The 113758-nt window shown below is 59.2% G+C and carries 101 protein-coding genes and 12 pseudogenes (2 of these 113 running past the window's edge); 59 read left to right on the forward strand and 54 right to left on the reverse strand.

The annotated features are described in order from the left end of the window. Nucleotides 1-1058 carry the 5' portion of a sulfite dehydrogenase gene (gene soxC / locus H4V98_RS19730; RefSeq protein WP_280757901.1) on the reverse strand. 343 nt of this gene lie to the left of the window's left edge, so 1058 of the gene's 1401 nt are visible here — the first part of the coding sequence; the start codon lies at nucleotides 1056-1058; its stop codon lies off the left edge, out of view. 241 nt (nucleotides 1059-1299) lie between these two features. On the opposite strand from soxC, the pseudogene H4V98_RS19735 reads away from it, so the two are divergent. Further along, a pseudogene (locus tag H4V98_RS19735) lies at nucleotides 1300-1389 on the forward strand (IS5/IS1182 family transposase); the annotation flags it as partial. A 137-nt stretch (nucleotides 1390-1526) separates the two neighbouring features. On the opposite strand, the pseudogene H4V98_RS19740 reads toward H4V98_RS19735, so the two are convergent. Beyond that, nucleotides 1527-2000 (reverse strand): annotated as a pseudogene (locus H4V98_RS19740) (integrase core domain-containing protein); the annotation flags it as partial. 428 nt (nucleotides 2001-2428) lie between these two features. Between H4V98_RS19740 and H4V98_RS19750 the strand changes: the two are divergent. Both H4V98_RS19750 and H4V98_RS19755 read left to right on the forward strand, forming a co-directional pair. Further along, nucleotides 2429-2692, forward strand: coding sequence for a type II toxin-antitoxin system RelB/DinJ family antitoxin (locus H4V98_RS19750; RefSeq protein ID WP_280757903.1), 264 nt, complete (start codon nucleotides 2429-2431; stop codon nucleotides 2690-2692). Then, nucleotides 2679-2960 carry a type II toxin-antitoxin system YafQ family toxin gene (locus tag H4V98_RS19755; RefSeq protein WP_280757904.1) on the forward strand — a complete coding sequence of 94 codons (282 nt, stop codon included), beginning with the start codon at nucleotides 2679-2681 and terminating at the stop codon, nucleotides 2958-2960. Before H4V98_RS19750 ends, H4V98_RS19755 begins: the two co-directional genes overlap by 14 nt. Before the next feature lie 115 nt (nucleotides 2961-3075). Here the strand turns inward: H4V98_RS19755 and H4V98_RS19760 are convergent, their stop codons facing one another. Both H4V98_RS19760 and H4V98_RS19765 read right to left on the reverse strand, forming a co-directional pair. After that, complete coding sequence (locus tag H4V98_RS19760) at nucleotides 3076-3237, reverse strand: hypothetical protein (protein ID WP_280757905.1); 162 nt, start codon at nucleotides 3235-3237, stop codon at nucleotides 3076-3078. A gap of 386 nt (nucleotides 3238-3623) precedes the next feature. Then, entirely contained in the window at nucleotides 3624-4388 is a 765-nt protein-coding gene (locus tag H4V98_RS19765; protein WP_280757906.1) for a hypothetical protein, read from the reverse strand. A 140-nt stretch (nucleotides 4389-4528) separates the two neighbouring features. Between H4V98_RS19765 and istA the strand changes: the two are divergent. Both istA and H4V98_RS19775 read left to right on the forward strand, forming a co-directional pair. Then, nucleotides 4529-6048, forward strand: a pseudogene (gene istA / locus H4V98_RS19770) (IS21 family transposase). Next, nucleotides 6041-6529: pseudogene (locus H4V98_RS19775) on the forward strand (ATP-binding protein); the annotation flags it as partial. The pseudogenes istA and H4V98_RS19775, both read left to right, overlap by 8 nt. 16 nt (nucleotides 6530-6545) lie before the next feature. On the opposite strand, the gene H4V98_RS19780 reads toward H4V98_RS19775, so the two are convergent. Both H4V98_RS19780 and H4V98_RS19785 read right to left on the reverse strand, forming a co-directional pair. Next, the gene (locus H4V98_RS19780) at nucleotides 6546-7616 is read right to left on the reverse strand and encodes an IS3 family transposase (protein ID WP_196864798.1); all 1071 of its coding nucleotides are present in this window, start codon (nucleotides 7614-7616) and stop codon (nucleotides 6546-6548) included. Then, on the reverse strand, nucleotides 7613-8119 hold the full coding sequence (locus tag H4V98_RS19785) for a transposase (protein WP_196864799.1): 507 nt from the start codon (nucleotides 8117-8119) through the stop codon (nucleotides 7613-7615). The genes H4V98_RS19780 and H4V98_RS19785 overlap by 4 nt, the downstream gene beginning before the upstream one ends. A 65-nt stretch (nucleotides 8120-8184) precedes the next feature. On the opposite strand from H4V98_RS19785, the pseudogene H4V98_RS19790 reads away from it, so the two are divergent. Then, nucleotides 8185-8526: pseudogene (locus tag H4V98_RS19790) on the forward strand (ATP-binding protein); the annotation flags it as partial. 118 nt (nucleotides 8527-8644) lie between these two features. On the opposite strand, the gene H4V98_RS19795 reads toward H4V98_RS19790, so the two are convergent. Then, complete coding sequence (locus tag H4V98_RS19795) at nucleotides 8645-9943, reverse strand: DDE-type integrase/transposase/recombinase (RefSeq protein ID WP_280757907.1); 1299 nt, start codon at nucleotides 9941-9943, stop codon at nucleotides 8645-8647. Between the two features lie 204 nt (nucleotides 9944-10147). On the opposite strand from H4V98_RS19795, the gene H4V98_RS19800 reads away from it, so the two are divergent. From H4V98_RS19800 to H4V98_RS19810, 3 genes and pseudogenes are all read left to right on the forward strand, one after another. Continuing rightward, the gene (locus H4V98_RS19800; RefSeq protein WP_196868299.1) at nucleotides 10148-10354 is read left to right on the forward strand and encodes a hypothetical protein; all 207 of its coding nucleotides are present in this window, start codon (nucleotides 10148-10150) and stop codon (nucleotides 10352-10354) included. 10 nt (nucleotides 10355-10364) lie between these two features. Next, nucleotides 10365-11672: an IS4 family transposase gene (locus tag H4V98_RS19805; protein ID WP_280757923.1), complete on the forward strand. Its 1308-nt coding sequence runs from the start codon at nucleotides 10365-10367 to the stop codon at nucleotides 11670-11672. 5 nt (nucleotides 11673-11677) lie between these two features. Then, nucleotides 11678-12094 (forward strand): annotated as a pseudogene (locus tag H4V98_RS19810) (DDE-type integrase/transposase/recombinase); the annotation flags it as partial. Between the two features lie 40 nt (nucleotides 12095-12134). Here H4V98_RS19810 and H4V98_RS19815 read toward each other — a convergent pair. From H4V98_RS19815 to H4V98_RS19890, 16 genes are all read right to left on the reverse strand, one after another. Continuing rightward, on the reverse strand, nucleotides 12135-12365 hold the full coding sequence (locus H4V98_RS19815; protein WP_231374870.1) for an IS110 family transposase: 231 nt from the start codon (nucleotides 12363-12365) through the stop codon (nucleotides 12135-12137). A gap of 211 nt (nucleotides 12366-12576) precedes the next feature. After that, nucleotides 12577-13905 carry an NAD(P)/FAD-dependent oxidoreductase gene (locus H4V98_RS19820; protein WP_196864669.1) on the reverse strand — a complete coding sequence of 443 codons (1329 nt, stop codon included), beginning with the start codon at nucleotides 13903-13905 and terminating at the stop codon, nucleotides 12577-12579. Between the two features lie 591 nt (nucleotides 13906-14496). After that, complete coding sequence (acnA, locus tag H4V98_RS19825; protein ID WP_196864670.1) at nucleotides 14497-17238, reverse strand: aconitate hydratase AcnA; 2742 nt, start codon at nucleotides 17236-17238, stop codon at nucleotides 14497-14499. An 81-nt stretch (nucleotides 17239-17319) separates the two neighbouring features. Beyond that, a complete protein-coding gene (gene lipA / locus H4V98_RS19830) occupies nucleotides 17320-18315 on the reverse strand; it encodes a lipoyl synthase (protein ID WP_196864671.1) in 996 nt (331 codons plus the stop codon). Nucleotides 18316-18396: 81 nt separating this feature from the next. Then, entirely contained in the window at nucleotides 18397-19059 is a 663-nt protein-coding gene (locus tag H4V98_RS19835; protein ID WP_196864672.1) for a NifU family protein, read from the reverse strand. Beyond that, a complete protein-coding gene (locus H4V98_RS19840; protein ID WP_196864673.1) occupies nucleotides 19052-20299 on the reverse strand; it encodes a P-loop NTPase in 1248 nt (415 codons plus the stop codon). Before H4V98_RS19840 ends, H4V98_RS19835 begins: the two co-directional genes overlap by 8 nt. 81 nt (nucleotides 20300-20380) lie before the next feature. Continuing rightward, nucleotides 20381-20941: a NifU family protein gene (locus H4V98_RS19845; RefSeq protein ID WP_181374768.1), complete on the reverse strand. Its 561-nt coding sequence runs from the start codon at nucleotides 20939-20941 to the stop codon at nucleotides 20381-20383. 56 nt (nucleotides 20942-20997) lie between these two features. Further along, nucleotides 20998-21318 carry a Grx4 family monothiol glutaredoxin gene (gene grxD / locus H4V98_RS19850; RefSeq protein WP_181374767.1) on the reverse strand — a complete coding sequence of 107 codons (321 nt, stop codon included), beginning with the start codon at nucleotides 21316-21318 and terminating at the stop codon, nucleotides 20998-21000. A 13-nt stretch (nucleotides 21319-21331) separates the two neighbouring features. Next, entirely contained in the window at nucleotides 21332-21580 is a 249-nt protein-coding gene (locus tag H4V98_RS19855; protein WP_181374766.1) for a BolA/IbaG family iron-sulfur metabolism protein, read from the reverse strand. A 36-nt stretch (nucleotides 21581-21616) separates the two neighbouring features. Continuing rightward, nucleotides 21617-22066, reverse strand: coding sequence for a Fe-S cluster assembly sulfur transfer protein SufU (gene sufU, locus H4V98_RS19860; protein ID WP_181374765.1), 450 nt, complete (start codon nucleotides 22064-22066; stop codon nucleotides 21617-21619). After that, nucleotides 22066-23319 carry a cysteine desulfurase gene (locus tag H4V98_RS19865; RefSeq protein ID WP_196864674.1) on the reverse strand — a complete coding sequence of 418 codons (1254 nt, stop codon included), beginning with the start codon at nucleotides 23317-23319 and terminating at the stop codon, nucleotides 22066-22068. Before H4V98_RS19865 ends, sufU begins: the two co-directional genes overlap by 1 nt. Beyond that, nucleotides 23316-24632: a Fe-S cluster assembly protein SufD gene (sufD, locus tag H4V98_RS19870; protein ID WP_196864675.1), complete on the reverse strand. Its 1317-nt coding sequence runs from the start codon at nucleotides 24630-24632 to the stop codon at nucleotides 23316-23318. Before sufD ends, H4V98_RS19865 begins: the two co-directional genes overlap by 4 nt. Beyond that, the gene (gene sufC / locus H4V98_RS19875; RefSeq protein WP_196864676.1) at nucleotides 24629-25429 is read right to left on the reverse strand and encodes a Fe-S cluster assembly ATPase SufC; all 801 of its coding nucleotides are present in this window, start codon (nucleotides 25427-25429) and stop codon (nucleotides 24629-24631) included. The genes sufD and sufC overlap by 4 nt, the downstream gene beginning before the upstream one ends. Continuing rightward, a complete protein-coding gene (gene sufB / locus H4V98_RS19880; protein ID WP_196864677.1) occupies nucleotides 25426-26862 on the reverse strand; it encodes a Fe-S cluster assembly protein SufB in 1437 nt (478 codons plus the stop codon). The genes sufC and sufB overlap by 4 nt, the downstream gene beginning before the upstream one ends. A 63-nt stretch (nucleotides 26863-26925) precedes the next feature. Continuing rightward, a complete protein-coding gene (locus tag H4V98_RS19885) occupies nucleotides 26926-27276 on the reverse strand; it encodes an iron-sulfur cluster assembly accessory protein (protein WP_181374760.1) in 351 nt (116 codons plus the stop codon). A gap of 259 nt (nucleotides 27277-27535) precedes the next feature. Next, nucleotides 27536-28228 carry an IS6 family transposase gene (locus H4V98_RS19890; RefSeq protein WP_196864678.1) on the reverse strand — a complete coding sequence of 231 codons (693 nt, stop codon included), beginning with the start codon at nucleotides 28226-28228 and terminating at the stop codon, nucleotides 27536-27538. A 261-nt stretch (nucleotides 28229-28489) separates the two neighbouring features. Between H4V98_RS19890 and H4V98_RS19895 the strand changes: the two genes are divergently transcribed. Then, nucleotides 28490-28936 carry a PACE efflux transporter gene (locus tag H4V98_RS19895; RefSeq protein WP_196864679.1) on the forward strand — a complete coding sequence of 149 codons (447 nt, stop codon included), beginning with the start codon at nucleotides 28490-28492 and terminating at the stop codon, nucleotides 28934-28936. Nucleotides 28937-29193: 257 nt separating this feature from the next. Here H4V98_RS19895 and H4V98_RS19900 read toward each other — a convergent pair whose 3' ends face one another. Beyond that, the gene (locus tag H4V98_RS19900; RefSeq protein WP_196864680.1) at nucleotides 29194-29397 is read right to left on the reverse strand and encodes a hypothetical protein; all 204 of its coding nucleotides are present in this window, start codon (nucleotides 29395-29397) and stop codon (nucleotides 29194-29196) included. 625 nt (nucleotides 29398-30022) lie between these two features. Between H4V98_RS19900 and H4V98_RS19905 the strand changes: the two genes are divergently transcribed. Continuing rightward, a complete protein-coding gene (locus H4V98_RS19905) occupies nucleotides 30023-30619 on the forward strand; it encodes a recombinase family protein (protein WP_196864681.1) in 597 nt (198 codons plus the stop codon). Between the two features lie 194 nt (nucleotides 30620-30813). On the opposite strand, the gene ggt is transcribed toward H4V98_RS19905, so the two are convergent. Beyond that, nucleotides 30814-32445: a gamma-glutamyltransferase gene (gene ggt, locus H4V98_RS19910; RefSeq protein ID WP_196864682.1), complete on the reverse strand. Its 1632-nt coding sequence runs from the start codon at nucleotides 32443-32445 to the stop codon at nucleotides 30814-30816. Nucleotides 32446-32527: 82 nt separating this feature from the next. Then, on the reverse strand, nucleotides 32528-33514 hold the full coding sequence (locus tag H4V98_RS19915; RefSeq protein ID WP_280757909.1) for a tripartite tricarboxylate transporter substrate binding protein: 987 nt from the start codon (nucleotides 33512-33514) through the stop codon (nucleotides 32528-32530). Nucleotides 33515-33641: 127 nt separating this feature from the next. Here H4V98_RS19915 and H4V98_RS19920 point away from each other — a divergent pair, with 127 nt between their 5' ends. Continuing rightward, nucleotides 33642-34610 (forward strand): LysR family transcriptional regulator, encoded by a 969-nt coding sequence (locus H4V98_RS19920; protein WP_196864683.1) that lies wholly within the window; start codon nucleotides 33642-33644, stop codon nucleotides 34608-34610. 7 nt (nucleotides 34611-34617) lie between these two features. Here the strand turns inward: H4V98_RS19920 and H4V98_RS19925 are convergent. After that, nucleotides 34618-34764: pseudogene (locus H4V98_RS19925) on the reverse strand (transposase); the annotation flags it as partial. 1358 nt (nucleotides 34765-36122) lie between these two features. Between H4V98_RS19925 and H4V98_RS19930 the strand changes: the two are divergent. Together H4V98_RS19930 and H4V98_RS19935 are read left to right on the forward strand one after the other, a co-directional pair. Then, the gene (locus H4V98_RS19930; RefSeq protein ID WP_196864684.1) at nucleotides 36123-36281 is read left to right on the forward strand and encodes a hypothetical protein; all 159 of its coding nucleotides are present in this window, start codon (nucleotides 36123-36125) and stop codon (nucleotides 36279-36281) included. Nucleotides 36282-36308: 27 nt separating this feature from the next. Continuing rightward, a complete protein-coding gene (locus H4V98_RS19935) occupies nucleotides 36309-38150 on the forward strand; it encodes a tyrosine-type recombinase/integrase (protein WP_196864685.1) in 1842 nt (613 codons plus the stop codon). A gap of 47 nt (nucleotides 38151-38197) precedes the next feature. Here H4V98_RS19935 and H4V98_RS19940 read toward each other — a convergent pair whose 3' ends face one another. Beyond that, entirely contained in the window at nucleotides 38198-39319 is a 1122-nt protein-coding gene (locus H4V98_RS19940; protein ID WP_196864686.1) for a ParB/RepB/Spo0J family partition protein, read from the reverse strand. Between the two features lie 2 nt (nucleotides 39320-39321). Then, on the reverse strand, nucleotides 39322-40491 hold the full coding sequence (locus tag H4V98_RS19945; RefSeq protein ID WP_231374871.1) for an AAA family ATPase: 1170 nt from the start codon (nucleotides 40489-40491) through the stop codon (nucleotides 39322-39324). Between the two features lie 107 nt (nucleotides 40492-40598). Here H4V98_RS19945 and H4V98_RS19950 point away from each other — a divergent pair, with 107 nt between their 5' ends. The 4 genes from H4V98_RS19950 (at nucleotide 40599) to H4V98_RS19965 (ending at nucleotide 45683) form a co-directional block, all read left to right on the forward strand. Then, on the forward strand, nucleotides 40599-40952 hold the full coding sequence (locus tag H4V98_RS19950) for a hypothetical protein (RefSeq protein ID WP_280757910.1): 354 nt from the start codon (nucleotides 40599-40601) through the stop codon (nucleotides 40950-40952). Between the two features lie 94 nt (nucleotides 40953-41046). Further along, nucleotides 41047-42459 (forward strand): RepB family plasmid replication initiator protein, encoded by a 1413-nt coding sequence (locus tag H4V98_RS19955; RefSeq protein ID WP_196864689.1) that lies wholly within the window; start codon nucleotides 41047-41049, stop codon nucleotides 42457-42459. A 701-nt stretch (nucleotides 42460-43160) separates the two neighbouring features. Then, nucleotides 43161-44417 (forward strand): IS4 family transposase, encoded by a 1257-nt coding sequence (locus tag H4V98_RS19960; RefSeq protein WP_196864690.1) that lies wholly within the window; start codon nucleotides 43161-43163, stop codon nucleotides 44415-44417. 30 nt (nucleotides 44418-44447) lie between these two features. Further along, entirely contained in the window at nucleotides 44448-45683 is a 1236-nt protein-coding gene (locus tag H4V98_RS19965) for an IS701 family transposase (protein ID WP_280757911.1), read from the forward strand. A 358-nt stretch (nucleotides 45684-46041) separates the two neighbouring features. On the opposite strand, the gene H4V98_RS19970 is transcribed toward H4V98_RS19965, so the two are convergent. The 5 genes from H4V98_RS19970 to H4V98_RS19990 all read right to left on the reverse strand — a co-directional run bounded on the left by H4V98_RS19970 (nucleotide 46042) and on the right by H4V98_RS19990 (nucleotide 51236). After that, complete coding sequence (locus tag H4V98_RS19970) at nucleotides 46042-46872, reverse strand: amidohydrolase family protein (protein ID WP_231374872.1); 831 nt, start codon at nucleotides 46870-46872, stop codon at nucleotides 46042-46044. A gap of 13 nt (nucleotides 46873-46885) precedes the next feature. Then, nucleotides 46886-47902, reverse strand: coding sequence for an NAD(P)-dependent oxidoreductase (locus tag H4V98_RS19975; protein WP_196864692.1), 1017 nt, complete (start codon nucleotides 47900-47902; stop codon nucleotides 46886-46888). Next, nucleotides 47899-48987: a LacI family DNA-binding transcriptional regulator gene (locus H4V98_RS19980; protein WP_196864693.1), complete on the reverse strand. Its 1089-nt coding sequence runs from the start codon at nucleotides 48985-48987 to the stop codon at nucleotides 47899-47901. The genes H4V98_RS19975 and H4V98_RS19980 overlap by 4 nt, the downstream gene beginning before the upstream one ends. A gap of 102 nt (nucleotides 48988-49089) precedes the next feature. Then, a complete protein-coding gene (locus H4V98_RS19985; RefSeq protein ID WP_196864694.1) occupies nucleotides 49090-50070 on the reverse strand; it encodes a TRAP transporter substrate-binding protein in 981 nt (326 codons plus the stop codon). Between the two features lie 479 nt (nucleotides 50071-50549). Next, nucleotides 50550-51236 (reverse strand): GntR family transcriptional regulator, encoded by a 687-nt coding sequence (locus H4V98_RS19990; protein WP_196864695.1) that lies wholly within the window; start codon nucleotides 51234-51236, stop codon nucleotides 50550-50552. Nucleotides 51237-51311: 75 nt separating this feature from the next. Here H4V98_RS19990 and H4V98_RS19995 point away from each other — a divergent pair, with 75 nt between their 5' ends. The 21 genes and pseudogenes from H4V98_RS19995 to H4V98_RS20095 all read left to right on the forward strand — a co-directional run bounded on the left by H4V98_RS19995 (nucleotide 51312) and on the right by H4V98_RS20095 (nucleotide 72178). Further along, the gene (locus tag H4V98_RS19995) at nucleotides 51312-51569 is read left to right on the forward strand and encodes a hypothetical protein (protein WP_196864696.1); all 258 of its coding nucleotides are present in this window, start codon (nucleotides 51312-51314) and stop codon (nucleotides 51567-51569) included. Next, nucleotides 51562-52899, forward strand: a complete 1338-nt coding sequence (locus tag H4V98_RS20000; protein WP_196864697.1) for an amidase — start codon at nucleotides 51562-51564, stop codon at nucleotides 52897-52899. The genes H4V98_RS19995 and H4V98_RS20000 overlap by 8 nt, the downstream gene beginning before the upstream one ends. Before the next feature lie 8 nt (nucleotides 52900-52907). Then, nucleotides 52908-54104 carry a CoA transferase gene (locus H4V98_RS20005; protein WP_196864698.1) on the forward strand — a complete coding sequence of 399 codons (1197 nt, stop codon included), beginning with the start codon at nucleotides 52908-52910 and terminating at the stop codon, nucleotides 54102-54104. A 2-nt stretch (nucleotides 54105-54106) separates the two neighbouring features. Then, complete coding sequence (locus tag H4V98_RS20010) at nucleotides 54107-54883, forward strand: enoyl-CoA hydratase (protein WP_196864699.1); 777 nt, start codon at nucleotides 54107-54109, stop codon at nucleotides 54881-54883. 79 nt (nucleotides 54884-54962) lie between these two features. Beyond that, nucleotides 54963-55961, forward strand: a complete 999-nt coding sequence (locus H4V98_RS20015) for an ABC transporter substrate-binding protein (protein ID WP_196864700.1) — start codon at nucleotides 54963-54965, stop codon at nucleotides 55959-55961. Continuing rightward, nucleotides 55958-56749 carry an ABC transporter permease gene (locus H4V98_RS20020; protein WP_196864701.1) on the forward strand — a complete coding sequence of 264 codons (792 nt, stop codon included), beginning with the start codon at nucleotides 55958-55960 and terminating at the stop codon, nucleotides 56747-56749. Before H4V98_RS20015 ends, H4V98_RS20020 begins: the two co-directional genes overlap by 4 nt. Before the next feature lie 6 nt (nucleotides 56750-56755). Continuing rightward, nucleotides 56756-57505, forward strand: coding sequence for an ABC transporter ATP-binding protein (locus H4V98_RS20025; RefSeq protein ID WP_196864702.1), 750 nt, complete (start codon nucleotides 56756-56758; stop codon nucleotides 57503-57505). Nucleotides 57506-57532: 27 nt separating this feature from the next. Then, nucleotides 57533-58420, forward strand: coding sequence for a polysaccharide deacetylase family protein (locus H4V98_RS20030; protein ID WP_196864703.1), 888 nt, complete (start codon nucleotides 57533-57535; stop codon nucleotides 58418-58420). A gap of 16 nt (nucleotides 58421-58436) precedes the next feature. After that, complete coding sequence (locus H4V98_RS20035) at nucleotides 58437-59216, forward strand: SDR family oxidoreductase (RefSeq protein ID WP_196864704.1); 780 nt, start codon at nucleotides 58437-58439, stop codon at nucleotides 59214-59216. Between the two features lie 33 nt (nucleotides 59217-59249). Next, the gene (locus tag H4V98_RS20040) at nucleotides 59250-60419 is read left to right on the forward strand and encodes an acyl-CoA dehydrogenase family protein (protein ID WP_196864716.1); all 1170 of its coding nucleotides are present in this window, start codon (nucleotides 59250-59252) and stop codon (nucleotides 60417-60419) included. A 1-nt stretch (nucleotide 60420) separates the two neighbouring features. Further along, the gene (locus H4V98_RS20045; protein ID WP_231374873.1) at nucleotides 60421-61302 is read left to right on the forward strand and encodes a MaoC family dehydratase N-terminal domain-containing protein; all 882 of its coding nucleotides are present in this window, start codon (nucleotides 60421-60423) and stop codon (nucleotides 61300-61302) included. Between the two features lie 217 nt (nucleotides 61303-61519). Beyond that, nucleotides 61520-62826 (forward strand): annotated as a pseudogene (locus H4V98_RS20050) (IS4 family transposase). A gap of 220 nt (nucleotides 62827-63046) precedes the next feature. Continuing rightward, nucleotides 63047-63982: a helix-turn-helix domain-containing protein gene (locus tag H4V98_RS20055; RefSeq protein ID WP_196864705.1), complete on the forward strand. Its 936-nt coding sequence runs from the start codon at nucleotides 63047-63049 to the stop codon at nucleotides 63980-63982. Nucleotides 63983-64268: 286 nt separating this feature from the next. After that, nucleotides 64269-65669 (forward strand): amidase, encoded by a 1401-nt coding sequence (locus H4V98_RS20060; RefSeq protein WP_196864706.1) that lies wholly within the window; start codon nucleotides 64269-64271, stop codon nucleotides 65667-65669. Between the two features lie 69 nt (nucleotides 65670-65738). Next, entirely contained in the window at nucleotides 65739-66971 is a 1233-nt protein-coding gene (locus H4V98_RS20065; RefSeq protein ID WP_196864707.1) for an urea ABC transporter substrate-binding protein, read from the forward strand. Between the two features lie 16 nt (nucleotides 66972-66987). Beyond that, on the forward strand, nucleotides 66988-67854 hold the full coding sequence (locus H4V98_RS20070; RefSeq protein ID WP_196864708.1) for a branched-chain amino acid ABC transporter permease: 867 nt from the start codon (nucleotides 66988-66990) through the stop codon (nucleotides 67852-67854). A gap of 25 nt (nucleotides 67855-67879) precedes the next feature. After that, a complete protein-coding gene (locus tag H4V98_RS20075) occupies nucleotides 67880-68950 on the forward strand; it encodes a branched-chain amino acid ABC transporter permease (protein WP_196864709.1) in 1071 nt (356 codons plus the stop codon). Then, the gene (locus H4V98_RS20080; protein WP_196864710.1) at nucleotides 68947-69669 is read left to right on the forward strand and encodes an ABC transporter ATP-binding protein; all 723 of its coding nucleotides are present in this window, start codon (nucleotides 68947-68949) and stop codon (nucleotides 69667-69669) included. The genes H4V98_RS20075 and H4V98_RS20080 overlap by 4 nt, the downstream gene beginning before the upstream one ends. After that, entirely contained in the window at nucleotides 69659-70369 is a 711-nt protein-coding gene (locus H4V98_RS20085; RefSeq protein WP_196864711.1) for an ABC transporter ATP-binding protein, read from the forward strand. Before H4V98_RS20080 ends, H4V98_RS20085 begins: the two co-directional genes overlap by 11 nt. A 17-nt stretch (nucleotides 70370-70386) precedes the next feature. Further along, nucleotides 70387-71379, forward strand: coding sequence for an acetamidase/formamidase family protein (locus H4V98_RS20090; protein WP_196864712.1), 993 nt, complete (start codon nucleotides 70387-70389; stop codon nucleotides 71377-71379). A 37-nt stretch (nucleotides 71380-71416) separates the two neighbouring features. Next, the gene (locus H4V98_RS20095) at nucleotides 71417-72178 is read left to right on the forward strand and encodes an SDR family oxidoreductase (RefSeq protein ID WP_280757912.1); all 762 of its coding nucleotides are present in this window, start codon (nucleotides 71417-71419) and stop codon (nucleotides 72176-72178) included. A gap of 306 nt (nucleotides 72179-72484) precedes the next feature. Here the strand turns inward: H4V98_RS20095 and H4V98_RS20100 are convergent, their stop codons facing one another. Then, the gene (locus tag H4V98_RS20100) at nucleotides 72485-73201 is read right to left on the reverse strand and encodes an IS6 family transposase (RefSeq protein WP_280757913.1); all 717 of its coding nucleotides are present in this window, start codon (nucleotides 73199-73201) and stop codon (nucleotides 72485-72487) included. A 169-nt stretch (nucleotides 73202-73370) separates the two neighbouring features. On the opposite strand from H4V98_RS20100, the gene H4V98_RS20105 reads away from it, so the two are divergent. Continuing rightward, nucleotides 73371-74696 carry a TAXI family TRAP transporter solute-binding subunit gene (locus H4V98_RS20105; protein ID WP_196865121.1) on the forward strand — a complete coding sequence of 442 codons (1326 nt, stop codon included), beginning with the start codon at nucleotides 73371-73373 and terminating at the stop codon, nucleotides 74694-74696. Nucleotides 74697-74885: 189 nt separating this feature from the next. On the opposite strand, the gene H4V98_RS20110 is transcribed toward H4V98_RS20105, so the two are convergent. Continuing rightward, nucleotides 74886-75266, reverse strand: coding sequence for a YciI family protein (locus H4V98_RS20110; RefSeq protein WP_196865122.1), 381 nt, complete (start codon nucleotides 75264-75266; stop codon nucleotides 74886-74888). A 281-nt stretch (nucleotides 75267-75547) separates the two neighbouring features. Here H4V98_RS20110 and H4V98_RS20115 point away from each other — a divergent pair, with 281 nt between their 5' ends. The 3 genes from H4V98_RS20115 (at nucleotide 75548) to H4V98_RS20125 (ending at nucleotide 77720) form a co-directional block, all read left to right on the forward strand. Continuing rightward, nucleotides 75548-75934, forward strand: coding sequence for an H-NS histone family protein (locus H4V98_RS20115; RefSeq protein ID WP_196865123.1), 387 nt, complete (start codon nucleotides 75548-75550; stop codon nucleotides 75932-75934). A 432-nt stretch (nucleotides 75935-76366) separates the two neighbouring features. After that, nucleotides 76367-77374, forward strand: coding sequence for an AAA family ATPase (locus H4V98_RS20120; RefSeq protein WP_196865124.1), 1008 nt, complete (start codon nucleotides 76367-76369; stop codon nucleotides 77372-77374). A 10-nt stretch (nucleotides 77375-77384) separates the two neighbouring features. Next, entirely contained in the window at nucleotides 77385-77720 is a 336-nt protein-coding gene (locus H4V98_RS20125) for a hypothetical protein (RefSeq protein ID WP_280757914.1), read from the forward strand. A 37-nt stretch (nucleotides 77721-77757) separates the two neighbouring features. Here the strand turns inward: H4V98_RS20125 and H4V98_RS20130 are convergent, their stop codons facing one another. The 3 genes from H4V98_RS20130 to H4V98_RS20140 all read right to left on the reverse strand — a co-directional run bounded on the left by H4V98_RS20130 (nucleotide 77758) and on the right by H4V98_RS20140 (nucleotide 80068). Further along, a complete protein-coding gene (locus tag H4V98_RS20130; protein WP_196865130.1) occupies nucleotides 77758-79299 on the reverse strand; it encodes an IS66 family transposase in 1542 nt (513 codons plus the stop codon). 149 nt (nucleotides 79300-79448) lie between these two features. After that, nucleotides 79449-79799, reverse strand: coding sequence for an IS66 family insertion sequence element accessory protein TnpB (tnpB, locus tag H4V98_RS20135; protein WP_196865129.1), 351 nt, complete (start codon nucleotides 79797-79799; stop codon nucleotides 79449-79451). Continuing rightward, complete coding sequence (locus H4V98_RS20140; protein ID WP_280757915.1) at nucleotides 79787-80068, reverse strand: IS66 family insertion sequence element accessory protein TnpB; 282 nt, start codon at nucleotides 80066-80068, stop codon at nucleotides 79787-79789. Before H4V98_RS20140 ends, tnpB (H4V98_RS20135) begins: the two co-directional genes overlap by 13 nt. 89 nt (nucleotides 80069-80157) lie before the next feature. On the opposite strand from H4V98_RS20140, the gene H4V98_RS20145 reads away from it, so the two are divergent. From H4V98_RS20145 to H4V98_RS20175, 7 genes are all read left to right on the forward strand, one after another. Next, a complete protein-coding gene (locus tag H4V98_RS20145; protein ID WP_280757283.1) occupies nucleotides 80158-81495 on the forward strand; it encodes an IS4 family transposase in 1338 nt (445 codons plus the stop codon). 153 nt (nucleotides 81496-81648) lie between these two features. Then, nucleotides 81649-83850: a S8 family peptidase gene (locus H4V98_RS20150; RefSeq protein WP_196864801.1), complete on the forward strand. Its 2202-nt coding sequence runs from the start codon at nucleotides 81649-81651 to the stop codon at nucleotides 83848-83850. A 423-nt stretch (nucleotides 83851-84273) separates the two neighbouring features. After that, nucleotides 84274-84666, forward strand: coding sequence for a transposase (locus H4V98_RS20155; RefSeq protein WP_051983916.1), 393 nt, complete (start codon nucleotides 84274-84276; stop codon nucleotides 84664-84666). Then, nucleotides 84663-85010 (forward strand): IS66 family insertion sequence element accessory protein TnpB, encoded by a 348-nt coding sequence (tnpB, locus tag H4V98_RS20160; RefSeq protein WP_196864800.1) that lies wholly within the window; start codon nucleotides 84663-84665, stop codon nucleotides 85008-85010. The genes H4V98_RS20155 and tnpB (H4V98_RS20160) overlap by 4 nt, the downstream gene beginning before the upstream one ends. Before the next feature lie 86 nt (nucleotides 85011-85096). Beyond that, nucleotides 85097-86707 (forward strand): IS66 family transposase, encoded by a 1611-nt coding sequence (locus H4V98_RS20165; RefSeq protein WP_036803739.1) that lies wholly within the window; start codon nucleotides 85097-85099, stop codon nucleotides 86705-86707. Between the two features lie 52 nt (nucleotides 86708-86759). Further along, the gene (locus H4V98_RS20170; RefSeq protein WP_280757916.1) at nucleotides 86760-87350 is read left to right on the forward strand and encodes a plasmid pRiA4b ORF-3 family protein; all 591 of its coding nucleotides are present in this window, start codon (nucleotides 86760-86762) and stop codon (nucleotides 87348-87350) included. A 114-nt stretch (nucleotides 87351-87464) separates the two neighbouring features. Continuing rightward, nucleotides 87465-88133, forward strand: coding sequence for a hypothetical protein (locus H4V98_RS20175; RefSeq protein ID WP_196864796.1), 669 nt, complete (start codon nucleotides 87465-87467; stop codon nucleotides 88131-88133). A 240-nt stretch (nucleotides 88134-88373) separates the two neighbouring features. Here H4V98_RS20175 and H4V98_RS20180 read toward each other — a convergent pair. After that, a pseudogene (locus tag H4V98_RS20180) lies at nucleotides 88374-88562 on the reverse strand (peptidase); the annotation flags it as partial. A 117-nt stretch (nucleotides 88563-88679) separates the two neighbouring features. Between H4V98_RS20180 and H4V98_RS20185 the strand changes: the two are divergent. Continuing rightward, the gene (locus tag H4V98_RS20185; RefSeq protein ID WP_231374887.1) at nucleotides 88680-90086 is read left to right on the forward strand and encodes a DUF4158 domain-containing protein; all 1407 of its coding nucleotides are present in this window, start codon (nucleotides 88680-88682) and stop codon (nucleotides 90084-90086) included. Here the strand turns inward: H4V98_RS20185 and H4V98_RS20190 are convergent. The 3 genes and pseudogenes from H4V98_RS20190 to H4V98_RS20200 form a co-directional block, all read right to left on the reverse strand. Continuing rightward, nucleotides 90002-90577: pseudogene (locus H4V98_RS20190) on the reverse strand (TniB family NTP-binding protein); the annotation flags it as partial. The gene H4V98_RS20185 and the pseudogene H4V98_RS20190 overlap by 85 nt on opposite strands. Nucleotides 90578-90756: 179 nt before the next feature. Continuing rightward, nucleotides 90757-91062 carry a Mu transposase C-terminal domain-containing protein gene (locus H4V98_RS20195; RefSeq protein WP_196864795.1) on the reverse strand — a complete coding sequence of 102 codons (306 nt, stop codon included), beginning with the start codon at nucleotides 91060-91062 and terminating at the stop codon, nucleotides 90757-90759. A 16-nt stretch (nucleotides 91063-91078) separates the two neighbouring features. After that, nucleotides 91079-91216 (reverse strand): hypothetical protein, encoded by a 138-nt coding sequence (locus tag H4V98_RS20200; protein ID WP_196864806.1) that lies wholly within the window; start codon nucleotides 91214-91216, stop codon nucleotides 91079-91081. Here H4V98_RS20200 and H4V98_RS20205 point away from each other — a divergent pair. After that, nucleotides 91170-91448, forward strand: a pseudogene (locus H4V98_RS20205) (DDE-type integrase/transposase/recombinase); the annotation flags it as partial. The gene H4V98_RS20200 and the pseudogene H4V98_RS20205 overlap by 47 nt on opposite strands. 495 nt (nucleotides 91449-91943) lie before the next feature. On the opposite strand, the gene H4V98_RS20210 reads toward H4V98_RS20205, so the two are convergent. From H4V98_RS20210 to H4V98_RS20260, 11 genes are all read right to left on the reverse strand, one after another. Beyond that, nucleotides 91944-92957: an IS110 family transposase gene (locus H4V98_RS20210; RefSeq protein ID WP_196864794.1), complete on the reverse strand. Its 1014-nt coding sequence runs from the start codon at nucleotides 92955-92957 to the stop codon at nucleotides 91944-91946. Nucleotides 92958-93114: 157 nt separating this feature from the next. Next, a complete protein-coding gene (locus H4V98_RS20215) occupies nucleotides 93115-94242 on the reverse strand; it encodes a M20 family metallopeptidase (RefSeq protein ID WP_196864793.1) in 1128 nt (375 codons plus the stop codon). A gap of 49 nt (nucleotides 94243-94291) precedes the next feature. Further along, nucleotides 94292-95215 (reverse strand): alpha/beta hydrolase, encoded by a 924-nt coding sequence (locus H4V98_RS20220; protein ID WP_196864792.1) that lies wholly within the window; start codon nucleotides 95213-95215, stop codon nucleotides 94292-94294. Between the two features lie 34 nt (nucleotides 95216-95249). After that, nucleotides 95250-96260, reverse strand: a complete 1011-nt coding sequence (locus H4V98_RS20225) for an ABC transporter ATP-binding protein (protein ID WP_196864791.1) — start codon at nucleotides 96258-96260, stop codon at nucleotides 95250-95252. Next, nucleotides 96257-97243, reverse strand: coding sequence for an ABC transporter ATP-binding protein (locus H4V98_RS20230; RefSeq protein ID WP_196864790.1), 987 nt, complete (start codon nucleotides 97241-97243; stop codon nucleotides 96257-96259). The genes H4V98_RS20225 and H4V98_RS20230 overlap by 4 nt, the downstream gene beginning before the upstream one ends. Then, on the reverse strand, nucleotides 97240-98178 hold the full coding sequence (locus tag H4V98_RS20235; protein WP_196864789.1) for an ABC transporter permease: 939 nt from the start codon (nucleotides 98176-98178) through the stop codon (nucleotides 97240-97242). Before H4V98_RS20235 ends, H4V98_RS20230 begins: the two co-directional genes overlap by 4 nt. 20 nt (nucleotides 98179-98198) lie before the next feature. Beyond that, nucleotides 98199-99173 (reverse strand): ABC transporter permease, encoded by a 975-nt coding sequence (locus tag H4V98_RS20240; protein ID WP_196864788.1) that lies wholly within the window; start codon nucleotides 99171-99173, stop codon nucleotides 98199-98201. Nucleotides 99174-99375: 202 nt separating this feature from the next. Next, nucleotides 99376-101001, reverse strand: coding sequence for an ABC transporter substrate-binding protein (locus H4V98_RS20245; protein WP_196864804.1), 1626 nt, complete (start codon nucleotides 100999-101001; stop codon nucleotides 99376-99378). 527 nt (nucleotides 101002-101528) lie between these two features. Beyond that, entirely contained in the window at nucleotides 101529-102065 is a 537-nt protein-coding gene (locus H4V98_RS20250) for a GAF domain-containing protein (RefSeq protein ID WP_280757917.1), read from the reverse strand. Between the two features lie 4 nt (nucleotides 102066-102069). After that, on the reverse strand, nucleotides 102070-103035 hold the full coding sequence (locus H4V98_RS20255; RefSeq protein ID WP_196864786.1) for a tripartite tricarboxylate transporter substrate binding protein: 966 nt from the start codon (nucleotides 103033-103035) through the stop codon (nucleotides 102070-102072). Between the two features lie 51 nt (nucleotides 103036-103086). Beyond that, on the reverse strand, nucleotides 103087-104925 hold the full coding sequence (locus H4V98_RS20260) for a gamma-glutamyltransferase (RefSeq protein WP_196864785.1): 1839 nt from the start codon (nucleotides 104923-104925) through the stop codon (nucleotides 103087-103089). 104 nt (nucleotides 104926-105029) lie between these two features. Between H4V98_RS20260 and H4V98_RS20265 the strand changes: the two genes are divergently transcribed. The 7 genes and pseudogenes from H4V98_RS20265 to gsiC form a co-directional block, all read left to right on the forward strand. After that, entirely contained in the window at nucleotides 105030-106013 is a 984-nt protein-coding gene (locus tag H4V98_RS20265) for a LysR family transcriptional regulator (RefSeq protein WP_196864784.1), read from the forward strand. A 599-nt stretch (nucleotides 106014-106612) separates the two neighbouring features. Next, nucleotides 106613-107207 (forward strand): annotated as a pseudogene (locus H4V98_RS20270) (IS3 family transposase); the annotation flags it as partial. A 191-nt stretch (nucleotides 107208-107398) separates the two neighbouring features. Next, nucleotides 107399-108340 (forward strand): MurR/RpiR family transcriptional regulator, encoded by a 942-nt coding sequence (locus H4V98_RS20275; protein ID WP_231374888.1) that lies wholly within the window; start codon nucleotides 107399-107401, stop codon nucleotides 108338-108340. Between the two features lie 50 nt (nucleotides 108341-108390). Further along, nucleotides 108391-109323, forward strand: a complete 933-nt coding sequence (locus H4V98_RS20280) for an isoaspartyl peptidase/L-asparaginase (protein ID WP_231374892.1) — start codon at nucleotides 108391-108393, stop codon at nucleotides 109321-109323. A gap of 66 nt (nucleotides 109324-109389) precedes the next feature. Then, a complete protein-coding gene (locus tag H4V98_RS20285; protein ID WP_196864781.1) occupies nucleotides 109390-111285 on the forward strand; it encodes a dipeptide ABC transporter ATP-binding protein in 1896 nt (631 codons plus the stop codon). Between the two features lie 77 nt (nucleotides 111286-111362). Next, nucleotides 111363-112922, forward strand: coding sequence for a glutathione ABC transporter substrate-binding protein GsiB (gene gsiB / locus H4V98_RS20290; RefSeq protein ID WP_196864780.1), 1560 nt, complete (start codon nucleotides 111363-111365; stop codon nucleotides 112920-112922). 93 nt (nucleotides 112923-113015) lie between these two features. Further along, on the forward strand, nucleotides 113016-113758 hold the 5' portion of the coding sequence (gsiC, locus tag H4V98_RS20295) for a glutathione ABC transporter permease GsiC (RefSeq protein ID WP_196864779.1). Its footprint extends 178 nt past the window's final position; only the first 743 of its 921 coding nucleotides appear in the window; the start codon lies at nucleotides 113016-113018; its stop codon lies beyond the right edge, outside the window.

A 113758-nucleotide genomic window follows, 5' to 3' on the forward strand; every position in this document is an offset into this window, starting at 1 on the left:
GGGCCGTCGAGCAGCATCTCGCCTGAGGGCGTTGTGATGACTGACTTGGCATCCATTTCCATCGAGAACTGCACGGCCTTGCCATTGGGCATGAGGTCGGTGTATTTGGACGTTTCTTCCCGCGTCATGAAAGGGGTGTCCGAGACCTCGATACGCCTGACCCACTTGATGTGTGTGTTGCCTTCAAAGCCCGGGACGATGAGCCGCAAGGGGTAGCCTTGCTCAGGACGCAGAGCTTCGCCGTTTTGCCCATAAGCGAGAAAACAGTCCTTCAAGGCTTTTTCCATCGGAATACTGCGCGTCATGGCTGAGGCATCTCCGCCTTCAACGAGCAGCCACTTTGCGCCGCTACGCAGTCCCGCTTCGTTGAGGATGGCCGAGAGCGGAACTCCTGTCCACTCCGAGCAGGACGTCAAGCCATGGGTGCCTTGCACGGTCTTCATCGTTGGCTTGGACCACTCGGTCAGGCCATTGCCCGAGCATTCGATGAACAACACCCTGGAGATTGAAGGAAACCGCCGCACGTCGTGCATCGAGTATTTACGGGCCTGCTTGACCATGCCGTGCACGAAAAGCGTGTGTTTTGAGGGATCGATGACGGCCGTGCCGCCATGACTTCTTTCAAAGTGAAGGCCAGACGGGGTGATGATGCCGCAGCTTTTTTCCAGCGGAGTCAAGGTCCAGGATGACTGCGATGTCGCCGTCTTGAACCGTGTGCGCACCTCGGTCTCGAACTGCGAGCGTGAGCCATAGCTCTCGTCCGCCAAGGGGTAGCCTTGCACTTTGGTCGCGTCGGCTGGCACGTCATGCACATCAGAACCGGGCGGCGCAGCAGCGCGGGCGCCATGCATCGCAACGCTCGCCATGCCAGCCGCAGCAACCGAGCCGCTGATCAGGAAGCGCCTTCTGGCGGGGCGGCTTTCGCTTCCTGCGTAATATGCAGACGCGGGGTCGCTTCGGGCTGTGCTCAAGCGGCGGGCTTCGCCGTCAACCATCACATCGGTGCTGGATGGCTGGCTTTTTGCCGATTGATCGACGACTGTGCTGCGACTGTTCATTAGTCTGCCTCCTGTGTGTTTTGTATTCACGTTTGCCAAGTTACCGAGATGGGCGCTTCATCATCACCCATACCTCACTGCAACAAAATTGCATTTTGACAGTCTGACCTCAAAACTGATGCACTGCAAGCACCACAAGAATCGACACCACACCATCAGGACAGTACCGGGCAACGTCCGGACATGCGCTACCGTCTAAGAACGTGTTCAAAGTCTTTCATGAGTATGAGAAGCTCATGGGATGAGAAAGAGTTACCCAAGCGACATCAGTCGAGAACAATTCGAAGCCATCAAGCCGCTGTTGGAAAGCGCGCGCAGAAAAACAAGTCCGGTGGCTGTCAAGGAAGTTGTTGTTGTCGCATAAAGTGAAGTGAGTCAGGCCGCTTTTTGCGCGTGTTGAGGCTCCTTGATTTGTGTGGTTTCTGGGTTGAGGTGAACGACATCGACATGCGCCCACTGGCGGGCCTGCCCTGACCAGCGTTGAGGATTTTCCTGGCGGGCCCGTTTATAGACGAGCGCGCGCTGCTCAAGCAGAGCCCGGTCCAGGCCGGCATGGCGTTGGGCCGGCGTCACAAAGCTGATGGCGCCGTGGCGATGCTCGTGGTTGTACCAGTGCGCCAACTCCGTGACCCAGCGCCGCGCGGCCAGCAGGTTTTCAAACGGCTTGACGGGCAACTGGGGGCGGTACTTCAGCGTTCTGAAGGCCGATTCGACATAGGGATTGTCATTGCTCACGGACGGCCGGCTGCGCGTGTGGGCCACGCCCAGGCGCTGCATCGTGGCGAGCATGGTTTCGCCTTTCATGGGCGCGCCATTGTCCGAATGCACCGTCAGCTGGCCTGGAGCGATGTCCTGGCGCGTGCAGATGTCGCGCAACAACTGGCCGGCCAGCTCGGCACTCTCGCAGTCAAACACCTGCCAGCCAACGATCTTGCGGCTGAATAAGGGCTCTGTCGCATTAAGCGGTTTTTGTCATCAAATGACGTTGATTTCATTGAAGATTTTTTAGTGATAATTGCTTAATGCGACAGAGCCCAACGTCGCCAGCTCGCAGGTGATCCAGCATCCGGCCCAGCTCCGGGCGGTCGCGCTGCGCTCCGTGAGCTTTTCAGAAAACAGCTTTGTGCAGCCTGCAGCTGCAAGCTCGGTGCGTTGGTTGGTTAGGTCCTGCGCGTCTGTGCTGACGCGGGCGTATCCGAGGTGCATGTGTGTCCCAAGTGTGGCACAGGTGTTGCAATAACTTGCGACTTAAATACGCGACACGATAGCACCAGTGACAGCGGAACACGAGTTGGGTGTCGCACTTGTTAGGACTTCTGCTACAACCACCATTGAATTACAATGTAATTCAAACTCCAAGGAGAAATTCCATGGCTGCAAACCAGCTTGTACAGACCCGCATTGACGGGGCGATAAAAGAAGAAGCGGCCGCCGTTTTGGCCGCGATGGGCCTGACCGTGTCTGACGCGGTGCGCTTGCTGCTGACGAAGGTCGCGCAGGAAAAGGCGCTGCCCTTTGAGCTCTTGATTCCGAATGCCACCACTATTGCCGCGATGAAGGAAGCCCGCGCCGGCCGCCTAGTCAAGTTCGATAGCGTCGATGCGCTGATGGCCGATCTGCATGCGGACGATTGAGAAAACGGGACAATTCAAGCGAGACTACAAGCGCGAAGCCAAGGGTCAGCACCGGGCAACGCTCGATACTGAGTTCGTTCCAGTTCTCGTTGCCTTAGCGAACGATGTGCCGCTGGAACAGCGTCACCATGACCACGGGCTAACCGGCAATTGGAGCGATCATCGGGATTGCCACCTCAAACCTGACTTGGTGCTGATCTACCGAAAACCCGACGACGACACGCTCCAGCTCGTCCGACTGGGCTCTCATTCTGAGCTTGGCCTATAGAGCCCTTCGCGCCTTGCCTGGAAGTGCTGGGGGTTGGCCAATTGCTTGACATAAGGCCCGTCGTTGCTTCAGGAAATCGCCAGGAAGAGGTGCTTGAAAATGGTGCCCGGGATGGCTAACGCGATGCAAGCGCTTTGATGACCTTGGCATGTGTTGTCATCACGCGCTTGGCAGCGGCCATCACCACCCGGGAGCCCGCTTGGCCAGACAGGTCCATTTTCACCGGGCGCACCGGTTCTCGTTTGCCCTTGAGAGTTAAGCCATAGGTGTTTTTCATTGTGTGCATCCCCTTGACTGCGCCAGCTAAAGCCCTTGCTTAATTCGCGCCCCATCACCATCTACACAGCGGAACTGTCAGATTCTGCCAGGCGTTCGATCAGCAATGCCAGCACCGCGGGGTCTGACAGGCCCTTGTCGCCATGGGTATGCACCAGCTTGTCCAAGTCACCAGCGCCCCAGCCTTCGGGCTGGTCATCGATCGCGACCCAGTGCGCAAGTCGGGCGCCGGTAGCATACCGTTTGATTTGCTGGTAGCGCGTTGCCTCGTCCCACCAGGTTGCCAGGCTGCGAAAGCCGTCGCGCTTGAACGTGTCTTGCGCGAAAGCAATTCGGGGAATGCAGATCGCTGAGCAGGCTTTTTCGCCCTCCTGCCTTGCGCTGGCATCAGCCGCCCAGCCCGCCCCTGCCTTGCACTACGGTGTTTTTAGCTGCCACCTGGCCGCCTTTGTACTGAACCTCGATCACATCGCCGCACTCATGGGACGGAGCGTGCATGGTGGTATGCAGGATATAGGCGCCAAGCCGGGTGCTGAGTTGCGCAAAGCCGGGCTCTGCCTCGCCCAGGGTGGCCGAAATTTTGCCGAAGTAGATGTTCTCACTGCCCTCGGCAGAGGGCGTGACGAATTGGGCGTTTGCATCGATGGCCAGCACCATTTTGCGTAGTCGCTCATGGCGGGTGTTTAGCTGCTCTGGCGTGGCCGGGGTGGGCAACAACGCCGTCTCCTGCGCCGCCATCTGCGCCATCGTTTCGATGGAGGAGGATAAAGCTGGGGTGAGAAGGTCCGTCTCCTCGGCTTCGACGCCCACAACCACGGCAGGCGACTGCACCGGGGGCTTGGAGAGCGGCACCTCCTCGCTCATCGGAGGGCCGGGTTGGCGGACTGCCCCCGATTCATCGCCGCGTTGACGTCGGCGTAAAGGGCGCGTGAGCGGTGGGCGCGCCGCCTGCGCGTCAAGCCCGGCAGCGGGCCGGGCAAGCGCCGGTACCTGAAGCACCGCGGGCAAAGGCGCCAGCAGCGCCGGTGGCGCTTCCTGGACCACAAACGGCTCTGGCGCGGCAGGGACAAGCACCACCTGCAATGCCTGGCGGGCAAGCCGGTGGCGCTCGACCACCTGCTGGAGTTCCGGGTTGAGGATCGAGATCCCCATGTCGTCGGCCAGGCGCGCCATTCTGTGTTGACGCCAACCGAAAACTGACCCACTTATAGAGGTTGTGCCGATCCAAAACTGACCCAGGTGTTTTACTTGCCCTGCCTTATTTTTAGGCAGGAGCGAAAAAGGTGATCACCATGGAAATGTTAGGCAAGATTCGACGGATGCATTTGCGCGACCAGCTGTCGCTGCATGAAATAGCCAAGCGCACGGGGTTGTCGCGCAACACGCTGCGCCGCTGGCTCAGGGCGCCACAAGAGGTGCAGGCGCCTGTCTACAGCAGGCCCCAGGCGTTGGGCAAACTAAGCGCTTTACCGGGGAGTTGGAGCAGGCCCTCCAGGCCGATGGCCACCGCAGCAAACGAGACCGGCGCACGGCCAAGGCGCTGTTTGCGCAAATCCAGGCGGTCGGCTATGCGGGCGGCTACAGCGCGGTGACGGACTTCACGCGCGCCTGGCGCGGCAGTGCCGGCAAGGCGCCCCATGCATTCGTGCCGCTGAGGTTCGAGTTGGGCGAAGCCTTCCAGTTCGACTGGAGTGAAGAGGGCCTGGTGGTGGGCGGCATTTATTACAAGATGCAGGTCTCGCACCTCAAGCTGTGCGCCAGCCGCGCTTTCTGGCTGGTGGCCTACCCCAGCCAGGGCCATGAAATGCTGTTCGATGCCCACACACGCTCCTTCGCGGCGCTGGGCGGCATTGCCCGGCGCGGCATTTATGACAACATGAAAACGGCGGTGGACAAGGTCCAAAAAGGCAAGGGCCGGGTGGTCAATGCGCGCTTTGCCGTGATGTGCGCGCACTACTTGTTCGATGCCGATTTCTGCAACGTCGCCTCGGGCTGGGAAAAAGGCGTGGTGGAAAAAAACGTGCAAGACAGCCGCAGGCGCATCTGGCTCGATGCGCAGAAGTGCCAGTTTGGCTCGTTCGAGGCGCTCAACGCCTGGCTGGGCGAGCGCTGCCGGGCCCTGTGGAGCGAGATCCGCCACCCCGAGTACAAGCAGTTCAGCGTGCAGGAGATGCTGGCGCAAGAACTTCCCGAGATGATGCCTATGCCGGCGGCCTTTGACGGCTACGTGGAAAGGCAGGCGAGCGTATCGAGCACCTGTCTGGTCAGCGTGCAGCGCAACCGGTATTCGGTGCCGTGCGAGTTCGCCGGCCAGCGCGTGAGCACCCGGCTGTACCCGACGCGCATCTGCGTGGTGGCCGGTGATGCCGTGGTCGCCAGCCATGAGCGGGTCGTCAACCGGGGGCAGACGGTGTATGACTGGCAGCACTACATCGCGCTGGTGCAGCGCAAGCCCGGCGCCCTGCGCAACGGCGCGCCCTTTGCCGACATGCCCGCGCCCTTGAAGCAGCTCAAGCTCGGCCTGCTGCGCCACCCCGGCGGGGACCGGATCATGGCGCAGGTGCTTGCTGCCGTGCCGACGGCCGGGCTGGAAGCGGTGCTGGTGGCGGTCGAGTTGGTCGTCGAGTCCGGCGCCCTGAGCGCCGAGCATGTGCTGAACGTGCTGGCCCGGCTCAATGCCTGCGCGCTGCCCGAGACGGTGCAAACGACGCTGCAACTCGTCGATGCGCCGCTGGCCAACACCGGCCGCTACGACACCCTGCGCTGTGTCATTGGGGCGCCAGGCGGCGCGACGGCGGTCCACCATGCGTGATGTCACCGCTGAGCTCAAAGAGCTGCGCCTGCACGGCATGGCCAGCGCCTGGACGGACCTGATGGGTCAGGGCCAATCGTCAACGGCCACCTCCCGCTGGCTGGTCGAGCACCTGCTGCAGGCCGAGCACACCGACCGGGCGATGCGCTCGGTCAGTCACCAGATGAACGCGGCCAAGCTGCCCATGCACCGCGATCTGGCCGGGTTTGACTTTGGCGCGTCCAGGGTCGATCAGCCGCTGGTCAGGCAACTCGCCACGCTGGCATTTACCGACACGGCGCAAAACGCGGTGCTCATCGGTGGGCCCGGCACGGGCAAGACACACCTGGCCACGGCCATCGCCGTGGCGGGCATTGTGGCGCAGGGCAAGCGCGTGCGCTTTTACTCCACGGTCGATCTGGTCAATGTGCTGGAGAAGGAAAAGCGTGACGGCAAGGCCGGACGCATGGCCCTGAGCTCGGTGGATGTCAAGCTAGTTGTCGCAAAAAGTTTGATGCTCAGGCGATCTTTTGGGTGAGTTGGTTCTGGTTTTGTTGTGTTTCCGGATTGAGGTGGACTTCTGCGATTCGGTCCCAATTGCGGGTCGGACCGGACCAGCGGTTTGGGTTGGCATCGCGCGCTGCAGCATACACTTTGGCGCGGTCATCCAGAAGTGCTTGATCGATTTGCATGTGACGTTGAGCGGGCGTCACAAAGCCAATCGCGCTGTGCCGATGCTCGTGGTTGTACCAATGCACCAACTCTGTCACCCAGCGTCGCGCCTGTAGCAAGCCATTGAACGGTTTGACGGGAAGTTGAGGCCGGTACTTCAGTGTCCGGAACAGGGCCTCCGAGTAAGGATTGTCGTTACTTACCGCCGGTCGGCTGCGAGACGCAGCCACGCCCAGGCGCTGCATGGTGGCGAGCATTGTTTCCCCCTTCATCGGGGAGCCGTTGTCCGAGTGAACAGTGAGCTGATTGGGCGTGATGCCCTGACGCTCGCAGATGGCCTGGAGCAGCCCGCTGGCCAGCTCAGCACTCTCGCAGTCGTACACCTGCCAGCCAACGATCCGGCGGCTGAACAGGTCCACGAACAGGTAAAGGTAGAAGTAGATGCCGCGGACCTCGGTGGGCAAGTAGCTGATGTCCCAGCAGTAAATCTGATCGGGCCCAGTGGCCACCAGCGCGCGTGGCTTGCTGCGTTTTTGCGCCACCCGCTCCAGGCGGCGGTGCGTCAACTGGCCGGCTTCACGCAGCAGCCGGTACAGGGTCGACTCACTCGCCACATACAGGCCCTGGTCAGCCAGGCGCGGCACGATCTGGCTGGGCGGCAGATCCTTGAACTCATCGCTGTTGACCACCTCCAGCGCAGCTTGTCGCTCCGCCTCACTGAACTTGTTGGGCGGCACGGTAATGCGGCGTTTGTCGCCCACCCGGAGGTCTCCCTGCTGGTTTTCCGGGCGTCTCCAGCGCTGAACAGTACGCGCATCCAACCCAATCAGGGCGCAGGCCTTTTGCAAACGTGCGCCGCTGTCGCAGGACTGTCGGATCAGCGTCAGCAGGGTCTGACGCTGTTGGCAACTGGTCATTTCTCCTCGTCCTCCCACAGGGCCTGGAACTTTTTTTGTAGCACCAGCAAGGCTGCGGCTTCGGCCAGCGCCTTCTCTTTTCGACGCAGTTCACGCTGCAGCCCCTCGTGTTTGACCTGCAGCTCACGCAACGCTGTCTTGGCTTGGCGCGATTCAGGCGCTGTGGCGCTGCAAAAAGCTTCACCCCAGGCCTTGAGCTGGTGCTCAAACAACCCCTTCTCCCGGCACCAGGCATGCAGCTGTGTGGGCGTCATGGCATGCGTCTGGTTCAGCGCAAGCAAGCGCTGGGCAGGGCCCCACGATTGGGCCGGTAAGTCGTCAGGCAGTTGCGCTGCGGGGCCACCGACTTCATGCTTTCGGTTGGACTTGCTGATCCATTTTCTCAAGGTGCCGACCGCCATATTCAGTTCATTGGCGACGTCCTGGACGCTGCGTGTGCCTCGTTGCCTAGCTTTGCTCAGGGCCTGTTCTTGGAATTCAGTTGAATGTCGATTTGTTGTCATGAATAGCGCTCCAATGCGGATCATCCGCAATCACGGGGGAGCGGCAACTAGTCTGACACAGGGGGAGCTTGATGCGCATGGACCTGGTCGTTCTCGATGAGCTGGGCTACCTGCCGTTCAGCCAGGCGGGCGGCGCCTTGCTGTTTCACCTGCTCTCCAAGCTGTACGAGCACACCAGCGTGATCATCACCACCAACCTGAGCTTCTCAGAATGGTCGAGTGTCTTTGGGGACGCCAAAATGACCACCGCGCTGCTCGACAGGCTCACGCACCACTGCCACATTGTGGAGACGGGCAACGAGTCGTACCGCTTCCAGCACAGCACCCTGGCCGCCAAGTCGCGTATCAAGGCGCGCGAGCAAACGCGCAAGGAGGCAAAAGCAGCGCTGCCAGGCGAGCCGCTGTGAGCCGGGCGCGCACGGGGAAATCCGCTACGGGCTACGCCCTTCGCTCCTTTCCCCGTGCCGTCTGTAAATTCAAAAAACCCAGGACAAGGAAAAATCAAAAACCAGCCGCTGAGTACACTTATCCACAGTTGCTGGTTCCAACACCAGCAACCCGCCCTGGGTCAATATTGGATCGGCAGGGTGGGTCAATATTCAATCGGCGCCGACACTCGCAGATCTCAAGGGTCAGCCACTGCTCCAGCTCTGCCATCGTCAGCCGTGCATTGGACTCGGACGGATAGTCCCCCCTGTCCTGCGTGTTTGAACCCGTGGTTCCCGGCAGCAAATGCACGCGGCCCATCAGCGTGCCAATCAGGCGCTCAATGTGGCCGCCGTAGTGCGGTGTGGCGATGGGACGAAGAATCAGTCGAATGTCATGCTCGTCACAGCCTCTGCGCAGCGCGGCTGCGGTAAAGTCAGCACCGTTGTCTGTATGCACGGCTGCAGGCAGACCCCAAACGGGCCAGATGCATGCCAGTCCCCTGGACTTGAGCCAGCTCTCTTTGGGAAGGATGGCCTGCGACAGGCACAGGGCCACAGAGGTTGAAGATGGCGCTTCCATCGAGAGATAAAACCCGACCACCACGCGCGTGGCCACATCGACTGCCAGCGTGAGCCACGGCCGGCCTATGGGCAAGCGACTGGCCTCATCCACGACGATGGCGTCCACCGGGGTGTGGTCGATCTGCACGACTTCCAAGGCATGCTGGACTTGGTAGTTTCCGGGGACAAAGTCCGTTTGGGTTGCTGCCTCTCCTGGCTGCAGCCTGGCTTTCGCGGCTTGACCAGGGTCGAGCTCTTTGAGCCGGGCAAGTATGGGCTTGCGCGAGGGAGACCTCAAGCCCAAGGCCGCGCAGCGCAAACCCACCATCCGCACGACCTCCTCTTTTTTGGCGCGCACTTTGGTCAAATACACCTCCTGGATGACCTCGGCAATCAATTTATCGAGCCGATCATCGATGCGGTGGGCACCAACGGGCGTTCCGCGGGCACGAGGCAGGAGCGTGGAAGTTTGAGGCGCCTGTCGGTACAGCGCAAGCCAGCGAAAGACGGTGCGCCGGGATACTTCGAACTCAGCCGAAATTTGCGCGACTTGCCGGGTAGCATTTTGTGCCTCATCGATTCCACAGAGGGCTTCCTTGCGGCGTTGGGCCAACGCCCATTGGGAATCCGTGGCAGCGGAAATGATGGACTCGCTGGAGGCCTTCAGGCGAACTGCCGGAGGTGGCGCACTCAGATCCGCGGCACAAGCGGCATGAATTCGTCCATTGGCAAGATCACGAACCATGACCGATCCGGCAGGCTCGACGCTGATGATGGCAACAAGGCGGTCGCCGGCAACTGCCAGCGCATTAGATACCACCTGAAAACGTCCCATCGTCATGTCCTTGCAGGTCAATGCGCACATAGTGACACATTGAAGGTAGCAAATGCAAGGTTGTGCCAATTGAAAGGGCTACATTTTGAAAATGCTTGTCTGGGCAGATTTGCCTGGATGACGCCTTTTTACCAGGCGCCTCCAGTGAAAATGACCTATGTGCGTGGTCTATTTGGTGACAATTGAAAGTTCAAAAGTGACAGATTGAAGGTAAACCGACAAAAAGGCTGGGACATGCAGCACCGCATCGCGCAGCTGCAAAGTAACCTCGGCGACGTGGACACGCTGAGCGCCTGGCTGAGCGCCACGTTGCCCCTGGGACCAGGTCAAGCGCATTTCGTTATACACAACTCCGGCAAAATTCCCCTCAAGAAAGATTTGAAGGAAAACGATGGGCTGGGCAGGCACTGAATTTGAGACGATAGACTTGGGCGATGAGCGGCGCAACAAGCGGGCCATCCGGCTGGTGGAGCGCTTGAGCGCCCAGCCCATGGCGAGCGTGCCGCAAGCCTGCGGGGACTGGGCCGACACCATGGCGGCGTACCGGTTCTTCGGCAACGAGGAAGTCGATTGGCGTGCGATTTTGGGCGCGCACACGGACTGCGCCAAGACGCGCATGGCCGGGCACGAGGTGGTGCTGTGCATTCAGGACACGACCGAGCTGGACTTCAACGGGCAGGAGGCCAGCGGCCTGGGGCCGCTGAGCTACGAAGCGCAGCGCGGCATGTACGCGCATCCGACCTACGCCGTGTCGACTTCGCGCGAACCGCTGGGCGTGCTCGACGCGTGGATGTGGGCACGCGAACCCAAAAACAAGGACGGCAGCCGCCCCGGCATCAAGGAGAGTGTGCGCTGGGTGGAAGGTTACGAGCGGCTGGCCGAAATGGCCGCCGAGTTGTCCGGCACCCGGTTGGTGTACCTGGCTGACCGCGAGGCCGACATCATGGAGTTGATGCGGCGTGCGCGCGCGCTGGGCACGCCTGTGGACTGGCTGCTGCGCTCCCAACACAACCGCACCCTGTCCAGCGGCGACAAACTCTGGATCTCTGTGTTGCAAAGCGAGCCTCTGGGCGAAATACGCTTTGTAATGGCCTCGCGCAAGGGCCAGCGCGCCCGTGAAGTGGTCCAGCAGGTGTGGGCGCAAATGCTCGAACTGCCCGATGGCAAAGGCCACTTTGTGCAGGCCAGTTGCATCGTGGCCAAGGAAATGCAGCCTGCCGCAGGCGACAAGCCTGTCGAGTGGCGGCTGCTGACCAATCTACCGGTGCAGAGCCTGGAGCAGGCCGCGCGCATGATTGACTGGTACCGGGCCCGCTGGGAAATCGAGATGTTCTTTCATGTCCTGAAGAACGGCTGCCGCATCGAGGCGCTGCAACTGGGAAGCATCGAGAAGATTGAGCGCGCGCTGGTGCTGTACATGGTGGTGGCCTGGCGTATCGCCCGGCTGATGCGGCTGGGGCGAAGTTGCCCGGACCTGGATGCCCAGTTGATGTTCGAGCCCGATGAGTGGAAAGCCGCCTACATCCTGAACAAGCAGAAGCTGCCAAGCAAGCCGCCCACGCTCAACGAGGTGGTGCGCTTGGTTGCCAGACTCGGTGGCTTTCTAGCGCGCACGGGTGATGGTGAGCCGGGCGTGAAAACCATCTGGCTTGGTATGCAGCGCATTCTGGACTTTGCCGCCGGCATCAGGTTCTCACGCGAGCTTCAGGCTCAGGGGACTTGTGTATAACGAAATGCCTTTACCGGGCTGTTGACAGGGCTGGCGATACGGTGGACTTCCTGCTGACTGCCAAGCGAGATATGGCTGCTGCCCGCCGATTTCTGGAACGTGCCATCAACCTGCACGACGTGCCAGAGAAGATCACCATCGACAAGAGCGGCGCCAATACAGCCGCCATTGAAAGCGTCAAGGCTGACGCTTGCGTCGATATCCTGATGCGTCAAAACAAGTACCTCAACAACATCGTTGAACAAGACCACCGGGCCATCAAACGGCTTACTCGTCCAATGCTGGGTTTCAAGTCATTTTGGAGTGCCCGCATTATCATTGCAGGCATCGAAACCATGCACATGATCGGCAAGGGGCAGATGAACTGCCCCGCCGGCAAACCCATGTCCGCAGCGCAGCAGTTCTACAGCCTCGCTGTTTGATCTCCAGCTCAGCGACGCAACTTTTTTCGGCTAAGCTCCACTATTGCGACAGAACCGTGAATCCCGCATCCTTGAGTCCGTCGACCAACCAGTACCAATTGAAAGTGGATTCAACCACGACACCTGCCAATTCTGATTGCCAGGGTTTGACAAGCCCAATGATCTTTTCAAGATCATTGGGTAAGCGCTTCTCGGCCACAACGTGATCTTGCTCGTCGAGCACCGACACCACGCTATTGTTTGAATGAAGGTCAATTCCGCAGTATTTCATCTCAGGCTCCAGGTCAGTTAAAGAAAGTTTGCAAACTCACTTTAAGTCCACCACCTGCCTCGGGGGCAGGATGCCGGCTAGATGATTTTCAGAACCCTTTTTCGCGTCCCCGCCAATAGTTGAATATTTCAACCTGCTCAACAAATCTAAGTGACAGCACCCCGTCCATCGAGCACCGGCATCAAGTCATAAGTCAAATGAATGAGGCCGGTCAATGCAGCTTGATGCGCGGATTGCGTGCCCAGTTGATCGTTTCGGCCCAGGTCGACAGCCATGTATGGAACAGGCCGTTGATTGCGATTTGATGATGCTTGTGCAGCCACCAGTACATCCATTTGGCGATAGTGCCTTCAATGAACACAGAGCCGCGCGCAATCGTGCCCATCAGGCTGCCGACCGTATTGTATTCACCTAACGAAACCAGCGAGCCATAATCCTTGTAATGGAATGCCAGCAAGGGCTTATTTTCCAGTGATCGAATCAATGATTTTGCCAACGTGCTGGCTTGTTGGTGCGCCGACTGCGCCCTCGGTGGCACATTCGGCAAGCCTTCGCCTTGCGGGCAGGCGGCACAATCGCCGAATGCAAAAATGGAGGGATCGCGGCTCGACTGCATGGTGTTTCGTACCACCAATTGATTCAGGCGGTTGGTTTCCAGCCCATCGATGTCTTTCAGGAAATCGGCCGCCTTGATACCCGCCGCCCACACAACGATGCCGCTGGGGATGAATTTGCCGCTGGCCATTTGCACCCCGTCTTGTGACACGTTGACGACTTTTTCGTCGGTGTGGACGTCGATGTCGAGCTTGCATAACTCGTATGCGACCGAGGTGGAGAGCCGTTCCGGCAACATCTGCAGCAAACGCGGTGCGGAATCGATGATAACGATTTTCAAGTCTTTTTCAGGATCGAAATGCGTCACACCGTAACTGGAAAGAATTCTGGTCGTCATGCGCAGTTCGGCCGATAGCTCCACGCCGGTCGCGCCGCCACCAATAATGGTGACGGTAAAACTGCCTTCGCCAGACGACTTGGCGGCAGTCTGGGCGCGGATGCAGCTGTTGATCAGGCGTTGATGAAAAAGCTCGGCTGCGACGGGCGTGTCGAGCAGGATGCAATGCTCGCGCACGCCGGGCGTGCCAAAATCATTGCCTTGGCTACCCAGCGCGAAAACCAGGCTGTCGTAAGGCACCAGTTGGCGCGGCAATAATTCTGCACCGTCCTCATCTCGCATCGGTGCCAGAACGACCTCTTTGCTGGCGCGCTGCAGGCCTTCCATGCGGCCAAGACGAAAAGAGAAGTGGTGCTTGCGCGCCAGTGCGAAATACTCCATCTCGTCCGCGCGACTATCGAGCGTGCCCGCAGCGACTTGGTGCAGCAGCGGTTTCCACAAATGGATTCGCGCGGCGTCAACCAGCGTGATTTTCGCTTTACCAGTCTGGCCAAGTTTTTTCCCCAGTGTGACCGCCAATTCCAAGCCGCCGGCACCACCGCCTACGATAACAATTCGGTGCAAACTGCGTGCGAGTAACTGGTTCATGTTCATATTCCTGACGCTGTTTTACTCTGATTGTCCTGATTCCGCATGCGAATTGTGGATGCATGCATACGGTACGAATTTGAATTTGAATAATCAACTACTTAGTCAGCCCTACTGAGTTCAACCAAAACTCCTGAGTTGACCCAGTTCAGGTGAAAGTCCCCGTTTTTGACTAACTTTCCCGTAAGCGGGAGAACAAAACGTGGTGAAGCACGCCGACAGTTTCTTAAATCGCGGGCAAGTCTGGCGTTGACTAACTCTTCGTCGAGCGCGACGAAGGTGGTATTGCGGCGCTCGGCCAGATGCCCCAGCCGGGAATCACGGCACCACTCCGGTCGCAACCGATCGCCTTGATCTTCCATACCCCGTTGATAAACTTCAGGTTACCTGCATGCTCGCCCTGGCCTGAGATGACGCGATAAACTTGGCCATCCAACCTGCCGAGCGTCGGCTTATTCAATGCAGTTCAGCCTCTTCGTTTTGCCTTGAGTTTTTCGAGGTTGAAGAAAATCAACCTCAGGTTTTTCCTCGGCAAGTTGACACAACCTAAACGAGCGCACGGCTTGACGGTTAATGCTACAAAACCATCGATCACGCCGCCTTTCTGGACGCCAGTTGACGCAGCACGTACTGCAGAATGCCGCCGTGGCGGAAGTACTCGACTTCCTTGGGCGTGATCAACAACACCTGCGCCTTGAAGGAAACCAGGCGCCCATCACCGCCGGTGGCAACCACATCGACGATTGGGCTGGCACCATCGCGCAGGCCGGTGATGTCGAACGACTCATCGCCCTTCAAGCCCAGCGACACGGTATTCTGGCTGGTCATGAATTGCAGCGGTAATACGCCCATGCCGACCAGGTTGGAGCGATGGATGCGCTCGAAGCTCTCGGCGATCACGGCCTTGACGCCCAGTAGCAACGTGCCCTTGGCCGCCCAGTCGCGCGATGAGCCCATGCCGTATTCCTTGCCGGCGACAACCACCAGCGGCACCCCGTCGGCCTTGTACTTCATCGCCGCGTCGTAAATCGCCAGCCTCTCGTTCGACGGGTAGTGGATGGTGTCACCCCCTTCTTCCCCGCCCAGCATCAGGTTCTTGATGCGGATGTTGGCGAAGGTGCCGCGCACCATCACGTCGTCATTGCCGCGACGCGAACCGTATGAGTTGAAGTGTTGTGGCTGCACGCCGCGCGATTGCAGGAAGCGACCCGCCGGTGAATTGGTCTTGATGTTGCCGGCTGGCGAAATATGGTCGGTGGTGATCGAGTCGCCAAACAGGCCAAGCAGCCGCGCGCCATGGATGTCCTCGATGCGGCCGACGCGCATTTGCATGCCGTCGAAGTAGGGCGGGTTCTTGATATAGGTTGAAGCCTCGTCCCATGCGAACGCTTCGCCATCTGGCGAGGTGATCTGGGTCCAGCGGCTGTCGCCGGCAAAAACATCGGCATAGTTGCGCTTGAACATTTCCGGGCCAACACTTGACGCTATCAAGTCGCCGATTTCCTTGTTCGACGGCCAGATGTCGCGCAGGTAAACCGGCTTGCCGTCGCTGCCGGTGCCCAGCGGGTCGATGGTCAAGTCGATATTCACCGTGCCTGCCAGCGCATAGGCCACCACCAGCGGCGGCGATGCCAGATAATTCATTTTCACTTCCGGATGTATCCTGCCTTCGAAGTTGCGGTTGCCGGACAGCACCGCGGCTACGACCAGGTCCTTGTCGGAGATGCGCCGAGACACGTCGTCGGGCAGTGGGCCAGAATTGCCGATGCACGTCGTACAACCGTAGCCGACGATGAAAAAGCCGAGCTTTTCCATGTCATCCATCAAACCCGCCTTGTTCAGGTAATCGGTGACCACCAGCGAACCCGGTGCCATCGACGTCTTGACCCAGGGCGCGGCCTTTAGACCCCTGGCCACGGCATTGCGGGCGAGCAGTCCGGCCGCCAGCATCACTGCGGGATTGGAGGTGTTGGTGCAGGACGTGATCGCGGCGATAACCACGGCGCCGTCCTTCAGGACGAAGCCATTGTCTTTGATCGACACCTGGCTCGAGGCGTTCACTGAAGCGTCATGCTCGACGGTGACGTCACCGCCCTCATTTTCGAAGCGTTGCACGGAACTCTTGAGCGGCTTGCGGTTGGCGACCATGCCAACCAGATTGGTCGTGAAATTGTTTTTCATGTCGGACAACAGCACGCGGTCTTGCGGTCGCTTCGGTCCGGCGAGCGACGGTAGCACCGTCCCCATGTCGAGGTGCAGGGTCGCGCTGTACTCGGCTTCCTGGTCACTGCGCCACAGGCCTTGCGCCTTGGCGTAGGCTTCGACCAGGCCAATCTGTTCCTCGCTGCGCCCGGTCAGGCGCAGGTAGCTTAACGATTCGCCATCGATCGGGAAGATGCCACAGGTGGCGCCGTATTCCGGGGCCATGTTTGCGATCGTCGCTCTGTTAGCCAGCGGCAGGTCATTCAATCCATCGCCATAAAATTCGACAAATTTGCCGACCACGCCGAGCGAACGCAGCATCTGCGTGACGGTTAGCACCAGATCGGTCGCGGTCGCGCCTTCAGGCAGCTTGCCGGTGAGTTTGAATCCGACCACCTGCGGGATCAGCATCGAGCTCGGCTGACCCAGCATCGCGGCCTCCGCTTCGATGCCGCCTACGCCCCAGCCGAGAACGCCCAGGCCATTGATCATCGTGGTGTGTGAATCGGTACCGAACACCGTGTCCGGGAAGGCGTACTTAACGCCGCCCATGTCGCGTGCCATCACCACGCGCGCCAGGTTTTCCAGGTTCACCTGATGCACGATACCGGTGCTGGGCGGCACCACCTTGAAATCGTTGAAGGCTTTCTGGCCCCAGCGCAGGAAGCTGTAACGCTCGCCGTTGCGGGAAAATTCGATCTGGGCGTTGATGTCGCGCGAGTTGGGCTTGCCGAAAGAATCGACCTGTACCGAATGATCGATCACCAGTTCGGAAGGGATCAATGGGTTGATGTTAGCCGCCGACCCGCCAAGCTTGACGACAGCATCGCGCATCGCCGCAAAATCGACGATGCAGGGCACGCCGGTGAAGTCTTGCAGTACCACGCGTGCCGGCATGAAGGCAATTTCGGTCTTCGGTTCGTCCTTTCCGTTCCACTGCGCGACGGCCTCGATCGAGGCCTTGGTGACCGACACGCCGTCTTCGCAGCGCAGCAGGTTTTCCAGCAGGATTTTCATCGAAAACGGCATTTTTGACAGATCGAAGCACTGTCCCAGTTTCGCCAGGCTGAAGATGGTGTAGTCGATGCCGTTGACGGTGAGATTGTCGCGGGTTGAAAATGAGTCGTTCATTGGATGGTCCTGACTAGGAGAAGAAAAGGATTGGAATGAATAGTGGAAATTTTTAGGCGAGTCCGTCGGTTTTTATTTAGCTCAGACTATTCCTGCCTTATACGCCTGCTGATCGGCATGGTAAGAACTGCGCACCATCGGGCCCGACGCTGCATTTAGAAACCCCATCTTGTAAGCTTCTTCCTCATACATCTTAAAAGTGTCCGGGTGCACATAGCGGCGCACCGGCAGGTGACCGCCGGACGGCTGCAGGTATTGGCCAATGGTCAACATCGTGACGCTGTGCGCGCGCAGGTCGCGCATCACTTGCAAGATTTCGGCATCGGTCTCGCCCAGCCCAACCATGATCCCGGACTTGGTCGGTATGCCTGCATGCCTATCCTTGAAATGCTGCAACAGGTTGAGCGAATTTTGAAAATCGGCGCCGGGACGGGCTTCCTTGTATAGGCGCGGCACTGTTTCGATGTTGTGGTTCAAGACGTCGGGCGGCGCGCCGCTGAGGATTTCCAGCGCGAGGTCAAGTCGACCACCGAAGTCGGGGGTCAGGATTTCGATGCGGGTGTTGGGTGACTGTGCGCGGATCTGGCGGATGCATTCGACGAAGTGGCTAGCGCCGCCGTCGCGCAAATCATCGCGGTCAACCGAGGTAATGACGACGTAATTGAGTTTCATCAACGCAATGGTTTTGGCGAGCCGTTCCGGTTCGTTGGCATCGAGTGCGTCGGGGCGACCCGTACTGACGTTGCAAAAGCGGCAGCGGCGCGTACATTTGTCGCCCATGATCATGAAGGTCGCCGTGCCCTTGCTCCAGCACTCGCCGATGTTGGGGCAAGAGGCTTCTTCGCACACGGTGACCAGTTGGTGGGCGCGCACGATGTCCTTGATCTCGCGAAAGCGGCCAGCGGGAATCGCCGCCTTGACGCGAATCCAGTCGGGCTTGCGCAGGCGGTCTTCGGGGTCGACCGGTTCGCGCTTGGTCTTGAGGCTGCCTCTTTGCTGGTCTGGCCGGGGAGACGTGGCGGAGGCCTGCGGCAGCACCGACACGATGCCTCTGAAGCGGATGGTCTCAAGGGTCATGTTGCGTATGTCCTGGTTAGCTTTGCCACGCTCAGGGCGTTGCAACAGCGATTGAAATGAGGTTCGGTCTTCTGGCGACTATCAGGTGATCAGTTGCTCGCCGGCCGCGGCACGCGGGTAGAACGGCTTGCGGCCGGCCGCGTGGTCGGTCGCATCGACGATTTCCGTGATTTCCGGGGCCACCCGCTTCACCATGACTTCAAAGCCCTGGCGCAACGTGACCTGCGACGATGCGCAGCCCTGGCAGCCGCCGCTCATGGTGATGAAAAGCCTGCCGTCGCGAACGTCCAACAGCGAAATCTTGCCGCCGTGGCTGGCGATGGAACGATTGACTTCCCGGTCCAGCAGCGCCTGAACCGCCGCGCCAAGCTCGGCGTCTGACGGGGCCTGCAGGCTGGTGCGGCCCGCCGCCTCCAATACCGCTGGCATGCCGCTCAGCAGTTGGGTGCGGATGGCCGCGCCGATGGCGGCTTTGAGTCCCGTCCAGGCGGTGCCTGGCACCTTGCCGATGGTCACCACGTTCCCGGCAATCAGCACGCTGGCGACACCGTCAAGCGCAAACAGCCGCTCGCCCAGCGGCGACCCGGCTGCGCGTTCTCTGCCGGCAAAAAAGGAGGAGCCGCCCGGATGTACGCTGGAGCTGACTGTGAATTTGCAGCTGTCGGGATCGACCAGCGATGCCTCGGCGCGGATGCTGACCGGCTGATCCGCCCGAATCTGGTCTGGCGCCAGGGTTTCAGACATCTTCGACGCTTTGCAGACCAGCCCGTTCGCCCAAGGCGCGCAGGTCGTTGAAGGCATAAATCCCGCTGTTGTGGCCGTCGTTCCAGTCGAACTGGATCGCGTAATTGCCGATGCTGGTGATCTGGCGCGGGCTCACATCGGCCCGCACCGTCCGGGGGTCGAGCAGCTTGCGCCCGCTCATCTCCTCCACACAAAGGGCGCAGCGACAGGCCAGGCGCAGGTCGCGCACATCGAGATCGTCGCGATGGCCGTCTTCCCACAGCAGCGACAAGGTGCGCGGATCGCGGCGCAGCAGACCCACCGGGATGGTGCGCGCGCCGGCAGGCTGCACAGCGCCTTCCATCCAGGCTGGCGCACCCTCGTCGCTGTCCCACTTCCAGACAAAGGGCTTGAGCACCGTGACCGCTGCGTGCACCTGCTCGACCAGCGCGTCGGCGATGGCGGCATACACCCGTGCGCTGAGCGACGCCGGTTGCGCGACCACGATGGGACGCCCTTCATCGCCGCAAGTGACGACCTCGGCGGCCAGGGGCAAGGCGCCCAGGAACGGCACACCGAGTTCCTCGCTCATCAGCTCGCCGCCGCCGTGCCGGAAAATATCCGTGGTCTCGCCGCAGTGCGGACAGGTGAAGGTGCGCATGTTCTCGACGATGCCGAGAATCGGGACCTGCACCTTCTCGAACATGCGCAAGCCCCGGCGGGCGATCTTCAGGCTGACGGCCTGGGGCGTCGTCACGATCACCACGCCCGACAGCGGCATGCTTTGCGCCAGCGTCAGCTGGGTGTCACCGGTGCCGGGTGGCAGGTCCAGGATCAGATAGTCCAGATCGCCCCATTGCACGCCACCAACGAACATCTTGAGGTATTTGCCCACCATCGGCCCGCGCAGTACGGCCGGCTGGTCGTCACCGGTCAGCATGCCCATGGACACCACCTTCAGGCCGTGCCGCTGCGCCGGGATCATCCGGTTGTCTGCCGTCATCGCTGGCGGCTCACCGGTCGGGATGCCCAGCATGCCTGGGATGCTGGGGCCCAGGATGTCGGCATCGACCAGCCCGACGCGCGCCCCGCGCTGCTGCAACGCCAGCGCCAGATTGACGCTCACCGTGGATTTGCCGACGCCGCCCTTGCCGCTGCCGACGGCGATGATGTGACGGATGCCCGGCAGTTTCCCGGGGCCGGCGGCTGGCTGGGGTAAAGCGGCTGGTGCGGATTGTTGCGCGGGGTTGGTGGTTTGCATGGCGGTGTTTCTGCCTTATGGGTTCAGGGATGAAGGGCGGTCATGGCGTGTCGTGGGCTGCCGGCCTGTCGCGGCAGCAGGCTAGACCGAAACCACGGCCAACTCCGGCTCGATCGTGCGCACCAGGTTCTCGATGGCGGCGAGCGTGCCGGAGATCGAGCTCGGGCAGCTGCCGCAGGCGCCCTGGTAATGGATGCTGAGGTAGTTGCCGGACAGGCCGACCACATGCAGGTCGCCGCCGTCGGCCTGCAGCGACGGCCGGATGCGCTGGTCCAGCAGCTCGCTGATCAATTCCAGCCGCTCCTGCTCCTCCTCACTCATGTCGTCTATTGCCACGCGCGCGGCAAATACGGCGGCGGCCGACTGTGCAGCGGCCGCCGGCGCCGCGCGCAGCGGCACGGCGATCAGGCGCACCAGCTCCGGCCAGTCGGCGCCGCCGTCCTGCGTCACGGTCAGCCAGCGGTCCACGTAGAACACGTTGCTGACATGGGCAATAGCGAACAGCGCCGAGGCCAGCGCATCGCCTTTGGCTTGGTCTGCATTCTCGTAGGAATGCGAGACACCCCAGGTCAGCGGCTCGTGGAGCGTGAACTTGACCGCATTCGGGTTAGGGGTGTCGTCTATTTCGGCAATTTTCGGCATTCAAGTCTCCTGAAAAATGGGCGCCGGGCGGGCGCTGGACCAGGGTAATTTCAAGGTCATGACGCCCCTGCCGGGTTGACCAGCGTCTGCAGCTCGCCCGACTCGTAGAGCTCGCGAACGATGTCGGCGCCGCCCACCAGCTCGCCGTTGACATAGAGCTGCGGAATGGTCGGCCAGTTGGCATAGGCCTTGATGCCAGCCCGGATGTCCGGGTCGGCCAGCACGTCGACGGCGGCAAAGTCCTGCAGGCCGCAAGCCTGCAGCATCTGCACCGTGGCGCCTGAAAAGCCGCACTGCGGGAACTGCGGCGTTCCCTTCATGTAGAGCACCACGGCGTTGGTGTGGACTTGCGCGTGAATTTTGTCGTGAACGTTCATGTGGGTTCCAAAGTTATTGAGTGATCGATTTCGCCCAGGCCTCGGGCGTGAAGGTTTGCAGCGACAGCGCGTGGATCTCCGAGCGCATGCGATCGCCCAGCGCCTGGTAGACCTGCTGGTGCTGCTGGACCAGGGTTTTTCCCGCAAACAGCGGGCTCACGACCACTGCCTCGAAGTGCTGGCCGTCATCGCCCAGCACCTCCGCGTGGTCGCAGGCCAGGCCGTTCGCGATGTAGTTTTTAAGTTCAAGGGCAGTCAGCATGGGGGCCTTTCAGGGGGTCAGCAGTCATTAACAACATCACGCTTCGGTGCTGGCCGTGCCCTGCGAATTGAAGGCGGCCTGCAGCGTGTGCCACGGCAAGATCGCGCACTTGACGCGCGTGGGCAGGTCGCGCACGCCGGCAAACACCGCCAGCCGCCCGATCTGGTTAGGCTGATTCAGGTCGAGCTTGCCGGTGGCCATGGCCAGGAATTCCTGGGTCAAGGCCTGCGCCTGCGCACGCGTCTTGCCCTTGATGGCGACCGTCATCATCGATGCCGACGCCTTGCAGATGGCGCACGACTCGCCGTGGAACGCGATCTGGTCGACGGTATCGCCATCCAGATTCAACCCCACGCTCAGGTGGTCGCCGCACAGCGGGTTGTGGCCCTCGGCCTGGTGGCTGGGGCGGTCCAGCGTGCCGTAGTTGCGCGGCTTTTTGTTGTGGTCCAGGATGACTTCCTGGTAGAGCGCCTTGTAGTCAGCCATCAGGCAAACACTTTCTGCACGCTGCGGATGCCGGCGACCAGCGCATCGACTTCGGCCATGGTGTTGTAGAACGCAAACGAGGCGCGCGTGGTGGCAGGCACCTTGAAGCGCGCCATCACCGGCTGCGCGCAATGGTGGCCGGTGCGCACCGCAATGCCGTCCTGGTTCAGCAGCGTGCCGACATCGTGCGGGTGGATGCCGTCGAGCGTGAAAGACAGCACTGCCGCCTTGTCCTGGGCCGTGCCAATGAGGCGCAGGCCGGGCAGGTCGCTGAACTGGCTCGTGGCGTACTGCAGCAGCGCATGCTCATGGGCGGCGATAACGTCCATGCCGATGGCCGACAGGTAATCGACGGCCGCGCCCAGCCCGATGGCGGCGGCAATTGGTGGCGTGCCGGCCTCGAACTTGTACGGGATCGCGTTGTAGACCGTCTTCTCGAACGACACCGACAAAATCATGTCTCCGCCGCCCTTGAAGGGCTGCATTTTTTCCAGCAGCGCGGCCTTGCCGTAGAGCACGCCAATGCCGGTCGGCCCGCACAGCTTGTGGCCCGAAAAAGCATAAAAATCGCAGTCCAGGTCCTGCACATCGACCGGCAGGTGCGGCGCGGCCTGCGCGCCATCGACCAGCACCGGCACGCCGCGCTTGTGCGCCAGCGCGATCATCTGTTTGACCGGGTTGATGCTGCCCAGCGCGTTCGAGACATGGCTCACGCCGACCAGTTTGGTGCGGTCATTGAACAGTGGCTCGAACTGGTCCAGGCACAGCTCGCCGGCGTCGTTGATGGGCAACACGCGGATGATGGCGCCGGTTTCTTCGGCCAGCATCTGCCACGGCACGATGTTGGAATGGTGCTCCAGCGTGGTCAAAATGATCTCGTCACCGGCCTGGATGAACTTGCGGCCATAGCCGTGCATGACCAGGTTGATGGCCTCGGTGGTGCCGCTGGTGAAGATGACTTCACGCACGTCGGGTGCGTTGATGAAGCGCTGCAGCTTGGCGCGCGCTTCCTCGTACGCGGCCGTCGCCCGTTCAGACAGCGTGTGCACCGCCCGGTGGATGTTGGCGTGCTCGGTGCTCTGGTAGCGCACCAGCCGGTCGATGACTGGCTGCGGCATCTGGCTCGACGCGGCGTTGTCCAGGTAGACCAGCGGCTTGCCTTCAACCTCAATTTGCAGGATGGGAAAGTCGGCGCGCACGCGTTCGACATCGAAGGCGGGCGTGACGTGTATTGGCTCGGCGCGCGCGTTCATGGCTGGCTGCCGGTTTGCGCCAGCATGCGCTGCTGCAGCTGGTGTTTTAAAGAGGCGACGGGAATACGCTCAAGGATCTCGGCGCCGAACGCGTAGGTCAGCAACTGGCGCGCGGCGCTGCCGGACAGGCCACGGCTTTGCAGGTAGAACACTTCCTCGGCATCGAGCTGGCCAATCGTGGCGCCGTGCGTGCATTTTACGTCGTCGGCAAAAATCTCCAGCTGTGGCTGGGTGTCCACTTGCGCCCGGCTGCTGAGCAGCAGGTTGCGGCTGGACTGCGCGGAGTCGGTGCGCTGGGCGCCCGGACGCACGATCACCTTGCCGTTGAACACCGCATGCGCGCTGCCTTCGGCAATGCACTTGTGCAGCTGGCGGCTGGTGCCGTGCGGCTGGGCGTGGTCAATGCAGCTGTGGGTGTCAGCCAGCTGGCTGCCAGCGAGCAGCGCGAGGCCGTCCACAGCGCATTCGGCGCCCTCGCCCAGCACCACGCTCAGGTGGTAGCGCGACAGCTGCGCGCCCATCGCCACGCTCACCGACTGGTAGTTGGCCGAGCGCCCCACCGACACCGCGCCGTTGGCGATGTGAAACGCCTGCGGGCCGTCGCGCTGCACGCGCACATGCGTGAGCTGCGCCTGGTCGGCCAGCACGATTTCCGTCACCGGATTGACGAGGTAGGCCGCATCCTGCAGCGCCACATAGTCTTCAACCAGCGTCGCGCGGCTGCCCGCTTCGGCCAGCACCAGGCAGCGCGGGTGGCTGAGCGCGCCCGCCTGCGTCGCCACGAACAGCAGATGCACCGGCGCGGCCAGCGCCACATGGCGCGGTACCAGCACGACCGCCGCGTCCTGCATGAAGGCGGTGTTGAGCGCGGCAAACACGTTGTCGCCCAGCATCTGCCGGCGGCCGAATTGCGCCTCCAGCGCGGCGGCATGGGTGGCCATGGCGGTCAGCAAGTTGGTCACGACCACGCCGCCCTCGGGGGCTGGGCTGGACAGCTGCGGCGCGTAAATGCCATCGACAAACACCAGCCGGCACGCAACGTCGTCCAGGCAAAACGGCGCGATGTCCTCTAGCTGCAGGCGGCTGGCCGCCTGCACCGGCTGGAACGTCAGCCGGTGCAGCGGCGCCAGGCTGGTGAAGCGCCAGGCCTCGTCGCGCAGCGTCGGCATGGCCAGCGCGCCCAGCGCGGCATGCGCCTGTTCGCGCAGCGCGTTCACATGCACCCAAGGGCTGGGCGCCAGCAGCGGCTGGTTGGCCAGCAGCGCGCCCAGGTGGTCCACCGTGGGGGGGCGAAGTGCGATGGCGCTGTTCATGCGCTGACCTCCACGCCGCTCGCCGCTTCGTGCTCGGCGCTGACCCAGTCGTAGCCGCGTTGTTCCAGTTCCAGCGCAAGCTCCTTGCCGCCGGTCTTGATGATGCGGCCGGCTTCCATCACATGTACAAAGTCGGGCACGATGTAGTTCAGCAGCCGCTGGTAATGCGTGACCAGAATAACGGCGTTCTCAGGCGTGATCAACTGGTTCATGCCTTGCGACACGATGCGCAGCGCGTCGATGTCGAGGCCGGAATCAGTCTCGTCCAGAATCGCCAGGCGCGGCTCCAGCAGCGCCATCTGCAAAATTTCATTGCGCTTTTTCTCGCCGCCCGAAAAGCCTTCGTTCACGCTGCGGTCCAGAAAATCGGGGTTCATCTCCAGCAGCTTCATTTTCTCGCGCACAAAGTCGTCAAACTCCAGCGGATCCAGCTCTTCCTGGCCGCGCTGCGCCTGCAGCGTGTTGTAGCTCAGGCGCAAGAACTGGCTGTTGGCCACGCCGGGGATTTCGATCGGGTACTGAAAGCCGAGGAACATGCCGGCCAGGGCGCGTGCCTCGGGCGCCAGCGTCAGCAGGTCCTGGCCTTCAAACTGCACTGTTCCCGCCGTGACTTCATAGGCCGTGTGGCCGGCCAGCACCTTGGCAAAGGTGCTCTTGCCCGAGCCGTTCGGACCCATGATGGCATGCACTTCACCGCGCCGGACGGTAAAGTCCAGGCCCTTGAGAATGTCGATGCCGTTGACGCTGGCGCACAGGCCGCGCACGTCGAGTAAAACCGGGCTGTTGGGGTGGATCATCCGACCGCTCCTTCGAGTTTGAAGCCGAGCAGCTGGGTCGCTTCGACCGCGAACTCCATCGGCAATTGTTGAAAAACGTCCTTGCAGAATCCATTGATGATCATGGACACGGCGGCTTCGGCGCTGATGCCGCGCTGGGCGAAATAGAACAGCTGGTCCTCGCCGATCTTGGAGGTCGACGCCTCGTGCTCGACCTGGGCGGTCGGGTTGCGCACCTGGATGTAGGGAAAGGTGTGCGCACCAGACTTGTCGCCAATCAGCATCGAATCGCACTGCGAATAATTGCGCGCCCCGGTGGCCGTGGGCATCACCTTGACCAGGCCCCGGTAGCTGTTGCTCGACTGCCCGGCCGAGATGCCCTTGCTGACGATGGTGCTGCGCGTGTTCTTGCCCAGGTGGATCATCTTGGTGCCGGTGTCGGCCTGCTGGTGGTGGTTGGTCACCGCCACCGAATAGAACTCGCCGACCGAGTGGTCGCCGCGCAAAATCACCGACGGGTACTTCCAGGTGATGGCCGATCCGGTCTCGACCTGCGTCCAGGAAATGCGCGAGTTCGCGCCCTTGGCCAGGCCGCGCTTGGTGACAAAGTTGTAGATGCCGCCGACACCGTTTTCATCGCCCGCGTACCAGTTCTGCACCGTCGAATACTTGATGTCAGCGTTGTCGAGCGCCACCAGTTCCACCACCGCCGCATGCAACTGGTTGCTGCTGAAAGCCGGTGCCGTGCAGCCCTCCAGATAGGACACCGAAGCGCCCTCTTCCGCCACGATCAGCGTTCGCTCGAACTGGCCCGATTCCTCGGTGTTGATGCGAAAGTAGGTGGACAAGTCCATCGGGCACTTCACGCCTTTGGGGATGAAGCAGAACGAGCCGTCGGTGAACACCGCCGAGTTGAGCGCGGCGTAGTAGTTGTCGCTCGTCGGAACTACCGTGCCCAGGTACTGCTTCACCAGTTCCGGGTGCTCCAGCACGGCTTCGGACATCGAGCAGAAAATGATGCCGGCCTCGGCCAACTTGGCCTTGTAGGTGGTGGCCACTGACACGCTGTCAAAAATCACATCGACCGCCACGCCGGCCAGCGCCATGCGTTCGTGCAACGGAACGCCGAGCTTTTCAAAGGTGCGCAGCAACTCGGGGTCCACCTCGTCCATGCTGCTGAGCTTGGGTTTTTGCTTGGGCGCGGCGTAGTAGCTGATGGCCTGGAAGTCGATCTTCCGGTAATGGACGTTGGGCCATAACGGCTCGGTCATCAGCAGCCAGGCCTGGTAGGCCTTGAGCCGGAAGTCGAGAAGCCACGCGGGCTCGCTTTTCTTGGCCGAAATCATGCGGATGGTTTGCTCGCTCAACCCCTTGGGCGCGACATCGGATTCGATGTCGGTGACAAATCCGTGCTTGTAGGGCTGGTTGACGAGTTGCTGCAGCAGTGCACTCATTGGGGTCCTTCTGGCTGGTGATGTGGCTTGAAGAAAACGCGGGCGGTCAGGCCTTGACGTTGATTACGGTGTGGCAGTCCCGGCTTTTTTCTTGACGTTGAAACTTTCGCCGCAGCCGCATTCGTTTTCAACATTGGGGTTGTCGAACTTGAAGCTTTGCTTCAGGCCGTCGGTGACGAAGTCGATGCGCGAGCCGTCAAGGAATTCAAGGCTTTCAGAATCGACCACGATGCGCGCGCCATGCGACTCGAAGCTGTGGTCGCCCGGGCCGACCTCGTCGATCAGGTCAAAAGTGTGCGCCAAGCCGGTGCAGCCAACCTTCTTGACGCCAATGCGCAAGGCAATGCCCTGGCCGCGTTTTTCAAGCTGGCGCTGGATCTGCAACGCTGCGTTTTCAGTCAATGTCATGGTCATGGGTCAAACTCCTTGGTTGCTACCGGGCTGCTGTCAGCGACCGCCTGGCGGGTCTTTTCGGGAGGGATATCTCTGATGGAAAAATAGATACCCGACTTATTTAGTCAACTATAAATATCTTGACCAGATTAGTCAACCATCGGCCTTTTGACATTGGCGTGGGAAGGGGCTTGGCGAGACCGTGCGCGGCATGACGTGCCGGGGTTCTGTCGCGTTGCCGGCTGATGAACGTGTTTCGGGCAGGACGAATGCCAATTCCTCAAACAGGGCGGATTTTTCCTGCCAATGCATAAAACTGGTCGGCAAACGACAGCTCGATCAAGCCTTGCAGCAGTAACTGACCTTTGCGGATCATGTGCATGAGTTCGATGCCGGTCAGGACATTTCTGGCGGCCCGAAATGACTTGAAGTTGAGCATTGGTTTGGTGACCCGCTTGATGGCCCGATGGTCCTGCTCCACGATGTTGTTGAGGTACTTCACTTGCCGCACGATGATCGGTATTTCGCCTCGGACATTGATCTCATCCATGGCCGCCTTGTTGGCGCCGCTCTTGTCCATCGTTACCTTTTCCGGAACACCGTTGGGCTTCATGGCTTTGTCAAAGAACCGCAGGACTGCGGCCTTGTCGCGCCTGGCCGTCAGCAGAAAATCGACCGTCTTGCCTTCCTTGTCCACCGCCCGGTAGAGGTATTTCCAGGTGCCCTTGACCTTGATATAGGTTTCGTCCATGCGCCAGCTGCTGCCCACCGGGCGCTTGTTCTTGCGAAAGGCTTTTTCCAGCAAGGGTAGAAACCGGATCGCCCAGCGGTTGATAGAGGAATGGTCTGCACACACGCCGCGTTCCTTCATCATTTCCTCCAGATGCCGGTAGCTCAACGGATAAGCCGCATACCAGCGAATGCACACCAGAATGACGTCGATTGGGAAGCGCATTCCTTTGGCAGCCAGCATTGCGTTTCAAGCCTTTTCGTTCAAAGCACCCAGCATAGTCGAGCAGGCTGCTTGATCGTCAACGCGACACAACCAGCGGTCTCCGCAGATGGCAGATGGCAGATGGCAGATGGCAACGAGTGTTGCGGCACAACCACCCATGTGCGCCGGGGCTTCTCACCTTTTAGGCGGCATATGCACAGCGACTGACGTAATCTCGATGCAAACGGACCCCCTTGCCAATGCAACGCGTAACCGCTTTGTAGACCTTTCTTGCTCACTATGTCACCGTTAACCCGCCGCATTCTTCAAGCCGTCTTGTACGAGATAATTGCCATCGCAGTCGTGGGACCCGTGCTGAGCTTTGCCTTCGACGAGCCGCCAACGTCCACATTTGGGTTGGCCGTCGTGCTATCCACCATTGCTCTGATATGGAACTACGCGTTCAATTTAATCTTCGAGCGATGGGAGTCGCGACAAACCGTGCGCGGGCGCTCATTCGCCAGACGGCTTACGCATGGGACCGGCTTCGAGGGTGGCTTAGTGATCATTCTTGTTCCAGTCATGTCGCTCTGGCTGGGCATCCCCCCAGCAGCAGCATTCGTGGCCAATCTGGGCCTCCTCCTTTTTTTCTTCGTCTACGCTATCGCGTTCACATGGGCGTTCGATCGAGTCTTTGGACTGCCTGCATCGGCATTGAAGAAGGACTCAAATGCTGCTGACGTCTAGGAAAAAGGGGCAAGGATCCTGGCATGGGCATGTCTGCTTTAGGCTCTTTCCTGACCGCCATGAATGACTGCTGAGGTGTGGGGAAGGCGTAGGAGTTGAACTACCAGAAAGCTGTCGTTGGCCACAGGCAGCAAACGCTGCAATGCCGACCTTGGTTTCGTATCCAATAAAGGATCGTTTTATTGACGGCTGACCACCCCACCGGGTTGACAACATAACGCTATTTCGTCGATTCAGGAAGTCTCGCCCAAGACGTGTCAGGGCTGCTGCGCGATTTCTTCAAAGTCAATGACCGCCACCGGGAACGTTTGTCCGGTCTCCAGTTCAGGTTCGTAGCCGTACATCTTCTCCATCTGCCAGTAATTGCCAATCGGTGTTCCGGACCAATCGTGCTTGGTCTTAGCCACCTGAACGATGCCGACTCCCATGGCGTAGTCCAGGCCTCCTTCACACGGCAACATCACTTCGAGTTCTTGCGGCATCCGCTGCAGCTACGCGATCAAGTCACTGACTTTCATTGAATTTTCCAGATGGGCTGCATGAATTGGTGCCAAATTCCGATTCCAGCTTGATCCCGGCCAGTCCTGCCAGGTCTATCCAATCTTGATCAGTTGGGTAATAGGGGCCACCAGCCGCATCCTCTAGCAACGCACTACGGTCGGTCACAGCCCGTTGAGCAAAGTGAACATCATGTTCGGCCTAAGTTACTCAGTAACTAAAATTGAATCCTGTCGTGCATGGGCTTTGCATTAAATTACTTCTGTAAAGATCACCAAAATATAAAGCTCAGATGACCGCTTCGGGCACGCTGCAGGTCACTATGGATGATCACTGATCGGTCGGGAAAACTTGGAAAGTGAACTTCCAGAAAATTACCGGTGGTGACCGGTAGGTAATGCCGAATGGCTGTTATTCACAGCGAAATCTCGATTGAATTTATGGACCGCCACAACGGGTAGCGCTCAAAGTGTTCAGAATCGACCGTATATGGTCAGCCGTAAAACGTATGTCCGTAAATTAGCTTTACTTGGTTTTGAACACTCCGCATGATTCGGACATCATTTACGAACATGCAGGACTTTTCCCATGACCCGAGTTTTCGTTTACTGCCGAGTTTCCACAGCAGACCAGACCACCAGCAACCAAGATCAGGAAATCGCCGGCGCAGGCTTTGAGGTCACCGCCCCGCGCACCATCACGGAAACTGTATCGGGCTCGGTCGCTGCATCTGAGCGCAAGGGCTTCCGAAAACTGCTGGACAAGCTCGAGTCGGGCGATGTCCTGGTGGTGACCAAGCTCGACCGGCTGGGGCGTAACGCCATGGACGTGCGCGTGACCGTGGAAGCTTTAACGGAATTGGGGGTGCGTGTGCATTGCCTAGCCTTGGGCGGTGTTGACCTCACCAGTGCGGCCGGAAAGATGACCATGGGGGTGATCGCCGCTGTGGCTGAATTTGAACGCGACCTGTTGATCGAGCGGACCCAAGCGGGGCTTGCGCGCGCGAAATCTGAAGGCAAGACACTGGGCAGGCCCCAGAGCCTGAGCCCCTTGCAAGTGCAAGCGTTGAAAACGCGGCTCGCGTCCGGAGAATCCATTGCGTCCCTTGCCCGAGCGTTTGGCACCAGTCGGCAGACAGTCATGCGGGTCCGGGATGGGGCGATCAGTGCTTGTGCGATGGTTTAGCCCGTGAAAAGGGTCACCCGCCCGCACTGACCTCGTTGAGCGCCTGAATATCTGCTGCCGCCAGCTGCAGCCGTGCCGGCCAAAACGGGTGATCCCATCACTGCTTTAGCGCTCAAGAAACGTGCAGCGCTCAACTGAAGCTTTTTCTCCAGGTTGCGCAATTTCAGCGCATCAAATATTCCGTAATTGGCCTATCAGTGCAGAGTATTCATGCTCAGCTTGTACGCCACGCCATCGCGGCCTGGGTCCGCACCGCCATGCAGGCCGTCGGGCTGCACCTGCACGCCGTGCACCCAGCCGATGGTGTAGTTATAGGGGTTGCGACCGATGGTGTAGCCCTCGGCCTCCAGGGCGCGCGTGGTGTAGCGCGGAATCCGATTGCATACGTCGATGGAATTGCTGGTGGACGAAAAGCGTGGTGCCGACACGGCGGCCTGCATCTCCATGCCGCGGTCGATGACGTTGAGCAGCACATGCAGCACGCCCATGGCGATTTGCGTCCCACCAGGCGAGCCGAGCACGATGTCGAGGGCGCCGTCCTTGAAGGTCATGGTAGGGCACGACGAGGTGAAGCGGCTCTTGCCCGGCTTGATGCTGCCCGCGCGACCAGGCCGTGGGTCGAACACGCCCATGCAGCCGTTGTAGAGAAAGCCCATGCCTGGTGTGATGATGCCCGAAGGCATGGCCAGCGAGTGGGTCATGGACACCGCGTTGCCGTCGGCATCCACCACGCTCAGATGGGTGGTGTCGCGCGGCACGGGCGCGCCGTGGTTTACGCGCTCCACGTTGTAGCGGTGGCCTGCGCGAATCTGCTCGGCCACGCCGCGCGCTATGTCCTTGGACAGCAACTGGTCCAAGGGCACGTCCAGAAATCGGGGGTCGCCAATGTGACGATCTTTGTCGATTGTGGCCTTTTTCATGGCCTCGCACACGAGCCGGATGTACTCGGGGCTGTTGTGCTCGATGGTCGCCAGGTCGAAGTGCTCAAGGATGTTGAGCATCTCCAGCAGCATGGCGCCTCCGCCCGGAGGCTGGTTGGTAGTGATGGTGCGGTCGCGATAGGTGCCCACCAGAGGCGGGTTGCGCTGCACCTCGTACTTGGCCAGATCGTCAAGCGAGATCAACGCACCGAGCGATTGCAGATGCGCCACCATCTGGCGTGCTAGGTCGCCCTGGTAAAACGGGTGCGAGCCTTCTTCGGCAATCTGGCTCAGCACCCGGACCATTCCTTCATTGCGCAGGGGAGCTCCGATGGCCTTGGGGCGTCCGTCGGCGCGGCAGTACAGGGCGCGGCTGTCCTCGCAATACTGCAGACGCTCGAGGTTGCCAACGCGGCCCATGCTGGGCTCATCGATCCAGAAGGCGTGCATGCCCGGCCGCACGAAGAAACCTTCTGATGCCCAGCGGATCGCGGGCTCGACCACCTGATTCCATGGCAATCGGCCGTGCGCCTGGTGCATGGCTTCCAGTCCCTTAAGCGTGGCGGGCGTGCCGATGGACTGGGGGCCGATGTCGTTGACGCGACCCTTCAGGATGAAACCAAAGCCGTCTTTGGTCTCGGCTTCGAGAAGGTGCTCCCACATGTCTTCCCTGGCCGCCAGCGGCGCAGGGGAGTGGAAGTCGAAATACTCGTGCACCCTGGCGCCCGGCAGGTAAACGGCGGCGGTACCAAAGCCAGCAATACCGCACATCAGCGGGTCGACCACCGTCTGCGCCAGGGCAGTAGCCACTGCGGCGTCCACCGCGTTGCCGCCAGCGCGCAGGATGTCAATACCGGATTCGGCCGCCTCGGGCTGGGGGCAGACCACCATTGCTTGTGTTTTCATGGCTTCAAAGAAAAAGCCCCGTGCGGCATCAGCGATACGGCAGGGGGTAGATGTAAAGAACTAAAAGGAGAAACGGTTTACGTTACTGGCCGCTCAGGTTCAGTGTTTCCAGCGTGGGACCCCAGGCCTTCATGTCGCGCTCCGTGGTCTCCATCAACAGCGAGGCAGGGCCGGGGAGCGGTATCACGCCCATGCCCTTGAGCTTGGCCTGCACCTGCGGGTTTTTGTGGAACTCTTCAGTGGCCTTGTGCAGTTTGTCGACCAGGCCCGCAGGCGTACCGCTGCGCGCCACAATGCCGCTCCAGCCCATGTTGTCAAAGCCCTTGACGCCCAACTCTGCGGCGGTGGGTACGTCGGGCAGTTCGTTTAGGCGCTGTGGTGCGATCACGGCCAGTGGCACGAGCTTGTTGTTCTTGATGTGAGGCAGCGCTGTGCCGAATACGGGGGCCATCACCTCCGTCTGACCGCCGATGGTGGCCATCACGCCGTCGGGCTCGCCCTTGAAGGGGATGTGCGTCATGGAGATGTCCAGGGCCTTAGCCAGAAGCTCGACCGCCAGGTGCGTGGAGTTGCCCAGTCCGGCCGATGCGAAGTTCAGCTTGCCCGGGGATTGCTTGGCTTTTTGCGTAAGTTCGTTGAGTGACTTCATACCCGTCGCAGGGTTTGTCACCAGGATGAACGGCACGGTTGTCAGCATGCCCACGCCCGTGAAGTCTTTCTCGGGCGAGTAGGGCAGGCTTTTGTACGTGAAGCGGTTGAACACCATCTGGGACACGCCCCCGAAGAACAACGTGTAGCCGTCGGCCGGCTGGCCCAGCACGTACTGGGCCGCAATGATGCCACCTGCGCCCGGCTTGTTTTCCACCACCACGGTGCCGCCAATGGATTTGCCCACGCTTTCGGCCCACATGCGGGCGATGGTGTCAGAACTGCCGCCCGCCTGCTGCGAGACCACCAACCGCACGGGGCGGTTTGGGTAGGCAGCCTGGGCATACACGGTGGTGGTCGTGATGGCCGCTACCGCGAAACCCATCAGGAACTTTGAGACGTTGTTGCTTGCTTGGGACACTGGGAACTCCTAGGGGATCTGCAAAAGAAGATGAGGATGTTGTCAGGAAGAAGGATGAGAACATTTTCATGATGAAACCGGCTTACTGTCTAGCGAAAAGGCAAAATAGCTGTATGAAGGTTTACTCATGATTGATCGTTTCGAGGGCACATCCTGGGCGCGGCGCGTCAAGGTGCGGCACCTGGAGTCGTTTCTGGTGCTGGACGAGGCGGGCACGCTGACCGCGGCGGCGGCGCGGCTTCACATGACGCAATCGGCCATGTCGCACTGGCTGGCCGAACTCGAAAGCGTAGTGGACACGGTGCTGGTCGTGCGCGGGCGCAAGGTGCAGCTCACTCCTGCGGGACAGCTACTCAAGCGGCTGGCCATCAGCGTGCTGGGCGATATCGCCCGCACCGGCCGCGAGTTGAATGCAGTGGCCGAAGGTCGCGTGCCGCGCTTGAACGTGGGCAGCGTCTGGGCGGGCATTGCTGGCGGCCTACCGGAGGCAGTTATTGCCTTTCAGCAGGAGCACCCCGACGTGGTGGTGTCCATCCACGATGGGCCTTTTGACACTTTGCTCCAGGGTCTGGAAAACCGCGCCATGGATGCGGTCATTGGCGTTCTGGACGCGCGGGCGCACCAGCCGGGGCTCGCTCACCAGGTGCTATTTGACGATCAGGTGGCCATTGTCATTGGCCACGGCAGCAGGCATTGGACGTGCAGCGAGACACTGGGCTTCGCCGACGTGCTCCACGAAAAGTGGGTGATGCCGCCCGGTGGCACGCTCACGCGCATTCAGATGGATGCCTACCTCGTCGAGCGGGAGGCATCGTGGCTGGTGCCAAAAGCCGAAACCGCGTCGCTGGCCATGATGCAGGCACTGCTGCAAAAGGGCGACTATGTTGGCGTGTGTTCAGAATCCATGGCGGACTATATGGCCTCGCTCGGGCTGTTCCGAAAGATCGCCATCGAATCCAGCATCCGCTTCGGACCCATCACCGTGGTGTGGAACCGTGAGCACATCTCGGCCACACTCATGGAGTTTGTCACCTGTCTGAAGACCCATGCGCAGGACTCACCGGCCCCGCGCCCTTTCACACCGCCAAGTGCTTAGAACGTGTTCACGATCTTCTAAGTAACAGAGCCAGGAACGCCAAGTGAATGAACTGCAGGCTGGTGTCGAGCTTTCTCTCGCAGTTCTTCCATAGCCGCCTGTTCTTGTCCAACCAGGAAAAAATGCGCTCCACAACCCAGCGCTTGGGGATCACGGTGTCATCAGCGGAAGTAAAGTGATACAGGCAGCGGTTTAAAACGGACACACCTATTTTGAGAAGATGGCTGCCTTTAGGGTAGCTGTGATAACCAAAGAGGTGTTTGTGGAAATCGAGTTACTTAAAAAGCATGGATTTAGCCTGAGGCAAATTGTCGGCTCTGCAGCATTGAGCAACCATCACAAAAAAATTTTCAATGAAATCAATGTCATTTTATGAAAAAAACCGCTTAATGCGACAGAGCCGCGAGACGTGCTGGACGTTCATTTACCTAAAAGTGTTATCAGGCGTCTGGCGTAAGGCATCGATTTGCTTGATTTTCAAAAAATCCAGTATCAAAATTAGGCCAAATACCTTGACCTAAAAACGTTCTTGAAGTGTCGCTTGGCCTAAAAGTGTTCTCGAGATGAACGAATTTGCATCCGGGTGGCCATTTTTTGGGCTGGAGCAGCGCATTTGACCGCAAGTTTGCGTCAGCGGTTGGTCTGGAACTTTTTTAGGCCAAAGATAGCAACACTTTTAGGCAAATGAACGGCAAATGAACGTCAACCGTTCATTCACATAAAACTGTTCCCAGCACGGCTGGCATTGGGCGTTGATTTGCTTGCATTTCCAAAAATCCAGTACCAAAATTATGTAAAGTTCTTTCACACAATAACGTACCCCGCATGGAATTTCACATAAAAACGTACCCGGACTGAACGCAATCCTCAGGGATGAGAAGCGCCGCGTGGGGTAGCAGACCCTTCGTCCACGCAGGTGCATTTTTATGTGAAATCCGGGTACGGTTTTATGTGAATGAACGGGTGTCGTTCATTTTCATAAATCCATACCCAACCTGTGCACGCAAGGAGTTGATTTCCTTGAACTCCGGAAAATATGGGCTCAAAATCATGAAAAAATATTTTTCACAATAATGTTCCCCGCATGGAATTTTTCATAAAAATGTTCCTGAGTTGAACGAAATCACATGGCGATGAGAACTCAGGCGGGCCTGTTGCCGCAGCCTACGAAGATCGAAGCGGGCTGTCGGCTTCCTTCGTCGGTGCCAGGCACAGATTGATGAAAAATCTGGGTACGGATTTATGAAAATGAACGCATGCCAGGGGGTTTTCAAGACACCCCCCTAAGATAACGCTCATTATCTCAGGGTAAAATCCAGTGGTCAAAACCTCCGCCTGCCTGCAGCCTATGAAAAACTCCAAGCCTGACAAGGCCTTGCGCGGCCCCGCGCCAGCGTTCCCACCCCCGGCGCGTGCGCTGGTACAGGGCTGGGGTGCGGGCCACCGTCACCCTGCTCCGCGCCGCGCCAGTCGCCCGGCACGCGACAGCAGCCCCGCCAGCGGTTTTTACGCATGCGCCCTGACACCACCCCTGGCCAGGGTGCAATCGGCGCGCCTGGCGCGTCCTGGCAGGCCGCGTTTTGCCTGTTCGCTGCCGACCCGAGCACGGTGTACGCGCCTTTTCTGCGACGCCGGGAGGCCGGAAGGCGCGCACCCCGCACGCCCGGCTAATCCTTTCACCCCCCGATGGACCCGTCCATGACGCCCCTGCCCGCCAAGCCAACGCAGCCCGCGCTGGCGCATCCCCGCTTCGTGCGCCGCCTGGGCCCGCACCACTTTGCCCAGTTGCGCGCCGCCGCCGAAGGCTTGAACCTAGCCGAATGCGCCCGGCGGTACCTGGGCATCGAGCACGGCCATGAAGCGAAGACGGCGCACCAGGAAGCGGTCGACGCGGTGCGCGCGGTGGCCAGGCGGCGGGGCGAGTCCGCCTGGCGCTTAGTTGGCCTCACGATCCGGGTCCCCGGCGGCGAAGTGCGCCCCTCGCTCGACGCCTTTGCGCAGCAGCACGGCCTGGACGGCTTTTCCGAAAGCGAGGTGCTCACGCTCTATGCCGAAGCCTTTCCCCTGGAGCGAAAAGCCGCGCGCAGCCAGCGCCTGCGGGAGCGCCAGTTGGAACTCCTGCGCCGCCTGGAGGGCGTGGCCGCCGAGACGCCGCAGCCCTCCGACATGGTGGCCGGCTGGTTCGAGGAGGCGCTGGCGACAAAATTAGTCACGGCGGGCCTCTTGACACTGGGGGCCCTGAACGCCCGCATCTCGGCGGGCGGGCGCTGGTTTGCTGCGCTGCCCGCGGTCGGGGTTGCCAAGGCTAGGCGCATCGAGCGCCACCTGGCCACGCTCTTGCCGAGGGACGTGCAGCCGCCCAGGCCGCTCTTTGCACTGAGCGCGACACCGGCGCTGTTTGGCGCGCCTTCGCCTGCGCGCACTTCCCGCGCTCCTGACGCGCCAACGGACGAGGCGTCAGGCCTTCGCGCTTTGGAGGAGGTCACGCAGACCGCTGTGGCGCGCCCGCTGCTGGACGTGAATTCAGACGGGCAGGCGGTGCAAAGCTGGATCCAGGCGCGGGCGGGCTCGCTGGCCACCGTGCGCGTCTACCAGCGCGAAGCCCACCGCCTCTTGCTGTGGCTGCAGTATGAACGGGGTGGCGCCAGGCTCGCGCAGATGACGGTGGCCGACTGCGGGGCGTTCATGGCCTTCCTTCAGAATATTCCGCCGCGCTGGATCTCCCGGGCTCGGGCCGCGCCCGGCCAGCCCGGCTGGGCGCCCTTTCGCGGTCCCCTGTCGCACGCGAGTTGCCGCCAGGCAGTAGTGATCATCGCTTCGCTGTTTGCCTGGCTGCAGTCGGCGCAGTACTTGAGTGCCAACCCCTGGGTGCTGGTGAACCAGGCCACGGGGGACGATCCGGGCCACAAGATGCTGGACACCAAGGCTTTCAGCGAAGCGGCGATGCTCGAAGTGCTGCGCTTCGTGGACGGCCAGGCGCCCTCGCCTTCCAGCGCGCGCATCCGCTTCATCCTGCTGTTCGTCGAGGCCGTGGGCCTGCGCTCGGCCGAGCTCCTGTCGGCCACGCTGGGCGACCTGCGCCTGGAGCCCGAGGGCTGGGTGATGCAGGTGCGTGGCAAGGGGGCGAAGAACCGGATCGCCGCCGTGCCCGGGCAGGCGCTGGCCGCGCTGCAGGACTACCTCCAGGTGCGCGGCCTGGGTTCAATCCAGGAGGCCCCGCCGGATGCGCCCCTGCTGGCAAGTAGCCTGGATCCCATGGCACCCATCGGCTACCAGGCGCTCTACGAGCATGTCAAGGGCTGGCTGGCCAAGGCGGTGCGGGCTTCCAGCCTGCCGGCCAACGAAAGAGAAAGACTGGCGGGGGCCACCACCCACTGGCTGCGCCACACCTTTGGCACCAGAGCCATTGCCCGGCAAGTGCCTCTGGACGTGATCCAGGCGCAGATGGGGCATGCCTCCATCCAGACCACCACGGCGATCTATGGCCGGGCACCCATCAAGCGGCGGGTGGATGAGCTGGGGAAGGCATTTTCCGGATAGGTTTGCGGGGGCCTACAACATCCTACAGACAAGGCCGCAATCTGTGTTCACGCCCGCTTGTCCAAAAATTCTTGTATCAGCTTGACCAGCGCTTCGCTGTCACCGGCAGTCATAACTGATTTGAAGCGAACCATAGCGCGACCCTTGCTGTCCATTGAAAACGTCGCCATATTTTTCCCTCGACTTCCGATTACGATTTTCTTAGTCTTCCTTTCTGCGTCGGTCACTTGGCGCCCAGACGCTGAATCAAGGTGCTGCCTTTGAGGTAATTCTTGTTCAGAAACCAGCAGTTCAAAAATTTCCTTTGAGGAAAGCTTTTCCTTGAACTCTTTCAATTCCCTTGCGCGATGAGTAACAGCCTCTGGGTCAACAAGCAACCGGTCTGTGAGAGGTTTGGCCCAGCGATATTGAATCTCAAGCGGTGTGGGAAAGGCATCAACAACGGTAGAAGGCAGCCTGGCAAGGGAAAGCGCTTTGCCAATTACTCCCGTATCACGGCCAACTGCTGACGCCAGGCGGGCATTGGAAGAAAATAGACCCCCGTCCAGCGCTTTCGCGTACATCACTCCCTGTTCCCAAGGTGAGAGATCAGCGCGCAGCCTGTTTTCCCGGTCCATGTCGACAAAGAGTTCTTGCTCGGTGGTTTCCTCAATCAGGGCAAGCACTGGAATCCCCAGGTCTAAACATGCTCGATGGCGCCGGTGCCCAAAAACAATTTCGTATTCGTAGGGGGGGTTGAACGGTTCAACCCCCTCTTTTTCCGGAGATTTCGAAGGCTGCGATGCAATCTTGTTGTGGTCTTGCTCAATCGAGTCATTGGGCAGGGGACGAACTTTGATGGCCTGGACATTGCCGCCCGCGTTGTCAATCTCTGCTCGTAAGCTAATAAACTCCTCAGTTCGAAAGGAGTCTTCATGACGATTAGCCCATTGCGATGGTTTGATTACCTGCGGATCGAGCAACCGCGCTGGTTTGGCTCCTTCATGTTTTGCATACTCAGCACGCAATGATTCGAGTTCAAGCCGGACCTTGGATTCATCAACAACGAATTGCGCCATTCCACCGATTGCTGTTCGAGGACGGCCCACACTGGACGCTTGAATTGCTGATGCGCCAACACTTGCGGGCAAAGTTACTGAGTCACCCTTCTCAAATAATTTACGTGCCATGTTCAGTTAAATTTTGATTTACGATTGGACGAATCACGTAGCCATACGGCATGAACAAGGCGCTCCACATAAGCGACCAAACTGTCATAGGCTTCACGCGCGCGCTTGTAGGTTCGGGCAGAGCCGTCGTATCGAGATATATCGTAGACAGTAGCAAACTCTGCGCTTGATGTTGACGTAACGATTGTTTTTGGAATCTCGACAGGCAGTACCTTGTCACCATAAGTGGAGATAATCCACTTGCGGACCATCGCGCTTGCAGCGTCAGTTTCGACCCTTGACAGCAGAACGTTGATGAAATCGTATGTTTTGTTCAAATGTCCGCTGCCTGAAAGACTCTCAGACAGATCTGCAAACAAACTCCAAAACTGAGCACCCGATGCAAAGTCGAGTGCATTTGGTGGCAGCGGCATGATGATCCCATTGCTGGCCATCAATGCATTCACAGTGCCATACGATAAAGCTGGAGCAGTATCAATGATGATGACATCGTAGTCTTCACGGACATCATCTATTCCAAGATTCAAAACGTTCCAAAACTCAAAGCCCGCTTCGCGTACTTGTCTGGACGGAAGGGTAAATTCAATGCTGAATAACAATGGGGCGGCCGCTACAAGGTCAATTCCATCCCAATATGTAGGCCTAATAGCGTAACGAATCGATTCTTCTTCCCCGGAGACCAGAAGCAAAAATGTGTCCTTGTCTTCGACATCCAAATCCGGGAGCAAGCCGGTCAACGTGGTGAGCGAGCCTTGAGGGTCTGCATCAATCAGGAGAATGCGGTGCCCCAGCAATGACAGGCCCTGTGCTAAAGCCATGGCTGTGGTAGATTTTCCGACACCCCCCTTGAAATTGGCAATGCTGATGACTACCGCTTCAGCGCCTTCAGGACGAAGTTTGTCTTTTCGCACATCTCTTACCCAGGTCCGCGCTTCTGCTAACGTAAATTCCTTTCCTCGGCGCTCGGGCCTGGTTACGCCTTGAGGAAGGGTGCCTTGTTCATCATTCTTCATTCTGTAAGCAAACGGACCACGGTCTATTCCGCAAAGCGTGGCTACTTCCGTCTGGTTGTAGGTGGGACTTACTTTTTTCGCTGTTGGTGCGAGCATGGTCGTTCTTACTGCACTGACCATGTCACTGGCCCTTGCTGCTTGCTGAACGATATCGCTCATGGTCATGGGCTGCAGTAAGTTCTCGCTAACAGATTTCATTTGCTTTTCTTTTATGTAATTGCACGCACGATGCGTGTTTGCACAATTTTCGCTTGTGAAGCTAATTTGTGCAAACTTTTTCTGGAAAAATCCTGCATTCACTCATGCGAAGGCTTTTGTTTTCAAAAATCACTCCTGATGGACTGTCTACAGGGATTTATAAGTTTGTAACTCTTCAAAACCCTCTAATACCTTTAGGTATTGTTTTTCTTTTTAAAATCAACAACTTAGATTGTTTTTTTGAGCCATTACAGGATACTTCCGAGGCACTTCGGGAGCCTTTTGCAGGGGATACAGGACATTTCTGCGGAACTTCAGGATGCTGGCAGGGTGGATACAGGAAAGAAACTGCACACTTAAAAGGCCGCTTTTTGCTACCTGAGCAACGGCATTTTTTACTTTTAGCGGAGCTTCAGCGCTAAGCCGGCTTCCCTCACATGAGACGTTTCAGGAAAAATCCTCGCGATTTTTCTCCTCTTAGCACTTTTCCAGCGCCGCAGTGAAGAAGAAATTTACATGAAATCTTTTATTCATCTAAAGGAATCCTGCGATACAGTCAAAGGCATGAAGTCCCTAGATGCCGTCAAAAAGCCTCACGTTCGCGATGTTGACCTGAAAAAGCCCGTCACGGCGCTAGCCATTACGGCCAGGAGCGAGCGCATCTCTGCATTGGCCAGGAAAACCTATAACGTATTACTTCACCTGTCCCAAAATGACAAGGAAGCAGGACATGATCGCGAAGTTCATACGGCCCCGCTTTCAGACATTGTTCATTTGCTTGAATACGATTCAAATGACTTGAATCTGATCAAAAAGCATCTGAAGTCGATGATCTCGACGGTGGTTGAATGGCAGTCGCCGACGACAGGCGAGGGTACCGACTGGGATGCCTGCGGTTTGCTAGCGCATTGCAAGATCAGAAAGCAGCGCGCCGAGGTGTGGGTTGACTGGTCATTTGCTGTTAACTTGCGCAGCGAACTGCTCAATCCGACAATCTTTGCCCGCATCAAAATGGAAGTGGTTTCCCAGCTGCGTACCCATCCTGCAGTCTTTCTATACGAATTGGCCTGTCGCTACCAAAACATAGGCCGCAGCCCACGCCAGCCTTGGCGCTGGTGGCATGACCCCATGACAGGCCGGATTCCCGATGAGGCCAGGCTGGAAAAACTTGAGTACTCTTTTTTTAAACGGGACACTTTAAAGCCAGCCGTTGCTGAAGTAAATGCTGCCTCGCCTTTTGATATAGAGTTGGTTGAGCATCGTCGTGGTCGCTACATATCGGAAGTGCAGTTTTTTATCAAGAAAAAGGCAGTTGATGCCTGTGCAGACCGAAAGGCCCCTGAAAAAGTCGATCTGCAATCCATTCACTTGGCGCGCCAATTGGGTATACCTGATGAACGCATTGAGCATATTGTCGAGACCTACGGTAACGAAGCGCTGATCACGGCCTTGCCAGAACTGTCCCGGCGCGTTCAGTCTGCCTATCCAGAGCCCGTGCGAGATCCCACGCGATACTTGGTGTCGATCATGCCGGGACATGCTACTCAGGCGACGCGGGCCGCAGCTGAAAAAGCTGCCAAGGCCATTCCTACGAGTAGCCAGGCGCTGGCTTCCAAAACTCAACGCCAACTCGCTTGGCGCAACGCTTGGACCAGCCAGCGTCTGGCCGTCATTGAATCAGACTTCAAGGCCATGTCTGCTGCCGAGCAAGAAGCATTAACCCAACAGGTGATCAACGCCATGGAAACAGCGGGCCTTCATTCTCAGATCATCAAAAGGCTTCGAAAGGATGGGTGGCAGCATCCCCTAGTCAAGTCCAAGTTTCTCGGTACCTATGCCGAGGCGGCTTTTGGTGAGAACTGGAATCAGCCGAGCGACAAGGAGCTACTAACAGTCGCTGCGACGATGGGCGATATTGGCGTAGCCTGAACATTTCAATGTTGAAGATGATGATGCGCTTTCCGTGCGCCAGGCATTGACAATCCGCTTGCACATATCTTCGGTCGACTGACGATAGGCTGGTCAAGATGGCTCGGCAAATACTGCCTTGCTGACTGCAGCTACGTGCTTGCTGGCCGGCGGGTGCTTGCGACAAATGAGAAAACTCTTTGGGTTGTTGATGAGCCAGAGGTACGTGCCGGTGCTTAGCACCGTCAGGCTCTCGGGCTACGCCCCGTGCCCGGAGTCCCGGTCACGGCCCTGGCGGGCTTCGATCCTTCACGCCTTCGGCCCTGCCGGGCCTGCGCGCTGCGCTTGCCCACTCGATGCGGGAGCGGGGAGGGCGGGTTTGCTGATTTCCTTCACCGTACCACGGCGTTCTCGCCGTCAAGGTCTGCGTGCGCTGTGCGCGCTGGCGTCCTGGCGGCCGTCTTCGAACCTTGACCGCTGCGCTGTGAACCGAGCCGGAACCGGGCAATCCCGCCGGAGACTGACATGTCACACGAATTTCCTTCATCTTCTCTTGATGCCTGCGCTCTTTTGGTTCGCGAGCAGACCGGGTCGTACCCAATCTACCCAAGTTAAGGATTTGACTCTGGAAGTCAGAAAAATAGTTGGGAATCGATCAAATAAAGCTTGACAAAGTGCAGTAATTTTTTTGCCAGTGAGAATTTTTTATCTCATTGGCGAACATGTCTCTTTCTGCTCTTTTTTCCGATATTTCTGCGCACCTGACGTCCCCCGAGTTTCTCAAGTCCGCTCGTCATCCCGCGCATCCCACTGCATTTACGCGAATACGCAAGTTGCCATTGCCGTCTCTGGTGGCGCTGCTGTTGTGCGGCATGCGCATGAGCATCCAGGCCGAACTCGACCAGTTTTTCGCCCATTTACGCCAACAAGCCCAGCTCGTGCGCAACGTTTCTGAACAAGCCTTCTCTCAGGCGCGCGCGAAACTGTCCTTGGACGCCATCCCGCAGCTCAACGACTGGCTGATTGAGCGCGCCCGACACTATGGCTTTTTGCCCCTGTGGCGTGGTTTACGCTTGGTCGCCGCCGATGCCTCCACTGTGCGCTTTGGCGTGCGCACCAGCAATGTCAATTGTCCTGCGCTGGCCGATCAAATTGCCTTTGGTCTGTTTCTGCCCACGGCGGAGTTGATGCTTGCCACCTCGCTGTACAGCGTGCGTGACAACAACGAGCGTCAGATGCTGTTCGAGCACCTTGATCGCCTGTCCAGCAGTGATTTGCTGCTGATGGATCGGGGCTATCCCTGCTGCTGGCTGGTGTCGGTGTTGAACCAGCGCAGACTACCGTTTTGCATGCGCGTGGAGAAATCCGGAAGCGGCAATTTCGCCTGCGTGCGCGACTTCCTGCGCAGCGGATTGACAGAAAAAAACGTGATGCTGCGCGCCCCCAATAAACGCGATTGCGAAGACTACGAATGCCCGCGCGAACCGCAAACCGTGCGTCTGGTACGCCACATCGCCCCCAATGGAGCTGTACGTGTCTTGATGACAAACCTGCTGGATAGACAGCGCTTCCCGGCGGCTTGCTTTAGCGACCTGTACCACCAGCGTTGGGGTATCGAAGAGGCGTTCAAACGTCTCAAGCACAGGCTTAATCTGGAGCATGTATCGGGCTTGTCACAGCAAGCCGTTGTTCAAGATGTCGCGGCAAAAATCTTGTGCGACAACTTGCAGGCATTGACCTCCAGGGCCGCCCATGAGGGCGCCCACCTGCCTGAGTCAGGGCGCATCAATCATGCCTATGCACACACCGTCCTCAAGCCCCTGCTGCCAGGTTTGCTGCTTGCCAAGAAAGTCGGAAAAATGCTTCGTGAGGTGCTGCGACTGATCGCCAAAATGACATACCGCCACCGCGATGGCGTGTCAAAGCCGCGCAAGCCCAGGCCAAAACCACACAAATACATGACTCAGAAAAATTGCTGATGTGACTCGATTTGTCTTAACTTGGGGAGATTGGGGTCGTACCGGCCGGCACAGACCGCGCTGGTCGGTGCAGAGCCGATGGTTCAGGCGCAGGCCGCCGAGGTGCAGCGGCTGCAGTTTTTCCTTTCCGAGGCCGCCTGGGACGCCGAAGCGATCAATGCCCAGCGCCTGGCACTGCTGGTAGATGAGCCGGCCACGGCCCCGGCGGCGCACGGAGTCCTGATCATCGATGACACGGGCGATCGCAAGGACGGCAGCGCCACCGACCATGTGGCGCGCCAGTACCTCGGCTCGGTGGGAAAAATCGACAACGGCATCGTGGCGGTGACCACGCTGTGGGCTGATGAGGCGCGCTACTATCCGCTGCATGTAGCGCCGTACACGCCGGCCGTGCGACTGGCGCACGGCAAGCACGATGCGGCGTTTCATACCAAGCCGCAAATTGCACTGGAGCTGGTCGAGCGCGCGCAAGCAGCGGGCATCGCGTTCAGCTCTATCGTGGCAGACTGCTTTTATGGCGACGACAGGGCTTTGGAGAAGGCACTGCTCGATCGCCGTTTGCCGCATGTTCTGGCGCGCCGCGGCGCCTTTGGGCGCGGCTGGGCACCGGCCGAGGCGGACCATTCGTTTGCCGATGCGGCCGAGGCGCTGCCGCTGAGTGCCTGGCGTGAAGTGACTCGCCGCTTCCGGGACGGTCACACCGAGCACTGGTGGGCCGCCGAGCTGACCCTGTTCGGCTATGGGCCGGACCAGCCGGTGCGCGCTGTGTGCGCCACGACCAATCGGCGTGCGTTGCCGGCCCTGTCGACCTGGTACCTCACTACCAACTTATCACGCGAGCAGGCCCCGCTGGGCGAAGTCGTGCGGCTGTACGGTCTGCGCAATTGGGCCCGGCAAAGCTACAAGCAGATGAAAGATGAGCTCGGCTGGGCCGACTTCATGGTTCGAAGCGACCGGGCCATTCGTCGCCACTGGACGCTGGTGTGCTGCGCATTTGCCTTTTGCTGGTGGCACGCTGCCTGTCAAGCCTGCGCGGACGACTCGTCCACGCAACTCACTGGTATCGCCGAAGCGCCGTCCGAGGCGGGGGAAAAAAACCGGCCCCGTCAAGGCGCTGCCGTGCTGGCCGCGCCTGCTGCGCGCGGTGCGCGCCTGGCTGACCCCGGCGTACTGGCTGGCACGCTGCTGGGCCGCCTTTGCCAGCGCGCCCCCGCCGGCCGAGCTCGCCGAACTGCTCGGCGCCCTGAACGCCGGCCACGGGATTAACCTCTATCTCCAGCTTTAACAAACTACCGCTAAAGTAGCTGATTAACCCGAGCCTTCACGGCCGACTAAAACTGGCTGCCTGTCCTAGCCCGCCTCGCCGACGGGTGTTATGTTTAGATTTTGAGCGTTATCTTAGGGGGGTGCTGGAGTTGGGTCTCGTTGGCTGGCCTAAAGAAGCACCTCCACGCCGTAGGAATTTAGCATCCCCTGCGCGTGCGGGTGCGTGAACTTCAAGGCGTTGTTCAACAAATTCATCAGGGCCGCCAGCATCAGGTTGTGGTTGCCTCCAGCTCGGCCCCGTCTTTGGCGTCGGCGATGAATTCCACCAACTAGAGCAACTGCAGACGCAATTGTGGGCTCACAAAGCCTCGAATCCATAAAGTTCGGCCGGGTTGTCTACCAGCAGGCGTTGACGCATGGGTGCATCGCCTGCCAGCCGCAGCGTCCAGTCCAGCAGGGCCGAATTGCTTGGCACGGGCATTACATTGAGGTGCGGCCAGTTGCTGGCCCACAAGCAGCGCTCGGGATGGGAAGCCGCTAGCGCCTGAACCAGCGGTGCGATATCGGTATAACCAGGCGGTCCGCTGCCCGAGCTTTCATACGGTGCCGACAGCTTGATCCAGGCCTTGCCGTGGTCTAGTATGCGACGCAGTGACGCGAAAGCAGAATTTTGTGTGTCCACAGGACCGAGAAATTTTCCGATGTGGTCGATGGCAAGCCGGCACGGCAGGCGCAATAGCATGGGCTCGTGTTGCGGCAACTCGTGCCCATTGAGCTGCAGGTTGATGTGCCAGCCCCGAGCAGCCAGGCGTACGGCCATCGGCTCAAGATGGCTCCACGGTAGCAAGCCGCCGGGCAACATCATGAAGCGTACGCCACGGATGCCGCTTTGGTGCAACTGGTCCAGTTCTTCATCGCTGACCGACAGCGGCACGGTGGCCACGCCGCGCGCGTCCATACCCCCTTGAGCGAGTTCGGCAACGGCGGCCTGTGTGCAGGCGTTGTCAAAACCATAGCCTGTGGGCTGCACGACCACGGCGCGCTGCAAGCCCAGTGCGCGCTGGACCTCGCGGTAGCGGGTGGCTGGGGCAAGGGGCGGCGTGAAGGTCGCCATCGGTGCCAGTGCATAACCCCTTTCAAAGACATGAAGGTGGCAGTCGCAGGCGCCTTGTGGCAGCATGGCGGTCATGGGCGTGTTATTTTTAGACGGGTTTGGGTGCGGCCAAGGCGTGGCTCCAGCATTTCAGCCGGAGGGCGTGTTCTGGGTTCACCGCGCCGGCCGGCAGTTGTCCCTGCAACAGCATGCGTAATTGAGTAACGGTTTCCATCGCTTGGTGCTCGATGGCTGGCAGCGTCAGGCCACCAATGTGTGGCGTCGCGATTACGCTGGGGTGGCGGGCCAGCTGTGGTGTCGGCATCTGATCGGGTGCCAGACCTACGTCGAGCGCGCAGCCGGCCAGCTTGCCGCTGTCCAGAGCTGCCAGCAACGACGCCTCGTTGACCAATTCGCCGCGCGATGCGTTGATGAAAAAAGCCCCTGGTTTCATGGCCGCAAAAGCGGCTGCGCCGAAAAGGTCCACAGTTTCAGCATTAGCCGGCGCCAGGCAGGTCACAAAGTCGGCGCCCGCCAGCAATGCGGGCATCGCGACTTGCTGCACGGCATCGCACTGCTCGATAAGCTGCGGCGTGGTGACGAGCACCTTCATGCCGAAAGCCAGCGCCAAATCACACAAATAACGTCCGATGCCGCCAAAGCCAACGATGCCCAGGGTGGCCCCCCGCAGTTCGCGACCCATGAAGGGCGTCAGCGGTCCGCCGCGCTGCCAAGCTAGGGCATGGCGGGTCGTACCTCGGCCCAGATCGATCATCATGCCAATGATCAATTCGGCCACGGCTGCGTTGAAACCTGGGCTGGCCCGCGTCACCAGCACGCCGTGGGCGCTGGCCGCAGCGACGTCGACGTTGCGGATGTCCATGGCGCAGCGCAGGAAAACCGCCAGTTGTGGCAGGCCCTGAAACAGCGCCTCGGGGCCGGGCGTCTGGCGGTACGCGATCAGCGCCTCGCAGTCTTGCGCGGCCTCGATCAGTTCGCCTGTGGAAAGCTCGCGCGCCTGCGGGTTGAATCGAATATCGGCCGTGGCACGCAAGGCTGCCGTCGCGCGGTCGCCGAAATACATCGCGAGCTGATCAATCGGGTGGCTGACAAATATGGTGGTCATACGGAGGGTTTCGCAGTATGGAGTTTGTGGGCCTGGTGCTTACGGTCAGCTGTGGGCGGCGACGCAACGGATCCGCGTTCAATCAGCCCGGCAGGCGCAAAGACCAGCTCGCAAGTGCCGCTCCCTGTCCAAGGTGTCATGACTTGCTCCACCATGGCGTGCGCCATTTCGCGAATCGGCAATTGCACTGTGGTGAGCGTCGGGTTGGACACTGCCGACAAAAACAGGCCGTCAATCCCGATCACAGAGACATCGTGCGGCACGCGCAGCCCGGTTTCGCGCAGTCCCGCCATCAGCCCGATCGCCAGCAGGTCGTTGAGCGCCACAATGCCAGTCGGCCGCTCGGTGTCGCTGCCCAGGCGCAGCCCGGTGGTTCGGCCGACCTCCGCGATGACCGAGTCGCCGTACTCGTTCAAGGCCCCGCCGTCGAGTACACGGGCGTCCTTGTGCAAACCGGCCGCCTCGGCCGCAGCGTGAAAGCCGGCGATCTTGTCGCTGCGGCTCAGCGTCAGGCCGCTGACGGTGGCAAAAGCGAGTCGGCGGTGGCCCTGGTCAATCAGGTGCTGCGTTGCCAGGCGCGCGGCTTCAAAATTGTCAGGCGTCACATGGCCCACGCTGGCCGGCCGCCCGGCAACGGCACGGCGGTCGTAGCTGACGATGGACATGCCGCGCGCTGCAGCCGATTCGAAATGCTGCTCATCGGCCAGCGACGAGATCACAATGACGCGGCGCACGCCATGGTCCAACAGGTCTTCAAAAAACGCCGCTTCCTTGGCTTGGTCGCGGTAGGTGCTGCCAATCAGGAGCCGGTAGCCGAAGCGTTCCTGCGCCGCCGCCTCGACCTCGCGCGCGATCGAGCCATACATCGGGTTGGCCAATGACGGCACCAGCAGGCCCAGCAAGGGCGTCTGCCCTGTCTTGAGCTGGCGGGCCAGCTTGTTGGGGCGAAATCCCAGCAGGCCGATGGCTGCCTCGACACGCGCCAGGGTGTCCGGCCGCATGCGGTTGCCGCGCCCGTTCAGCACGTTGGATACGGTGCTGACCGACACGTCGGCCTGCCGTGCAACGTCTTGAATGGTAGTCATGTTGATCTTTTTCTTGGCGCCCGCACTGTCGCTGCCGCGAACGAAATGATAGCCGTGGCTAGGGCGTTCATCGGGCCGCAGCCAGGCGGGTCTGCCAGGGCTTCACTTGACTTCAGCGATGCGTTTCATCAAGTCGGCAAACTGCACGCCGTATTTGGCGCGCACCGGCGCCGTCGCTTCGTAAAACGGCTTGTTGTCGATGTCGATGAACTCGACCCCTGCAGCCTTGAGCTTGGCGACGTACTCGGTCACGCTTTTATTCCACAGTTCGCGCTGCTCGAGCTGCGCTTCGCGGCCAAACTTCTTCACCAGCGCTTGGTCGGGTGCGCTGAGCTTGTCCCATGTGACCTTGGACATGACGAAAATTTCCGGGATGATTAGGTGACGCGTCTGCGTGTAGTACTTCATGCCGGCGGTGTACTGATTGGAGGTGAAAAACGTGGGCGGATTGTTCTCAGCACCGTCGATCACGCCCGTCTGCAGCGCGCTGAATACCTCGCCGTGGCCCATGCTGATGCCATTGCCGCCCATCGCGTTCATTGTGTCCACAAACAGTGGGTTGCCCATCACGCGGATCTTCTGGCCCTTCAGGTCTTCGGGCTTGCGCACCGCCTTGCGTGAATACAGGTTGCGCGTGCCGCTGTCCATGAATCCCAGGGCGATTAGCCGCGCCGAACTGCTGCTGATCTTGTCCAGCAATTCCTGCCCGATCGGGCCGTCAATGATCTGGCGCAAGTGCGCTTCGTCGCGAAACATGAAAGGCATGTTGAAGATGTTGACCTCGGGCACAACCGGACCGAGCACGCCCAGCGAAATGCGCGCGATCTGTATGGCGCCGATCTGGGTTTGCTCGACCACTTCCTTTTCGCTGCCCAACACGCCGCCGGGAAACATCTGCATTTTGATACGGCCACTGGTGGCAGCTTCAAGCTTCTTACCAAGGTTTTCAACGGCCACCACATTGGGATAGCCGGTAGGGTGCACATCGGCCGCCTTCAGGACAATGTTTTGGGCCGACACGCACAGCGGTGCAATCAGTGTCAGCGCAGCGAGCGAATGGCGAAGGATCTTGAACGGGGGCATGGACTTCTCCGTAATGAAAATAGCGGCTTTCATGACAGGGTCACTTCAGCCAAGGGGGAAATAGAGACCGAAACACTGGACTTGAGAAGTCTGTGTATCGATTTACTAAGTTATTTAGTGTATCGATACACTCAATCTAATCCATAAGTAAAATCCCTGTGTCCGGGGTTTTTTACCGACTTACAGAGAGCCAGCAACTGGGGAGTTTGCGCAAATAAGGAGTCGTCGTAACAACAGTTTGGAGTAAAAACTGCCCGATTGCGTCCGTATCCCGGCCGACCCTCCTGATGAGTACATGACGGGCAAAACGACTGCCATCGCCTCCACCCCCTCCACGGTCAATCTCTTGTCCAGTTTGACGTTTGCTTTTCAGCATGGGGTCTCTTCAGGAAAATAAAGCACTACAAGGGCGTTTCCCGAAGTCAAACAACACTTTCCCCTCGCAACTTGTTGCACCCCGCCGCCAACTGATTTTCTCCTCAGTCTGCGAGCACTTCCCGAGGAAGATTGACGATAAAGTCCGTCAGGCCCATGGCATCGCTGGCCGGACGCATGTGGGAAACCATGGCGCTGGAAGCAGCCTCGGCATCGCGCCGTACGAAGGCATCGACGATCTTGCAGTGCTGCTCGAACGATGCCTTAATGCGTCCCAGCGCGCCAAAGGCATGGCGGCGGTAGTAGCCGGTGCGGGTGCGCATTCGCAGTACCTCCTGACGCAGATACGGGTTGCGCGCTGCGCGGTAGATCAGTTCATGAAACCGCAGGTTGGCCTCCTGCCAACCTGCAATGTCCTCGGCTTCCATCACTGCACGACTTTTTTCATGTGCCTGCACGATGGCGGTCAGCTCTTTGGGGGTCATGCGCTGGCAGGCCAGCCGTACCGTTACACCTTCAAGCTCGGCCAGCAGTTCCCAGAGCGACAGCAACTGTTGCAGGTCCATCTTGGCCACGATCATGCCGCCACGCGGCAGGCTGGTAATCATGCCTTGAGCCTGCAACTGGATTAGCGCCTCGCGGATCGGCGTGCGCGACACCTGATATTGGGCAGCCAGCTCGGCGTCGTCGATTGGGTCGCCCGGCAGCAAGGAACCCTGCTTGATGGCGTCCTCGATTTTCATGCGAATCTTGTCGCTGGCCTTGACGAAAGCGTGCTTAGGATTCCTCATGCCTACAAGTTTCCCACATTGCAGTGCATCTTTAATTAAAGTATATTTATATCTATGTACTTTATTTTTATATAAATGGCTGTCGAACTCGGCATCAGGTTGGCGAACGGCACGTCCGCTGCAAGGAGCGCTTCGGCTTCGTTGTATGCACACGTTGCCGAGGCCCTGCTGGCAAGCAAGAACGAGGCCGCCGAGCCGGAAATCCTCCGACTATCGAAAGTTCTAGCCCGCCTGCAGGCCACTGCCGAATTAGCCCTAGCGCAATCGCTTGACGCGACTGGCAAGACGTCTGCCTCCTTCACTAATTTGCTGGACGCCCTGTCGCATGACTGAGTGCCCTAGCACCATCGCCGGTCTGCAGCAGGCCATTGCCCAGGGCCATGTAACGGCTAGCCAGGCCATCGAGCGCCAGCGCCTCGGCCTGCTACGCGCTGATCGCGATTTGCATGCGGTCATCGATGTGCTGCCTGCTGATTTGATGCCGCCAGCGGCCACTGGCTCGCTGGCCGGTGTCGGCCTGGCGCACAAGGACATCTTCGACCTGCCCGGCCGAGCGCCCGGTTTGGGTAGGGGCTATTTCAAAAACATGGATGCCGAAGCGACTGGCCGCCCCTCCGCTATCGTGCTTGAACGCCTGTCGCGCCACGGCGCTGCCCACCTGGCCACGCTGACCATGGCTGAATACGCCTGCGGGGCGACCGGCGACAACCCTCACCTGGCGCGCTGCATCAATCCGCTACATGCCGATGCAGTAGTTGGCGGCTCGTCGAGCGGCAGCGCGGTGGCCGTCGCCTGTGGCATGACCTACGGCTCACTCGGCACCGACACCGCCGGTTCAGTGCGCATGCCGGCAGCAACGTGCGGCGTGCTCGGCCTGAAAACCACCCACGGCCTGTTGCCGCTGGACGGCGTGTTTCCCCTCGCGCCCAGTCTCGACAGCGTTGGCGTGCTGGCCCGCACGGCCGATGATGTGCAGTTGATCCTGCAAGCCGCCTGCGACGGCATGGGGCTTCGCGCTGCAACCGGCGCAACACGCAGTCATGCCGCGATGGCGTGGATTCCGTACGCGCAAGTGGATCGCGCCATCTCCACCGCCATGCACGCGCTGGCTGCCGCGTTCGAGATGCCTGTGCAGAACACTCTGGACAGTCACCCCGTGCTGACGCAACTCGCCGAGATCGTGTTGCACGCCGAGGCCGCACAGACACACCAGGCCGCCCTGTTGGCACGCACGCTCTCGCCGTCGGTCGCGGCCGTCGCGCTGCCGGGCGCGGTGATGCCTGCCGACTGGCTCGCTGCCGCGCTGGCCGACCGGGCACGGCGGCTGCATGACTTCGTTCAAGCCCATTTCCAGGACCATGACATCCTCGTGGTGCCCGCGCTACCCGCTCCCATTCCGGACTGGCAGGCGGTCACCCCGGGGCAGGCAACGTTCGACGTGCGCCGACTGCTGGCGCTGCACCGGTTCATGGGCTTCATCAATTACCTCGGCTTGCCCGCGCTGGCTGTGCCCATTGCGCTCGATGCGCGCAGCCTGCCCATCAGCGTGCAACTGGTCGGCCGGCCCTTTCACGAACTCACGCTGCTGCGCTTCGCCGCGCGGATTGAAACACAGCATTTCCGCATGCAAGGCGCCTTGCCTGCTTTTTCTCCAGAGGATTGATCCAAAACATGGCAAAAATTCAGGCTTCCACCGCCCTGGCCAGGTTCCGCGTGCTCGACCTGTCGCGCGTGCGCGCCGGCCCCAATTGCGTGCGCATGCTGACGGACTTCGGCGCCGACGTGATCCGCATCGAGCCGCCGCGCGGCATTGACCCCAACGAGGCAATGTTCGCCGCCAACCGGGAAGGCGGCGACTTCCAGAACATCAACCGCAACAAGCGCTCGATGACATTGAACCTGAAGCGCCCCGGCGCCTTGTCCATCTTGATGCGCCTGGTCAAGGAGGCTGACGTGGTGGTCGAGAACTGGCGGCCCGACGTCAAGAAGAAGTTGGGCGTTGACTACGAATCGCTGGCCGCCGTCAACCCGCGCATCATTCTGGCCAGCATCTCCGGCTTCGGCCAGGACGGTCCGCATGCTTCGCGTCCAGGCTTTGACCAAATTGTGCAGGGCATGGGCGGACTGATGTCAGTGACCGGCATTCCTGGCTCTGGACCGGTGCGCGCTGGCCTGGCCGTGGCCGATATGAGCGCCGGACTCTACGCTGCGTTAGGCATTTTGACCGCGCTGCTGGAGCGCGAAGTCTCGGGCAAGGGTCAATGGGTGCATACCTCACTGTTGCATGCGCAGATCGCGATGATGGACTTCCAGATGGCGCGCTACCTCAACGAACAGGATATTCCCATTCAGCAGGGCAACGACCACCCGACGAGCAGTCCAATGGGCCTGTTCGAAGCAAGCGACGGCGTTTTCAATCTGGGCGCCTCAGGCGAAGGCAACTGGGTGCGCCTGTGCAGCGTGCTCAGTAAACCTGAGTGGCTGCAGGACCCCGAGTTCACCACCGAAACGCTGCGCGTGAAAAACCGCGGACGTCTTAATGTGGAACTGGCCGAACTGTTCACCCATCGCAGCGTGGCGGAGTGGGTCACTGGTCTCACCGATGCGGGCGTGCCTGCAGGCCCGGTGTACACCGTGCCGCAGGTCTTCGAGGACGAGCAGGTGCAGCACTTGGGCGTGACGGCCTCGCTGATGACCGGCTTCGGCAAGGAGATGCAGTACATCACCCAACCGGTCACGCTGGCACGCACACCGTCCCGCGTCGTGGCACCCGCGCCGGGATGGGGCGAGCATACTGACGAGGTGCTCGCCGAGGCCGGCTATTCGGACGAGGAAATCCGGCAGTTCCATGCCGACACGGTGGTCTGACCATGACAAACGTCCTTTGTTCAATCGACGGCCACGTGGCCACCATTACCCTTCGCAATGAAGGCCGCTACAACGCAATGTCCATGGCAATGTGGCAGCAGTTGGGAACGACGCTGACCGCGCTCGAAGGCGATACGAATGTGCGCGCCGTGGTTCTGCGGGGCGACGGTGATAAGGCCTTCGTTTCGGGCGCCGATATCTCCGAGTTTGGCGAAAAGCGCAATGACCCGGCAAGTGTGGCTGCCTACGACGCAGCGGTGGCCAACGCACAGTCTTCGCTGGCAGGCTTTCGTTGCCCCATCATCGCAGCCATCAGCGGCATCTGCTATGGCGGTGGCCTGGGCCTGGTGCTGGCATGCGATATCCGATACGCCTCATCAACCGCAAAATTCCGCATGCCCGCCGCACGGCTGGGCCTGGGATATGCCTATAGCGGCATGAGGCGCATGGTTGCCGTTTTGGGTGTGGCCAGAGCCAGCGAGGTCTTTTACACCGCCAACGTCTACAGCGCAGACGACGCACTGCGCATCGGCTTGGTGGCAGGTGTGCATGACGATGTGTTCGAAGCGGCCTCAAAAACGGCTGCGATGATTGCTTCAAATGCCCCCCTGACCATCCGCTCAGCCAAGCAGGCTTTCAACGCCTTGCTGGCCGGCGGTGAACCCGCTGATGTGGCAGCCGTCGATGCCGCGGTCAAGGCCTGCTTCAAGAGCGAAGACTATGCCGAAGGCCGCGCTGCATTTGCCGAAAAACGCACGCCGCAATTCGTAGGCCGTTAGACCTCGCTACTTTTTAATGTGTCGCTTTTTTTCAATGTCACCGTCCTGCTAACTTTTTTACCAACCTGGAGTGTGGAAGATGAAACTCAGTACCGCCATCACCGCAGTGCTCACCGCCGTTTCGGCGCTTGCGGCCACCGCCGCCCATGCCGTTGGGCCGGCACCCGCTCCCCTGGCTCAGCGTGAAACGCTGACCATTGGTTTCGTGAAGGTTGGCCACCTAGCGCCGCTGCTCAACATTGAGGAGGAACTTAAGAAGTTCAACATCGACGTTAAGCGCGCTGAGTTCGTGCGCTACGCCGACGCGCGCACTGCATTGATGTCCAACTCCGTCGATGTCTCGGCCGTTGGCCCTGGCGATCTGGCCATCGCGGCGTCGCAGGGCAGCAAGAACCTCATCGGCTTGACCGGCGTGGCCGGCTCGGGCAAAAACCTAGTGGTGCGCAAGGGCGTGGTCATCAATGATTGGAAAGACCTGGCCGGCAAAAAGATCGGCATCGCGCCTGGCTCTGCCGTGTGGTTTCAGTGGGCCATGACAATGATCGAAAAGGGTGTGCCTTACAACACGTTCACGCCGGTCAATATTCAAGGCGGCGGCACCGCCTTTATCCAGGCGCTCAAGAAGGGCGACATCGACGCCATGGTTTTGTGGGAACCGTTCGAGTCACAGGCTGTAGCCGAAGGCGATGGCTATTTCGCCAAGGGTCTAGAGTACAGCAAGTCCAAAGCAGTTGGCGCCGAGCTCGGCATGCTGGCGGCCTCAGGCGAGGCCATGACGAACAAACAAGAAGCCATTCGTCGCTTCCTGTGGGTCTATCTCAACACAGAAGAGCAAATGGCCAAGAACAACAACATGTTCGCCGATGCCTATGCTAAATACTCCGGCCTGCCGCTGGCAGTGACGAAGGAGTCGTCGAAAATCATCAAACTCGGCGGCGTGCTCACGAAGGAACAGGTCAAGCTGCAGGCCGAAGCCGCCTTCAAGCAGGGCATTGTCCTAAAGGACGTCGGTGACGAAGCCGCCGCGCTGTATGACGATTCCATGGCTCAAAGCATCAAACGCGGAACTGTCCCATGAAACGCTTACAACAGATTCTCATCGGCCTGGCTGTACCTTTGCTTGTGCTATTGGTCTGGCAGATCGCCGGAAGTCGCGAAAGCATGGCTGGCATCGTGCCCACACCTCTGGCTGTGCTTGAAGGCTGGAAGGACTGGATTTTTGGCGAGCCAGGCTTGGGCCTTAATGCCTACAAGGGAACATGGCTGTCGAATGTGCACTACTCTGCGCTGCGCGTAGTACAGGGCTTCGTCTTGGCCGCGCTGCTGGGTATTCCACTGGGTTTGATGATTGGCTGGAGCCGGCTGGTTTCACAGCTGTTTGACCCGCTGGTGCAAAGCCTGCGGCCAATCCCCATCACCGCCTGGCTGCCGTTTTCCATCGCGCTCTTCGGAATTCGCGACATCGGCTCGATCTTTCTGATTTTCCTCGGTGGCTTCTACGCCATCGTGGTCAATGCCACGCAGGGCGCGCGTGATGTCGAACGTAACCTGGTGCGCGCCGCGCTGATGATGGGCACAACGCGCGCTCAGCTGCTGCGCCGAGTGGTACTGCCCTCGGCCATGCCGTCGATCTTCACCGGCCTGCGCATCGGCTTGGGTATCTCGTGGACGGCAGTGATCGTCTCCGAGATGGTGGCTGTGAAGTCGGGCCTGGGCTATGTCCTGTGGGACGCGTATTACGTCGGCCGCATGGACATCGTACTGGCCGACATGGTCTCCATCGGCGCTATGGGTTACCTCAGCGACCGCCTCATCGTGCTTGTCGAACGGCGCGTGCTGCGCTGGCGCATTCTCCAAAACCATTGAGTCCCAATGCCTGCCATCCACATCCAAGAACTTAGCAAGATTTACCCCGGCGAGCCACCCGTGCTGGCGCTGGACAAGGTCGACTTGACCATAGAACCCGGCGAATTCGTAGCACTGCTGGGGCCGTCGGGCTGTGGCAAATCCACGCTGCTGAACCTGGTCGCCGGTTTTGAAAAGACCAGCAGCGGCAGCCTGACCGTGCACGGCAAGCCCGTGGACAAACCTGGACCCGACCGCGGCGTCGTGTTTCAGGAAGCCGCACTGTTCCCCTGGCTTAGCGTATGGGAAAACGTGATCTTCGGCCCCAAGACGCAAGGCGTGCCAGCCAAGGATTACGAAGCCCGCGCCAACGAGATGCTGCGCATCGTCGGTCTGGCGGACTTCAAGCAGCACCTGCCGGTGCAACTGTCGGGCGGCATGCGCCAGCGTGTCGGTATCGCCCGAATCCTGACGATGGGCTCTCAGGTGCTGCTGATGGACGAGCCCTTTGGCGCGCTGGATGCTCAGACGCGGCTGAGCATGCAGGAGCTGCTGCTATCGGTGTGGCAGCAACTCAAGCCGACCATCGTCTTTGTCACGCACGACATCGACGAAGCGCTGTTCCTGGCCGACACGGTTTACGTGATGTCGGCCCGACCGGGCCGCATCCAGGCGCGCATCACCGTACCGCTGGCACGCCCACGCACCATCGAAGACACGACCGGCGAAACCTTCAACACCATGAAGCGAGAAATCCTTAAGCAGATTCGCCACTAAAACGGAGCAAGACAAAGGAGACAACCCATGGCCAACCCACGCATCCCCTACCGCTTTTCCAACGAAGGCCCCGCATTAGCGTCGCACGCCGGCGGCAACATCTTGGTCCACCTTGTCGTCAATGTCGAGCATTGGGAGTTCGACGCGCCCATGCCGCGTACCATCATCACACCGCCGCACGGTAAGGAAACCGTGCCCGACGTGCCCAACTTCAGCTGGGTTGACTACGGTATGCGCTGTGGCCTGCCGCGCATTATCGAAGCCATCACTTCGCGCGGCCTCACCGCGTCCACCAGCTTCAACGCCAGCGTGATCGGCGCCTATCCTCGCGCAGCCGAGGCCATGCACACGGCTGGCTGGGAATTCATCGGCCACGGCATCCACCAGAAGGCACTCAACCATGCCGGCGCAGAAGCAGAAGTGGTCACCACCAGTCTAGACATGATCGCCGCCTTCACTGGCACGCGCCCGCGTGGCTGGCTCGGCCCGGGCCTGCGCGAAAGCCACACGACGCCCGAGACGCTTAAGGCCGCCGGGGTCGACTACGTATTCGACTGGGTCGTCGACGACCTACCCAACTGGCTGTCGACCGCCAATGGACCGCTGCTCAGCCTGCCTTACAACCTGGAACTCAATGACTCCATCATTTATGCAATTGAGAAGCACTCGTCAGAAGAAATGTTCACGCGCGTGAAAAGTACCGCCGAACTCTTCGTGCGCGAGGCGCAGCGGCGCCCGCGCATCTTGACACTGGGCTTGCACCCGCACCTCATCGGCGTGCCGCACCGCTTCGGCTCGTTCGAACGCATGCTCGACCTGCTAATGGCCACGCCCGGCACCAGCTTTGTGCAGGGTCACGACATTGCCGACTGGTACACGGCTCAAGTTCCCGCTGCGCCAGACTGCGCAACCTGATCACGAAAGCTCACATATGGATCTCCAACTCCAAGACCGGCGTGTGCTGGTTACCGGCGGCTCACGCGGCATCGGCCTGGCCACTGCACTGTCGTTCGCCCGAGAAGGCGCGCGGCCCTTGCTGGTCTCGCGTTCCCCTGAAGCGCTGGAGGCGGCCGTCGCCACCATCCACAGTCAAACCGGCGTGCGTGCCTCGGTGCTGGCGCTGGACATGGGCCAGCCCGGCGCCGAGGCCAAGTTGCTGTCACAGGCCGGCGACATTGACATTTTGGTCAACAACGCAGGCGCCATTCCGGGCGGTGGGCTGACCGACATCGACGAGGCGCAGTGGCGCGAAGCCTGGGAGCTCAAACTTTTCGGCTATATCAATTTAGTGCGCGTCATGCTCCCGGTGATGGCGGCACGCCGCAGCGGTGTGATCGCCAACATCATCGGCATGGCAGGGGCCGCACCGCGCAGCGAATACATCGCCGGCTCGACGGCCAATGCCGCGCTGATGGCTTTCACCCACGCGCTGGGCGCGACCAGCCCGCGCAACGGCGTGCGCGTGTTCGGCATCAACCCTTCGCCCACCCGCAGCGACCGCATGGAAACCATGCTGCGTGCAAAGGCAGCTGCAACCCTGGGCGATGAAGCGCGCTGGATGGAACTGACCACTGCCCTGCCATTCGGCCGCCTGGCCGAGCCGCGCGAGATCGCTGACATCACTGCTTTCTGCTGCTCGCCGCTGGCGGGTTACCTCAGCGGCACAACGATCAATGTGGACGGCGGGCAGATGTACGCATCTCCTGCCTGAACCACAACCCAAAGACAACGAGTTTTTCAAATGATGTTCAAACAACGAAATCCCAAATACGAATTTGCCGACCTGCGCGACGGCGTGCGATCGGTGGTCACCCAGTTCGATGCGCGCTACTGGCAGGACGTGGACGATGCCCGAGCCTTCCCGGAAGCCTTTGTCAACGCCCTAACGGCAGCCGGCTGGCTGTCGGCGCTGATCCCCGAGGCATACGGTGGCTCCAGCCTGTCGCTGACCGAGGCCAGCGTGGTGATGGAAGAGATCAACCGCGCCGGCGGCAACTCCGGCGCCTGTCACGGCCAGATGTACGTGATGGGCTGCATCGTGCGCCACGGCTCCGATAAGCAGAAGCAGGATTTGCTCCCCCGGATAGCCAGCGGCGAGATCCGTCTGCAGTCGATGGCGGTGACCGAGCCCACCACCGGCAGCGACACGACCAAGCTCAAGACCACTGCCGTGCTGAAGGGCGACCGATACATCGTCAACGGCCAGAAGGTCTGGACCTCCCGGCTGCAGCATTCGGACTACATGCTGCTGCTGGCGCGCACCACGCCACTGGCCGAGGTGAAGAAAAAGTCCGAAGGCCTATCAGTTTTTCTGGTGGACCTACGCAGCGAAATCGGCAAAACTATCATCGTACGGCCGATACGCAATATGGTCAACCACGAAACCAACGAGATCTTCATCGACAAGCTGGAGATTCCGGTCGAGAACCGCATCGGCGAGGAAGGCAGGGGGTTGAAGTACATTCTTGATGGTCTCAATGCCGAGCGTGCACTGATCGCCGCCGAATGCGTGGGCGACGGCTACTGGTTTGTAGAAAAAGCCACGGCCTATGCCAACGACCGGGTGGTATTCGACCGGCCGATTGGCAAAAACCAGGGCATTCAGTTCCCCATCGCGCGCGCCTACGTCAACGTCGAGGCGGCCAGCCTGATGCGCTACGCTGCCTGCGAACTCTTCGACGCCGGCAAGGACTGCGGCGCCGAAGCCAATATGGCCAAGCTGCTGGCGGCAGACGCGTCGTGGGAGGCGGCCAACGCTTGCCTGCAGACGCACGGAGGCTTCGGCTTCGCGGCCGAATACGATATCGAGCGCAAGTTCCGCGAGACACGGCTCTACCAAGTTGCGCCGATCTCGACCAATCTGATCCTGTCGTATGTTGGCGAGCATGTGTTGGGCATGCCAAGATCGTACTGAGATGACGTTTACCACTGATTTCAGTGCCTGGGTCGGCCGATGCCAGACGGTGGTCGATACCATCAGCCCGGTGCAGGTACGCCAGATGGCGGTTACGCTGAACGACAATGCCATGCTATCGCAGCCGAACGCGGCCGCACTGCCAGCCGGCTGGCACTGGCTGTACTTCAACCCGCTTGAAATGCAGTCGCGCTTGGGCGTTGACGGCCACCCTGCCCGCGGCGACTTTCTGCCACCGGTGGCCCTCCCGCGCCGTATGTGGGCCGGCAGTCGGCTGCAGTGGTCGCGTGCATTCGCCGTGGGTAGCGTGGTCACCAAGACGTCCGAGATTTTGAAGGTAACGCAGAAGTCAGGTCGCAGTGGAGAGATGGTTTTCGTTACGGTCGCGCATAACTATGTCGACGGCCTTGGCCCGTTGCTGCGGGAAGAACACGACATTGTCTACCGCGGTTGGCCGTCAGCCGATGAGAAAATGGCTCTCGCTGCTCTGGGCGCACGAGCAAGAGCGGGTGGTCACGTCTTTGAGCGCACAAGTGCCAACCCAAAGGTTGTGAGCGCCGACGCGGTGACCCTTTTTCGCTATTCAGCGGCCAGCTTCAATGGACATCGCATTCATTACGACGTGGACTACTGCCGCGAGGTGGAAGGCTACCCGGGTCTGGTGGTGCACGGCCCGCTGATCGCCACGCTGCTGCTCGGCCACATCGAAACCAAGATTGCGCCGGGCCAATTCATCCGAGCCTTCGAATTCCGCGCCTTGCGGCCAACTTTCGACTTGGCCCGTTTCCATTTACATGCCGAGGGCAACAGCGAAAACTTCAACGTGTGGTCGACCAACAATATCGGCGAGGTCGGCATTGACGGCTGCGTTACATTGGGCTAACGCTGCAGTCCAAAGCATTGCACCAATCACAGTTTCAAATTCAAACGCAACACATGGATCATTGAGCAATAGCGAGCGAGGAGTGGCGATTGAGCAATAAATTGCGGTAGATTTTAGGTGGTCTGGCTCATTTCGTTATACAAAACTCCTGCAAAACCTCTCTCCGGATAAAAGTTGAAGGAAAACGATGAGTTGGCCAGGCACTGAATTCGAAACGATAGACCTAGGCGATGAGCGGCGCAACAAGCGGGCCATTTGTCTGATCGAGTACCTGAGCGCACAGCCCACAGCAAGGGTGCCGCAGGCCTACAGGGACTGGACCGACACCATGGCGGCGTACTGGTTCTTCGGCAACGAGGAAAGCGACTGGCGGGCGATTCCGGGCGCCCACACGGACTGCGCCAAGACGCGCATGGTCATCCACGAGGTGGTGCTGTGCATTCAGGATATGACCGAGTTGGACTTCAATGGCCAGGAGTCCAGCGGCTTGGGGTTGCTTAGCTACGAGCCGCAGCGCGGCATGTATGCGCACCAGACCTACGCCGTTTTAACATCGCGTGAACCACTGGGCGTCCTGGACGCGTATATGTGGGGGCGAGAACCCAAGGATAGGGACGGCAGCCGCCCCAACACCAAGGAGAGCGTGCGCTGGGTTGAAGGCTACGAACGGCTCGCCGAGATGGCCCCGCAGCTGCCGGGCACCTGAATGGTGTACGTGACTGACCGCGAGGCCGACACCATGGAGCTGATGCGGCGCGCCGATGCACTGACCACGCCCGTGGACTGGCTGCTGCGCTCCAAACACAACCGCACCCTGAGCGGGGGCGACAAGCTGTGGAGCCGGGTAATTGCGTCTGAGTCGTTGCGCGAAATACGCTTCGTGATGGCCTCGCGCATGCGCCAGCGCGCCCGTGAAGTGCTCCAACAGGTGTGGGCGCAAACGCTGGAACTGCCCGATGGTCGGTGCGGCTATGTGCAGGCCAGCTGCATTGTGGCTAAAGAAACGAAGCCTGCCTCAGGCGACAAGCCGGTGGAGTGGCGGCTGCTGACGAATCTTCCTGTGCAGAGCTTAAAGCAGGCCGCCCAGATGATTGACTGGTACCGCTCCTGCTGGGAAATCAAGATGTTCTTTCATGTGCTCAAGAACGGCTGCAGCATAGAGGCGTTGCCACTGGGCAGCATTAAGAGGATTGAGCGTGCGCTGGTGCTGTACATGGTGGTGGCCTGGCGTATCGCCCGGCTGATGCGCCTGGGGCGAAGTTGCCCAGACCTCGATGCCCAATTGATGTTGAGCCTGATGAGTGGAAGGCCGCCCTTATCCTGAACCAAAAGCGACATCCAGAACAGGCGCCCACGCTCAACGAGGTGGTGCGCCTGGTCGCCCGGCTCGGAAGCTTTCTTGCTCGTGCGGGTGATGGCGAGCCAGGTATAAAAACCATTTGGTTGGGCATGCAGCGCATCCTGGACTTTGCCGCTGGCGTCAGGTTCTACAAAAAACTTCAGGCGGCGGAGAGTTGTGTATGACGAAATGCCCTAACCCCCATCACAAACAAGCTCAATCCCTTTGCGCTTTGTCGCAAGCTACTTATCAACGCATCTCGCACCGCCTACGCCCAGCTTCAGCTTCAGCTTCAGCTTCAGCTTCAGCTTTTTCGGGCAGCTGCGTAACATCAGTTACACAGTAAAGCTAGAGAGTAAGGTGTAATTTTTTTACTGTATACGAGGCAATCTACGAACCTTTACCATGGAAATAAATTACTCAACCGCCACCGTTGCTGCAGGCCATCGCTTTGAATATTGGAGCAATGTCGTCTGCAGTCACTTCATTCCCGCGTCGAGCCGCGTGTCAAACCGGGAGAACTTCAGTGCGAGCTTCTCAGTGCGCGCACTTGGCAACCTAACGCTCGCCGAAATTTCATCTCCTCAGCACTACTGGGAGCGCACGCCGCAACATTTACGGACAGGCCCAAATGATGATTTCATGCTCAGTCTCATGGTGGCGGGTCGTGCCTTCTTGTCGCAATCGGGCCGCAACATGGTGCAGCAAGCAGGCGACATTGCACTGTATGATGCGGCGCGTCCATTTACGTATGACCTCGAACCGAAGTCAGTGCTGCTGCTGCGTATACCCAGAAAACAGCTGCTGTTTCGAGTGCCTGAAGCAGAAAAATATACCGCTATGCGACTTGACAAAAGTCATTCGATTTCGTTCTTGCTCGCCAGCACGATGCGTGAGGCGGCTGTCATCGACGTTACCGGACACCAAGGTGTACAGGTGCCGTTGGCAGCGTCGTTGATCGACTTGCTGGCCGTTGTGTTGCGGACGCAGGTGGCTGGTGGAACTTCCATGCTGTCGTCTCGCGAGAAGTTGTACAGGCTATCAAAGGACTTCATCAACGAATATCTCGACGACTGTGAACTCGATGTTCAACGCATCGCCGCCGCGCAGCATGTGTCGGCTCGAACTATCACGCGTGTATTCGCCGAGCACGGCACAACGCCTATGCACTGGATTTGGCAGCGGCGTCTCGAAGCCAGCCATAGCGCACTGGTTGAAGGTCGCGTGCAACAGGTCACGCAGGCAGCGTTTCAGAACGGTTTTAGCGATCTTTCGCATTTTTGCCGTGTTTTCAAAAAGGCGTATGGCATCACGCCACATACGCTGCTGCGGCATAACTGATTGTGCTCGCTAGTCGCGACAGGGCTGACTGGCGCCGCAGCTAAAGATGCCGGCAGCGCCCGGTGCGAGGCGCTGCTTCGCAGACCACTCATTTCAGCATACCTCCAAACTCCACGCGGGCACATCTACCCTGACGTAATGTCAGATTTACAGAAATTTCAAAGTTGGCGGTATCAACACACCTGATGGCGGAACGGGACAAGCTGTACGCACAGTTGGCGCGTAGAGTACATATGTTGACTACACCTTACCTGTCGTTATACCTTCCACTTTCACTACACACACCATGACACAAAAAGATCTGCATTACCTTGAATTGTTGGAGATTGGAAAACTCATCCAGTCAAAAGAACTGTCTTCCGTCGAGGCCACTCAAGCGCAGCTCGATCGCATCGGAAAACTCAATGGGGTGCTCAAAAGCTACGTCACCGTGATGGCTGACAGCGCACTGGTCGATGCCCAAAAGGCGGATGCCGAAATTGCTGCCGGGGAACTACGGGGCCTTCTGCATGGCGTGCCCATCGCGGTCAAGGACTTGTGCTGGACGAAAGGCGTCAAGACGGCCGCCGGCATGACCATCTATGAAGACTTCGTGCCCACGGTCGATGGCACGGTCGTCAAGAAACTCCGTGAGGCTGGTGCGATCATTCTTGGCAAGCTGCAGATGACAGAGAGCGCTTACGCAGACCACCATCCAACTATCTCACCACCGGTCAATCCATGGAATGCGGCGCACTGGACCGGTGTGTCTTCGAGCGGCTCGGGCGTCTCCACAGCTGCGGGTCTTTGCTATGGCTCCCTCGGAACCGACACGGGGGGATCAATCCGCTTTCCATCGGCAGCCAACGGGCTCACCGGACTAAAGCCTACGTGGGGCCGCGTCAGTCGCTACGGTGCATTTGAGTTGGCTGCCACACTTGACCACATCGGGCCGATGACGCGCAGCGCGGCCGACGCTGGAGCCATGCTCGGAGTAATTGCTGGTTCGGATATCAACGACCCGACGGCCAGCCTGCGTCCAGTGCCCAACTACGTGGCAGAAATGCCGCAGGGCATTAAGGGGTTGCGCGTGGGTATCGACTCCCGCTGGAGTAGCGACGGCGTCGATGAGCCGACCAAGCAGGTGCTGGCCGCAGCAATTGCGGCCGTGAAAACGCTTGGTGGTGAAATTCGTGAAGTTGTTGTTCCAGATCCGGCGCATGCCATAGAAGATTGGTTCCCGCTGTGCGGCATGGAGGCTGCAGTGGTGCACGAGAAGACCTATGCCGCACGCAAGTCTGAGTATGGCCCAGGCCTGGCCGGTCTTATCGAACTCGGCCTAGCGCAGAAGGGGACTGACTACCAGAAGATCATGCTGAGGAGACTCGACTTTACTGGCCGTGTGAAGGCGATGTTCGAAGATATCGACCTGCTACTGGTGCCTGCTACTGGTATTGCCTCACCGACCGTGGATCGCATGTCAAAGATGGGTACCGACGCTGAATTGATCTCCGCGGTGTTGCGCTATACGTGCCCATTCGACATGACAGGCAGCCCGACCATCACGCTGCCCGGTGGCTTTACCGAAGGCGGCATGCCGCTCGCATTTCAGTTCGTCTCGCGGCATTTCGAAGAAAGCTTGCTGCTGCGTGCAGGCTGGGCCTTCCAACAAATTACCGATTGGCATCGTCAGCATCCGAGCCTTTGATTTCATTGTTCCTTCTCGTCCCTTTCGTTCATTTCACATCGACCTCCCAAACTCCTGAAGTACACCATTATGAAATTCTGCAACACGTTTTTTTCAGTCGCTGCGATACTGACTGTGGTGGGTATTTCGTCTACTGCACTGGCTGCAGATCCTTTGAAGATTGGCCTGATGGAAGACGTCTCGGGCGATCTGGCCTTTATGGGCCTGCCCAAGATGCATGGATCGCAACTTGCGGTGGAAGAGATCAATAAGGCGGGCGGTGTGATGGGTCGTCCGCTGGAACTTATTCACCTCGACCCCCAGGGCGGCAACGCGCGATATCAGGAATTTACGCGGCGCTTGCTGAACAAGGACAAGGTCGACGTTCTGATCGGCGGCATCACATCGGCGGCGCGTGAGGCGATCCGGCCGATCGTTAATCGGACGCAGACCCCTTACTTCTATACCAACCAGTACGAAGGCGGCGTCTGCGATGCGAACATGATCAGCATGGGTGCAGTGCCCGAGCAGCAGTTCTCAACCCTTATTCCTTACATGGTTGAGAAGTTCGGCAAGAAAGTTTATGTGGTCGCAGCCAATTACAACTTCGGCCAGATATCCGCCGAATGGAACCGGTCAATCCTGAAGGATGTGGGCGGCACGATCGTCGGTGAGGAGTTCATTCCATTGGGCGTATCGCAGTTTGCACAGACTATCCAGAACATCCAAAAGGCCAAGCCCGACTGGCTGCTGATGCTCAACGTGGGCGCAGCACAAGATTCATTCTTCGAGCAGGCGACGGCAGCCAAGCTGAACCTGCCAATGGGCTCATCTGTGAAAGTAATGCTTGGCTACGAGCACAAGCGTTTTGCGTCCCCTGCGCTGAATCAGATGAATGTGACAGCCAACTGGTTCGAAGAAATTGACACCGCGCCGGCTAACGATTTCAAGAAGCGCTGGCATGCCAAATTTCCGGATGAGCCGTACATCAATGACGCGGGTTATAACGCGTACTCCGCAATTTATATGTACAAAATGCTGGTTGAGAAAGCCAAGTCAACTAAGTTGGCGGACCTGCGTCAGGTTATTGCAACAGGTGAAGCATGCATTGACGCCGCCGAGGGGCAAGTTTGTATCGATCCTAAAAGTCAGCACACCTCACATCAGATGCGCTTGATTGCGGTCGATGACAAGCATAAGGTAAACGTGCTCAAGAACTATGGCCTGATCCAGCCCTACTGGCTTGGGCAAGTCGGTTGCGACCTGACGAAGAAGAACGCTAAAAAGCAATATACGCCGTCAGACTTTCCCAAGAAATCCTAAAGAAAGGTAGCGCCAGGTGCTCGCCGAAATATTCTCCTACGTTTATCAGTTTGCCGACGTCTTTGCTTTTCTGATTCTGGCGGCAGCGGGGTTGGCAATTATTTTTGGAATGATGGGTGTCATCAACATGGCGCATGGCGAATTCATCATGTGTGGTGCATATGTGACCGTTTCGCTTGTGCATGCAGGCCTACCGCTGCCAATTGCACAGGCTTGCGGGACGATTGCGGCCGGTGCCATTGGCGTGCTGGTTGAATGGAGCCTAGTGCGCAAGCTTTACAAACGGCCACTGGATTCCCTGCTGGCCACATGGGGCCTGAGCCTCATGGTCACGCAGGGGATGTTGATCATCTTCGGTTCGTCACTCCCGGGTATCGGCACGCCAGATGGCAGTTTCTCAATCGGCATCTACACATATTCGAACTACCGCATGGTGTTGTTCGGCTGCGCTGTGGCTGTGCTGGCCTTCATCTACGTCATCTTTATGAAGACCCGCTTTGGCGTGCATGCACGGGCCACCATGCAGAACGCGTCGATTGCGCAGGCAACTGGCGTAAAAGTAGGCAACGTCTACGCGCTGAGCTTCGGCATTGGTGCTGCTCTTGCCGGCTTCTGTGGTGCGATGTATGCACCGACCATGACGCTGATTCCGACCATGGGGGCCACATTTCTTATTGAAAGCTTTGTTACCGTGGTGGTAGGTGGCGCGAATGTCCTACTCGGCACTGCACCAGCTGGCATCCTACTGGCTATCGTTCGAACCGGACTCAACGGATGGGGCGGACAGATTGTCGGACAGATCGGCATGCTTCTCGCAGTGATTATTGTCATTCGAATCCTCCCCGAAGGTTTGTCGGGCTGGTTCGCCCGCAGGACTCGATAAATTGCTACTGACCTAAAAGTTTCTCATGTTCAAACTTATCAATGGCCCGCAGACACTTGGCACTAGCCGATTTTTTTGGATGAGTTTTATGGCAGTGCTGACCGTCATGCTTATCTACCCCCTATTTGCTGATGCTTACAGCGTCGGCAACATGGCCTATTTGCTGCTCTGGGTCTTTATGGCCATGGGGCTTTGCCTTGTGTGGGGCTATGGCGGCATGCTGTCATTTGGACAAACCCTTTTCTTCGGTATAGGCGGTTATGCTTATGGCGTTTTGGCGATTAACCTTGGCGGTGAAGCCGGCACAACGGTTTTAGCGTTGCTGGCCGCGTTGCTGGTCGCCGGAGCGGTGGCCGCAATACTGGGCTACTTTATGATCTGGGGCCAGATCGGCGGCGTATTTTTCGGCATTGTGACGTTGTCAGCGGCACTGGTCCTTGCTTTTTTTCTTGGTCAAACGGCCGGACCTGAATGGCACATCGGATTGGCGCGATTGAACGGGTTCAACGGAATGGGCGGTATGGCGTCGCTCAATATTCCCTGGGTCGGCGACGATCCACTTATCTTTGAAGGCTTACCGCTATATTACTTGGTAGTCAGTCTGTTATTGGTGGTTTACCTAAGCTTGCGAATTTTTCTCAACTCACGCTTCGGCAACGTCATAGTGGCTATTCGGGAAGACCCACAGCGTGCCGAACTGCTGGGCTACGACGTACGCAAATACCAGCTCGCAACATTTGTTATCGGCTCGATGCTAGCCGGGTTGAGCGGTGTGCTTTACACCTCGTGGGGCCAGTTCATCACGCCTGCCAGTGTTGGTCTTCCCGCCGCAGCCATGCCGATTGTCTGGGTAGCGTTTTCGGGACGAAGCGACATAACGGCGACCCTGGTCGGTACTTTTTTGGTGCTGTGGGTGTTTCAAATTCTTACGATTTACAGCCAGCAAGCCGCACTGCTTTTAATGGGGACCATGTTGCTGTGCACCGTCATGGTCGCGCCCCAGGGTTTTGTTATCGGTGTGGTGCAGTCGATCAAGCGCGTCTTTGCTTTTCGCAGCAAGCAAGGTGCCCAAGTGGCTGATGAGGGGAAGGCATGAGCGCGCTATTGCAGACAACTCGACTGTCGAAAAAATTTGGCGGTCATGCAGCGGTGTCGGAGGTTGATTTAACGGTGAAGAATGGGGAAATCCATTGTCTGATCGGACCCAATGGCGCCGGCAAGAGCACGCTCTTTAAGTTAGTCGTTGGTACGCACGAACCTACGTCTGGCCGTATTGAATTCATGGGTAAGGACGTGACGCACGAGCGACCGTACCAGCGAGTCAAGCAGGGGATGAGCATCAAGATGCAGGCGCCGAGCGTTTTTAAGGAGTTGCCCGTGCGGCAGAATCTTCACATTGCGTTGCAACATCATGTGCGCGGTGCCGATTTGGCGCGCGAGGAAGATCGGTTGCTTGAACTACTCGACCTTACGGGTGAGGCGACAAAGCTGGCCGGCGTGTTAGCACACGGACAGCAGCAATGGCTTGAAATTGGCATGGCAATAGCGCTCAAGCCTGTGCTCCTGTTGATGGACGAACCGACAGCAGGCCTCTCACCGGAGGAAACCTTCAAAACCGGTGAGCTGATCCAGAAGCTCAATACCGAAGGCATGACTATGTTGGTGGTCGAGCACGATATGGCGTTCATTCGCCAGATCGCACATCGCGTCACTGTGCTGCATTTCGGCAATGTATTTGCCGAGGGTTCAATCAACGACATTATCTCGGACGCGCGCGTGGCCGAAATCTACCTTGGCAAAACCCATGAACACTGAAGTCGTTCTTGAAGTTCAGGGCTTGCGGGCTGCATATGGCGAGACCCCGATTCTGCAGGGCGTTGATCTCACCGTCGGAAAAGGCGAGATCATTGCGTTGATCGGGCGCAATGGCGTTGGCAAGACGACGACGATGCGCTGCCTGATTGGTCTCTTGCGGACGCGAGGCGGCAGTATTCGCCTGCTCGGGCACGACATCACGTCGTTGTCGAGCGATGCGCGTGCCCGACGCGGCATTGGCTACGTGCCACAAGGACGCGAGGTGTTCGCGCGCATGACGGTAGCCGAAAACTTGATGGTTGGTGAATTGGTTGGCGGTCGCGATAGTAAGAAGCAGCCCGAGCTGGTGTACCAATACTTTCCGCGCCTGGCAGAACGCCGGACTCAACTCGCTGGCACCATGTCGGGTGGTGAGCAACAGCAGCTGGCTATCGGCCGTGCGCTGGTTGGAAACCCTGCGCTGATGCTGCTCGACGAGCCCTCGGAAGGCATTCAGCCATCAATCGTGCAATTGATCTGCAACGTGCTGAGAACGATCCGCAAAGACCTTGGGACGACGATTCTGTTCGTTGAGCAGAACCTAGATACCATCCTTGACATGGGCGAGCGCGCCTATGTGATGGAGAAGGGGCGCATTGTCGGCAACATTGACGCGGATCACATGAATGCCGCAAGCGTGCGCAGTCATTTGATGATCTAACTCAAGGAAAAAAGAACATGTACTGGCTTTCACAATCAATCATGCACACACGTGGACTGGCCCGTGGTGCCGTTGGCACAACACACGAACTCAATGAGACTCGCCAGGGCGTGTTTCACTACACCATCGGGCCTTACTCAGAGCCCGTGATGCATATTGCACCGGGGGACCGCGTGATTGTGGATACCCGTGATGCATTTGACGGGAAAATTCAAACGGAGCAAGACCTGCCAAGCGCCAAGTTGCGTGTCCCCTTTTTGAATCCGCAAAACGGCCCTATCATGATTGAGGGCGCAGAGAAAGGCGATGTTGTCGCGGTCTACATTGAGTCCATGCTGCCGCGCGGCCCCAACCCACGCGGTACCTGTTGCTTGATCCCGCGTTTTGGTGCCCTCACGGGAACTGACTTCACGGCGATGCTGAACGACCCATTGCCTGAAATTACACGCAAGATCGACCTTGATGAAGAGGGCGTGTACTGGAGCCGACGCGTCACTTTACCCTATCGACCGCACATCGGAACGTTAAGTCTGTCACCTGAAATCGACTCGATCAATTCCCTCACACCAGACAACCACGGCGGCAACATGGACGTGCCCGATATGGGGCCGGGCAGCATCACGTATTTGCCGGTGCGCTCACCGGGTGCGCGCCTGTTTATTGGTGACGCCCATGCCTGCCAGGGTGATGGCGAAGTTTGCGGCACCGCCGTTGAATACGCCAGTCGCACTACCATTCATGTCGACCTCATTAAAAACTGGGAGATCAACTGGCCCCGGCTCGAAACCGAACACCAGATCATGGTCATCGGCAGTGCCCGACCCCTGGAAGATGCCACACGTATTGCCTACCATGAACTTGTCATGTGGATGGCCAAAGAGTACGACTACGATAAATGGGATGCTTACATGATGCTTAGCCAATGCGGCAAGGTCCGGCTTGGCAACTTCGTCGACCCTAAATACTCGGTTGCAGCAGGCGTTGAAAAGAAATACTTGGCCATGCCCTAACTCTCGTTTTATTCAATATTAAAAAAAGGACTACACCATGGATTTGGGACTTAAAGGCCTCAGGGCAGTCGTTACCGGCGGAACCAAAGGCATTGGCCGCACCATCGTTGAAACCTTATTGAAAGAGGGCGCGCAGGTCGCCTTTTGCGCTCGCAATTATGAAGAGGTGGCGGCCACCGAAGCCGAATTCTCACGCTATGGCGTAAAGGTGTTGGGTCGTTCAGTCGATGTAGGCGATGGCCCGACGCTTGCAGCTTTCGTGGCCGAGGCGCAGCTGGCATTGGGTGGTATTGACATCGTGGTGGCCAACGTCAGTGCGCTGGCCATTGGCAACGACGAGGTGGGTTGGAAAAGCGGTTTTGATGTTGACATGATGGGCACCGTGCGCCTCATCAACGCGGCGATGCCCAGCCTTGAAAAGAGCGAACACGCGGCCATCATCACGATTGCCAGTGTGTCCGCTCGCGAGATCGACTTTACCGCCGGACCCTACGGCTCTTTTAAGGCCGCGATCGTTCACTACACGCAGGGCCTAGCCTTTCAATTGGCGGGTAGAAAAATCCGGGCCAACTCGGTATCTCCTGGTAACACCTACTTTCCGGGTGGCATTTGGGAGCAGATCGAAACCGGCAACCCTGCGTTGTTCAAAGAATCGCTTGCATTGAATCCAACGGGTCGCATGGCAACGCCGCAGGAGGTAGCCAATGGCGCGGTGTTTCTGGCCAGTCCGGCAGCGAGCTTTATTACCGGCACCAATCTGCTGGTTGATGGCGCGCTGACACGCGGCGTTCAGTTTTAAGAGTCTGTTTTAGGCTCTGTTGACGTAGCGAAAGCTCAATGAGAATCAGGCCGAGGAATTTTCGTTGACGCGGCTGTCCTTGGCGGCTTTGCACCTTACCTGATCGAGCACATCAATCGATTTGGCGATTACTTTTTGGACTTAGAGCGGCAGGTGACGCCCATGCAATTCGAGACGATTCTTATTTGAAACCAATCGGCTACGTCAAAAACGCCGGATTGCGTCCGAATCCGGGCCGCCCCTCAAAACCGGTTCTGTCGCAATAGTGGAGCTTAGCCGAAAAAAATTGCGTTGCTGAGCTGGAGATCAAACAGCGAGGCTGTAGAACTGCTGCGCTGCGGACATGGGTTTGCCGGCGGGGCAGTTCATCTGCCCCTTGCCGATCATGTGCATGGTTTCGATGCCTGCAATGATAATGCGGGCACTCCAAAATGACTTGAAACCCAGCATTGGACGAGTAAGCCGTTTGATGGCCCGGTGGTCTTGTTCAACGATGTTGTTGAGGTACTTGTTTTGACGCATCAGGATATCGACGCAAGCGTCAGCCTTGACGCTTTCAATGGCGGCTGTATTGGCGCCGCTCTTGTCGATGGTGATCTTCTCTGGCACGTCGTGCAGGTTGATGGCACGTTCCAGAAATCGGCGGGCAGCAGCCATATCTCGCTTGGCAGTCAGCAGGAAGTCCACCGTATCGCCAGCCCTGTCAACAGCCCGGTAAAGGTACTTCCACTGGCCGGCCACTTTAATGTAGGTTTCGTCCATCCGCCAACTCTTGCCAACGGGGTTCTTGCGCCGACGAAATACGGCGGCCAGCACCGGCACCATCTTGATTGCCCAGCGATGCACAGTAGCGTGGTCAACGAAAACACCGCGTTCCCGCATCATTTCCTCAACATGGCGCAGGCTCAACGGATAGGCCACATACCAGCGCACGCACGTCAACATCACCTCGAGGGGATAGTGAAACCGTTTGAGGACCTTGCGCAGGGCGCTGTTGATTGAACTTTTGCGGAAATCAAGCATGCGCTGGATTGTCGTTCACGCTTATTGCGACAGAACCGCAAGACGCGGCCCACGGGCTGTCCGGGTAAAAGTTGCTCTAACAGGATGTCGATGAAGCGATGAACAGATGAAGATCAGGCGCCGTTTCCCCGCTTCATCTGTCGCCGTTTTGAGTGCGGCCGCTCTGCTCATGGCCGCGCTGTACCTCGGCTTTCGCGTTCTCGACCCGGTGCCCCCCAACCGGCTCGTACTCGTTGCCGGAGCGGCGGGGTCCAGGTACGACGGGTTTGCCAGGCAATACGCACAGGTGCTCGCTCGTCAAGGCATCACGCTTGAAATCCGCCATGCCGCCGGTGCGGTCGACGGCCTTGCGCAGCTGCGCGATGCATCTTCCGGCGTGCAGGCGGCGCTGACGACGTTTGGTTTTACCGAAACCCGTGACGCCCTTGAACTTGCGTCGCTCGGCGGCGTGTACGACGCGCCGATCTTCGTGTTCTACCGGGGCGCTGAGCCGATCACGCGATTTGACCAGTTGCGCGGCAAACGGCTGTCCATCGGCGTGGCCGGAACGGCCCTGCGCCCTCTTATTCGTGCAGTGCTTCAGGAAACCCAAGCGCTCGATGCGTCAACGCAGCTCGTTGACATGGAGCCTGCCCAGTCGCTCGATGCGCTGATCGCAGGCGGTTTGGATGCGGTTGTCCTTGCGGCATCCCTTGGTAGCCCCCTGCTGCAGCGGGCACTCGATGCGCCCAGCATTCGGATGATGAACGTCGCACAGGCCGAAGCCATCGCCAAAGCCGTTCCGGGACTTCGGCACGTGGTCCTGTGGCGAGGCCTTATCAGTCTGGGCCGTGATGTGCCGAGCGAAAATATCGACCTGCTGGGCTCGCGCAACCGGCTGCTTGTGCGCAAGGACCTGCACCCGGCGCTGCAGTACATGCTGTTGGAAGCGATGCGCGAAGTCCACTGGCAGCCAGGCCCGTTCAACCGTATCGGCGAGTACCCGTCCGAGCAAGCCAGCGACTTGCCGCTGTCGCCCACGGCGCAGGCCTTTTATCGCGACGGGCCGAGCTTTTGGCGGCAGTACACATCGTTCTGGCTGGCCTCGCTCCTGGACCGGGTCATGTTCTTTGTTATTCCCATTTTTGCGATGCTGGTTCCTCTGATCAGCTTCGCACCGCGCACCTACCGGTGGCTGCGCATGCGTCGCATTGACCGGCTGCACGGATCGCTCGCAAGCATCGAGAGCGAGCTTGAACTCGATGGCAATGCATCACAGCTGGTGCAGACGCGCGGCCACCTGTCAAGCCTCGAGTTGGCCGTGCGGTCACTGAAGGTAGCGCGGCCGTTCGTCGCCGATCTTCACCGCCTGCGGGTTCATTTGCGGATGGTCCAGGAAAGCTTGATGCAGCGAGAAGCCCGCGTTGCAGCGGAATCCACCCGCCCAGAATGCAGCTCTCCGAATGCTCCCGTACCCCTGCCGGAGAACTGTCAGCATCTACACAGTGCAATGTAATCTACCAAAACTCAACCAACTCAATCAAAACCACCCCCCTGGCCCGACCTCCCCGCGCCTGCGAGGGGGATGAGGGGGCGGGAGGGGAGGTTTTTCGGGGTGGGGGTTGGGTGGGGTTACGTTGATTACATTCCTGTTTGGTTGTTTGTGCCGCTGACTTTTATTGCCCTCGGCTGGGCCTGACAGCCCTTATATCGGCCTGATCTCGATTTCCGAGGGCGCAGGCATCGGGTTCGGGCAGCGCTTGACCCAGGCCACTGCTTCTTCGAGCGATGGCAGCTCCCACAGCCAGTAGCCGGCCACCAGGTCCCCGGCGAAAGGTCCGTCAACGACCGTGCGCGAGGGGCCCTCGAAGCGCACCCGCTTGGCCTCGCGGCTCGGGCGCAGGCCGTCGCAGTCCTGCAGCACACCTGCTTGCCTGAGCGCTTCGTTGAAGACTTCCATCGCGGCCATCTGCTCCTTCATCTGCGCCTGGCTCATCGCGGCCAAACGCGCCTCGAGATCAGGATTGGACTTGACCAAAATCATGAACTTCATCGCTGCCTCCAGTGAGTGGGTTGAAAATTTCATGTTGCTGCCTGGTCAGTTCCAGGCGATCAGACGGCAAAGTCGCGGGGTGTCAGGCGGGTCCTACGCCAGGGTGTGGACTTGGAACCTCCCATGGCCATCACCATGAGTTTGCCGCCGCGGATACCAAGCCAGGGTCGATGAAGGCCAGCGGAGTGTTTGAGGGCAGCAGACGCACCGCCGCAAGCCAAGCAAGGGGTGAAAACAAGCCATGCCAGGATGAGCTTGGGCTCCAAGCACAGTACGATGCGGGCTGGTTCAACTTTTCAGAAAAAACCCACATCATGGATGACCTCATCAAGCTCAGGCAGCAAATTACCGAGATGGAAAAGCAAGCCCTTGAGCTGCAAAAGAAGAACCGCCCGGCTGTGCTGGCGCACCTGCGCGAGCAGATGACGGCCTATGGCATCACGACCGAGGAGCTTGGCCGTGCAGCGCCCAAGCCTGCCAGGCCCAAGGCAGCGCCGGCCAAGGCGGCTACAAGCGCGCCCAAGGGCAAAAAGCCGGTTTCATCCGCGCCAGCGAAGTACCAGGGTCCGGATGGCCAAGTGTGGAGCGGCCGGGGACCGGCGCCAGGGTGGCTCAATGCTTTGCTGGTCCAGGGCAAGACGCGCGAGGATTTCCTAATACAGACAGATGCGAGCGCCTCTGGCAGCACAGTGGCAGAGTAAAAAACCAAACGAAGCGCAAGGCAGACTCTTTACGCATGGCCCCCGCCCGGCCAGAGAATTGAAAATCCTTATATTGGTGGTTCGTTGCCCCCAGGCCACCAAGGTTTACCTTGTAAAGAAGCTAACCCATGCGGTTGGCTTTTTTGTTTCCGAGGACAAACAGTCCTCGTGTTCGGTCCATTTCCGGGCTACAGCTTTTTATGGAAAGCTTTCCCCACTTCTCCCCCCTCTGTCGATTTTTTTCCTCGTGTACATGTGTTCGCCAGTTGATGTTTCATGCTGACACTACTCGCACGCCGATACGAGCATGGGTGTTCGATGGGCCAGTTTTCCAGTTGTGCCAGAAGGAACTATCAGCGGTTATCCCAGCCAAAAGCCAGATAGGAAACTTTTCTTAGGCTTTCTTCACAGTTACGGGACAATACACAGACTATGGCAACCGCAGATCAGCTCAAAGCACTGCTTCGCTCCCACCTAGAAGGCGATGATCGCCATTTCTATTCGGTAGCGATGCAGGTGGCTGCGCACGAGGCAAAGCAAGGTCATGGACGGCTTGCTGAAGAGATGCGCGAACTGATCGATGCAGCCAAGGCAAAGCGCGTGCCTAACGAAATTTCGGCTGCTCCAGTGCCTCTGGCAAGGCCGAAAGGCGAACTGGCTTCGTTGCTAAGTGTTTCTTACCCTAGTCGCCGCTTTGGCGATATGGTGCTCTCCAATGACGTGGAACACAGCTTGCAGCGCGTTCTCAAGGAGCAGCGGTACATGACAAAGCTGCGTGAACATGGGTTGCATCCACGTCGAAAAATTCTATTGGTGGGACCTTCTGGAACAGGAAAGACAATGACCGCTGCGGCCCTGGCCGGTGAGTTGGGGGTGCCTTTGTTTGTTGTTCGCCTAGATGCGCTCATCACAAAATTCATGGGTGAGACGGCTGCGAAACTGCGACAGGTCTTCGACGCGGTCCAGTCAACGCGGGGGGTGTATTTCTTCGACGAGTTCGATGCTATCGGCAGTCAGCGAGGTTTAGCCAACGATGTTGGTGAGGTTCGTCGAATTCTCAACAGTTTTCTGTTGATGATTGAGCAAGACGACTCAAGCAGCGTGATCGTGGCTGCGACCAATCATCCCGAAATTTTGGATCAAGCTCTCTTTCGACGCTTCGACGATGTGATCGAGTACCACGTTCCCTCGCCTGACGAAATTCATAAACTGCTGCAAGTGAGAGTGGCTCGCTACATGCGCGGCACGAAAAAGGTCTGGAACGATCTTGTCGCTGCAGCGGGCGGGCTTAGCCATGCCGACATATCGCGGGCTATAGATGACACGCTTAAGGATGCTGTTATGCGGGATGTCGACCAGATTGTGCCGGCAGCATTGCTGAAGCTACTGGAAAGCCGGCAGGCTGCAAAAAAGCGTACTGACGGTCATGGAAAACAATAATTAGATATCTATGGCCACAGGCGCACTCCGACCCCATATCTTTCTTCAAAACACCAGCAGAACAGAGCACTTTACAGCGCCTTCAATGGGCGGAGGCAGCCCTACAGTGGTTCCGCCGCAAAATCGACAGATGCACGCAGCGGAACTTCGACAGCAGTTTGCACAAGTCGAAGTGGCCCAGCAAGCACTCATAGCTCAACAGCAGCAAGCTAACGTTCAAACAGCCATCGGCGTGCAGGTCGAATTCGAAAGCATGCATGGAGTAAAGATGGCTGCTGAAAGCTTGGCTCGGGATCACAGCGGCATTGAGCTAATGAATGGTAAGCGGCCAGCGATGACATCTTGAATAAGCATGTCGAAATATGCTACGGGTTAGCGAAGCGTCAGCCCGCAGGCTGCCAGTGATGGGGCAGCAGCTCGTCGATGCGGCTGTTGAGGTGGCCAGGCAGTCGTGTGAGCACATCCTTCAGGTACGCCCACGGGTCCAGGCCGTTCATCCGGGCCGATTGCACCAGGCTCATGACGACAGCGGCGCGCTGGCCGGCGAGCTCGCTGCCGGCGAACAACCATGCTTTTCTTCCCATTGCCCACGGGCGCATGAGATTTTCAATGTGGTTGTTGTCGATGGCCACGTTGCCATCGACCAGGTAGGCCGTCAGCGCCGTCCAGCGGTTCAGGCTGTAGTCGATGGCGCCGGCGATGGCGCTGCCGTCGGGCACGCGCTGGCGCTCCAGACGCAGCCAAAGATGGAGTTCCTCGCAAAGCGGCCCGGCCCTGGATTGCCTCATTGCCAGACGCTCGTGCTCGGGCAGTTCCCGGGCTTCTTTCTCGATTCGGTACAGCCAGGCGATGCGCTGCACGGCCTGGGCGGCCACCGGGCTCTGGTTTTCCTTAATCAGCTCGTCAAATTTTCTCCTCGCGTGCGCCATGCAGCCCGCCTCGATTCGCCTCTCTAACTTGAAGACGCTCTCGTAAGCTTTGTAGCCGTCGCACACCAGTGTGCCCGACCAGCCCTTGAGAAATTCAACAGGGTATTTGGCTGCCCGGCCAATGCAAAAGTCGTACACCACGCCCGGCAGCACATCAAAAGCACTGCGGGCATACGCCCAGACGTAGGCCCGCTTGGTCTTGCCCGAACCCGGGTCCAGCATGTTCACCGGCGTTTCATCAACATGCACGACCGCCGCGCCAAGCACGAACGCGCGGTGCGCCTCGTACAGCGGCATCAATCCAGCGCCGGCCCGGCCCGACCATGCCGCCAGCGTCGAGCGCGGCGTGTGCACACCCGAGCGTGCGTTGATTTGCTCTTGCCGGTAGTACGGAAGGTGGTCGACGAAGCGGCCCACCAGGGTGTGGGCGAGCAAGCCCTCGGCGGGCATGCCCTTGTCGATGATGTGCGGCTCGACCGGCTCCTGCACCAGCGACTGGCAGCACTTGCACGCCCACTTGCCGCGAATATGGCGATGCACGAAGAACTGCGCCGGCACGATGTCCAGCTTCTCGCTGATGTCCTCGCCCACGCGCACCATCGACTGGCCGCACCCACACGTGGTGCTTTGCGGTTCGTGGCGGTGCTCCACACGCTGCAGGTGTTCGGGCAGCGCCTGGCGTCTGGGCTGGCGCCGGGGTTCGACGACAACAGCGGGGCCCGGCGCGCCGCTTTGGCCCTGCAACGCTTCGAGCTGGGCCTCCAGGCTGGCCTGGTCAGCGGCCAGTGTTTCCTCGAACAGCTCGCGCTGCTCGGCGCTCATGCGCTCGGTCCGGGCGCCAAAGCGCCAGGCCTTCAGGCGCGCGAGCTCGTGCGTGATGCGCTCAATCTTGATGTCGCGCAGCCGGATGGTGCGCGCCTGGAAATCGACTTGTTGTCTCTGCTCAGCAATGTGCTGGCCTTGTTCGGCGATGTACTCAAGCATTTGGGCGGCCATTTCGGCCAGTGCACCGAAACTCAGACCGTGCAGGTCCTGGGCTTTGAATTCGTGCACGTTGAGCATGCCTGCATTGTGCAAAACCGCCTCTCAGGGCGCCATTGGGACATGTGCCGATTGCTTGCCTCCCGGCAGTGCCCCACATTTACCTACATGCGCGTAATCACCTGCATCTGCTCGAGCCGCTGCCAGGGCAGGCCCAGCACCAGGGCGTCAAATTGTGGTTGCGTCAGCGTCATTGGGGCCGCTGCATCAAAGACCTCGCGTGGCCAGGCAAAGCGGCCCTGGTTCAGGCGCCGGGCCGCGCACCACACGCCAAAGCCGTCGTGCACGAGCAGTTTCATGCGCGTGGCCCGCGCGTTGGCAAACAAATAGCCGTGATGCGCCTGAGCGGCGCCGAACACCTGTACCACCCGGGCCAGCAGCCGCTCGGGGCCGGCGCGCATGTCCACGGGAGAAGTCGCCAGCCACAGCGCGTCGATGCGAATCACCGCAGCCACTCGCGCAGCCAGGCCGCGCACTCGCCGGCACATTGGACGGGCCAGCTCACCGTGACAGTGGCCGCCCCTGGGCGGCGCACCTCCACGCGGATTTCTGGCAAAGTTGCCGCCGCCGGTGCGGGCATCTGCACGGCAATGAATTCGGTGCCGGACTTGGTGTTTGCCAAAGTAGGGCTGCCAGCGCGCAAATCAACGCATTGGGCATCCTCGCGCAGCCAGCGGTAAACCACGTTGGCGTTCAACCTGTTGCGCAGCGCTATCGCGGCCACGGAGGCTTCGGCCTGGCGGCAGGCCTGAAGCCATTTCGTTATACACAACTCCGGCAAAATTCCCCTCAAGAAAGATTTGAAGGAAAACGATGGGCTGGGCAGGCACTGAATTTGAGACGATAGACTTGGGCGATGAGCGGCGCAACAAGCGGGCCATCCGGCTGGTGGAGCGCTTGAGCGCCCAGCCCATGGCGAGCGTGCCGCAAGCCTGCGGGGACTGGGCCGACACCATGGCGGCGTACCGGTTCTTCGGCAACGAGGAAGTCGATTGGCGTGCGATTTTGGGCGCGCACACGGACTGCGCCAAGACGCGCATGGCCGGGCACGAGGTGGTGCTGTGCATTCAGGACACGACCGAGCTGGACTTCAACGGGCAGGAGGCCAGCGGCCTGGGGCCGCTGAGCTACGAAGCGCAGCGCGGCATGTACGCGCATCCGACCTACGCCGTGTCGACTTCGCGCGAACCGCTGGGCGTGCTCGACGCGTGGATGTGGGCACGCGAACCCAAAAACAAGGACGGCAGCCGCCCCGGCATCAAGGAGAGTGTGCGCTGGGTGGAAGGTTACGAGCGGCTGGCCGAAATGGCCGCCGAGTTGTCCGGCACCCGGTTGGTGTACCTGGCTGACCGCGAGGCCGACATCATGGAGTTGATGCGGCGTGCGCGCGCGCTGGGCACGCCTGTGGACTGGCTGCTGCGCTCCCAACACAACCGCACCCTGTCCAGCGGCGACAAACTCTGGATCTCTGTGTTGCAAAGCGAGCCTCTGGGCGAAATACGCTTTGTAATGGCCTCGCGCAAGGGCCAGCGCGCCCGTGAAGTGGTCCAGCAGGTGTGGGCGCAAATGCTCGAACTGCCCGATGGCAAAGGCCACTTTGTGCAGGCCAGTTGCATCGTGGCCAAGGAAATGCAGCCTGCCGCAGGCGACAAGCCTGTCGAGTGGCGGCTGCTGACCAATCTACCGGTGCAGAGCCTGGAGCAGGCCGCGCGCATGATTGACTGGTACCGGGCCCGCTGGGAAATCGAGATGTTCTTTCATGTCCTGAAGAACGGCTGCCGCATCGAGGCGCTGCAACTGGGAAGCATCGAGAAGATTGAGCGCGCGCTGGTGCTGTACATGGTGGTGGCCTGGCGTATCGCCCGGCTGATGCGGCTGGGGCGAAGTTGCCCGGACCTGGATGCCCAGTTGATGTTCGAGCCCGATGAGTGGAAAGCCGCCTACATCCTGAACAAGCAGAAGCTGCCAAGCAAGCCGCCCACGCTCAACGAGGTGGTGCGCTTGGTTGCCAGACTCGGTGGCTTTCTAGCGCGCACGGGTGATGGTGAGCCGGGCGTGAAAACCATCTGGCTGGGCATGCAGCGCATCCTGGACTTTGCCGCCGGCATCAGGTTCTCACGCGAGCTTCAGGCTCAGGGGACTTGTGTATAACGAAATGGCCTGAAGCACCTCGGCCCTGAATTGGGCGCTGTGTTTGCGCCGCGCCACTCTCTTCGTTTCCATAGTGCCCACTTGTTTGTTTCGTGGACACTATGTTTGACCGCTTTCTTCCCAGTCTCAAGATGGCATGGCTGGCCGCTTACAATGAATGTGCGTAAGGTGGGTGACCAGGTTTTTGCTACCGTGTTTGTGCCAGACGGAAAAATCCTTCACTTTGAGAATTTGTTGGTGGACTACGTTGCTGAGCGAAAAAATTCGCTTCAGCGTCCTATAGACAACCAAAAACTCGTCGACGCCATCCGGTCAGTTCGTGTTGCCACCTTCGACGCTGTGTGGACTGACTCTACTGAGGTACTTCCGACCGACGACCAGCAGGCGATCTGGTGGGAGGTATGGTTGCCCGCCGGCCAACATCGGCAGCAATCTATTGATGATTTTCGCCACCTTGCTTCGCTGGCTGGAATGCAGACCCGAGAACGAGCGCTGTTCTTCCCGGAGCGATCAGTCGTAACATTGCATGGGACAAAGGCGCAGCTACTTCAAGCCCCGCTTCTGCTGAACTCCATCGCTGAGCTACGGCGTGCGAAAGACACTGCCGCTTTCTTTGACTCCCTTAATCCTCACGAACAGGCTGAGTGGGCCAATGAATTGCAGTCGCGGCTTGGTACCGGTAATACTGAGGAAAATTCGCTCTATGTGACACTTCTAGACACCGGCGTTAACAACGGCCATCCGCTGCTTGCGCCATTTGTGGCTAGTGCCGACCTGCATAGTGTGGAGCCTGGTTGGGGCGTTGCCGATGCTGACGGTCATGGAACTGAACTTGCTGGACTATCATTGCTCGGCGATCTCGGACCTGCATTGGCTGATGGTATGCCTTTGCTCGTTGCTCATAGACTTGAATCAGTTAAGGTTCTGCAGCACGCTGGTGGAAACCAAGGTGAATCATACGGCGACTTGACAATAGAGGCTGTGGGACGCGTTGAAATATCCGCCGCAAATCGACGACGAATCTTCAGTATGTCTGTGACCGCTGATGACGGGCGTGACCGAGGTCGACCGTCTTCTTGGTCGGCAGTCATTGATCGCCTGGCTTCTAATTATGAATATCAGGGAGCGACCCCACGTCTGTTTTTCCTTTCAGCAGGTAATACTCAAGACACCGCTGCATGGGCTGAGCATCCAGCTAGTCTGGCAACCAATGGAATTCAAGATCCATCTCAGGCATGGAACGCCATTACGGTCGGTGCCTACTCTCAGTTGACCAACATCACTGAATCCGACATGGCACATTACCAAGCCATTGCAGCTGTGGATGATTTGAGTCCATTCACAACCACTTCGTGTACATGGTCCTCGGACTGGCCCTTCAAGCCAGACATCGTTATGGAGGGGGGAAATGCAGCGATTGAGCCGGGTGGATTTACTAGCACAGCGTCGAGTCTTTCGTTACTTACCACCCATTGCGAGCCTTTGCTAAGGTCTTTCACAACCACACACGCCACTAGCGCAGCTACGGCGCTCGCAACCAAGCTTGGTGCAGAAATTGGGGTGGCCTATCCTTCGTTTTGGCCAGAGACTGTGCGAGCCCTTATGGTTCATTCGGCGCGCTGGACGCCAAAAATGCTGGATCAATATCTCGGCCATCAGAAAAGTCGAGCTTCGCTCACGAACTTGCTGCGCCATTGCGGCTATGGTGTGCCAAATGTACAACGGGCATTGTGGAGCGCCTCAAACTCGCTGACGCTGATTGTGCAAGACCAGCTGCAGCCCTATGAAAAGGTTAATAGTGCCATCAAGACGCGGGATATGCATCTCCATGCTTTACCATGGCCGACCGACATACTGGAGAGCTTGGGCAACGTGAATGTCACCTTGCGCGTGACACTTTCTTATTTTATTGAACCCAATCCTGGTGACAGAGGATCAGCCAATAAATACGCGTATCAGTCGCATGCACTACGCTTCGCCGTTCGCCGACCGTTGGAAAATGAAGCCATCTTTCGAGCCCGCATAAATGCTCGCGCGCGTGATGAAGAGGATGGGCTTCCAGTGCAAACTGTTGGTGATGCAGGCTGGTTTATCGGCGAAACGTTGCGGCGCCGTGGATCATTGTTAAGCGATACGTGGACCGGGTCAGCTGCCGAGTTGGCAAATCGTGGACAGATTGCCATTTATCCAACGATGGGCTGGTGGCGGAACCGACCTGCGCTTAATCGGCACGATCAAACGGCTAGATACGCACTGCTGGTTTCAATTGAAGCGCCAGAGGTTGTTCAAGACCTTTATGCCGCAGTCGAGCAAGAGATCGAGCAATCGCTCATCGTTCCTATTACGGTGAGCTAGAAGGAGTTATCGCAGTTTTTCCAGTCATACAGGTTCAAGTAACGGGGCCGCCTACAGTTCAAATTACTTTATACAAGTAACGCTCTCTTTCTATTGGTTGGTAGGGCTAACTTCAATAATAAAAAATCATGTCCAAAGTGATCGAGCTTCCGCTCAACCGCGCCATCGTACTGCGCAACATAAACTGTGCTTACTGCAGTAAGAGCTTTGGACCAGACTTGGCGACGACTAAGGAACATGTCATCGGTAGACGTTTTGTACCACGAGGCGTTTTGTACCACGAGGCGTTTTAGCTGATCAATGGAACCTGATCCTGGTAATAGCCCGGCGAATACCGTTCTTGCTGAAATTTGAAGTGGCGCCCAAGATCGCAGCAGTTGCACTCCATTGGTGGTGTGCACTCAAGCCCGTGAAGTGGACACCATGCAAGAGTCGAATTCATCGCCCGTCATCGCCACAAAACGCAGGCATAGCGCGGCCTTCAAACGCAAGCTCCTGGAGCTGATTGAGCAACCCGGCGCATCCGTGGCCGGCGTTGCGCTGGAGCACGGCGTCAATGCCAACTTGGTGTTCAAGTGGAGACGCGCCAAGCGCGAGCGCAAACGTCCCGCAGGGCCTGTCCGCCAAACTGTGCTCTTGCCGGTAACCGTTGAGTCTCAAGAAACACTTCTGGCTGGCGCGCCTGACGGGCACGCTGCGATTGACAAGGAGGGCGTCATCGAGATCGAGATGGTCGGTGCCCGCGTGGTGCTGCGCGGCCGCATCGATCCGGCCAGTGTGCGCAGCGTCCTGATGGCACTACGGGAGATGGCATGATCGGTTTGCCCTCGGGCACGCGGATATGGCTTGCCGCCGGACGGACGGACATGCGCAGGGGATTCGATGGCCTGGCAGCCCTGGCGCAAAGCGCGCTGGATCAGGAACCGTTTAGCGGCCACGTCTTTGTGTTTCGGGGCAGGCGCGGCGACATCGTCAAGCTACTGTGGTGGGATGGCCAAGGCATGTGTCTATTTGCCAAACGGCTGGAGAAGGGCCGCTTCATCTGGCCGCAGGCCCAATCCGGTTCGGTCTCGCTGACCCCGGCACAGCTGTCGATGCTGCTCGAAGGAATTGACTGGAGAATGCCGGTTCGCACCTGGCAACCCACGCTTGCGGCGTAGGCGCTTTACGCTGCAGGAATGGGGCCTTCGGTTGACAGTGCAAGTCCTCTTTCCCGTTGGTAAATGCGCTGGCAAAGTAGCGTTCTATGAGTTCCCAGGCGCTGCCAAAAACCATCGAGATGCTGACAGACGATGTCACGCAGCGCGACGCCACAATCAAGGCGCTGCGCCTGACCATCGAGAAGCTCAAAATCGAACTCACGCACTTGAAACGCATGCGTTACGGCCGCTCCAGCGAGAAGATGGACGCCGCCCAAACCCAACTCGAACTGCTCAGTGCGGCACTGGCGCCGCTGATGCCCCTGGATACACCCCTTGACGCGCTGGGTGATGCCAAAGGCAGCCATGTGTGTGACCTGGAAGCCGAACGCAAGAAGCGGCGCAACAAACCTGCGAATTCACAGCAAAGCGGACTGCCTGCGCACCTTCCCCGCGAAGAGGTGGTTCACAGCGCCTGCGCCGCCGATTGCAAATGCGGCGCCTGCGGCACGGGTCTGCAGCAAATTGGGCAGGACGTCTCCGAGGTGCTGGACTACGAGCCGGGCAGCTTCAAGGTCATTCGCCACATCCGCCCGAAGTTTGCCTGCGCCCAATGCCTTGCGGTGACACAGGCGCTGGCGCCCAGGCGCCCGATGGATCGCTGCACGGCGGGTGCCGGCTTGATTGCCCACGTGATGGTGGGCAAATACGCCGATCACTGCCCCTTGTACCGGCAAAGCCAGATTTACGCGCGCGAAGACGTTGTCATTGCTGCCTCCACCATGGGCGGCTGGATGGGCAGCGCAGCCGCGCTGCTGACCCCCTTGGCCCAGGCGATTGGCCGCTATGCGCTGCAGGCATACAAGGTCCACAGCGATGACACGCCCACACGCGCGCTGGGCGCGGGCAAAGGCAAGGCCCACCTTGGCAGGATCTGGGCGTATGTGCGCGATGACCGCAGCTGGGGCGACGGCGCGCACCCGGCGGTATGGTTCCAGTATTCTGAAGACCGCCGGGGCGAGCATCCCAGGCAGCACCTGGGCAACTTCAGCGGTGTGCTGCAAGTCGACGCCTTCGCAGGCTACAACGCGCTCTTCAATGACGGCCGCGTCCTGGAAGCTGCATGCTGGGCCCACGCGAGACGGAAATACTTCGAAATCCACAAGCAGCAGGACCTTTTACCTGGAACCCTGGCACATCAGGCCTTGCAAAGGATTGCCAGGATCTATGCGGTGGAATCCGAGGTCCGAGGGCACAGCGCACAGTGGCGACGAAGTCAGCGGCAATTGCGGACGCGCCCGGTTCTGGAGGAAATGCACGCATGGCTGCACGCCGCGCTGGGCCAGATATCGGCCAAATCGCCCATGGCGCTGGCCATCGGGTACAGCCTGAGCAACTGGCGGGCGCTGACGCGTTTCCTGGAGGACGGGCGCATTGAGGCGGACAACAATATCGCCGAGCGCGCCCTCAGAGGCGTTGCCATTGGCAGGAAAAACTATCTGCACTTTGGCTCTGATGGCGGGGGGCACACGGCGGCGGTGATTTACACGCTCATTGGCACTGCCAAGTTGTGCGGCATCAATCCGCAAGCCTATTTGCGCTATGTGCTCGAGCGCATTGCAGACCATCACATCAACCGGATCGATGAGTTGTTGCCCTGGGCCGTGGCACAGCATCTGGGGAGTGGCGTCATCCAGCCGCTGCCGCTGGCCGCCTGAGCGGCATTGGGCGATTTGCTTGGAATATGGCGCCGATGCGAGAATTGTTTGCATGACCGCGCAACTCTTCAAGCTCCCGTCAAAAAACCGTTCGAAATCTACGAAATCCTATCAGCTGCGAGTCGAACTCAAGAGCGTAAAGCCGGCCGTGTGGCGTCGCATTGCTGTGCCCGGCACCATCAAACTCTCCAAACTCCATCACATACTGCTGGCGGCCATGGGCTGGCAAGGTGGGCATTTGCACGAATTCATCTTTGCGGACGCCATGTATGGGGAGGCGCAAGTCGAAATGGAGCCCGGCGTGGAAGATGAGTCCCGCGTATCCCTGGTCAAGGCCATGGACGGCGCCAGTTCGTTCACCTGGATCTACGATTATGGGGACCACTGGGAGCACAAGATCAAGGTCGAGCGCATCGTCGACCTGGGCGTGCCGCTGGACACGGCGATGTGTATCACCGGAAGAAACGCATGCCCGCCGGAAGACGTTGGTGGAGCACCAGGTTATGAAGAGTTCGTCGATGCCATTCGTGATCCCGCAAACCCAGAGCATCAAACCATGCTTGAGTGGTGTGGGGGTGCGTTCGACCCCAGCGCGTTTGATCCATTTGCTGCTCAGCAGCGGCTCGACGAAATCAAGCTCTGATCGACAACTTCGTCAAGTACGGTATTCGCCGGGCTATTACTGATCCTGAATGTCTGCACACATTGCAATGGCGAAAAATCCAAGCTGGAAGACGACATTTCGGTCATCTCAATGATGCCTGATCAGTTTGGACGCTACCCAAGTGATGATCCGCGACTAAAAGCTGAGGTTGCTCGTAAGGCGATCAAGTCGAGGAGTCGCCGAACAGGAAAGGTTGTCGCTGATAGCCATGAGCAGATCGAGATCAAAAACGCCTTTGGACCGGCAACTTTTTCCTTCAATTTCACGGCGCCAGCTCAAGTTGAGGAGTCGCGACTTTATCAGTTAGCGCACTATCACTTTCTCGGCTTCTTCTATTGGATAACTTATCAAGTTAAAACAAAACGAGGCGGATTCGTTAAAGGTGGGTTTTTCCCAATAGCGGCCATCCATCGGGGAGATTGGGGTTCGCCGCGTTCACGCTGGTTCATGGATCTCGTGCGAAATTGGGAGCTAAGGGTTCATGCGATTGGTGCCAGCACTTTTTTCAAACTGCTAATTCGCCGTCATCCCGAACCACTGGCAGTCTGGTCGTGGGCTGTTGAGTGGAACCAATCCATACGGGTCATTGGCTTTGCGGGCGATGAGGATGGCATACGTTCCATTATTTCGGCCGCGCCCATTCATCAAATGGAGCTAGTCCAACAGAGTGATCACGAATCTTTTCGGATCCGGACTGAAATTCCATTAGCTGAAGTCTTCGACGACCTATTCACAATACTAATTAACATCGACGAAACCTAATGAGCACCGGTACACTGTGCTGCTGCGGGGTGGCCTTGCGCTTATTGGCGTCCATCCAGCCTAGCGACGATACACAATCTATTTTTTCTTTTCTTCGGCCTTAGCGTTACGCCTCAATTTTGAAAACGATTTGCCAGCTAAGGTTTTCTCACACTGCTGGGTATCCTTGGCGCCTTTGCTACGCACCGTAGAAGATTTTGAGCCCCAAGACAGGCCCTAACCACCATGGATTGAAAGAAATTACTCCACCCCCAGCGCCTTGAACACTGCATCCACCGGGTCCGAGTAAAAACTGGTCTGGAACTTGGCAAACAGCTCGCCCGGCACCGATGGCAGGTCAATCACGCTCGACATCGGCAGCAAGATGCGTTTGGCGCCCGCATCAAACGCGACCTGCATGCTTTCGGCCAGGTTGCGCACCGGCACGATGGCCCGTCGGTAAGATTCGTGCAAAACCGGCCACTCACCCTTAATCTCTAGTTTTTGCTTGGCCGCGATGTTGTTTGGACTTGTTATGGTTCAGTGTCCTGACACTTTTAGCACCTTATGACACCGACCACAGCGCGCGTAATTTATCCAGAGCTGCCTGATCCGCTGACCCAAGGCGACTTGCGGCAACTCTTCAATACGAGTTTCGATGAGCGCAAGTGGGCGTCAAGCGTTGCGCGAACACCCGCGTCCCAGGTAGCATTACTGGTTCACCTGAAGATTTTCCAGACCATTGGACGGTTTCTGTCTGCCGCCGATGTCCCGCTTGCGGCCGTTGAGTACGTGGCTTGCCGAATGGCCGTTGAATCCGAAGCAACTCTAATTTGCCCGCACCGAACGCACTATCGGCACCGCCAGGCGATCCTCCGTCGCTTAAAAGTAGTTGCGTGGGGAGCCGATGCGCGTGCGCTGGCCCAAGCAACGATGTGTAAGACCGCCCAAGCGCGTACCGATCCAGCTGACATCATCAATTCGGCGATTGACGCACTCATTCGGCATGATTTTGAATTGCCGCCTCTGGCTACGTTACGTCGGCTCGCAGGTACCGCGCACAGCAACATTAATGCGGGCCAATGGGCCGAAGTGTGTGGCCGCCTCAGTTCGGCGCAACAAGTTGTACTGGAAACCCTGTTGGTCGTCGATCCGAAGACACAGAAATCACCATTCGCCAATCTATGCTCAACGCCAGGCAGGCCGTCACGCAAAAATCTCAATGTTCTGATTGATCGCTATCAATGGCTTCAAGGGCTTCCAAATCCAGCCACGGCGCTGCAGTCCATCGCCGATTCGAAAATACTGCAATGGGCCAATGAGGCCAGGCGGCTCAACGCACTGGAGTTACGGGAGTACATCACCGCACGGCGCCACACGTTGCTGATGGCGGTGATTCACGATGCGCGCGGCCAGGTCCTTGACGGCCTGACACAAATGCTGCTCAGGCTCGCCCGAAAAGTCGAATGGAAAAGTGAGCTACGCCTGACAGAGTGGTATCAAACACGGCGCAATAAAACCGATGCCCTTATCCGCGCGTTTCGGGACACGCTGATCGTTCACGGTACGGAAGTTGACCCAGTACAAAAAGTGTCCAGAGTAGAGACTGTGTTCGCCGCCCAGGGAGGCCAAGTGGCGCTCGTAAAAAGCTGCGACGAACACCTGCATCATGAAAAACAAAACTGGCGTCCACTTGCTCGAGCTGTGTTTGTTCCGCTACTCAAACCCATGAGTTTTTGGATGATGGCCTTGTCGGCCAGTGGCGACGGTTTTTCCAGGGGCAGCAGCCGGCCAAAGCTCACCACGAATTCCCGGAACTCTGGACTTTCACGCCACTTCGGCAAGGAAAAGGGTTCGAACCGGGAGGCAATCTGCGGATCGGTCTGCATGGCATACAGCGCTTCATTGGTGCCCAGTGGCACGATCGGCATGCGCAATTCATTGCTGATGAATTTGAGCTGGTTCAGCAGTTGACGCTGTTCGCGGACTGAACCGGCCAACAAGTGATGGACCTCGTCGATGATCATCAACTTTGGCGGCTGGCGGTGCAGCAGGCGCAGTCCGAGCAACTCCATATCGGTGCCGCGGCTATTGACTGGCGGCTGAATACCCAGGCCTTCGATGATCTGGGCGTACAGCTTGTTGTCGCAAGGGTTGGCAGGCATCTGAAGGTGAACCGTTTTACGGATTTCCACTTCATTGAACTCATTGCATATGTTGGGGTTGCCCTGAACAAACTTTTCGACAATCATGGTTTTGCCAATGTTGCTGTCGCCGTGCAGCAGCATGCAGGGCATGCGCCCGCTGGGTGGGTGATTGAGCAAGTGCGCCATTCTGGCCAGCGCCTCATTACCTCGGGAGTACGCCACCCACTTGGGCGCATACAGTCTGGACACGCGTTCATCGATCGAGCCTTCCAGGTAAGACCAGACCCCGATATGCAGATGATCAAGGCCGATTGCCATGGCTCAGTTGTCCCATATTTCAGCGTCCGAAGGCTTTACCGGCTGCGAATAATCTACCCCGCCTGCGGCAGTAGCTGCTCTGCCCATCGTTGCGGACTGGGCATCTTTGTATCGCTGCGACTGTCGCCTTACCGCCTTTGTTTTGGCCGTGGCACGCTCGATCAAGGCACGCTGGGCAGTCACGGCCTGGAATATGGCTTCCTGAGTGGGGCGTTGTGACCCTGTTCGCGCAACGCATACAAGGCGGCGCGCTGCTCCCACAGCGTGATGGGCGGCAACGCCAGATCAGCGTACGGTATCGGGCAGTAGCGCCGGTCGGGTCCGTACACAAACACCCTGGACAGATTTCGCGGATCGTAGCGCACCAGCACAGGGGAGCCAAGTTGCACGATGGATGGCAGCACGTTGTCACAGTAGCGGATGTTGAACAGGTGCAATCCATCCCGGCGCAGTTTGCGCTGCAACGAGGGCAGAAAGCTGATCATGAATTGATCGGGTTGCTCAGGCAGCGACCGGGCGCGCGCAGTCGGGCCACTTGTCGCGGCCTGCCACGCCGCCAAGGGGCTCCGGCGAATTGCCTTGTGGACGTGTTCCCGAGAAGGTCACGATGGACAAAAGCGGCGCCAACAAGGCGGCCATGGATGAGATCAATGCCCGAGGCGAAACACCGGTCATCGTGCGACAAGTGAAGTACCTGAACAACATCGTGGAGCAGGACCATCGGGCCATCAAACGAGTCACCAGGCCGATGCTCAACTTCAAGTCATTTCGATCGGCCAAAAATGTACTGGCTGGCATCGAACTTATGCACATGATCCGCAAAGGTCAGCTACTTCTGCAAGGCGGTAACGAAAGATCTTTTGCCGACTAGTTTTATGTATTGGCAGGACAAATCCGTCCCATCTGAGGAGCAGGTATTCGTTCGCCTCCAAAACATGTTTATCAATCGGCAACGCGACACCCATTAGCCGGTCGGTGTCAAGCGAGCATAAAAATTCATGACGGCGTCAGCCGTCTGTCTTCAATCTATCCCTTTCCAAGCTGTTTACAGTTGCCAACCGCGTCCGTTTCTTCGATTCTTGGCTGCGACGAATCGCGCCAGACACCCATCAGGATCAAGCGAGCGGCCCTGTCACTGCCTCTCGCCCTGGCGGCTTGGCCGCCCCAGAAGAACGTTGGTGCCGAAATGTGTCCAATGGTTGATCACAGATCCGTGGCTGCCGACATATCGGCTCCAATCCATTAATGGTTCACATCGCGGGCGATCCGCATTACTGCAAACGGGTGACGGTGGCTCGCCATCCAATTCAGAACCGTCGGCTGCTACTCCAGTCGCGTTACCGGGCTTGACGGCCACCGTCGTGACTCATGCGAAGCAGCGCGTCACATCAAATGGCAGGCCTTCCTTCAGCATGTGAAAGCACGCTCTGGCCAATTTGTGGGCAAGGGCCTTGATGGCCACCACGTTGTTCGTCTTGGCCTTCTTTCTGTCGTAGAACCGTTTTGCCTCAGCATTGAATCGCATCGCATAAACAGCAGCCTCCCCAAACGCCCAGGCAAAGTACTTGTTACCGTTCTTCGTATTGCCTGCGCCTTTCTTCTTGCCATTGCTGGTATGCACGCTGTCGACGCAACGCGCGTAAGAGGCAAAGTTGCCAGCAGCTTTGAAGCGATCAATCGGGCCTGTCTCCAGCACGATGGTGGTCGCCAGCACCTGGCCAATACCCGGCACGCTGGTGAGCAGTTCATACTCCGGGCGTGTCTTGACGGCTGCCTGCAATCGCTTTTCAAGCAGATCGATCTGCTCGGAAAGCGCCGTGATCACCGCCACGTTGGCTTTGACCGCCAGTGTCACATCCGGCGGCAAAGGCATCTCATTGACCCGCTCCGTGGTCAAGCGTTTGACCTGATTGCTGCTGTTGTGTTCTCCATTTTGGCGCGCCGTGATGTTCTCGACGGCCAGAATGTGGGCCGTGCGGCTGCGTACCAGTTGCATCCGCTTTCGCGCCAGATCGCGTACGGCGCGGTGCTCTGGTGCCAAGATCGTTCCCGTCGGCAAAATCCCCAGCCGCAGCAAGTGCGCCAGATAACGCGCATCGGCTTCGTCGCCACTGTGCTTGAGACCATCGTGTTTCTTGATCGCTGTCGTGTTGGCCAGATGCACGGTAAAGCCCGCTGCTTTCAAACCGTCGACCAGCCAGTACCAGTTGAAGGTCGATTCGACAACGACCCCTGCCAACTCCTCGCGCCAGGGCGCCAGGAGTTGCACGATCTTCGCCAGGTCGTTGGGCAGGCGTTTTTCTGCTACCACCCGGTCCTCCTCATCCATCACCGTCACCACACTGTTGTTCGAGTGCAGGTCAATTCCGCTGTATTTCATCTTGGCCTCCTGTGGGTTAAAGCAAAGTTTGGAAACTCACTTTAATTCCGCCACCAGTCTTCGTACAGGGTGGCCGGCTAGATGATTTTCAGAACCCTCGAATTCGCCAACAGTATCCTCAGGTTACATAGCCATTCTCGAATAATACCTCCAGGAATTACCCCAGATGTGTCAACAGATGGCGCCAGAAGTTCAGGCGTGCTTCCAGCGTTGACACCAGGATGTGCTCCTGTAGAGTATGCGCGCCGTCGCCATCGGCCCCCAGTCCATCAAGTGTGGGCACGCCAAGTGCCGATGTGAAGTTGGCGTCACTGCCGCCACCTGTCATGGGCGCATCTTCGAGGGTAAACCCAGCGTGACGGGCCGAGTCTTGTGCGCGCGCCAGAAGCGCAACTACGGCGTCGCTCTTGATCATGGGCGGACGGTTCACCTCGACGTCGATGTCGAGTTCCATATCCGGACCCAAGGGTTTGAGAGCCTGCATCTTGTCCACCAGTTCGTCGGCCGCACGAAGGTCAGGCAGGCGAAAGTCCACCACGCAGCGGCAAAGCGCGGGCACGGTGTTGGTGGCGGTGCCTCCCTCGATGGTGCCCACACTGACGGTGACGCCGCGCGCGTAGTCGGTCATGGCCTCCAGTGCGAGGATCTGGTGCGCCATTTCGCGGATGGCGCTGCGTCCTTTTTCATGTTGCACGCCGGCATGCGCGGCCCGGCCCTTTACGCTCAGGCGCAGCATGCCCGTGCCTTTGCGAGCCGTCACGCACTTGCCACCGTTGGCGCGCGCCGGCTCGCACACCAGGGTGTAGCGCGCGCAGGCCGCAAAAGCCTCGATGTGCGGGCGCGAGGCGTGGCTGCCGGTTTCTTCGTCGGGCACGATGACAAAGTCCACCGGCAATGCGGTGGTGGCGGTGCCGGCTAAGTCGCGCAGCGCCGTCAGCGCGAGGTAAATGCCTGCCTTCATGTCGTAGCCGCCAGGGCCGTACAGGCGGTCGCCTTCGATGCGGCAGGGGTTATCTTGCAGCGTACCGATCGGGTGTACGGTGTCGGAGTGCCCCAGGATCAGCAGGCCCGGCCGCTCGTCGCCGTCAGCGCGGTTGCTGATGTGCAGCAATGGTCCCACGTTGGGGCCGAAGGACGTCTCCGTGGCCTGCAGGCCGGCTTCGAGCGCGTAGCTTTGGATAACCGCGACCATGCGCGCCAGTCCTTCGGGGCTGCTGGTGGGCGATTCGCATTGCATCCATGAGGTGATGCCGTCAACAAGGGATTGGGTGGTGGTGGAGGTCATGGGCGCAGTCCAGGGAGGTAAAACGATAAATGGGAGGAGAAGAGCTGTGTCAGGCCATATGCTGGCCTGCGAGGGCCGCGAGTTGGTCGCTGTCAGGCAAACGGTGGTGAAACCACAGGTGCGCGCACACGGCCGACATGGCTTGGCCATCATGGCCAATGCCCGCGATAGAGTGCAATTGCCAATCAAACGGCAGGCCACGGCGTGCCGCTTCGGCTTTCGCGGTGGCGTAGTAGTGCAACGCGCGGGCGTGGCGGTGCGGTCCCTGGCGCAGAGCTGCAGGCTCGGACGGCAGGTGCGGGTCATTTGTCTCGGTGTCCTGGTCGCCCGCCAAAATGGTCAGCGGGGACGCGAACAGGCGCGCCAGGCTGTCGGCATTTGCGGGTGTGCCGCCCAGGCCTTCGGGAAATGGAAGTTCGAGCAGGGGCAGCGTGTACCAGCCCGGGTTGCCGGCCGCGACCTGCGTGAATACGCCCGGCGTAAGCACACTCATAAGCCGGTGCACAAACTGCCCGCCCGCCGAATGCCCAAACAGGTATAGCGGCTGATTGGCCAGCAGGCCCGAGGTCTTGAGATCGTCCACCAGGCGGGTGACGACGGTGTACGACCACCTATCGGGCGTGGTGGCAGCGGCCGTGTCGGCAAGGGCCGCACGGTCGGTGGTGGCGAGCAGGTTGCCGTTGTTATAGCTCACCACGTCTGGCCATTGTTCGTTAGAGAACGTGGGAGCGATGATCACCAGGCCGTGCTCGTCGGCAGCGGGTATCCAGAAGTCGCGGTAGTCATCACCGTTGCGCAGCACCCCGTGCTGCACCAGAACGATGGGGCTGTTGGCCGTGGCGTGGGCCGGCCGATACGTGTTGAGCGTGATGGAGCGGGAATTGGGCGCCGCGCTGTTGCGGTATTCCACCGCGTGGCGGCCCGCGCCCTGCACGGCGTCGCGCAGTATCTGAAGGTGAAGTTTGTAGGACATAGAGTGAGGTTGGGGATGCAAGCGCACGCCGTGTTCAGGCCGCGGTGTGGTTCAAGTGGCAGGCCGACCAATGGTCGGGCGCGACGCCCTCCAGCTGCGGCACTTCTTCGCGGCAGCGCGCCATGGCGTGAGGGCAGCGCGGGTGGAAGGTGCAGCCCGAGGGCGGCGTGAGCGGCGACGGTATTTCACCGATGATGGGCACGAATACACGCTTGCGGCGCTCAATATTGGGCACTTCGGCAATCAGCGCCTGGGTGTAGGGATGGTTGGCCCGGTCGAAAATGTCTTCGGTGGACGCGATCTCGACGATCTTGCCGAGATACATGATGGCCACCCGGTCAGAGATGTGGCGCACCACGCCCAGATCGTGGCTGATGAATAGATATGTCAGGCCATGCTGCGCGCGCAGGTCCATGAACAGGTTGATGACCTGCGCCTGGATCGATACATCGAGCGCCGCGACGGGTTCGTCGCACACCAGAAATTTGGGCGATACCATGAGCGCGCGCGCAATGCCCACGCGCTGGCGCTGGCCACCGGAAAGCTGGTGCGGCAGACGGTCGCGATACTCGGCGGCCAAGCCCACCTCGGCCAGTGCCTGGTCGATGCACACCGGAATGTCGGCCGCGGGCGCGAGCCGGTGCACATAAAGCGCCTCGCCCAGAATCTGGTGCAACCGCTGGCGCGGATTCAGCGAGGCTTGTGGGTCCTGGAACACCATCTGCACGCCTAGCGTGTAGGCCAGCTTGTCCTTGCGGTTCAGCTTCTCAACGGGCGTTCCCTGGTATAGCAGCTCGCCTTCGGTCTGGCGGTGCAGGCCAGCCACCACGCGGCCCAGCGTGGATTTTCCACAGCCCGATTCGCCCACCAGGCCGAGCACTTCCCCCGGCTGAATGGCCAGGCTGACGCCGTTGACGGCGTACACGGTGCGCGGCTCGGGCGCTTTACCGGCCAATTGCAAGGCGCGCTGGATCAGGTCCTGCTTTTTGATAAAGCGCTTGTGCACATTGCGCAGTTCGATGACGGGTGGCGTGAAATGGCTCATGCGGTGGGACTCAGTGCAACGAGGGGCGCAAAGCAGCGGTAGGTGCGCTGGTTTACCGTGGTGAGTTCGGGCTCGCTGGTGGCGCATTGCGCCAGAGCGTGGGTGCAGCGCGGCTGGAACGCGCAGCCGCTCGGACGGTTGCTGAGCGAGGGCGCCATGCCGCTGATCTGCCGCAGGCGTTGGCCCGGCTGGATGGCGCCGGGCAGCGAGTCGAGCAAGCCCCGGGTGTATGGGTGCGCGGGGGCATCTAGCACCTCGGAGACGGGGCCCGACTCCACGATCTTGCCCGCGTACATCACTGCCACCTGGTCGGCCAGTTCGGCGATCACGCCCAGGTCGTGGGTGATCCAGACCAGCGACGTACCATGCGTGCGGCAGATTTCCTGCATACGGAACAGGATCTGGCCCTGAATGGTCACATCAAGCGCAGTCGTGGGTTCGTCGCAGATGATCAGCTCGGGCTGGTTGAGCATGGCGATGGCAATCGCCACACGCTGGCGCATGCCGCCCGAAAACTCATGAGGATAGCTGCGCAGGCGTGTTTCGGGTGACGGAATGCCCACCATCTCCAGCGCCTCGCAGCAGCGCTTGAGCGCCTGGGCGCGTGGCACGCTGGCATGCGTCTGGATGGCTTCGAGCATCTGCTCCTCGATGCGCAGCACCGGATTGAGCGTCATCAGCGGGTCCTGAAAAATCATGGCGATGCGGTTGCCACGCAGTTGGCGCATCTGCTCTTCGTTTAGGTCGCGCAGGTTCTGGCCTTTAAAAAGTACCTCGCCGGCGATGACTTCACCAGGCGGATCGATCAGGCCAAAGATGGAAAAGCCGGTGACCGATTTTCCTGAGCCGGATTCGCCGACCAGGCCGACGATTTCTCCGGGCTGGATGGATAAATCCACGCCACTGACGGCAGGCCAGGCGCCTTCTTCGGCATGAAAGACGGTGTGCAGGCCACGCACTTCAAGCAAAGGTTGGGTGGTCATGAGTTCCTCGGGTCGAGCGCTGCGCGCAGGCGGTCGGCAATCACGTTGATCGTCAGGATAAGCAGTACTAATGCCAGGCCAGGGAACATGCTGATCCAATAATCGCCCGACAGCAGGTACTGAAAGCCGGTGGCAATCAACAGGCCCAGCGAGGGCTCGGTGATGGGCACTCCCACGCCAAGGAAAGAAAGCGTGGCTTCGAGCACGATGGCGTTGGCGACCTGGATGGTGGCGAATACCATCACGGGACCCATGCAGTTGGGTAGCAGGTGGCGCAGCATGATGCGCCATGCCGGGAAGCCCAGGTTTAGCGCCGCCTCGATGTATTCCTTGCGGCGCTCTTGCAGAGCGCGACTGCGCATGATTCGTGCGTAATGTGCCCATTGCACGACCACGATGGCGATCACCACCTTGTCCACGCCCCGACCCAGCATGGCCAGTAGTACCAGCGCCACAAGGATGGTGGGAAAGCCGAGTATGAAGTCAACCAGGCGCATCAACAGCGTGTCGATGAGGCCTCCGGCATATGCGGCCACCAGTCCTACCAAGCTGCCGATCATGGTGGCCAGCGCCACGGCGCTCAGGCCGACGGTCAGGCTGATGCGCAGCCCGTAAAGGATGGCACTGAGCATGTCGCGGCCCTGGCTGTCGGTACCCAGCCAGTAGCGAAAACCGTCCGGGCTGGCAGAGCCCGGCGGCAGTCGGCCGTCCATCAGGTCGAGCGCTGCCAGGTCATAGGGGTTTTGAGGCGCAAAAAAGGGCGCCAGCAGCACGATGGCCAGCAGCAACACAAGCGCAATCATCGAACCTTTCACGCTCGGGTGGCTGCGCAGCTGCTTGAGAATGACACGCCTGCGGGGCGTATCTGTCAGCGGTGCTGTCGTGGGGGCTGTCAGTGGCAGGTTGGCAGTGGATGGGTATTCTGGAATTTGCATATAACGCTTGTGTCCGCTCTTTATTCGGACACTTGAAGCTGCACACGCGGGTCAAGCGCGGCGTACAGCATGTCCACCAGCATGTTGATCATCACAAAAATGAAGGTCACCAGCATCACATAGGCCACCACCACCGGACGGTCCAGTTGGTAGATGCTGTCAATTAGCAGCTTGCCCATGCCGGGCCAGGCGAACACTGTTTCGGTAATGGTGGAATAGGCAATCAGTGATCCGAACTCCATACCGATCACGGTAATTACCGGGATGAGGATGTTGCGCAGAATATGCCGAGTGAGGATACGCCGGGGGCGGATGCCCTTGGCACGCGCAAACTTCACGTACTCTTGGGTCTTGGCATCCACCACGCCCGTGGCCGTCAGGCGCAGCACCAACGCGATGTTGGCCAGCGACAGGTTGACGGCAGGGAGTATCACGTGGGACCAGCCATCGGCAGTCAGAAGCGAAAGCGGCACGCCCAACACCGAGACCGTGTCACCCCGGCCGGCGGCCGGCAGCCATTGCAGCCACACGGCAAAGCACAGGATCAGCACCATTCCCTGCCAGAAGTTGGGCAGTGAGAATCCCAGCACCGAACCTGCCATTAGCCCGCGTCCCGTCGGTTTGTCGCTTTTCAGGCCGGCAATCAGCCCGAGTGGGATGCCGATGATGATGGTCAGCGAGATGGCAACAAACACCAACTCCAGCGTTGCCGGGATGCGCTGCACGATAAGTTCGATGGCGGGAATGCCGTGCACGAACGAAGTTCCCAGGTCGCCGTGCAGCGCGCGGGTGAGGAACCCTGTGTACTGCAGCCACACGGGCAGGTCCAGGCCCAGTCGCTGGATCATGGCCTGGCGGTCGGCTTCGCTCGCCTCGGCACTCACCAGCAGTTCGATGGGGTCACCAACGGCATACACGGCAAAGAAAACGACCAACGAGACGGCCAGCAAAACGAACAGGCTCTGTGCAAGCCTTCGCAAAATGAAGACGAGCACTTAGGCGTCCCCTTGAAAATAGATGAAACCCACGCCAACGCGGCGCTCTTGGTGAATCGCCTCGGCTCTGAACGGCGGGGTACTTGCAGTCATTGCAGTAAACATGGGTACAGATGCCAGCCAGAGGTGTCTCAGGAAAATCCAGGTTGCCAGTGCAAAAGGGGGTGCTATCAAGACACCCCGTTTTTGTTGTGTCACCAGGTCATTTCTTGATTTTTACGGACGTGGCCAGTGTGTACTGGTCGCGACGACCTTCGTAGGTCAGGCCCTTGCGGAAGGCCCAAATACTGCTTTCAAAGTGCAGCGGGATCAGCGGCACGTTATCCAGAGCGATCTGTGTGGCTTCTTCCAGGCCCTTCTTGCGCTTGGCGGCGTCAACCGTGTTGGCTGCAGGAAGGTACACCTTGTCGAACTCTGGGCTAGAGAACCCACCGTAGTTGCTGGTGCCCAGGCCCTTGGGCGAGTCGAGCGTGGCTACCCACAATTGAAACAGTGCTGACGCTTCGCCGCTTTCCGATGGCCAGCCGCCCATGGACAGGCTGAACTCACGCTTGGCACGCTTGGGAAAGTAGATCGAGGCCGTCATCGCATCCACATTGGTCTTAATGCCGATACGAGTTAAGTACTGCGCCACTGCCTGGGCAACCTGGCTGTCATTCACGTAACGGTCGTTGGTAGAGGACAGCGTCAGCTCAAAGCCATTGGGGTAACCGGCATCAGCCAGCAGCTTCTTGGCAGCCACGGGGTCGTACTTTATATCGGGTTCCTTAGGCAAAGCGCCGAACATGCCGCCTGGCATGTATTGGGAGGCGGGCGTAGCCACGCCGTCCATGATGCGCTGAACGATGGCCTTGCGGTCAATGGCCATGTTCATGGCCTGACGTACACGCAAGTCCTGCAATGGGTTCTTGTCGTCGGGGCTCTTCACGAACGGGCTGGGATTGCGACCGATATCGGGCTGCAAAAACACCAGGCGCGTTGAAGGTGTGGCCACAAAGCCGAACTTGTCGCTTTCCTTCACACGCGTCAGGTCGCGCGCGGCCGGGTTTTCGATCACGTCATAGTCGCCCGACAAAAGACCGGTGAGGCGCGGACCGGCGCTGGCCACGGGCACCATCTTCACGGTCTTCCAATGGGGTTTGGCGCCCCAGTAACCTTCATTGCGCTCAAGTTGGATGCCGGTCCCCTTTACATAAGACTTGAGCAGGAAAGGCCCAGTTCCAATCGCCATCTTGCCGGTGTTGAAGTCGGTGACCGTAGGCCATGGACCGGTGACGCCGCAGCCCGTCTTGGGGGCAAATTGCAGCTTGCCGTGCGGAACAATTCCGCTCCAAATAATCGGAAGATTGCGCGCCATTTCGGCAGGCATTAGCGGCAGCGGTTCGGATGTCTTGATGATGACGGTCAGATCGTCCGGCGTCTTCACCTCAGTGATACGCTTGGTCGTGTCCATGTACGACTGCGACACGTTGGTTTCGTTGTTGAGCGTGCGGCAGATGGTGAAGAGCACGTCTTTTGCGGTGAAGGGCGAGCCGTTGGAGAACTTCACCCCCGGGCGCAACTTGAACTCCCATGTCAGATCATCCAGATTCTTCCAGGACGTCGCCAGCGCGGGTACCAACTCCATGTTGGCATTGCGCCCCACCAGCGAGTTATAAACATGCGCCGAAAACGCATCGTTGGCCGTCATCTTGTGGTAATGCGGATCAGCCGCGGTCGGCTCTGCAGCCAAGGCAATGGTGAGTGACTGCGCCTGCGCTACACCTGCCAAACCAACCGACATTGCTACGCCGCCAGCTAAGGCGAATACGGTCTTTTGAATTCCCATAATCATTTCAGATTTCATTTTTAAAAAATATTAGATAAACGCCTCAGGCGCAGAATTAGTGGACTTGAGCCCTAGAACCAAGGCCCAGAGCCTGGCTCGATGGCATTGAACATAAACGACAATCTAAGCCGTGCTTGTTGTCGCCGATGCCAATTTGACTAGGTCAGGATGCGGCTTCCGCATGCCCGGCACGAAAAGGGAAAACAGTGCATTTTGGCTTGATTTATTTTCTAGTTGACTGAAATTCCCCAAATTAAAAGGTGCGTTTTTGATCGGTTTGGCGCCGTGGTGAGACCTTCAATTTTCGGTAAGTTGATCACGCAAAAAAAGTTTCTGTCGATCCGGGAATCCTTGCTGATGTCGCGGCCAGAAAATGGACGGAGTTGATTTGATCGCCAACTTCCCTCGCTGAGCAGGTGCCGCCGACCCAACATCGTGAGCTGGGGGTCAATGGGGAGAGGTCAGGTGAATAAGCTCATCCGGCGTGGGGTACTCACGCCTGCTCAGCGATGCTCTATCGCCCTTTATCAAAGCATTTCATCCCTTTTTGGCAGGCTGCCAGCAGCTGCCTGAAGCACCCAAGGCGTTGCCAAGACTGCGAGCAGGCGGATCAGCATAATTTCTTGCGGCTGCCACTTCGAGCGTATGCCCAACACGTTGAAGGTCGCGATGCAGCGGCCTTCGACCAGCAGCGGGACGTTGATGACCGAATGCAGTCCCAGCGATCCGATTAACGCATGGTCGTCGAATACTTCCGCCAAAATCGCGTCACCTTCGCCCACAAAGACCTCGCAGCGCCGCAGCAGCTGCCGCACCCAGGGAGTTATGGCCTTACGCTTGCGTCCGGCCACAGGATAGACCTCTGGCCTGGAGGACCACAGCCGCTCCAACTCTACCGCTTCGTTGCCGATGCGCTTTGGTGTGACGTTGAGGTTAACTGTGAGCAGTCCATCACCGAGCAGCCTTTGGCGCACCTGCTCAAGGATTCGCAGCGCCGCGTCCGGGCTGCAGGCGCGCGGCAAGTCGTCACATAGCGCCGCGCAGGCAGCAGCCGGCAGTTGCAAAGCCTCAGTCATTTTTGATACCGAGTTCGCGAATTATCTTATCGTAGCGGTCGGCATCGCGACGCAGCACGATCGCGAACTCCTGTGGAGTGCCTCGCACTATCTCGACGCCGATCGCATCCATGCGGGCGCGGATGTCCGGATTGGACAATGCCTTGTTGATCTCGGTGTTCAACTTGACCACCAGATCTTTGGGCATGCCGGCAGGCCCGAAGACGCCATACCAGACACCGAGTTCGTAGCCCGGCAGCGTTTCGCCCACGGTCGGCACATCAGTCAACAGGGCGGAGCGCTTTGCCTCGGTCACGCCCAGCAGGCGCAGCTTACCGGCCTTGACGTGCGGCAGGGTCTGCGTACCGGCGGAGAACAACAGCTGGGTCTGACCACCGACGGTGTCGAGCACGGCAGGCGCACCGCCCTTGTAGGGCACATGCAGCATCTCGATGCCTGCGGCCTTTTCGAAAAGCACTGCGCTCAGGTGATTGGTCGAGCCGGCACCGGCCGAGGCGTAGGCCAGCTTACCGGGGTTGGCCTTGGCGTAGGTGATCAGTTCCCTGACGTTTTTTACCGGCACCAACGGGTTGATCACCAGGGTGTTGACCACGTTGGCAATCTGTGCGATCGGCGTGAAGTCGTCCACACCCCGAAACGGCATGTTGGGCATCAGCGCCGGGTTCATCGCGTGGGTGCTCATGGATCCGACCAGCAGCGTGTAGCCGTCCGGCTTGGCCTTGGCAACGACGTTTGAGCCGATGTTGCCCGAGGCACCGGCGCGGTTGTCAACAATGACCGGCTGGCCAAGAGACTTGCTCAGCTGTTCGCTCAGTGACCGCGCCAGGATGTCGGTGGATCCTCCGGCAGCCCAGGGCACGATCAGTGTGATTGTGTTTTCAGGCCAGGCCGCGCTGGCTAGTTGGGCAAAGCCGTACAGCGCTGCAATAGTCAGGATTCGTCGAGTACGGGAAAACATGGCAATCACTCCTTCAGAAAATGGATGGAAATTCACTTACATGGCTTGGCTTCAACGACCCACGGCATAGCCCTGCATGCCACGCGGGTTGGCGGCCGCGCGCAGCACCAGCCGCCCCTGCGGGTCGCGGTCGCGGCTACAGGCTGACATACGGCCCTCAGACCAAGGGTCGCCGACCCGTACGTTATGACCTGCGGCGCGTAGTTCGTTGATCACTGCGGGTCCGAAGCGCGACTCAATCGACAGCCTGTTCAGGATGGTCTGTCTCGGCCAAAAGGAAGAGGGGAAATGGTCTACATGCCAGGCAGGCGCATCAATCGCTTCCTGCAGGTTCATGCCGTGCACCGCGTGGCGCAAAAAGAACGCGGAGGACCACTGGTCCTGCTGGTCTCCGCCGGGGGTGCCGAACACCATGTAGGGCTCACCGTCGCGCAACGCCAGCGAGGGCGAGAGTGTGGTGCAGGGCGGCACGCCCGGGGTGACGGTATTGGGCAGGCCATCGTCCAGCCAGGTCATCTGCAGCCGCGTGTTGATCGAAAAACCCAGCGCAGGAATCGCCGGACTTGACGATAGCCAGCCACCGGAAGGCGTGGCAGCGACCATGTTGCCGTGCCGGTCGATCACATCAATATGGCAAGTGTCGCCGACAAACAGCTCGCGCTCCAGCCACTCGGACACTGGCGGTAATGCCGCGAAGGTCGGCTCGCCGATGCCAAATCGGGTGTCGGCAGTGAGCAGGGTGCGGCGGCCAACATCGAGGTCCGGCAGGCGCGGCAGGTGGCCGCCGGGGGCGCCGGGCTGCAATTGCTGCGCGGCGCGCTCGCAGACACCCTGCCAGCGCTGCCGCAGGTAGTCGTCTGATAGCAGTGCCAACTGGTCAGCGCGCGAGGCACCGGGCGCGGCGCCGTACCAGGCCAGCCGGTCAGCCAGCGCCAGTTTGGCGGCCTCGGCGATGCGGTGCACAAACCCAGCGCTTTCCGGCGCGTGCTGCTCAAGTCCAGCGTGGCGCAACATGCCGACCTGCTGCAAAAATGCCGGCCCCTGGCTCCAGAAACCACACTTTGCCAAGGTGTATTGGCCAAAGTCCAGCGTCAGCGGCACCTCCACGGCCGGTGTCCAGCGTTCAAGGTCCTCGAAGCGCAATAGGCCGGCGTGTCGCTCACCTGTGCCGTCCTCAACTTTTTCGGTGCGGTAATAGTGATCAATCTCTTTTGCTACAAAGCCCTGGTACCAGGTCTGGATGGCGGCGTCTATCACTGCACTCCGTGTTTGTGCCAGGCCCTCGGCGGTGCGGATAATGCGTTCATAAGTCGCCGCGAGGGCAGGCAGGCGAAACAGCGCGCCCGGAGCCGGCACGTGTCCGCCGGGCAGCCAGACCTCAGCTGAAGAGATCCATTGTTGGCGGAACAGGTCCTGCACCGCCAAAATGGCCTGCACCGCGCGCGGGATTAACGGAAACCCGTCGCGTGCATAGGCCAGAGCTGGGGCCAGCACCTCGGCCAGCGACCAGGTTCCGTGATCGCGCAGCATGACCAGCCAAGCGGCAAAGGCCCCTGGCACGGTGGCAGGCAGCAGCCCGATCCCGGGCACCTGTTCCATACCAAGTCCGCGAAAAGCGGGGGCCGTCGCTGCCGCTGGAGCTGGCCCTTGACCGCAGATTGACAGCATGCGTCGCTCGCGCTCGCTCCACATCAGGATGGGGGCTTCGCCGCCCGGGCCGTTGAGGTGCGGCTCGACCACCTGCAGGACAAAGCCGCCGGCCACAGCGGCGTCGAAAGCGTTTCCGCCGCGTTCCAGCACCCCCATGGCAGTCTGCGAGGCCAGCCAATGGGTTGACGCGACAACCCCAAAGGTACCGGTGATTTCGGGTCGGGTAGTGAAAGAACTCATGCGTGTTTTGGTAATAAATTTAGTTCAGTTTAAAAGTAAGAAATAGAATTAGGTACATATTTTGTTATGGTTGCATACTTAAAATTCTATGCAATAGTTGCACTATGGTTTCCTCCTCCGATCCGCTTGCCCACCGTCTGGAAACCCGCCTCAAGATGCGGCATTACGCACTGCTGGTGGAACTGGACCGGCACCGCTCCATCACCCGCGTGGCCGAGCAGCTCGCCTTGACGCAGCCTACAGTCACGCGGGCGCTGGCTGATATCGAATATATTTTCATGACGCCCCTGTTCATTCGCCAGCGGCGCGGCCTGGAACCCACGCCCGCTGGCGTTGTCGTGTTGGAACGCGCTCGGCTGGCCATGGCGGACATCGCAACGCTGCAGCAAGAACTGCAGGTGGTTGGCGCCGGGCGTCAGGGTCGGCTGCGCATCGGCGTCATTCCCTATGTTTTGACGCAGGCACTGGACGCAGCTTGGACCCACCTCTTCGCTTTGCGGCCCCGGCTTGCCTTACTGGCGCATGAGGACACCACCCATAACCTTATTCAAGCAGTGCGAAGTCGAACGCTGGACTGTGCCATCTGCCGCTTCTCGCACGACAGCAACGACGGCGATCTGGTGCAGCAGCTGCTATACAAGCAGCAGGCCTGTCTGGTGGTGGCGCAATCCTGTGCCGGCCGGCTCGCGAAACAGGCCACGCTGAACATTGCCGAGCTTTCCGGGATGGACTGGATTTTCCCGCCACCCGACACGCCGATCCGGCAAGTGATCCACGGCATTTTTACGGCGGCCGGTCAGACAGTGCCAGTCCCTCTGCTTGAGGCCTACGCGCCGCACACCATTGCGTCGGCCCTGCAACAGTTGCCGCGCGGCATCACAGTGCTGCCGCACGACATTGCGCGAGCAGTGGCCAGCATCAGCGGCGCAAAGGTGTTGCAGCAGCCCCTGCACTGGAGCCTGCCGCCCGTCGGCTTGGCGTGGCTGCGCGATTCACCCAAAGCAGCTGTGATCGCCGCGCTGGCGGCTGCGGTGCGTCAGCCAGTTGTCGCCCCGAGCGATTTGACCAAGGCCGCCGAAAATCAGTGACCGCTCTGTAAATCACGAATATCCAGGGTATTGCAAGATGCCGGGCAGATGTCGCTGGTTAAATTGTCGTCGGCGACAACAGTTCGATGACCGGTTTAGATCGACCAGTTCAGAAACCTCTACAGCCGCAGTCAGTCTGAAGGAGACTGGCGGCAGGCTCAAGAAGAGGCGCCCCCCGTTATCTAGTTGCCACAGCAGCCAGATAAATTTTGGGCTGTAGTCGACTTGCCATTTTTATGCCTGACTCGGATCTATTGGGTCATGCCAACGCAATTACTTATCTTTGGCGCTATCTTTTTGTAAAGTTATTTTTTAAATGTTTGATATACGCGCTGCCGTCATTGCCAACGGTATGCACGGAAATGCACACAGGATGTTTGCAACTTCACTAAATTAAACGATGGCTGACGCTGTCGTCGACTTCAAATTTTGAAACACGGTTTAGATATCTCATCCCATGGATTTGATGGTATGGCTAGCATTTTGTTTAGTGTGCCAGCTCAAATTACCTTTTGGAAAGAACGCCTGTCCCTTGTTCTTCACTGTCCCTGGTGTGTTGGGGGGTGCGGCGGAAATCTTGGACTACTTGGAGGTAGTTCATTTATTCATACGAAGACCGCATTCGAGCCGTCAAGCTCTATATAAAACTCGGCAAACGCACTGGCACGACCATTCGCAAGCTGGGGTACCCGATCAAGAACGCTCTGAAGAGCTGGCATCAAGAGTATGAACAAGGCCGAGATTTGCCAGTGGGCTATGCGCGTTCGAAGCCGAAGTATTCAGACGAACAGAAGAAAGTGGCCGCCCAGCACTACCTAGACCATGATCGCTGCCTGGCTGGAACCCTGAAGGCTATGGGATACCCGTGCCGCGAAACGCTCGTAACCTGGGTCGATGAGTTGCATCCCGAAACGAGGAAACGCATTGTCGGCAAAGCGCGCAGCGCCCTCAAGCGCTAAAGCAGGCAGCCGTCATCGAGCTGTGCACCCGGCAGACAAGTGCGCAAGCCATTGCACATAAGCTGGCCATGAGCAGGGGCGTGCTGTACAAATGGAAAAACCAACTCATGGGTCTTGAGACTCCCGCATCCATGAAACCCAACAACGATTTACCGCCAGATCCTGAACGCTCGAGCTCGAGCGGCAAGTCCAATCGCTTCAACGCGGCATTCGGAAATTACAGCTTGAACACAACCATCCACTGAGGATGAAATAATTTCCTCCGTTATCCATAACTCAGCTTGGTTTAGCAAACGACCGCTACAGGGTTGATCCTTAGTGAAAATGATCGATAATTTCATTATCATTGATCAAATTGTAAATTTATAGTCATTTATATGACTGTGTTCCACACTAAAGATGAAATTTTCTACCGGTAACCCATCTATGGCGCAACGCATTGCGCGGGTCTTGCCCGAACTAAGCCGCTCCCATCGTCAGATGGCCGACTATGTGCTGGATCATCCACTCAAGGCAGCTACTATGCCGATCGATGAGCTGGCGGCCACAGTTGGCGTTTCGGTGGCGACTGCAAACCGCTTTGCACGAGCCTTGGAATTTGAGGGGTATTCCCAGTTCCGCGCAGCACTGGTGTTGGGTTTTGAGGCCACGCTGGCACCGGTCGAAAAGCTGCGCAGCCAACTCGAACACCCCACTACAGTGGCCGATGTGTTTGCCAACGCATTGCAAGAAAGCCAGCGTAATGTAGAAATGACACGACAAGCCCTTGATGCCAAGAGTTGTGAACAGGCGGTAGAGGTCATACTGAACGCGCAGCGCATTTATATCATTGGCTTTGGAGCCAGCAGCTGGTTGGGCGGGCTGCTGCAGCGCAATCTTGACCTCTACTGCAACAACGTTCAACTGCTGGCCAGCATAGAAAGCTCGTCCTACAGCGCACGTGTGCTGACGCGGCTGCGATCTTCAGACTTGCTGATAGCGATTGCCTTCCCGCGTTATTTTTCTGACACCATCTTGCTGGTTCGACGCGCCCGCGAAGCCGACGTACCGGTGCTGGCACTGACCGACCGTGTCACCTCACCGCTGGCGCCTCTGGCCAGCGTCGCGCTTTACGCACACACCGAAAGCCAGTACTTTGCCAACTCCGAAGCCACAGTGCTGGCCCTGATAGAAGCCTTGTGCAGTGCCGTCGCGTACCGCGCCAAGGACTCACTGAAGGCAGCAACTCAACTGGCCGAGTCGGTGTTGCCCTGGTTGCACGGCGACCATAACGAGCGGCTGCGCGCTACTTTGGATAACGCCACACCCCTACCCCGCAATGCACGGCAGTCCGAAACCCCTAAAAAACCACCAAAGGCTTCCCCGTGACATCGTCCAAACCTCTTCCCCTCATTGCCATTCACGGCGGTGCCGGCACCATGAGCCGGTGCGACATCAGCGCCGAGCAAGAAGCTGCTTACCATGTCGCACTGCAGGATGTTTTGCGGCAGGCTCAACAACTGCTGACTAACGGCGGCAGCGCCCTTGATGCGGTCAGCCTCGCGGTGGATATGCTGGAAGACTGCCCGCTCTTCAACGCGGGCCATGGCGCGGTTTTCACGCACGACGAAACCCATGAGCTGGACGCCTCCATCATGGATGGCGCCACACTGCGCGCCGGTGCGGTGGCTTGCGTTAGCCGCTTGCGCCGTCCCTTGCGCGCTGCTCGCGCCGTGATGGAGCACAGCGAACATGTGCTGTTGGTGGCAGAGGGTGCCGAAGCCTTTGCCTCATCCCTGGGGCTGGAGTTGGTGACACCCGATTACTTTTCGACCGAGGCACGCCGCGTGCAATTGCACCGCGCGTTGGCCAGCAACGCCACCGTGCTGGACCACGACGGCGCGGCGTTGGTGTTTCGCGCTGCGGCCGCCGGCAGCGCCCCGCTGGACGAAAACACCAAATTTGGTACTGTAGGCGCCGTTGCACTCGATGCGCAGGGCAATCTGGCCGCAGCCACCTCCACCGGCGGGATGACCAACAAGCGGCCAGGCCGGGTCGGCGACACGCCGCTGATCGGCGCCGGCACTTACGCGGACAACCGCACGGCAGCGATTTCCTGCACGGGCACCGGCGAAATGTTTATACGCACTGCCACCGCCTATGACATCTGCGCACGCATGGCCTACGCCGGGCAGTCACTGGACATGGCCGCTCAAGAGGTGGTCATGAACGTGCTGCCCACACTAAACGGTCGGGGCGGCCTGATTGCCGTTGATGCCCAAGGCAATCTGAGCCTGCCCTTCAATACCGAAGGCATGTACCGTGGCTGGGCGCGCGTCGGTGAGATCCTGCACACAGCCATCTTTCGCTGAGATCGCTGCGTACCAGCACGCTCTTTGCACATCACACACCTCTTTTCCTCTACAAAGCGCAGCGCAATGCATTCCAACAGGGCCGAAGCCTCTTCACCTAGCGTCTTGGACCTGCCGGAAAATCGGGTTGTTTCGGTCAACGACCTGTCGGTTCGCTTCAGTACCTCTGAACGCACCGTCGATGCGGTTCGCAATCTCTCCTTTCATGTCGATCGCCGCGAGGTGCTGGCCATCGTGGGCGAGTCCGGCTCCGGGAAATCAGTCACCTCTTTGGCGCTGATGCGTCTGGTTGAGCATGGTGGCGGCCGCATCATCAACGGCAGCATGGCATTTCGGCGTCGAAATGGTGAAGTGCTGGATCTGACGCAGGCGCGCGAGCAAGCTATGCGCGGCATTCGCGGCGCCGATATTGCAATGATTTTTCAGGAGCCCATGACATCGCTCAATCCGGTGTTCACCGCCGGCGACCAGATTGCCGAATCAATCCAGGTTCATCAAGGCAAGAGCGCCGCCGCTGCTCGCGCCGAGGCTTTGCGCATGCTCGAGTTGGTGCGTATTCCCGAAGCCCGCAACGTGTTGGACCGCTACCCGCACCAGCTCTCGGGCGGTATGCGACAACGGGTCATGATTGCCATGGCGCTGTCGTGCAAACCTTCACTGCTGATTGCCGATGAACCAACAACCGCGCTGGACGTGACCATCCAGGCACAAATCCTGCAGCTGATTCGCGAATTGCAAGAAGAAATGCATATGGGCGTGGTCTTCATCACCCACGACATGGGCGTGGTGGCCGAGGTGGCCGACCGGGTGCTGGTCATGTACCGCGGCAACAAGGTCGAAGAAGGCGGCGCTGAAGAAGTCTTTGCACGACCCAAACACCCCTACACCCGCGCCCTGCTGTCGGCCGTGCCGCGCCTGGGTGCCATGACTGGCCAGGATCTGCCGCTCAAATTCGAGTTGCTGCGCCGCGAAGATGACACTGCTGCGCGCGAGCCTGTGCAGCCACAGGACACCGTGAAGCAGGACAGCGCACCCATCTTGCAGGTGAAAGACCTGGTGACGCGCTTTGACATCCGCAGCGGCCTGTTCAGCCGCGTGACCCGCCGAGTGCACGCGGTAGAAAAGATCAGCTTCGACTTGCGACCCGGCGAGACGCTGGGACTGGTGGGCGAATCGGGCTGCGGCAAGTCCACCACCGGTCGTTCGCTGCTGCGCCTGGTTGAAAGCCAAAGCGGTGTCATCGAGTTTGGCGGCCAAAACATCCGCGAGATGCCGACCAGCACACTGCAAAGCCTGCGCCGTAACATCCAGTTCATTTTTCAGGATCCGTTTGCCTCGCTGGACCCGCGTCTTACCGTCGGCTTTTCCATCATGGAGCCACTGCTGGTGCACAAGATAGCCAAAGGCAAGGAGGCACAAGCGCGGGTGGACTGGCTGCTCGAAAAAGTCGGCCTGCCCGCTGAGTCCGCCCAACGTTATCCGCACGAATTCTCGGGCGGTCAGCGCCAGCGGATCGCCATTGCGCGTGCGCTGGCGCTCAACCCCAAGGTGGTGATTGCGGACGAATCGGTATCGGCACTGGACGTGACGATTCAGGCCCAGATCGTCAACCTGATGATGGACTTGCAGCGCGATCTGGGCATTGCGTTTTTATTCATCTCGCACGACATGGCTGTGGTCGAACGCATCAGTCACCGGGTGGCGGTGATGTACTTGGGCCAGATCGTTGAAATCGGCCCACGCCGCGCTATTTTCGAAAATCCGCAACATCCTTACACCCGCATGCTGATGGCTGCTGTTCCAGTGGCCGATCCAACCCGGCGCCATCTCAAGCACGAACTGTTGACCGGTGATATTCCAAGCCCGATACGCGCGGCGGGTGACGAACCAGTGGTGCCACCGCTTGTTGAAGTGAGTCCTGGCCATTTCGTGGCGCAGCACCGCATCGCCGGTGTGTATTGAGCTTCTGGCCGGGTACAACACCAGGCTGTTTCTCTTAGTTCTTGTGTCTGCTGTTTAACCTGAATCAGGAGTTTTTGATGACAAAACGTGAAAAATCATATCGCCATCGCGCGATTGCCGGCAGCGTGGTTGCCGTGCTGACGCTGGCCGCTGCAGGCTCTGCACTGGCGGCCAAAGACGCTGTGCTGGCCATCGGTGGCCAGCCCGAAACACTAGACCCGTACAACACCAACACGACGCTCACCACGGCGGTCACCAAATCCTTTTATCAGGGTCTGTATGAGTTTGACAAGGATCTGAAAATTCAGCCCGTGCTGGCTGAGAGCTTCACTGTGTCCAAGGACGGCTTGGTCTACACCTTCAAGCTGCGAGCAGGTGTGAAGTTCCATGATGGCACCGACTTCAATGCCGAAGCTGTCAAGGTCACACTGGACCGCGTGACCAATCTGGACAACAAACTTGCCCGCATCAACCAGTTCAACCGGATTGACAAAGTTGAAGTCGAGTCGCCGCTGAGCGTTCGCATCACGCTCAAAGAGCCATTCGCGCCCTTCCTCAATTCATTGGCGCACGCCTCGGCAGCCATGATTTCGCCGGCTGCGCTGAAAAAGTACGGCAATAAAGACATCGCTTTTAACCCTGTCGGCACTGGCCCCTTCACCTTCGTCGAGTGGAAGCAGACGGATTACGTCAAAGGCAAAAAGTTTGACGGCTACTGGAAAAAGGGTTATCCCAAGGTGGACACCATCACCTGGAAACCGGTGCTGGAAAACAGCACGCGCGCGGCCATGCTGCAAACCGGCGAGGCCGACTTTGCCTTCCCACTGCCTTACGAACAGGCTGACGCCTTGAAGAAAAATTCGAATCTCAACCTGGTCGCGAGTCCGTCCATCGTCACGCGCTACATCAGCTTCAACATGCTCCAAAAGCCATTTGACAACTTAAAGGTGCGTCAGGCGATCAATTACGCTATTAACAAGGAAGCGTTGGTCAAAGTTGCCTTTAATGGCTATGCATTCCCAGCGGAGGGCGTCGTGCCACAAGGGGTGAAGTACGCCCACAAGATGGCCCCGTGGCCGTATGATCCGAAGAAGTCGCGCGAACTGCTGAAAGAAGCAGGCTATGCCAACGGCTTTGAGTCCGTTTTATGGGGTGCCTACACCACCACGACCACACAAAAGACCTTGCAGTTTGTGCAGCAGCAGCTGGCGCAAGTCGGTATCAAAATCACCGTGCTGGCACTTGAGCCGGGCCAGCGAACTGATTGGGTTCAGGCCGCACCAGATGCTAAAACCGCGAAAGTGCGCATGTACTACGCCGGCTGGTCAGCATCGACCGGTGAGGCCGACTGGGCGCTGCGCCCACTGCTGGCCACGGAAGCCTGGCCACCCAAGCTGAACAATACGGCTTACTACAGCAATGAAAAAGTCGACGCCGACATCGCCAAAGCATTGACATCGGTGGACGAGGCCGAAAAAACCAAGCTTTATCGCGATGCCCAGGAGCAAATCATGAAGGACGCGCCCTGGGCGCCCCTGGTGACCGAGCAATTGCTGTACGCCACAGCCAAGCGCCTGAAGGGCGTCTATGCGATGCCCGACGCCAGCATCTATTCTGAGGAAATCGAGATCAAGTAAGCCTCTTTTGGCTGGTCCTTGAGGCGCCTGCCGTTTTGCGTGCGTTAGCCGTGGCTAGCGCACGTTGCTGATTTTTTTTGCGATACTTTTTTCATGCTGAACTATTTTCTGAAACGGCTGATGGGCCTCACGCCGACGCTGCTGATTGTGGCGATCCTGGTGTTTTTGTTCGTGCACATGCTGCCTGGCGACCCGGCGCGCATGGCGGCTGGTCAGGATGCGGATCAAGCCACCGTCGAGCTGGTTCGCCAGGAACTCGGCCTGGATAGACCCTTGCCCGAGCAGTTCGTCACCTATTTCAAGCGTGTGGCACAAGGCGACCTGGGCACCTCGCTGCGGACACGCCGGCCGGTGTCCACTGAAATCGCCGAGCGCTTCATGCCGACTCTGCTGCTGACACTGACCAGCATGGTCTGGGCGGTTATTTTTGGCATGGCGGTTGGCATCAGCTCGGCCGTGTTTCGCAATCAGTGGCCTGATCGCCTGGGCATGACGATTGCCGTGTCCGGCATTTCATTTCCGGCCTTTGCACTTGGCATGCTGCTGATGCAGGTGTTTTCGGTAAAACTGGGATGGTTTCCTACGGTAGGCGCTGACACTTGGAAGCACTACGTGTTGCCCTCGATCACGCTGGGGGCCGCCGTGGCGGCAGTGATGGCACGCTTTACCCGGGCATCGTTTGTCGAAGTGATTCAGGAAGACTTTGTGCGCACAGCCCGCGCCAAGGGACTTAAAGAGCGCACGGTAATTTTCAAGCACTGCTTGCGCAATGCGCTGATCCCAGTCGTCACCATGATGGGCTTGCAGTTCGGCTTTTTGCTCGGCGGCTCCATTGT

Source organism: Polaromonas sp. CG_23.6 (assembly GCF_029892315.1).
In the GTDB taxonomy this organism is placed as follows: Bacteria; Pseudomonadota; Gammaproteobacteria; order Burkholderiales; family Burkholderiaceae_C; genus Polaromonas.

Excerpts from the sequence above, each read along its gene's own strand:
- H4V98_RS20215 (WP_196864793.1), bottom strand. The coding sequence starts at position 94,242 with ATGACCTCCACCACCACCCAATCCCTTGTTGACGGCATCACCTCATGG.
- H4V98_RS19845 (WP_181374768.1), bottom strand. The coding sequence starts at position 20,941 with ATGCCGAAAATTGCCGAAATAGACGACACCCCTAACCCGAATGCGGTC.
- H4V98_RS20125 (WP_280757914.1), top strand. The coding sequence starts at position 77,385 with ATGGCCACAGGCGCACTCCGACCCCATATCTTTCTTCAAAACACCAGC.
- H4V98_RS19935 (WP_196864685.1), top strand. The coding sequence starts at position 36,309 with ATGACGCCCCTGCCCGCCAAGCCAACGCAGCCCGCGCTGGCGCATCCC.
- H4V98_RS20095 (WP_280757912.1), top strand. The coding sequence starts at position 71,417 with ATGGATTTGGGACTTAAAGGCCTCAGGGCAGTCGTTACCGGCGGAACC.
- sufB (WP_196864677.1), bottom strand. The coding sequence starts at position 26,862 with ATGAGTGCACTGCTGCAGCAACTCGTCAACCAGCCCTACAAGCACGGA.
- H4V98_RS20110 (WP_196865122.1), bottom strand. The coding sequence starts at position 75,266 with ATGAAATTTTCAACCCACTCACTGGAGGCAGCGATGAAGTTCATGATT.
- H4V98_RS20285 (WP_196864781.1), top strand. The coding sequence starts at position 109,390 with ATGCATTCCAACAGGGCCGAAGCCTCTTCACCTAGCGTCTTGGACCTG.
- H4V98_RS19905 (WP_196864681.1), top strand. The coding sequence starts at position 30,023 with ATGACCCGAGTTTTCGTTTACTGCCGAGTTTCCACAGCAGACCAGACC.
- H4V98_RS19990 (WP_196864695.1), bottom strand. The coding sequence starts at position 51,236 with ATGAGGAATCCTAAGCACGCTTTCGTCAAGGCCAGCGACAAGATTCGC.
- H4V98_RS20245 (WP_196864804.1), bottom strand. The coding sequence starts at position 101,001 with ATGGGAATTCAAAAGACCGTATTCGCCTTAGCTGGCGGCGTAGCAATG.
- H4V98_RS20170 (WP_280757916.1), top strand. The coding sequence starts at position 86,760 with ATGACCGCGCAACTCTTCAAGCTCCCGTCAAAAAACCGTTCGAAATCT.
- H4V98_RS19765 (WP_280757906.1), bottom strand. The coding sequence starts at position 4,388 with ATGGGGATCTCGATCCTCAACCCGGAACTCCAGCAGGTGGTCGAGCGC.
- H4V98_RS19970 (WP_231374872.1), bottom strand. The coding sequence starts at position 46,872 with ATGACCGCCATGCTGCCACAAGGCGCCTGCGACTGCCACCTTCATGTC.
- H4V98_RS20090 (WP_196864712.1), top strand. The coding sequence starts at position 70,387 with ATGTACTGGCTTTCACAATCAATCATGCACACACGTGGACTGGCCCGT.
- H4V98_RS19900 (WP_196864680.1), bottom strand. The coding sequence starts at position 29,397 with ATGTTGCCGTGTGAAGGAGGCCTGGACTACGCCATGGGAGTCGGCATC.
- sufU (WP_181374765.1), bottom strand. The coding sequence starts at position 22,066 with ATGGCTGACTACAAGGCGCTCTACCAGGAAGTCATCCTGGACCACAAC.
- H4V98_RS20065 (WP_196864707.1), top strand. The coding sequence starts at position 65,739 with ATGAAATTCTGCAACACGTTTTTTTCAGTCGCTGCGATACTGACTGTG.
- H4V98_RS19895 (WP_196864679.1), top strand. The coding sequence starts at position 28,490 with ATGTCACCGTTAACCCGCCGCATTCTTCAAGCCGTCTTGTACGAGATA.
- tnpB (WP_196864800.1), top strand. The coding sequence starts at position 84,663 with ATGATCGGTTTGCCCTCGGGCACGCGGATATGGCTTGCCGCCGGACGG.
- H4V98_RS20200 (WP_196864806.1), bottom strand. The coding sequence starts at position 91,216 with ATGGCCGCCTTGTTGGCGCCGCTTTTGTCCATCGTGACCTTCTCGGGA.
- H4V98_RS19995 (WP_196864696.1), top strand. The coding sequence starts at position 51,312 with ATGGCTGTCGAACTCGGCATCAGGTTGGCGAACGGCACGTCCGCTGCA.
- H4V98_RS19785 (WP_196864799.1), bottom strand. The coding sequence starts at position 8,119 with ATGACAACAAATCGACATTCAACTGAATTCCAAGAACAGGCCCTGAGC.
- sufC (WP_196864676.1), bottom strand. The coding sequence starts at position 25,429 with ATGATCCACCCCAACAGCCCGGTTTTACTCGACGTGCGCGGCCTGTGC.
- H4V98_RS19975 (WP_196864692.1), bottom strand. The coding sequence starts at position 47,902 with ATGACCACCATATTTGTCAGCCACCCGATTGATCAGCTCGCGATGTAT.
- H4V98_RS20075 (WP_196864709.1), top strand. The coding sequence starts at position 67,880 with ATGTTCAAACTTATCAATGGCCCGCAGACACTTGGCACTAGCCGATTT.
- H4V98_RS19955 (WP_196864689.1), top strand. The coding sequence starts at position 41,047 with ATGAAATCTTTTATTCATCTAAAGGAATCCTGCGATACAGTCAAAGGC.
- ggt (WP_196864682.1), bottom strand. The coding sequence starts at position 32,445 with ATGAAAACACAAGCAATGGTGGTCTGCCCCCAGCCCGAGGCGGCCGAA.
- H4V98_RS20165 (WP_036803739.1), top strand. The coding sequence starts at position 85,097 with ATGAGTTCCCAGGCGCTGCCAAAAACCATCGAGATGCTGACAGACGAT.
- H4V98_RS20130 (WP_196865130.1), bottom strand. The coding sequence starts at position 79,299 with ATGGCCGCCCAAATGCTTGAGTACATCGCCGAACAAGGCCAGCACATT.
- H4V98_RS20195 (WP_196864795.1), bottom strand. The coding sequence starts at position 91,062 with ATGATCAGCTTTCTGCCCTCGTTGCAGCGCAAACTGCGCCGGGATGGA.
- H4V98_RS19815 (WP_231374870.1), bottom strand. The coding sequence starts at position 12,365 with ATGAAATACTGCGGAATTGACCTTCATTCAAACAATAGCGTGGTGTCG.
- H4V98_RS20260 (WP_196864785.1), bottom strand. The coding sequence starts at position 104,925 with ATGAGTTCTTTCACTACCCGACCCGAAATCACCGGTACCTTTGGGGTT.
- H4V98_RS20265 (WP_196864784.1), top strand. The coding sequence starts at position 105,030 with ATGGTTTCCTCCTCCGATCCGCTTGCCCACCGTCTGGAAACCCGCCTC.
- H4V98_RS19750 (WP_280757903.1), top strand. The coding sequence starts at position 2,429 with ATGGCTGCAAACCAGCTTGTACAGACCCGCATTGACGGGGCGATAAAA.
- H4V98_RS19890 (WP_196864678.1), bottom strand. The coding sequence starts at position 28,228 with ATGCTGGCTGCCAAAGGAATGCGCTTCCCAATCGACGTCATTCTGGTG.
- H4V98_RS19865 (WP_196864674.1), bottom strand. The coding sequence starts at position 23,319 with ATGAACGCGCGCGCCGAGCCAATACACGTCACGCCCGCCTTCGATGTC.
- H4V98_RS19795 (WP_280757907.1), bottom strand. The coding sequence starts at position 9,943 with ATGGGACGTTTTCAGGTGGTATCTAATGCGCTGGCAGTTGCCGGCGAC.
- H4V98_RS19960 (WP_196864690.1), top strand. The coding sequence starts at position 43,161 with ATGTCTCTTTCTGCTCTTTTTTCCGATATTTCTGCGCACCTGACGTCC.
- H4V98_RS19945 (WP_231374871.1), bottom strand. The coding sequence starts at position 40,491 with ATGAGCGATATCGTTCAGCAAGCAGCAAGGGCCAGTGACATGGTCAGT.
- H4V98_RS19940 (WP_196864686.1), bottom strand. The coding sequence starts at position 39,319 with ATGGCACGTAAATTATTTGAGAAGGGTGACTCAGTAACTTTGCCCGCA.
- gsiB (WP_196864780.1), top strand. The coding sequence starts at position 111,363 with ATGACAAAACGTGAAAAATCATATCGCCATCGCGCGATTGCCGGCAGC.
- H4V98_RS20055 (WP_196864705.1), top strand. The coding sequence starts at position 63,047 with ATGGAAATAAATTACTCAACCGCCACCGTTGCTGCAGGCCATCGCTTT.
- sufD (WP_196864675.1), bottom strand. The coding sequence starts at position 24,632 with ATGAACAGCGCCATCGCACTTCGCCCCCCCACGGTGGACCACCTGGGC.
- acnA (WP_196864670.1), bottom strand. The coding sequence starts at position 17,238 with ATGAACGACTCATTTTCAACCCGCGACAATCTCACCGTCAACGGCATC.
- H4V98_RS20150 (WP_196864801.1), top strand. The coding sequence starts at position 81,649 with ATGAATGTGCGTAAGGTGGGTGACCAGGTTTTTGCTACCGTGTTTGTG.
- H4V98_RS19920 (WP_196864683.1), top strand. The coding sequence starts at position 33,642 with ATGATTGATCGTTTCGAGGGCACATCCTGGGCGCGGCGCGTCAAGGTG.
- H4V98_RS20040 (WP_196864716.1), top strand. The coding sequence starts at position 59,250 with ATGTTCAAACAACGAAATCCCAAATACGAATTTGCCGACCTGCGCGAC.
- lipA (WP_196864671.1), bottom strand. The coding sequence starts at position 18,315 with ATGACCCTTGAGACCATCCGCTTCAGAGGCATCGTGTCGGTGCTGCCG.
- H4V98_RS20100 (WP_280757913.1), bottom strand. The coding sequence starts at position 73,201 with ATGCTTGATTTCCGCAAAAGTTCAATCAACAGCGCCCTGCGCAAGGTC.
- H4V98_RS20185 (WP_231374887.1), top strand. The coding sequence starts at position 88,680 with ATGACACCGACCACAGCGCGCGTAATTTATCCAGAGCTGCCTGATCCG.
- H4V98_RS19835 (WP_196864672.1), bottom strand. The coding sequence starts at position 19,059 with ATGTCTGAAACCCTGGCGCCAGACCAGATTCGGGCGGATCAGCCGGTC.
- H4V98_RS19820 (WP_196864669.1), bottom strand. The coding sequence starts at position 13,905 with ATGAACCAGTTACTCGCACGCAGTTTGCACCGAATTGTTATCGTAGGC.
- H4V98_RS20105 (WP_196865121.1), top strand. The coding sequence starts at position 73,371 with ATGGCCGCGCTGTACCTCGGCTTTCGCGTTCTCGACCCGGTGCCCCCC.
- H4V98_RS19855 (WP_181374766.1), bottom strand. The coding sequence starts at position 21,580 with ATGCTGACTGCCCTTGAACTTAAAAACTACATCGCGAACGGCCTGGCC.
- H4V98_RS20010 (WP_196864699.1), top strand. The coding sequence starts at position 54,107 with ATGACAAACGTCCTTTGTTCAATCGACGGCCACGTGGCCACCATTACC.
- H4V98_RS20025 (WP_196864702.1), top strand. The coding sequence starts at position 56,756 with ATGCCTGCCATCCACATCCAAGAACTTAGCAAGATTTACCCCGGCGAG.
- H4V98_RS19755 (WP_280757904.1), top strand. The coding sequence starts at position 2,679 with ATGCGGACGATTGAGAAAACGGGACAATTCAAGCGAGACTACAAGCGC.
- H4V98_RS20275 (WP_231374888.1), top strand. The coding sequence starts at position 107,399 with ATGGCGCAACGCATTGCGCGGGTCTTGCCCGAACTAAGCCGCTCCCAT.
- H4V98_RS20000 (WP_196864697.1), top strand. The coding sequence starts at position 51,562 with ATGACTGAGTGCCCTAGCACCATCGCCGGTCTGCAGCAGGCCATTGCC.
- H4V98_RS20155 (WP_051983916.1), top strand. The coding sequence starts at position 84,274 with ATGCAAGAGTCGAATTCATCGCCCGTCATCGCCACAAAACGCAGGCAT.
- H4V98_RS19930 (WP_196864684.1), top strand. The coding sequence starts at position 36,123 with ATGCGCCCTGACACCACCCCTGGCCAGGGTGCAATCGGCGCGCCTGGC.
- H4V98_RS20255 (WP_196864786.1), bottom strand. The coding sequence starts at position 103,035 with ATGTTTTCCCGTACTCGACGAATCCTGACTATTGCAGCGCTGTACGGC.
- H4V98_RS20230 (WP_196864790.1), bottom strand. The coding sequence starts at position 97,243 with ATGACCACCCAACCTTTGCTTGAAGTGCGTGGCCTGCACACCGTCTTT.
- H4V98_RS20080 (WP_196864710.1), top strand. The coding sequence starts at position 68,947 with ATGAGCGCGCTATTGCAGACAACTCGACTGTCGAAAAAATTTGGCGGT.
- H4V98_RS19780 (WP_196864798.1), bottom strand. The coding sequence starts at position 7,616 with ATGACCAGTTGCCAACAGCGTCAGACCCTGCTGACGCTGATCCGACAG.
- H4V98_RS20210 (WP_196864794.1), bottom strand. The coding sequence starts at position 92,957 with ATGAAATACAGCGGAATTGACCTGCACTCGAACAACAGTGTGGTGACG.
- H4V98_RS20045 (WP_231374873.1), top strand. The coding sequence starts at position 60,421 with ATGACGTTTACCACTGATTTCAGTGCCTGGGTCGGCCGATGCCAGACG.
- H4V98_RS20225 (WP_196864791.1), bottom strand. The coding sequence starts at position 96,260 with ATGAGCCATTTCACGCCACCCGTCATCGAACTGCGCAATGTGCACAAG.
- H4V98_RS19760 (WP_280757905.1), bottom strand. The coding sequence starts at position 3,237 with ATGAAAAACACCTATGGCTTAACTCTCAAGGGCAAACGAGAACCGGTG.
- H4V98_RS20220 (WP_196864792.1), bottom strand. The coding sequence starts at position 95,215 with ATGTCCTACAAACTTCACCTTCAGATACTGCGCGACGCCGTGCAGGGC.
- H4V98_RS20175 (WP_196864796.1), top strand. The coding sequence starts at position 87,465 with ATGCCTGATCAGTTTGGACGCTACCCAAGTGATGATCCGCGACTAAAA.
- H4V98_RS20020 (WP_196864701.1), top strand. The coding sequence starts at position 55,958 with ATGAAACGCTTACAACAGATTCTCATCGGCCTGGCTGTACCTTTGCTT.
- H4V98_RS19985 (WP_196864694.1), bottom strand. The coding sequence starts at position 50,070 with ATGCCCCCGTTCAAGATCCTTCGCCATTCGCTCGCTGCGCTGACACTG.
- H4V98_RS20115 (WP_196865123.1), top strand. The coding sequence starts at position 75,548 with ATGGATGACCTCATCAAGCTCAGGCAGCAAATTACCGAGATGGAAAAG.
- H4V98_RS19980 (WP_196864693.1), bottom strand. The coding sequence starts at position 48,987 with ATGACTACCATTCAAGACGTTGCACGGCAGGCCGACGTGTCGGTCAGC.
- grxD (WP_181374767.1), bottom strand. The coding sequence starts at position 21,318 with ATGAACGTTCACGACAAAATTCACGCGCAAGTCCACACCAACGCCGTG.
- H4V98_RS20035 (WP_196864704.1), top strand. The coding sequence starts at position 58,437 with ATGGATCTCCAACTCCAAGACCGGCGTGTGCTGGTTACCGGCGGCTCA.
- H4V98_RS19885 (WP_181374760.1), bottom strand. The coding sequence starts at position 27,276 with ATGACCATGACATTGACTGAAAACGCAGCGTTGCAGATCCAGCGCCAG.
- H4V98_RS20005 (WP_196864698.1), top strand. The coding sequence starts at position 52,908 with ATGGCAAAAATTCAGGCTTCCACCGCCCTGGCCAGGTTCCGCGTGCTC.
- H4V98_RS20030 (WP_196864703.1), top strand. The coding sequence starts at position 57,533 with ATGGCCAACCCACGCATCCCCTACCGCTTTTCCAACGAAGGCCCCGCA.
- H4V98_RS20120 (WP_196865124.1), top strand. The coding sequence starts at position 76,367 with ATGGCAACCGCAGATCAGCTCAAAGCACTGCTTCGCTCCCACCTAGAA.
- H4V98_RS20015 (WP_196864700.1), top strand. The coding sequence starts at position 54,963 with ATGAAACTCAGTACCGCCATCACCGCAGTGCTCACCGCCGTTTCGGCG.
- H4V98_RS20235 (WP_196864789.1), bottom strand. The coding sequence starts at position 98,178 with ATGCAAATTCCAGAATACCCATCCACTGCCAACCTGCCACTGACAGCC.
- H4V98_RS20060 (WP_196864706.1), top strand. The coding sequence starts at position 64,269 with ATGACACAAAAAGATCTGCATTACCTTGAATTGTTGGAGATTGGAAAA.
- H4V98_RS20280 (WP_231374892.1), top strand. The coding sequence starts at position 108,391 with ATGAGCCGGTGCGACATCAGCGCCGAGCAAGAAGCTGCTTACCATGTC.
- H4V98_RS19840 (WP_196864673.1), bottom strand. The coding sequence starts at position 20,299 with ATGCAAACCACCAACCCCGCGCAACAATCCGCACCAGCCGCTTTACCC.
- H4V98_RS20085 (WP_196864711.1), top strand. The coding sequence starts at position 69,659 with ATGAACACTGAAGTCGTTCTTGAAGTTCAGGGCTTGCGGGCTGCATAT.
- H4V98_RS20145 (WP_280757283.1), top strand. The coding sequence starts at position 80,158 with ATGGGCTGGGCAGGCACTGAATTTGAGACGATAGACTTGGGCGATGAG.